Origin of the sequence: Verrucomicrobium sp., assembly GCA_028283855.1 — a bacterium.
Taxonomy (GTDB): Bacteria; Verrucomicrobiota; Verrucomicrobiia; order Methylacidiphilales; family GAS474; genus GAS474.
Genome location: JAPWJX010000009.1, coordinates 1 through 110,159 on the forward strand (window position 1 = coordinate 1; position 110,159 = coordinate 110,159).

At 65.9% G+C, this 110,159-nt stretch carries 104 protein-coding genes, 5 tRNA genes and 1 pseudogene (1 of these 110 running past the window's edge); 57 read left to right on the plus strand and 53 right to left on the minus strand.

The features are described 5' to 3' along the window. The 7 genes from PW734_11320 to PW734_11350 form a co-directional block, all read right to left on the minus strand. Positions 1-1,789: hypothetical protein (locus PW734_11320; GenBank protein ID MDE1171778.1), on the minus strand; the 1,789-nt coding region annotated here is incomplete at its 3' end. A 73-nt stretch (positions 1,790-1,862) separates the two neighbouring features. Next, complete coding sequence (locus tag PW734_11325; GenBank protein MDE1171779.1) at positions 1,863-3,647, minus strand: hypothetical protein; 1,785 nt, start codon at positions 3,645-3,647, stop codon at positions 1,863-1,865. 84 nt (positions 3,648-3,731) lie between these two features. Beyond that, a complete protein-coding gene (locus PW734_11330; GenBank protein ID MDE1171780.1) occupies positions 3,732-4,706 on the minus strand; it encodes a hypothetical protein in 975 nt (324 codons plus the stop codon). Positions 4,707-4,737: 31 nt separating this feature from the next. Then, on the minus strand, positions 4,738-6,096 hold the full coding sequence (locus tag PW734_11335) for a TrbI/VirB10 family protein (protein ID MDE1171781.1): 1,359 nt from the start codon (positions 6,094-6,096) through the stop codon (positions 4,738-4,740). After that, positions 6,096-7,091, minus strand: coding sequence for a hypothetical protein (locus tag PW734_11340; protein ID MDE1171782.1), 996 nt, complete (start codon positions 7,089-7,091; stop codon positions 6,096-6,098). The genes PW734_11335 and PW734_11340 overlap by 1 nt, the downstream gene beginning before the upstream one ends. Then, positions 7,088-7,879, minus strand: coding sequence for a hypothetical protein (locus PW734_11345; GenBank protein MDE1171783.1), 792 nt, complete (start codon positions 7,877-7,879; stop codon positions 7,088-7,090). Before PW734_11345 ends, PW734_11340 begins: the two co-directional genes overlap by 4 nt. 89 nt (positions 7,880-7,968) lie before the next feature. Next, a complete protein-coding gene (locus tag PW734_11350) occupies positions 7,969-8,580 on the minus strand; it encodes a hypothetical protein (GenBank protein ID MDE1171784.1) in 612 nt (203 codons plus the stop codon). Between the two features lie 111 nt (positions 8,581-8,691). On the opposite strand from PW734_11350, the gene PW734_11355 reads away from it, so the two are divergent. The 6 genes from PW734_11355 to PW734_11380 all read left to right on the plus strand — a co-directional run bounded on the left by PW734_11355 (position 8,692) and on the right by PW734_11380 (position 12,416). Then, a complete protein-coding gene (locus PW734_11355) occupies positions 8,692-9,117 on the plus strand; it encodes a hypothetical protein (GenBank protein MDE1171785.1) in 426 nt (141 codons plus the stop codon). Between the two features lie 35 nt (positions 9,118-9,152). Further along, entirely contained in the window at positions 9,153-10,439 is a 1,287-nt protein-coding gene (locus PW734_11360; GenBank protein ID MDE1171786.1) for a hypothetical protein, read from the plus strand. Positions 10,440-10,500: 61 nt separating this feature from the next. Continuing rightward, the gene (locus tag PW734_11365; GenBank protein ID MDE1171787.1) at positions 10,501-11,031 is read left to right on the plus strand and encodes a hypothetical protein; all 531 of its coding nucleotides are present in this window, start codon (positions 10,501-10,503) and stop codon (positions 11,029-11,031) included. Beyond that, the gene (locus PW734_11370) at positions 11,028-11,474 is read left to right on the plus strand and encodes a hypothetical protein (GenBank protein ID MDE1171788.1); all 447 of its coding nucleotides are present in this window, start codon (positions 11,028-11,030) and stop codon (positions 11,472-11,474) included. Before PW734_11365 ends, PW734_11370 begins: the two co-directional genes overlap by 4 nt. Positions 11,475-11,519: 45 nt before the next feature. After that, a complete protein-coding gene (locus PW734_11375; protein MDE1171789.1) occupies positions 11,520-11,702 on the plus strand; it encodes a hypothetical protein in 183 nt (60 codons plus the stop codon). A gap of 27 nt (positions 11,703-11,729) precedes the next feature. Beyond that, positions 11,730-12,416, plus strand: coding sequence for a hypothetical protein (locus tag PW734_11380; GenBank protein MDE1171790.1), 687 nt, complete (start codon positions 11,730-11,732; stop codon positions 12,414-12,416). Positions 12,417-12,495: 79 nt separating this feature from the next. Here the strand turns inward: PW734_11380 and PW734_11385 are convergent, their stop codons facing one another. Continuing rightward, complete coding sequence (locus tag PW734_11385) at positions 12,496-13,296, minus strand: hypothetical protein (protein MDE1171791.1); 801 nt, start codon at positions 13,294-13,296, stop codon at positions 12,496-12,498. 359 nt (positions 13,297-13,655) lie between these two features. Here PW734_11385 and PW734_11390 point away from each other — a divergent pair, with 359 nt between their 5' ends. Continuing rightward, positions 13,656-14,549, plus strand: coding sequence for a hypothetical protein (locus PW734_11390; protein ID MDE1171792.1), 894 nt, complete (start codon positions 13,656-13,658; stop codon positions 14,547-14,549). An 88-nt stretch (positions 14,550-14,637) separates the two neighbouring features. Next, positions 14,638-15,681, plus strand: coding sequence for a hypothetical protein (locus tag PW734_11395; protein MDE1171793.1), 1,044 nt, complete (start codon positions 14,638-14,640; stop codon positions 15,679-15,681). 25 nt (positions 15,682-15,706) lie between these two features. Here PW734_11395 and PW734_11400 read toward each other — a convergent pair whose 3' ends face one another. Beyond that, on the minus strand, positions 15,707-16,021 hold the full coding sequence (locus tag PW734_11400; GenBank protein ID MDE1171794.1) for a hypothetical protein: 315 nt from the start codon (positions 16,019-16,021) through the stop codon (positions 15,707-15,709). A 5-nt stretch (positions 16,022-16,026) separates the two neighbouring features. Beyond that, positions 16,027-16,206, minus strand: a complete 180-nt coding sequence (locus PW734_11405) for a hypothetical protein (protein ID MDE1171795.1) — start codon at positions 16,204-16,206, stop codon at positions 16,027-16,029. A 150-nt stretch (positions 16,207-16,356) separates the two neighbouring features. On the opposite strand from PW734_11405, the gene icd reads away from it, so the two are divergent. Next, positions 16,357-17,610 (plus strand): NADP-dependent isocitrate dehydrogenase, encoded by a 1,254-nt coding sequence (gene icd, locus PW734_11410; GenBank protein MDE1171796.1) that lies wholly within the window; start codon positions 16,357-16,359, stop codon positions 17,608-17,610. A 45-nt stretch (positions 17,611-17,655) separates the two neighbouring features. Here the strand turns inward: icd and PW734_11415 are convergent, their stop codons facing one another. Both PW734_11415 and PW734_11420 read right to left on the minus strand, forming a co-directional pair. Beyond that, positions 17,656-18,984, minus strand: a complete 1,329-nt coding sequence (locus tag PW734_11415; GenBank protein ID MDE1171797.1) for a cytosine permease — start codon at positions 18,982-18,984, stop codon at positions 17,656-17,658. 1 nt (position 18,985) lies between these two features. Continuing rightward, positions 18,986-20,233 carry a sugar MFS transporter gene (locus tag PW734_11420; protein ID MDE1171798.1) on the minus strand — a complete coding sequence of 416 codons (1,248 nt, stop codon included), beginning with the start codon at positions 20,231-20,233 and terminating at the stop codon, positions 18,986-18,988. A gap of 241 nt (positions 20,234-20,474) precedes the next feature. On the opposite strand from PW734_11420, the gene PW734_11425 reads away from it, so the two are divergent. The 6 genes from PW734_11425 (at position 20,475) to PW734_11450 (ending at position 27,532) form a co-directional block, all read left to right on the plus strand. Continuing rightward, on the plus strand, positions 20,475-20,741 hold the full coding sequence (locus PW734_11425) for a hypothetical protein (GenBank protein MDE1171799.1): 267 nt from the start codon (positions 20,475-20,477) through the stop codon (positions 20,739-20,741). A 161-nt stretch (positions 20,742-20,902) separates the two neighbouring features. Continuing rightward, positions 20,903-23,134, plus strand: a complete 2,232-nt coding sequence (locus PW734_11430) for an FAD-dependent oxidoreductase (protein MDE1171800.1) — start codon at positions 20,903-20,905, stop codon at positions 23,132-23,134. Between the two features lie 38 nt (positions 23,135-23,172). Beyond that, complete coding sequence (locus PW734_11435; protein ID MDE1171801.1) at positions 23,173-23,838, plus strand: prepilin-type N-terminal cleavage/methylation domain-containing protein; 666 nt, start codon at positions 23,173-23,175, stop codon at positions 23,836-23,838. Further along, entirely contained in the window at positions 23,835-24,227 is a 393-nt protein-coding gene (locus tag PW734_11440; GenBank protein MDE1171802.1) for a prepilin-type N-terminal cleavage/methylation domain-containing protein, read from the plus strand. The genes PW734_11435 and PW734_11440 overlap by 4 nt, the downstream gene beginning before the upstream one ends. After that, positions 24,224-25,033: a hypothetical protein gene (locus PW734_11445; GenBank protein ID MDE1171803.1), complete on the plus strand. Its 810-nt coding sequence runs from the start codon at positions 24,224-24,226 to the stop codon at positions 25,031-25,033. Before PW734_11440 ends, PW734_11445 begins: the two co-directional genes overlap by 4 nt. A gap of 6 nt (positions 25,034-25,039) precedes the next feature. Then, entirely contained in the window at positions 25,040-27,532 is a 2,493-nt protein-coding gene (locus PW734_11450) for a GxGYxYP family putative glycoside hydrolase (GenBank protein MDE1171804.1), read from the plus strand. Here PW734_11450 and PW734_11455 read toward each other — a convergent pair. Next, positions 27,503-27,573 (minus strand) — tRNA-Gln (locus PW734_11455). The two genes, PW734_11450 and PW734_11455, sit on opposite strands and share 30 nt — an antisense overlap. Before the next feature lie 97 nt (positions 27,574-27,670). Next, a tRNA-Glu gene (locus PW734_11460) sits at positions 27,671-27,743 on the minus strand. 120 nt (positions 27,744-27,863) lie between these two features. Between PW734_11460 and PW734_11465 the strand changes: the two genes are divergently transcribed. Further along, a complete protein-coding gene (locus PW734_11465) occupies positions 27,864-29,549 on the plus strand; it encodes a methyl-accepting chemotaxis protein (GenBank protein ID MDE1171805.1) in 1,686 nt (561 codons plus the stop codon). A 63-nt stretch (positions 29,550-29,612) separates the two neighbouring features. Here the strand turns inward: PW734_11465 and PW734_11470 are convergent, their stop codons facing one another. From PW734_11470 to PW734_11480, 3 genes are all read right to left on the minus strand, one after another. After that, complete coding sequence (locus tag PW734_11470; GenBank protein MDE1171806.1) at positions 29,613-30,137, minus strand: hypothetical protein; 525 nt, start codon at positions 30,135-30,137, stop codon at positions 29,613-29,615. A 76-nt stretch (positions 30,138-30,213) separates the two neighbouring features. Beyond that, complete coding sequence (locus PW734_11475) at positions 30,214-30,690, minus strand: hypothetical protein (GenBank protein ID MDE1171807.1); 477 nt, start codon at positions 30,688-30,690, stop codon at positions 30,214-30,216. 33 nt (positions 30,691-30,723) lie between these two features. Beyond that, positions 30,724-31,407 (minus strand): DUF4410 domain-containing protein, encoded by a 684-nt coding sequence (locus PW734_11480; protein ID MDE1171808.1) that lies wholly within the window; start codon positions 31,405-31,407, stop codon positions 30,724-30,726. Between the two features lie 84 nt (positions 31,408-31,491). Here PW734_11480 and PW734_11485 point away from each other — a divergent pair, with 84 nt between their 5' ends. Next, on the plus strand, positions 31,492-32,475 hold the full coding sequence (locus PW734_11485; GenBank protein MDE1171809.1) for a LysR family transcriptional regulator: 984 nt from the start codon (positions 31,492-31,494) through the stop codon (positions 32,473-32,475). A gap of 8 nt (positions 32,476-32,483) precedes the next feature. Here PW734_11485 and PW734_11490 read toward each other — a convergent pair. From PW734_11490 to PW734_11510, 5 genes are all read right to left on the minus strand, one after another. Beyond that, positions 32,484-32,560: transfer RNA gene (locus PW734_11490), tRNA-Asp, on the minus strand. Positions 32,561-32,606: 46 nt separating this feature from the next. Beyond that, positions 32,607-33,146, minus strand: a complete 540-nt coding sequence (locus PW734_11495) for an adenine phosphoribosyltransferase (protein ID MDE1171810.1) — start codon at positions 33,144-33,146, stop codon at positions 32,607-32,609. Beyond that, positions 33,143-33,988: a sigma-70 family RNA polymerase sigma factor gene (locus PW734_11500; protein ID MDE1171811.1), complete on the minus strand. Its 846-nt coding sequence runs from the start codon at positions 33,986-33,988 to the stop codon at positions 33,143-33,145. Before PW734_11500 ends, PW734_11495 begins: the two co-directional genes overlap by 4 nt. 70 nt (positions 33,989-34,058) lie before the next feature. Further along, positions 34,059-34,604, minus strand: a complete 546-nt coding sequence (gene rsmD / locus PW734_11505; GenBank protein ID MDE1171812.1) for a 16S rRNA (guanine(966)-N(2))-methyltransferase RsmD — start codon at positions 34,602-34,604, stop codon at positions 34,059-34,061. Continuing rightward, positions 34,604-35,956: an AsmA-like C-terminal region-containing protein gene (locus PW734_11510; protein ID MDE1171813.1), complete on the minus strand. Its 1,353-nt coding sequence runs from the start codon at positions 35,954-35,956 to the stop codon at positions 34,604-34,606. Before PW734_11510 ends, rsmD begins: the two co-directional genes overlap by 1 nt. A 38-nt stretch (positions 35,957-35,994) precedes the next feature. On the opposite strand from PW734_11510, the gene PW734_11515 reads away from it, so the two are divergent. Continuing rightward, the gene (locus PW734_11515) at positions 35,995-36,870 is read left to right on the plus strand and encodes a diacylglycerol kinase family lipid kinase (GenBank protein MDE1171814.1); all 876 of its coding nucleotides are present in this window, start codon (positions 35,995-35,997) and stop codon (positions 36,868-36,870) included. Continuing rightward, positions 36,863-37,174, plus strand: a complete 312-nt coding sequence (locus PW734_11520) for a DUF167 domain-containing protein (protein ID MDE1171815.1) — start codon at positions 36,863-36,865, stop codon at positions 37,172-37,174. Before PW734_11515 ends, PW734_11520 begins: the two co-directional genes overlap by 8 nt. Here PW734_11520 and queC read toward each other — a convergent pair. The 6 genes and pseudogenes from queC to aroB form a co-directional block, all read right to left on the minus strand. Further along, complete coding sequence (gene queC, locus PW734_11525) at positions 37,171-37,851, minus strand: 7-cyano-7-deazaguanine synthase QueC (protein ID MDE1171816.1); 681 nt, start codon at positions 37,849-37,851, stop codon at positions 37,171-37,173. The genes PW734_11520 and queC overlap by 4 nt on opposite strands. 9 nt (positions 37,852-37,860) lie before the next feature. Continuing rightward, complete coding sequence (queF, locus tag PW734_11530; protein ID MDE1171817.1) at positions 37,861-38,274, minus strand: preQ(1) synthase; 414 nt, start codon at positions 38,272-38,274, stop codon at positions 37,861-37,863. A gap of 3 nt (positions 38,275-38,277) precedes the next feature. After that, the gene (locus tag PW734_11535; protein ID MDE1171818.1) at positions 38,278-39,975 is read right to left on the minus strand and encodes a DNA topoisomerase; all 1,698 of its coding nucleotides are present in this window, start codon (positions 39,973-39,975) and stop codon (positions 38,278-38,280) included. A 70-nt stretch (positions 39,976-40,045) separates the two neighbouring features. After that, positions 40,046-40,804 (minus strand): annotated as a pseudogene (locus tag PW734_11540) (DNA topoisomerase). Next, positions 40,804-41,910, minus strand: coding sequence for a DNA-processing protein DprA (dprA, locus tag PW734_11545; GenBank protein ID MDE1171819.1), 1,107 nt, complete (start codon positions 41,908-41,910; stop codon positions 40,804-40,806). Before dprA ends, PW734_11540 begins: the two are co-directional and overlap by 1 nt. Continuing rightward, a complete protein-coding gene (gene aroB, locus PW734_11550) occupies positions 41,907-42,980 on the minus strand; it encodes a 3-dehydroquinate synthase (GenBank protein MDE1171820.1) in 1,074 nt (357 codons plus the stop codon). The genes dprA and aroB overlap by 4 nt, the downstream gene beginning before the upstream one ends. 85 nt (positions 42,981-43,065) lie before the next feature. Here aroB and PW734_11555 point away from each other — a divergent pair, with 85 nt between their 5' ends. The 9 genes from PW734_11555 to PW734_11595 all read left to right on the plus strand — a co-directional run bounded on the left by PW734_11555 (position 43,066) and on the right by PW734_11595 (position 53,317). Continuing rightward, on the plus strand, positions 43,066-44,151 hold the full coding sequence (locus tag PW734_11555) for an FUSC family protein (protein MDE1171821.1): 1,086 nt from the start codon (positions 43,066-43,068) through the stop codon (positions 44,149-44,151). Between the two features lie 16 nt (positions 44,152-44,167). Beyond that, positions 44,168-44,455: an Asp-tRNA(Asn)/Glu-tRNA(Gln) amidotransferase subunit GatC gene (gatC, locus tag PW734_11560; protein ID MDE1171822.1), complete on the plus strand. Its 288-nt coding sequence runs from the start codon at positions 44,168-44,170 to the stop codon at positions 44,453-44,455. Then, the gene (gene gatA / locus PW734_11565) at positions 44,452-45,888 is read left to right on the plus strand and encodes an Asp-tRNA(Asn)/Glu-tRNA(Gln) amidotransferase subunit GatA (protein ID MDE1171823.1); all 1,437 of its coding nucleotides are present in this window, start codon (positions 44,452-44,454) and stop codon (positions 45,886-45,888) included. The genes gatC and gatA overlap by 4 nt, the downstream gene beginning before the upstream one ends. A 4-nt stretch (positions 45,889-45,892) precedes the next feature. Then, positions 45,893-47,344 carry an Asp-tRNA(Asn)/Glu-tRNA(Gln) amidotransferase subunit GatB gene (gatB, locus tag PW734_11570; protein MDE1171824.1) on the plus strand — a complete coding sequence of 484 codons (1,452 nt, stop codon included), beginning with the start codon at positions 45,893-45,895 and terminating at the stop codon, positions 47,342-47,344. Between the two features lie 144 nt (positions 47,345-47,488). Further along, on the plus strand, positions 47,489-49,099 hold the full coding sequence (locus PW734_11575; protein ID MDE1171825.1) for a GspE/PulE family protein: 1,611 nt from the start codon (positions 47,489-47,491) through the stop codon (positions 49,097-49,099). After that, complete coding sequence (locus PW734_11580; GenBank protein ID MDE1171826.1) at positions 49,096-50,778, plus strand: GspE/PulE family protein; 1,683 nt, start codon at positions 49,096-49,098, stop codon at positions 50,776-50,778. Before PW734_11575 ends, PW734_11580 begins: the two co-directional genes overlap by 4 nt. Before the next feature lie 30 nt (positions 50,779-50,808). Beyond that, positions 50,809-52,053: a type II secretion system F family protein gene (locus PW734_11585; GenBank protein MDE1171827.1), complete on the plus strand. Its 1,245-nt coding sequence runs from the start codon at positions 50,809-50,811 to the stop codon at positions 52,051-52,053. A gap of 5 nt (positions 52,054-52,058) precedes the next feature. Next, the gene (locus PW734_11590; protein ID MDE1171828.1) at positions 52,059-52,301 is read left to right on the plus strand and encodes a hypothetical protein; all 243 of its coding nucleotides are present in this window, start codon (positions 52,059-52,061) and stop codon (positions 52,299-52,301) included. A 179-nt stretch (positions 52,302-52,480) separates the two neighbouring features. Then, the gene (locus tag PW734_11595) at positions 52,481-53,317 is read left to right on the plus strand and encodes a L,D-transpeptidase (protein ID MDE1171829.1); all 837 of its coding nucleotides are present in this window, start codon (positions 52,481-52,483) and stop codon (positions 53,315-53,317) included. Here PW734_11595 and PW734_11600 read toward each other — a convergent pair. The 4 genes from PW734_11600 to PW734_11615 are packed head-to-tail and all read right to left on the minus strand — an operon-like array spanning position 53,314 to position 58,365. Next, positions 53,314-55,392, minus strand: a complete 2,079-nt coding sequence (locus tag PW734_11600; GenBank protein ID MDE1171830.1) for a thioredoxin domain-containing protein — start codon at positions 55,390-55,392, stop codon at positions 53,314-53,316. The genes PW734_11595 and PW734_11600 overlap by 4 nt on opposite strands. Beyond that, positions 55,389-56,447: a glycosyltransferase family 9 protein gene (locus tag PW734_11605; GenBank protein MDE1171831.1), complete on the minus strand. Its 1,059-nt coding sequence runs from the start codon at positions 56,445-56,447 to the stop codon at positions 55,389-55,391. Before PW734_11605 ends, PW734_11600 begins: the two co-directional genes overlap by 4 nt. Next, positions 56,444-57,628: a DegT/DnrJ/EryC1/StrS family aminotransferase gene (locus PW734_11610; protein MDE1171832.1), complete on the minus strand. Its 1,185-nt coding sequence runs from the start codon at positions 57,626-57,628 to the stop codon at positions 56,444-56,446. The genes PW734_11605 and PW734_11610 overlap by 4 nt, the downstream gene beginning before the upstream one ends. Then, complete coding sequence (locus tag PW734_11615; protein MDE1171833.1) at positions 57,625-58,365, minus strand: pyridoxine 5'-phosphate synthase; 741 nt, start codon at positions 58,363-58,365, stop codon at positions 57,625-57,627. The genes PW734_11610 and PW734_11615 overlap by 4 nt, the downstream gene beginning before the upstream one ends. 88 nt (positions 58,366-58,453) lie before the next feature. Here PW734_11615 and glnD point away from each other — a divergent pair, with 88 nt between their 5' ends. Then, positions 58,454-61,216 carry a [protein-PII] uridylyltransferase gene (gene glnD, locus PW734_11620; protein MDE1171834.1) on the plus strand — a complete coding sequence of 921 codons (2,763 nt, stop codon included), beginning with the start codon at positions 58,454-58,456 and terminating at the stop codon, positions 61,214-61,216. Next, positions 61,210-62,937: a GAF domain-containing protein gene (locus PW734_11625; protein MDE1171835.1), complete on the plus strand. Its 1,728-nt coding sequence runs from the start codon at positions 61,210-61,212 to the stop codon at positions 62,935-62,937. The genes glnD and PW734_11625 overlap by 7 nt, the downstream gene beginning before the upstream one ends. A gap of 12 nt (positions 62,938-62,949) precedes the next feature. On the opposite strand, the gene PW734_11630 is transcribed toward PW734_11625, so the two are convergent. Continuing rightward, entirely contained in the window at positions 62,950-64,779 is a 1,830-nt protein-coding gene (locus PW734_11630; protein MDE1171836.1) for a tetratricopeptide repeat protein, read from the minus strand. A gap of 91 nt (positions 64,780-64,870) precedes the next feature. Between PW734_11630 and PW734_11635 the strand changes: the two genes are divergently transcribed. From PW734_11635 to PW734_11645, 3 genes are read left to right on the plus strand one after another with little or no spacing between them, the layout of a single operon-like run. Next, a complete protein-coding gene (locus PW734_11635) occupies positions 64,871-66,019 on the plus strand; it encodes an FAD-dependent monooxygenase (protein MDE1171837.1) in 1,149 nt (382 codons plus the stop codon). After that, entirely contained in the window at positions 66,016-66,447 is a 432-nt protein-coding gene (locus tag PW734_11640) for a hypothetical protein (GenBank protein MDE1171838.1), read from the plus strand. Before PW734_11635 ends, PW734_11640 begins: the two co-directional genes overlap by 4 nt. 37 nt (positions 66,448-66,484) lie before the next feature. Next, positions 66,485-67,096, plus strand: coding sequence for an HNH endonuclease (locus PW734_11645; GenBank protein ID MDE1171839.1), 612 nt, complete (start codon positions 66,485-66,487; stop codon positions 67,094-67,096). Positions 67,097-67,119: 23 nt separating this feature from the next. On the opposite strand, the gene PW734_11650 is transcribed toward PW734_11645, so the two are convergent. Genes PW734_11650 through purH form a run of 3 tightly spaced genes read right to left on the minus strand, consistent with a single transcriptional unit; the run spans position 67,120 to position 70,053 of the window. Next, entirely contained in the window at positions 67,120-67,797 is a 678-nt protein-coding gene (locus PW734_11650; GenBank protein ID MDE1171840.1) for a tyrosine-protein phosphatase, read from the minus strand. 16 nt (positions 67,798-67,813) lie between these two features. Further along, positions 67,814-68,500, minus strand: a complete 687-nt coding sequence (locus PW734_11655; GenBank protein ID MDE1171841.1) for a hypothetical protein — start codon at positions 68,498-68,500, stop codon at positions 67,814-67,816. 17 nt (positions 68,501-68,517) lie between these two features. Further along, the gene (gene purH, locus PW734_11660; protein ID MDE1171842.1) at positions 68,518-70,053 is read right to left on the minus strand and encodes a bifunctional phosphoribosylaminoimidazolecarboxamide formyltransferase/IMP cyclohydrolase; all 1,536 of its coding nucleotides are present in this window, start codon (positions 70,051-70,053) and stop codon (positions 68,518-68,520) included. A gap of 195 nt (positions 70,054-70,248) precedes the next feature. Between purH and PW734_11665 the strand changes: the two genes are divergently transcribed. Further along, positions 70,249-70,653, plus strand: coding sequence for a hypothetical protein (locus tag PW734_11665; protein MDE1171843.1), 405 nt, complete (start codon positions 70,249-70,251; stop codon positions 70,651-70,653). A gap of 28 nt (positions 70,654-70,681) precedes the next feature. Here the strand turns inward: PW734_11665 and PW734_11670 are convergent. After that, positions 70,682-70,754, minus strand: a tRNA-Ala gene (locus PW734_11670). Between the two features lie 128 nt (positions 70,755-70,882). On the opposite strand from PW734_11670, the gene PW734_11675 reads away from it, so the two are divergent. Further along, complete coding sequence (locus tag PW734_11675; protein MDE1171844.1) at positions 70,883-72,559, plus strand: ATP-binding protein; 1,677 nt, start codon at positions 70,883-70,885, stop codon at positions 72,557-72,559. On the opposite strand, the gene PW734_11680 is transcribed toward PW734_11675, so the two are convergent. After that, on the minus strand, positions 72,556-73,161 hold the full coding sequence (locus PW734_11680; protein ID MDE1171845.1) for an energy transducer TonB: 606 nt from the start codon (positions 73,159-73,161) through the stop codon (positions 72,556-72,558). The genes PW734_11675 and PW734_11680 overlap by 4 nt on opposite strands. Positions 73,162-73,248: 87 nt before the next feature. Between PW734_11680 and PW734_11685 the strand changes: the two genes are divergently transcribed. From PW734_11685 to PW734_11695, 3 genes are all read left to right on the plus strand, one after another. After that, positions 73,249-75,825 (plus strand): hypothetical protein, encoded by a 2,577-nt coding sequence (locus PW734_11685; protein ID MDE1171846.1) that lies wholly within the window; start codon positions 73,249-73,251, stop codon positions 75,823-75,825. A gap of 109 nt (positions 75,826-75,934) precedes the next feature. Next, complete coding sequence (locus PW734_11690; protein ID MDE1171847.1) at positions 75,935-77,167, plus strand: MFS transporter; 1,233 nt, start codon at positions 75,935-75,937, stop codon at positions 77,165-77,167. 68 nt (positions 77,168-77,235) lie between these two features. Then, complete coding sequence (locus tag PW734_11695) at positions 77,236-78,336, plus strand: hypothetical protein (protein MDE1171848.1); 1,101 nt, start codon at positions 77,236-77,238, stop codon at positions 78,334-78,336. Here the strand turns inward: PW734_11695 and PW734_11700 are convergent. Genes PW734_11700 through PW734_11710 form a run of 3 tightly spaced genes read right to left on the minus strand, consistent with a single transcriptional unit; the run spans position 78,315 to position 82,559 of the window. Further along, on the minus strand, positions 78,315-79,961 hold the full coding sequence (locus tag PW734_11700) for a urocanate hydratase (GenBank protein ID MDE1171849.1): 1,647 nt from the start codon (positions 79,959-79,961) through the stop codon (positions 78,315-78,317). The genes PW734_11695 and PW734_11700 overlap by 22 nt on opposite strands. Continuing rightward, positions 79,879-81,459 carry an aromatic amino acid lyase gene (locus PW734_11705; protein ID MDE1171850.1) on the minus strand — a complete coding sequence of 527 codons (1,581 nt, stop codon included), beginning with the start codon at positions 81,457-81,459 and terminating at the stop codon, positions 79,879-79,881. The genes PW734_11700 and PW734_11705 overlap by 83 nt, the downstream gene beginning before the upstream one ends. Next, positions 81,456-82,559, minus strand: a complete 1,104-nt coding sequence (locus tag PW734_11710) for a DUF917 family protein (protein MDE1171851.1) — start codon at positions 82,557-82,559, stop codon at positions 81,456-81,458. The genes PW734_11705 and PW734_11710 overlap by 4 nt, the downstream gene beginning before the upstream one ends. 128 nt (positions 82,560-82,687) lie before the next feature. Between PW734_11710 and PW734_11715 the strand changes: the two genes are divergently transcribed. From PW734_11715 to PW734_11725, 3 genes are all read left to right on the plus strand, one after another. Then, positions 82,688-82,846 carry a hypothetical protein gene (locus tag PW734_11715; protein MDE1171852.1) on the plus strand — a complete coding sequence of 53 codons (159 nt, stop codon included), beginning with the start codon at positions 82,688-82,690 and terminating at the stop codon, positions 82,844-82,846. Continuing rightward, positions 82,830-83,036 (plus strand): YezD family protein, encoded by a 207-nt coding sequence (locus tag PW734_11720; GenBank protein MDE1171853.1) that lies wholly within the window; start codon positions 82,830-82,832, stop codon positions 83,034-83,036. The genes PW734_11715 and PW734_11720 overlap by 17 nt, the downstream gene beginning before the upstream one ends. Before the next feature lie 182 nt (positions 83,037-83,218). Next, complete coding sequence (locus PW734_11725; GenBank protein ID MDE1171854.1) at positions 83,219-83,641, plus strand: hypothetical protein; 423 nt, start codon at positions 83,219-83,221, stop codon at positions 83,639-83,641. Positions 83,642-83,735: 94 nt separating this feature from the next. On the opposite strand, the gene PW734_11730 is transcribed toward PW734_11725, so the two are convergent. Continuing rightward, positions 83,736-83,807 (minus strand) — tRNA-Thr (locus tag PW734_11730). Between the two features lie 94 nt (positions 83,808-83,901). Then, positions 83,902-84,159 (minus strand): helix-turn-helix transcriptional regulator, encoded by a 258-nt coding sequence (locus PW734_11735; GenBank protein MDE1171855.1) that lies wholly within the window; start codon positions 84,157-84,159, stop codon positions 83,902-83,904. Positions 84,160-84,497: 338 nt separating this feature from the next. On the opposite strand from PW734_11735, the gene PW734_11740 reads away from it, so the two are divergent. Further along, a complete protein-coding gene (locus PW734_11740) occupies positions 84,498-85,424 on the plus strand; it encodes an acyltransferase (protein ID MDE1171856.1) in 927 nt (308 codons plus the stop codon). A gap of 4 nt (positions 85,425-85,428) precedes the next feature. On the opposite strand, the gene PW734_11745 is transcribed toward PW734_11740, so the two are convergent. Together PW734_11745 and acnA are read right to left on the minus strand one after the other, a co-directional pair. Then, the gene (locus PW734_11745; GenBank protein MDE1171857.1) at positions 85,429-85,794 is read right to left on the minus strand and encodes a hypothetical protein; all 366 of its coding nucleotides are present in this window, start codon (positions 85,792-85,794) and stop codon (positions 85,429-85,431) included. Positions 85,795-85,805: 11 nt separating this feature from the next. Further along, positions 85,806-88,529, minus strand: coding sequence for an aconitate hydratase AcnA (gene acnA, locus PW734_11750; GenBank protein ID MDE1171858.1), 2,724 nt, complete (start codon positions 88,527-88,529; stop codon positions 85,806-85,808). Positions 88,530-88,690: 161 nt separating this feature from the next. On the opposite strand from acnA, the gene PW734_11755 reads away from it, so the two are divergent. Beyond that, positions 88,691-88,855, plus strand: coding sequence for a hypothetical protein (locus PW734_11755; GenBank protein MDE1171859.1), 165 nt, complete (start codon positions 88,691-88,693; stop codon positions 88,853-88,855). Between the two features lie 34 nt (positions 88,856-88,889). After that, on the plus strand, positions 88,890-90,242 hold the full coding sequence (locus PW734_11760) for a deoxyribodipyrimidine photo-lyase (GenBank protein ID MDE1171860.1): 1,353 nt from the start codon (positions 88,890-88,892) through the stop codon (positions 90,240-90,242). Between the two features lie 18 nt (positions 90,243-90,260). On the opposite strand, the gene PW734_11765 is transcribed toward PW734_11760, so the two are convergent. Further along, the gene (locus tag PW734_11765) at positions 90,261-91,523 is read right to left on the minus strand and encodes a hypothetical protein (GenBank protein MDE1171861.1); all 1,263 of its coding nucleotides are present in this window, start codon (positions 91,521-91,523) and stop codon (positions 90,261-90,263) included. Positions 91,524-91,608: 85 nt separating this feature from the next. Here PW734_11765 and alaS point away from each other — a divergent pair, with 85 nt between their 5' ends. Genes alaS through PW734_11825 form a run of 12 tightly spaced genes read left to right on the plus strand, consistent with a single transcriptional unit; the run spans position 91,609 to position 102,555 of the window. Continuing rightward, positions 91,609-94,371: an alanine--tRNA ligase gene (gene alaS, locus PW734_11770; GenBank protein ID MDE1171862.1), complete on the plus strand. Its 2,763-nt coding sequence runs from the start codon at positions 91,609-91,611 to the stop codon at positions 94,369-94,371. Positions 94,372-94,389: 18 nt separating this feature from the next. Beyond that, positions 94,390-95,091: a 3,4-dihydroxy-2-butanone-4-phosphate synthase gene (ribB, locus tag PW734_11775; GenBank protein MDE1171863.1), complete on the plus strand. Its 702-nt coding sequence runs from the start codon at positions 94,390-94,392 to the stop codon at positions 95,089-95,091. Then, positions 95,066-95,620: a GTP cyclohydrolase II gene (gene ribA, locus PW734_11780; protein MDE1171864.1), complete on the plus strand. Its 555-nt coding sequence runs from the start codon at positions 95,066-95,068 to the stop codon at positions 95,618-95,620. The genes ribB and ribA overlap by 26 nt, the downstream gene beginning before the upstream one ends. Further along, positions 95,617-96,030 carry a 6,7-dimethyl-8-ribityllumazine synthase gene (locus PW734_11785; GenBank protein ID MDE1171865.1) on the plus strand — a complete coding sequence of 138 codons (414 nt, stop codon included), beginning with the start codon at positions 95,617-95,619 and terminating at the stop codon, positions 96,028-96,030. The genes ribA and PW734_11785 overlap by 4 nt, the downstream gene beginning before the upstream one ends. A 21-nt stretch (positions 96,031-96,051) precedes the next feature. Beyond that, positions 96,052-96,489, plus strand: a complete 438-nt coding sequence (gene nusB, locus PW734_11790; GenBank protein ID MDE1171866.1) for a transcription antitermination factor NusB — start codon at positions 96,052-96,054, stop codon at positions 96,487-96,489. A 2-nt stretch (positions 96,490-96,491) separates the two neighbouring features. After that, positions 96,492-97,385 (plus strand): signal recognition particle-docking protein FtsY, encoded by an 894-nt coding sequence (gene ftsY, locus PW734_11795; protein MDE1171867.1) that lies wholly within the window; start codon positions 96,492-96,494, stop codon positions 97,383-97,385. Then, positions 97,360-98,382 (plus strand): bifunctional diaminohydroxyphosphoribosylaminopyrimidine deaminase/5-amino-6-(5-phosphoribosylamino)uracil reductase RibD, encoded by a 1,023-nt coding sequence (ribD, locus tag PW734_11800; GenBank protein MDE1171868.1) that lies wholly within the window; start codon positions 97,360-97,362, stop codon positions 98,380-98,382. Before ftsY ends, ribD begins: the two co-directional genes overlap by 26 nt. Next, positions 98,373-99,692 carry a glycosyltransferase family 2 protein gene (locus tag PW734_11805; GenBank protein MDE1171869.1) on the plus strand — a complete coding sequence of 440 codons (1,320 nt, stop codon included), beginning with the start codon at positions 98,373-98,375 and terminating at the stop codon, positions 99,690-99,692. Before ribD ends, PW734_11805 begins: the two co-directional genes overlap by 10 nt. Before the next feature lie 17 nt (positions 99,693-99,709). Further along, complete coding sequence (locus PW734_11810; GenBank protein ID MDE1171870.1) at positions 99,710-100,303, plus strand: riboflavin synthase; 594 nt, start codon at positions 99,710-99,712, stop codon at positions 100,301-100,303. Positions 100,304-100,344: 41 nt separating this feature from the next. Next, on the plus strand, positions 100,345-100,920 hold the full coding sequence (locus PW734_11815) for a hypothetical protein (GenBank protein MDE1171871.1): 576 nt from the start codon (positions 100,345-100,347) through the stop codon (positions 100,918-100,920). 4 nt (positions 100,921-100,924) lie between these two features. Beyond that, positions 100,925-102,124 (plus strand): hypothetical protein, encoded by a 1,200-nt coding sequence (locus tag PW734_11820; GenBank protein MDE1171872.1) that lies wholly within the window; start codon positions 100,925-100,927, stop codon positions 102,122-102,124. Next, positions 102,121-102,555 carry a hypothetical protein gene (locus PW734_11825; protein ID MDE1171873.1) on the plus strand — a complete coding sequence of 145 codons (435 nt, stop codon included), beginning with the start codon at positions 102,121-102,123 and terminating at the stop codon, positions 102,553-102,555. Before PW734_11820 ends, PW734_11825 begins: the two co-directional genes overlap by 4 nt. Here PW734_11825 and PW734_11830 read toward each other — a convergent pair. The 5 genes from PW734_11830 to PW734_11850 are packed head-to-tail and all read right to left on the minus strand — an operon-like array spanning position 102,552 to position 106,328. Beyond that, positions 102,552-103,133 carry a response regulator gene (locus PW734_11830; GenBank protein MDE1171874.1) on the minus strand — a complete coding sequence of 194 codons (582 nt, stop codon included), beginning with the start codon at positions 103,131-103,133 and terminating at the stop codon, positions 102,552-102,554. The genes PW734_11825 and PW734_11830 overlap by 4 nt on opposite strands. Continuing rightward, positions 103,130-103,864: a response regulator gene (locus tag PW734_11835; GenBank protein ID MDE1171875.1), complete on the minus strand. Its 735-nt coding sequence runs from the start codon at positions 103,862-103,864 to the stop codon at positions 103,130-103,132. The genes PW734_11830 and PW734_11835 overlap by 4 nt, the downstream gene beginning before the upstream one ends. Positions 103,865-103,883: 19 nt before the next feature. Then, on the minus strand, positions 103,884-104,768 hold the full coding sequence (tilS, locus tag PW734_11840; GenBank protein ID MDE1171876.1) for a tRNA lysidine(34) synthetase TilS: 885 nt from the start codon (positions 104,766-104,768) through the stop codon (positions 103,884-103,886). Continuing rightward, positions 104,765-106,021 carry an MFS transporter gene (locus tag PW734_11845; protein ID MDE1171877.1) on the minus strand — a complete coding sequence of 419 codons (1,257 nt, stop codon included), beginning with the start codon at positions 106,019-106,021 and terminating at the stop codon, positions 104,765-104,767. Before PW734_11845 ends, tilS begins: the two co-directional genes overlap by 4 nt. Then, the gene (locus PW734_11850; GenBank protein ID MDE1171878.1) at positions 106,014-106,328 is read right to left on the minus strand and encodes a DUF971 domain-containing protein; all 315 of its coding nucleotides are present in this window, start codon (positions 106,326-106,328) and stop codon (positions 106,014-106,016) included. The genes PW734_11845 and PW734_11850 overlap by 8 nt, the downstream gene beginning before the upstream one ends. Here PW734_11850 and hemW point away from each other — a divergent pair. After that, complete coding sequence (hemW, locus tag PW734_11855; protein ID MDE1171879.1) at positions 106,327-107,475, plus strand: radical SAM family heme chaperone HemW; 1,149 nt, start codon at positions 106,327-106,329, stop codon at positions 107,473-107,475. The genes PW734_11850 and hemW overlap by 2 nt on opposite strands. A 4-nt stretch (positions 107,476-107,479) precedes the next feature. Here hemW and PW734_11860 read toward each other — a convergent pair whose 3' ends face one another. After that, entirely contained in the window at positions 107,480-108,481 is a 1,002-nt protein-coding gene (locus PW734_11860) for an NlpC/P60 family protein (GenBank protein MDE1171880.1), read from the minus strand. A gap of 68 nt (positions 108,482-108,549) precedes the next feature. Then, positions 108,550-110,159 carry the 3' portion of a translational GTPase TypA gene (gene typA / locus PW734_11865; GenBank protein MDE1171881.1) on the minus strand. 223 nt of this gene lie beyond the right edge of the window, so the window shows 1,610 of its 1,833 coding nt (coding positions 224-1,833); the start codon falls outside the window, past its right edge — the gene reads right to left on this strand; it ends in the stop codon at positions 108,550-108,552.

Sequence of the window (110,159 nt, forward strand, 5' to 3'; positions counted from 1 at the left end):
AAGAGTTTAAGCGGCTATTAAATCTGCTAATGGTCTGCCCCCCCAGCTGGGTGATGAAGGAGCCTCCCTGGGCAATGCGTTGAACCCCCGAATTGGCGGCAGCCCGCATTCCGGAAGCAGTGGCTCCGCCGACCTTTTGGAAAAACGTTTGGAACTCTTTGATGGCTTCTTTGGCCACGAAGCCGTCAGCCCAGGCAAAGGCGAAGGCAGGCCCCAGTGCGCCTAAGGTGATACCGCCGGAGATAAAAGCGGCTAGGATGCCAATGCCGGCTGCCCAAGCCCCCTCCGCCAATAGCGCATGGGAAGCGGTGATAATGAAGTCCTTGGGTTTCAGGCCGCGGCCGGAGAGGGTGGCCATGAGCTTATCGAAGCCTTGCCCCATTTTATCGTAGGTCTTGGCGAAAATATTTTTAAGGGGAGCAAATCTGAAGATTGCGGGGGGATCCATGTTATCCGCAATGCTGGAGATGGGCAAAAGCTGGAAGCATAGGCCAAGTGCGGAGAAAGGAACGCTGCCGCTGTTGCTCTGATATCCAGGCGTGTATTGAGCGGTGACGACGTTGTTGGTGCCGGTGGTGTATTGAAAGACGTTCGTGGCGCCCCAGAACGCGGCGAACATGCCTTGGCCGGTGCTGTTGGAGACGCCAGTGCCAGAAATATCAAGCCGCTGGCCGACATCGGGATCGCCCAGGGAGTCGAAGTTGGTCGGATAGTCGGTGAGGAAGATGTATTCAAAGGTGCCGGTGGCGAGGCGATAGCCGACGGCCGAGGTGACGTAATAAAAGAAGATGCATAGGGCCGCTCCGGTGAGGAATACGAAGTAGTTGGCCCACATCGACTCGAAGCGCTTGAAGAGTATTAGAGGCAGAACGGCCATGCCCAAAAGCATGACCAGATAAAACACAATTACCGGTGCGATCAAGCTGCCTAGCCATGCAAAGAGGGCCATGATCATCAGGCCGATGACGGTGGTGAAGGCAAAAAGGCCGATGCCGATCGTTCCCATGACAATGGAGATGAGAAAGCCGATCACCATGCTGGTGAAAACGAAGTTGCCCCCCCCAAAAGTCGCGTCCGCGACAGGGCTGGCTAGAGCTAGGATGCCTAGATACTCAATAAACTGGGAGTACATGCGGAATCCGTCGTCCCAGTTAAACATGTTGTGAATGATCCACGGGAAACTAAATTTAATGCCGCTCCAAGGCTTGGTGGAGGATTCGCTGGAAGAAGAATTGGGCTCTTTGCCCATGATATAATTGGCCCAATAAACGGGGGGTTCTAAGCTGATCCAGTTGGTTTCATCCGCTTTGTAACAGGGGGCTCCGATCTCGGCGGCGATTTTTTCACCTGCCGTCCAAACGCCTGAAACGGCGTCCTTAATCCACGTTTGAGCTAAAGGAAGCCTTCCACCTTTGATATCCATGGCGATGGTCTGAATATCTCCGCTGCCTGCGGTGCTTATTGGGGTGACGGTGCCGGGACTGCCACTGAATACAAAGAACCAAAGCAGGACGCCTTTAATGATAATGTCGAAAAATTGATCGCTAAAAGTTCGGGCACCTTGTCCGAACATGATGGAAAAGCCAGCCATGATAATCCGCAGGGTCAGGGCGAATCCGGCAAGAAGGCGGGCAATATTGAAAACGTGGCTCCACAGGGCAAAGGGGATGCCTGGTTCCGGGTTGAGATCGCTGGGAGGAGCGACTAGCCGCATGATATCCGCCACCACATACATGAGCTGCGGCGGATAAACGCCTGTTACATAGGTCGGCAGGGTTTCGGCGGCCATAGTGGGGGGGGTAAGCCTCGCTATTGGAGGGCCACGACCTGGGCTTGTAAAGCTTTAAGGAGGCGCGGCGCTTTCAATTAGCGGTAAGAGTCGTGGTTACGGAGGCTGATTCGGTTTGCAGGCCTCCGTTGAGTGCGCTGTAGAATTGCTGGCGGGCTAAGGTTTGCAGAGTTTTGCCGACGTGGGAGCGCAGTTCCTCCCGTTCCTTGAGGAGCTTGGCGCGCTCGGCGGCAAGGGCGTTCATGCGATTCTGGTATTGGCTGCTTTCGGCCTGGCGGGCCTGGATCTGCTGGTCGATCTCGAGGCCGATTTTCTGAACGTCGGGGCCGCCGCTTAGAACTTTGGATTCGGCGGCTCCGATGGATAGGAGGGATTGGTTCAGATCGGACAGGTCATTCTGGAATTGATGGGTGCCGGCGTCGGCGATCATGCGCCCCGTCGTGCCGCCGATCTGGCCGGTCTGTTCGGCGATGGTGGTGCCCAAGTCTTCGACATCGCCGATCAGGGTCGAATTAAAGACCTGAAGGATATTGTTGTGGATGCCGATGAGGCCGGGGCTGGAGTCATCGCCATTGAGCATGCGGGCGACGTGTTTGACGAGGATCTGGGCCTTTTGGGCTTCCATCCAGTTTTGGCGGATGGCCTCGTTGTTGGCGCGCATGAGGTTGTAGAATTCGGCGGCAAGTTCGCTCGGAAGGGTAACGACGGCGACCATGCGAGGGGAGTAGTTGGCGTCGCTTTGCGACATGTTAGCAAAGAGGCTGGGATAGAGAGTATTGATCAATCGCCCGGCGGAATACTGGGCGCTGGTGATTTGCTGGGAGGTGAGTTGCAGGGGTTGGCCCATCGGGACTTGTCCCATCATCGCGATGGCGGTGGAGGCCATATCCCGGCCGAAGTTGCTGTAAGGATTGTCGCTGAGGCCCTGCTCAAACCCCATTAGGTAGGAGCTGACGGCGGCGAATTGATTGTTGCTCAGAATGTTGCTGAGCATGTTGGAGTTCCACTTGCCGATGTCGGTGGTGGCGTGACCGACCATTGGATGGTAGTTCTCGCAATTGGCGTAGTAATTCATGCTGTTGGCGCCCAGGGCGCTGCCGCCGACGGCGGCATACATGTCGTCGTGGGCCCCTTCGTAAGGGCGTACGAACACGCCGTCCCCCACCTGATTCGTGGCCATTTCGGCGGCAGTGGTGGACAGGGAGTTGGAGATGATGGCCTGCATGGCCGTGTCGACCGGCATGTTGCCGAAATACATGGCGGGCCCTGAAACGTAGTGGGTGGTGGAGGGCTTTCCCGTATACGGAGCAAACTGGGCGGCCTGGGTTTTCGTCAAAGGAATGAGGATGACGGGGGGCTGGTCATCCATGCCCAGGGGGACGCCGCGGGCTCCAATTAGATTGTCCATGAATTGGAGGTTGCCGCCGGAGAAGCCGCCGTTGCCGTTGTTGTCGGTGGGATCGTAGCGGAGGGTGGTGGCTTCGGCCACGTAGGCGCTGCCGTCGGGCCGATTTTGGAGGATGAGGCCCTGGCTTTGAAGCGCGACGTATTTGCCGATCAGGAAGGGGAGGGTCTTGCTGTTCAGGCCGGTGATGGTCTTGGTAAAGCCGGAAGAGGCTCCCTTGGCGGCATCGTAGATCCGCTGGGTTTCCGTGATCACGTTCATCGCGTTGATGAGCAGCTCCGTGGCTTGCGCTGCGGAACTGACGGTGGAGCGTGCGGTGTCCTGGGTCTGAATGGTGGCCATGGCTCCCACTGCAACTTCCGTTGGAACGTCGTAGACGAAGGGGCTGCCGAACTGGGCCCAGGCGGAGGAAGCGCTGGTTGCCAGGGTGAGAAGCAGGAGGATATTTTTCATGGCATGATGGGATTTATTCACTGCTGACTACTTTAAGCAGCTTTCAGGCCAAGGTGGGGGCGCTTGCTTTAGCCCCTTAATGAATTAGGGGCCGACAGAGACCCCTGATTCGGCAGAAGGGGTTGCGGGGGAAGGAGAAAGGAGAACTTCGCGGCGCTGATTGGTGAATTGGGCGTCCTGGGAAACGCCCCGATAGGTGATGGTGACGCGGTCGTTGGCGCCGTAATCGACGAAGAGGGGGTCTTTGGAGCCGGGGACGGTGTAGGTTTCCTGGGTGCCGGGGGGGCGGGGCTGGATGACGATGGTGGAGGCGCGGCCTGCCGAGGCGATGGAGATCGATTTGGTGCTGTCCACGCGGGGGATGGAGGAGGAGCCTAGGTCGCCGCCGCGATTGACCTCGACCATGTTGTTGGCGCTGTAGTTGGAGGGATTGGGGGTGTTGCCGTTCTGGGCGGGGAGGCCTTCGACCTCGACCATCGGTTTTTGGCCGATGGGGCTTTGGTTTTTGCCGGCCTGGGTGTCGCTGGCGCGCTGGGTGGCGGCGGCCATGAGGAATTCGTCGCTGTCGAAGTGTTCTTTGAGCTTTGGCTGGTCGGCTTCCAGTTTTTTGATTCGTTCGGCGAGGTTGGAGATGTTGATCTCTGCCTGGCCGCCGCCGGTGGGGCCGGGGCCTTGGCCGGGAGCGTTGGATTGAAATTGGTTGGGCTCCCGCGGGATGGGGGTGATGGGGGCGCTGTCGCCCGCGTAGATATAGGGTTTGCCGGCCATCTCGGCCTCTTCAAGGGTGGCCCAGCGGCCTTCCTCGACGACGGTGGCGGTGTAGTGGCCGCCGATCCACTCGCCGGCGTCGTTGGTGCGGGCGGGGTTCCAGCCGTAGTTGATGGTGGGCAGGATGTAGACGGGGCGGGACTTGCCGGCGGCGTCGACCGGCTTGGTGTAGTCGTAGGACTGGGAGAGGACGGCGGGCTCGACGCGCATGGGCTTGGGCGAGGAGCATCCCGCGAGAACGGCGGCGCAGAGGAGAGCCAAGGCCAGGTTGCGCGGGAGGGTGCCGGTCATCGGGGGGACGTTTGGGCGATAGAATTAGCGTTTATTTTCCGTAATCGGCAAGAGAAACATCAATATAACTTTTCAGGTAGACCTGCCCACGGGTTCCGGCTGGGACGAAGATGTAGGGCGCGTTGTCTTCCGCGTCTTGTTCCAGGAGGTTGGAGAGGCGGTCGAGGGCCTTGTTGGCGCCGTAGCCGAGGGCTTGCTGGCCGATGTTGCTGGGATTGATGTTGGTGACGCTTCCGTAGAGGGAGCTTTGGCTGATGCTGACCTGGTTTTGTAGCGCCTGGGCGGCGCCGGAGAGGAGGTCGGTTAGAATCGGGCCAACGGCTTGGAGGAAGATGTTGCCGACTTTGTAGCCTTTCAAGCCCAGGGTTCCGTCGGTGTTTAGGGCGATGCCGTTGATGGGAAGGGTTTTTCCGTCTTTGAAGAGGACTTTCTTCCAATTGACCAGGAGGCGGTCCCGGTTGTGGCCGGCGGAAGCGGAGCCTAGGATATGTTCGCCGATGTCGAGGATTTTGCGGCCGTTCCAATAGAAAGGGGTCCAAACGGCGGCCACGACGTCGAGTTCCATTTGGTTGGAGGCGACATTGTTGACGGTGCAGATGTCGATCGGCTCGCCCTCGGGGGCGAAGGTTTGCAGGTTGATGTTGGCGCTGGAGCTGCTGCCGCCGCCGCTACCGCCGCCGCTGTCGGTAAAGGCGTTGTCGCCGGTGGTGCCGCTCAAGTTGCGGAAGAGATAGCGCCCGGTGGCGTAAGCGGTGGGGCGAGGAGCGGCGGGGCGCTGGCGCTGCTGTTGGGGGCGGGAGGTGTCGGGAATGGCGGGGGCGGTGGGGTTGAGGATTTCCTGGGGAATGGCGGGAGTTGCGGCGGCTGTGGTGGAGGGGGCGGGGGCGATTTCTATGGATTGCCGGGCTTGAGTGGAGCGGGGGGTATTGATGGAGATGGGGGCGCTGGGGGCGGAGGCTTGGTTGGTGGCGGGCGCGGGGGCGAAGCGGGAGTTGGTGGGGACGATGCCGACTTCTGCGGGGCGGGTGGTGGCCGGGGTGTTGGTGTTGGGGATGTTGGGGTTGACGGGAACGTCGTTCCCTACGCTCAAGGCGTCGCCAACGGTGGAGTTGGTGTTTTCCGTGACGGTGTTGCTGACTTTGTTGGTGGAGAGGTTGTTGGTGCCATCCGTTTCGACCATGACCGGCGGCGGAGCGGCCAGCGGAGGGGCCCGCCGAGGTTGGGAGGGGGAGATGTTCCGTGCGGTGCCCGCCTGTTTCCGGGATTCTTCATGCCGGACGTTTTTGTAGGGATCGGTCTTTCGCAGGTAGTCGAGGCCGAAGTAGGTGCCTGCGGCCAGTGCCAGAACGCCGGAGATGATGCCGATGATGGCGAGGGCGCCGAGTTTCACTATTTCCAGACTATTTCCAGCGGTTGCCGGACGTCGAAGGTGGGGTTGAAGAGGATGACCAGGCCGGTGGTGGTGCCTCCGGGGTCGAGCTGGACGTCGTGGAAGGAGACGTAATCGGGAATGAAGAGGGAGTTGCCGATGGCGAGGCGGACGCGCGATTCGTCGAAGCGGACGCGGTTCCGGGAGATGTTCTTGTAGGCGAAGGTGAAGGCGGCCGCTCCGTGGATGCGGTAGAGGTAGTAGATGGTGAATCCGGTGGCGGGATTTTCCCGGAAGACGTCGTCCCGGCGGATGTTGCGGCTGTCGAGGGAGCCTTCCTGTTTGAGGGCGTCGTAGTTGGCGATGATGTGGATGAAGTCCCGCAGGTCGCGCCGGGACATGTTGGGTTGGTAGCCTTGAGGGGTGCCGTCCATGATGAAGGGTTGGACGGTGATCGAGCTGTCCCCCTTGGCGTAGGTGTCGGTGGCAAAGATGTGGTAGGGGCGCATTCGGCTGCCGCTAAAGAAGACTTGAAGCGGCGTGTCGCCGTTGGGAAGGAGGGCGTTGAGAAGGAGGATTTTCCCGTGCTTCTGTACGCTGACGAGCTTTTTGTCGCCGATGGCGATATCGGCGATGGGCTCGCTATAGCGGATGGTGACGGGATAGCCGGGGGCGACGTGGATGATTTCGACTTCCCCATCCGGCTGGCTGATGGTGCGGATTTTTTCCTGCAGGAAGGTGCGTTCCTCCTCTTCGGTCATGCGGTCGGCGGGTTTGCCGTTGATCATGACTGGGGGAGGGGGGACGATTTCTACGGTGTTGCTCTTGCTGGTCGCGGAGGAGCTTTGGGTGAGCTGGGCGTTGCCGGTGGAGGGGTCCGCGTCGTCTGAGTGTCCGGGCAGCTGCCGGCCGCCGGTGGGGGGCAGGTATGTCTGGTTCTGCGCGGGCAGGAGCAGGGGAAATAGAAGGAGAGCGGCGCTGGCGGCGAGCGCCTTTCTTCCGAAAGGCCGCTTCATTGCGAGGAGGAACTTTCCCCGCCGGTGCTGTTGTTCTGCGCGTCGATCGCCTCGCCGGCCGACTGGGTGGAGGGCGTCATCTTGGGCGCCTTCAGGTCGGCGCGGAGCGGCACGGAGCTGCGCCAGATGTCGTCCGCTTGGTCTTCCTTGAGCGTGACAAGGCCGACGAGGCGCAGACCCCACGGATTTTCCGGGGTGGGAAGGGCCTGTTGAAGGTAGACGATCTGAGTGACGACGGGGCTGTCCATGCGGAAGGGCTGGGCGGCGCCGGGATCGTACTCGTAGAGGACGCGCTCGCCTCGGACGGCCAGGGTGATGTATTGGGGCAGCTTGGGGTCGTGGTAGCGGCGGATTTCCCGCAGCTCGTAGATGCGGTGCTGGTTGGCGGTGACGATGAGGTCTTTGTCCGTGCTGTTGGCAAAGGCGCGCAGCACGCGCCGGTCGACCAAACCGCGGAGGGAGGCTAGGTCGTAGTTGCCCGGGCTGACGGTGTAGAGGTATTTGAGGGTGGAGTTGAGGTAGGAGCGGATCATTTCCGGCCGCAGCTTGAAGGCCTCTGTGGTGCGCCACATGACGTAGCCGTCGTTCTGGTCCAGGACGACGGGGGGGCGGTTGTAGATGGAAACCAGGACGAAGGATTCCACGATGGCCGCCACCGCCAGGAGGGCGGTGATCCAGGATAGGCGCTTGAAGGCCAGCGACATGTCCATGCCGTGCTCCCAGACCACGCGGCGGTGTTGGGGGTAGGGGATGGTGTCGTGGACCTCCGCCTTGGGAGTAGGGGGCATGTTAACGTTTACAGCCATGCGGGGGGACCGATCGGATTCGGTTCAAACTGGCGCGCGGTCTTCCAACAATCAAGCCGCACCTGTTGGCCTTAGGAAAAAATCTGTTCCGCCGGCGCGTAGGCGATGCGGCGATAGCCCGCGGCCGGGCTGGAGAGCCATTGCCATTCTTCCAGCAGCGCGCCGAGGGGTTGGAGCTGCGCGAGCAGATCGGCCGCGTCGCAGAAGGGATAGCTGCCTTGTTGCTGGGTGAACCACGGGAGGAGGTCGCGCTGGAGGAAGTCGTAGGCTTGATGGAGGGCCCACGCCTCATAGGGGGCGAGGTAGAGGACTTCCTCCTTCCGGTCGGCGGGAGTTCCCTCCCCGAAGAAGGTGGCTTGGGAGAGGTTCCGCAGGGTGTCTTGGATGAAGTTGATCCCCACGAGGGCCTGGGCCCAGCACTTTTCGAAGGAAGGGGCGGTGTTGAGGGCCAGCAGCTCTTCGCCCACCCGGCGGCAGCTTTCGGCCAGGCCGCCCAGGGAGGCGGCGGTGAAGTAGTGCCGGAGGAAGAGGGCCAAAGGGGCGCGCTGGACGGCAGTCAGGGAGACGGCGCGGCGGGTGACTTCCTCTTCCTGGGTGTAAGTCCAGGTGTAAACGCCTTGGCGGCACCAAGGAGCGGAGGTGAACGTCAGTGCGACCTTGGTCAGGGAGTGATCGACGATCATATATAATACGGGGAAGGGCTCCCCTTCTAGCAGCCCGGGCATTAAAAACAGCCCCTTATTTTTAAAAAATAATAGGGCAGGGTCTGAAAGAATAGCCGAATTAACTATTATATGGCTAATCAAGAACACTCGGGTTCCAAGCTCGCCCACCTCAAAGCCCAGGGCAGTCAGCTCGTTTTCAAGGGATTGGGTCATGCCGCGCACGGCACTTCCCATGTTCTCCACAAGGCCAGCGACTTTTTGGCCAGCAACCCGGAAGGGTGGGAGATGATCGACCGCCACATCCAGGGAAAGCAGATTCATCCCGTGGCGAAGCAGGCCCTGCAAAAGGGGCTGCGGATCGCTCATGAGCAGATTCAAAAGGGTAATCTGCAGGCGTTGCTCGACCGGGCGGAGACTTTCCTGGCGTCCAAGCAGAAGCAGCGGGAAGGCGTCTCGGCTGATTTGTCCGGTTTCCAGCAGGGCCAGGCGCGCCGGTCGACCGGTGCTCTCCAGGGGCTTTCCTTCCAACGTCCTTCCCAAGAGCGCACGGCGTAGAAATCCGGCACGCTCCCTGCTAGCCTTTCTGTGTCATGATCTCTCTTCCGCCCCCCAGCGACGGCCAGGCCCCGGAGTCTGAAAAGGGGGTAGTGCTCGTTCGCCCGACGCCTCTTTTAAAGGGTAAAGTCGTCACCAAGGAGCTAGCGGTCAGCCAGATTTTGGAGGGGGAATATCTTGAGGCGGAGGAAGATCCCGAGGTGGCCAAGGAGCGCCAGACCGAACAAGCCCGCGCCGCTGAAAAAGTTTTAAACGACCGTAAGGCTAAGCTGCTGGAAAAGCGGAAGCAGCAGGAATTGGCTCGGCAGCAGGCCCGGGAATTGGCCGCCACCCAGGCGGCCGTTCCGGCCCAGCCGCAAGCCGAGCCTGTCGCCCAGGCCCCGGTACCCGCGCCGGAAGTCCAATCCGCGCCGAAGCCCGCCCCTGTCACCGCCCTGGCGCGCGTCGTCCAGGCGGCGAAGACGGCCGCCTCCGACGAGCGGGTTCAGGAGGCCGTGGCCGACGCCGCCGCCGGGGCGGCCGTCATTGGGGCGACGAGCCTAGCCAAACAGCCCGTCACAGGCCGCTGGAAGGCGGACAATTCCCGCACCTACAACCAGAACGCAAACCGCTACCAGGCGGGCGGCAACATGCACGTGGGGGATGTGAACAATCACTATTATGCCTCTCCCGAGCAGGCCGGGCAGGGGGGAGTGGGGGATGGTGGCAATGGCGGGAAGGGGGGCGATGGCCAGGATGGAGGGAAGCCGCAGGCGAAGCCGGAAGAGCCGACTTTGCGGGAGCCCCATCTGAATAAACGGCCGATGCCGGGGGCTTTTGAGCCCAAATACAGTGCCTTTAATACCCCCAATTTCTGCAGTCACGAATCTGAGAAGCTGGCCGAGGAAATTCTGAGTCAAAGCAATCAGCTTCGCGGATCGGTCAAAGAGAAGATTTTCAACGATCTGCAGGCCATCGTTCAGGGGGTTAAAAATCTGAACGAGCGACGCCATGTGCGTTATCAGAACGAGCAGTCGCACTTCGACTTCCTCCAGCAGGGCACGATTTATATCCCGAAGAAGCTCAAGCAAATCGAGGCCTTGGAAAAGGAAGTGTACGCGAAAGGTGTGCCCGCGGACGACAAGGTCTTGAAGATCCTCAAGGCGCGCGTGCAGCAGGAAGAAAAGGAAATGAAAAAGGCGGGCCGGAAGTTCGAGCACCTGATGTTCGATGGGGTCCGCGCGCGTAAGCGGTCCAATCTCCGCTCGGATTGGGCGGACGCGCAAAAGCAGTATTTCGAGACGATCAACGCTTACGAAGCCACTTTGAAGCAGGCGCGCTAAAAAGCTCTCCGCCTCTTCTTTCTTTCCTCCCGGCCCGATCTGGGTTACAGGGAAGGGCACCATGCCGGAACCGAGCGCCAAGGGAACCGTCCCCCCGTTGAGCGATTACCTGGCGGTTTCTTCCACCGCGTTCAAGAAGTCGGACCCCTTCGTCATGGCGGTGGAGGCTGACGGGTGGTGGTTTGGGCTGCGCAAGCCGCTGGAAGAGTGGCCCTCCGATCTGCTCGCGCAGTGGCGTCTGGACCTGGGCTGGATTTTCCCCCAAATCGGCAAGCGGGCGGAGTTGCCGCCCGCCCAGCAGAAAGTCGCCCTCTGCCTCGACGTGGCCGAGTGCCGCTTCAAGGCGCCGGGCCAGCGGGAGAACCGGGAATGCAGCCGCTATGGCCACGGCATTTGCAGCGAGGCGACCTGGAACGCGACCGACGGCAAGCAGATCGGCCAGGCCGCGCTGGCCTATTTCTACGGTATGAGCTTCAAGCAGCTCCGCGCCCTGCAGGAAGAGACTATCCGCGGCTGGATCAACGACATCATGGCCGATCCGGTCTTGCGCGAATACATTGAGCACCTCGGCCTGTCCGGCGGCGAGCTGTGATGGTGACGCGTGTTCTGGTTCTCCTGGCCGCGCTGGCGCTCTGCGCCGGCTGCTCCAACGATCCGAAGCCGATTCCCAAATGGTCGCAGGACCGGGTCAGCACCTATGACGGTGAGTTGAGCCGCTACGGCGTGCGGGTTCACCCCGTGGAGCAGATCATTTCCTACGTGAAGAAGCACGTCGTGCAGCCGGGGGCGGTTATTTTCGAAACGGATGGCCCCATTGTCATCAAGGGAGAGGAATTCGTATCCAAGGGGAGTCTCTTCGCCACCCGGCATCCGTTTTCCCATACGCCGTATTATACCGTTTATGCCGTGAAGGATGCGTCGAGCGACGACTGGGTCCCGGCCTGCGGGGTCATCGCCTGGCCGGCGCCGCCGCCGGTTTTGACCACGGAAAACGCCTGGATTTCGTTCGTTTCGCTGCGTCAGCCGGAAGATTAGGCATGGCGGCTGCTTGTTAGGTGTTAACCCCTACAAAAGGCCACAATGACTCCCGCGACCACCTCCGCTCTCCTCGGCGGAAAAGACTTCATCAGCCTCTCCCTGGCCCCGACTGTGGCGGTCATGGCCGGGGTCCTGCGCGTCCACGCGGACAGTGTTTACGGTTACGCCCGCGCGCGTGACTTTTTCGGCGCCTCCCGCCGCCAGGCCGGCGCGGTGCTCCGCTAATTTTTTAACTCACTCAACCACACCCATATGTTCACTCTCAGCAAACCGGGAGAAGGGGGAAAGAAAGAGGAGAGCATCCTCGACAAGGTCGGCGCGGCGATCGACCAGCAGCTTGCCAAGGCGACGAACGGCGCCGTTCCTGAAAACGAAAAGAAGCAGGACAAGGATAAGGACGGCAAGGAGAAGGGCACCTTGGAAAAGGTGGCCGACAAGCTGGACCAGGATTTGGCCAAGGCGACGAACAACGCCGTGCCTGAGAATAAGAAGGAAAAGGACCAGGAGCCCGAGAAGGACAAGGCCAAGGGCTTCGGCGATTTGCGCGGCGGCCGGGACATCGGCCAGGACGTCTTCGCCCAGGTGGGCGGCCGGGACGTTTCCGACCGGCTGGGCAATAGCGCCCTGCTCCTGGGCTCCGACCGCCAGGCATCGATGCCGCGGGACCTTTCCGCAATCACGCCGGAAGCGGGCGGCGGCGCGCACGCCTTCAATTTGAGCAATGGCCCGGTGCGCGATACCGGCCTGCGCCTGCAAGCCACGGCGCCGACTCCGGCGCCCCTTTTGACTGCTTCCATGGAGCTGCCTCCCCGCTCTCCCGTGGCGGCGGCTTGGGAAGGTCTTGCGAACGTGCCGCGTTCTTCCCGGATCCAGACGCAGGAGCGGGGCCTGGAATTGGGCCAGCAGCAGGGACAGATGCCTGCCCGGGCCTGGAGCTAGACGGCTCCCGGCCTGCCACGAAACGAAAAAGCCCCGCCGCGCAATGCGGAGGGGCCCTTTTCTTTAAAGGGGGGGGCTCTTAGCCGCCGCCCGTGCGCTGGGCCTGGAGCTTGGCCCGCCGCATTTCGTCCAGGGTGCGGATCTCCCGCTCGCGGGTTTCGCGGGCTTTGTCGATTTCCTCGACGTTCATTTGCGCGAAGGGCTTTTCGTTGCTCGCGCTCTTGCTGCGGAGGGTTTGGTTGATGCGGCTCAGCTCGTTGAGGGCCTGTTCCGTGTCACTGAATTTCTTTTCCAGCTCGGCGATGTATTCCTTCTGCTGCTGGGATTCCGAGCTGAGCTGGGTATTGGAGGCGACGATCTGTTCCGATTTCCTCTTGGACAGGTCGAGTTCGGCCAGGATGCGGTCCGCGATGGCGCGGGGCACGTGGTGGACGATTTCCTCCGGGGAGGTGGCCAGGTTGGTGAAGTGGAGGCCGGGGGCTACGGGCTTGGCGTCCAGGGGCATGGGGCCGCCCCGCCGCGCTTCGACGAGGGTGCTTTCCGGCGCGGCCGCGGGGATAGGGGGGGGGACGCTGCCCGGGGCGGGGGCGTGAGCGGCCTCCGTCGCCCGATCGACGAGGCCGTAGGTCAGGCCGCAAAGGAGGACGAGGGCCAGGAGGGAAAGGATCGCCGCGCCGACGTCGGCCTGGGCGGCGCTCATCGCCATGGCCCCGCCGACGAGGACGGGTAGGAGCCAGACGATATAGACCAGCCGCATCCGGGTGGCGCCGAAGACGAAAGCCCCATGCGGCATCCAGGCGGGGGAGACCTCCACGGAGCGGCTTTTGAGGGTGAGAGTGGCAATGGCGTAAAGAACCAACAGGACGAAGGACCCGAACATGGGAAGTCTTTTTAGCAGGTTAAATTTTCAACCACGACGGAAAAAAGAGTCGATTTTTGGGCGGAAGTCTCCTTAAAAGGGAGATTCATGGGAGGTTTTTGTAAAACCATGGGGGACGGAGTGCCCTACCAGGGGTAGGGGGATGGAAATCCAGTGGCACAAGAGCTTCAAAATCAACGGCCCTAGTTGCATTCGGGTCAAAAAGAGCGATTTTTTCAGAAATTTTGGGCAACTGCCGTTGAAAAAAGCCGAATTACATTCTTATTAAAAAAATTAAGATGATGAAGAAGACTGATTCCGGGGCCTCTCAACGGGAGTATTTTGAACGATTGAAAGAGGGCTGCCGCGCCCAGGCGCCCATGATTTATCAGAGCCTGCTCAAGCAGCTCAACGTGGAGCATCTGGCAGAGGTTGCCGCCGCGGAGCGGGAGCGCCTGGCCCATGGCGTGCCGATCCTGATTTTCGCCCTTTTCCTGGGCACGCAGACTGACGAGGTCCTGGCCTCCCTGGCCGGCGAGGTTCCGGCCGGGTTGGAGCCGTTCCCCCCCCATCTTTCCCGTCTCCGCATCACGCCGAAGGGCCGCTCCATGGCCAGTGTGGCGATCGCCGCGCGCTGGGACCAAATGGCCACCGTGGCCCATGCCGCCTGGACGCTCCGTACGGAAGGGCCGACGGCCTCTCCTGCGACCATTGATCCGGTGACGGAGGTCATTCCCCATCTTCTCCGCCACACGGAGTGCGTGGAAGTGAAGGCGGTGACCAAGCGCCAGTGGTTCCAGTGGTTCGACCGCTGGCCCGGCCTGGGCTTCCTTTTGGCGCGGCGCAGCCTGCAGGGCGTCCGCCCGGAGGCCGGGCAGGAGCTTCTGGAGCTGGGCGCCCAGCCGAAGTCCCGCATCACCTTTGCCAAGATCCGCGCCCTCTGCGAAAAGAATTGGACGCCGATCAAGAGCGGCATGGTCCGCCTGGCCGCCGCCGGCATCGCCAAGCCGATGATGAAACCGGCGAAGGCGAAGGCCCCGCGCAAGGCCCCGGAGGATGCCACGCCGATGCGCCTGCGCCGCCGGAGCAACGATCTTTCCGTCATGCAGTCGCCGGAGCCGAAGCTCAAGTCGGTGGGCAGCTGGAAGAACTACGCTTCCAAGTCCGACGCCCACGCCAAGACCGGCTCCAACGCCAAGATTATGGGGGCCATCAAGGCGCAGCTGGGGAGGCCTTCCGGGCCTTCCTTCCTGGGCGGCTCGCTCCTTTCCTGATCGGAAAGTTCGGGAACGCCGCACTTTTTACGGTTTTTCCGGCAACACCCGTTGCCAGAAATGACGCCGCTCTGCTAGGGTGGCGGCCATGGCCAAGGCCAAAGCCGAGAAAATCGTCGCTTACCAGGCGCTCTTGAAGCGTGAGAAGCTGGCGCTTTTGGCCCTTCCCGCCGCGAGGCAGGCTCTTTCCGGCCATATCGATTACATCCTGGGGGAGGGGCTTTTCCGCAGCCTTAAGCGGGACCTTTTGCGGGAGATTCAGGGGGTCCTGGACAAGCCCTCCACCAGCACGACCCATCCCGCCCTGGGCAAGCTGGTGGAACTTCCCTTTTACGAGGAGGTCTGGAATAAGGCGCGCCAGGCGGTCCAGGCCGATCCTTCCGGGGGCGCCGCCGGCGCGTTTCCGAAGTGGGAGAAGATGTTCGTTCAGGCGGCGGAGATCCGTAACGAGTTTTTGGACGAGTATGCCTTCTTGATTCCGAAGATGCTCCGCTACTATTTCCAAAACGTCGGCCCCGCGCTGATGAGCGAGCTGGAATCGGAGGCTATCTTGGGCCTCTTCCGCGCTCTGGAGAGTTTTGACGTGGAGAAGAAGGGCGGCGACCTGCGCATCCACATCCAGACGCGCATCCTTTCCACCCTGATGGATTTCTACAAGGGGACCGAGTATGCCAAGGTCCGCATGGCGCAGAAGAGCGCCCAAGGGAAGGATGACGGCGGCGAGGAGGAGGGGGAGAAAGGTCCCCGCACGCTGATTTCCAATCTGAGCGGCGCCGCCGCGGAGGGGCGGGACGACGATCCGATGGGCGCGGCCCTCATTTCCCTGGAGGACATGCTGCCGCAGACGGAGGACAGCCACTACGCGGATGTCATCGTAGGCGAGGAGGGGAATCCCTTCGAGGTGGCCGAGGGGCGGGAGCTGCTTCAGCGCCTGGCCGATACGCTCAAGAATAAGACGCCTTTGGAGCGCTTCTTCATCCAGTCTAAGTGGAACATGGACGAGGGGGGGGTGGCCCACGCCGAGCTGCTGGAGCCTTCCCTGGCTGCCGCGAAGATGCGCGCGGAGGCTTCCCGCCGCCTGCGCGAGGCGCTGGGGGTGCCGGACAAGCCGGAAAAAAAGGGGAAGAAGTAGCGCGGAACCCCGCCGCGCCGCCCGGTTACTTGGACTGGTTGACGGCGTAGTGGGTGGCGACCATCGCCCCCGCCGTGAAGGTTTCGAACACGGCGTCGAAGCCTTTTTTCTGGAAGAACCCGGCCACGGGCTTGAAGCCGGTCTCCGCGACCATTTCCATGCCTTTGGCGGTGTGGGCCATTTTCCCCGCGAAGTGGGTGGTGGATTGGAGCATCTGGTGGCCCAGGCCGCCCGCTCCCTTTACCACGCCGCCTTTGACGAAGGCCTGCGCCATCAGCCCCACTTTGGGAGAGATGGAGATGTGGCACATTTTGAGCAGAGCCAAAAAGAAGAAGGGCATGGTGGTTAGACGGGGTTAAGCATATCCGTTGCCAAGTAGAGGGCCAAAAGCTCCTCCAAGTCCTGCGGCATCGGCTCCCCCCGTTCCATGTAGCCGCGGGCTTGCGGCGCCAGGAGGCGGCGGGCCGAGGCGGTGTCCTTTTCCGCCAAGGCGCGGAGGACCTCTTCCTTGAACTTATCGGTCAAGGCTTGGCCTTTGCGAGCGGCGGGGCGGTGGGCCGGTTTCATGGGGCTATTAGGCGGGGAGGAAATCCTATTAGTAATTCGGCTATTTTTGAGGATTCCCGGGGTGCGGATTGCATTTTTCGCCCTTCTGAGGCAAGGTTCGCCCCTCTTATGGCATACACTACCCTGACCCCTCCCGCGGGCGAGAAGATTTCGATCCAGAACGGCGTCCTGCAGGTGCCGGACAATCCGGTGATCCCCTTCATCCGCGGCGACGGGACCGGCCCGGACATCTGGGCGGCGAGCGTCCGGGTTTTTGACGCGGCGGTGGAAAAGGCCTACGGCGGGAAGAAGAAGATTTCCTGGTTTGAGGTTTTCGCGGGGGAGGCTTCCAAGACCAAGTTCGACAACTGGCTTCCGGACGACACCGTCGAGGCCTTCAAGGATTACCTGGTGGGCATCAAGGGCCCCCTGACCACGCCGGTCGGCGGCGGCATCCGCTCCCTGAACGTGGCGCTGCGCCAGCTTTTGGACCTCTACGTCTGCCTGCGCCCCGTCCAGTATTTCACCGGCGTGCCCAGCCCGGTGAAGGCCCCTGAGAAGGTCGACATGGTGATCTTCCGTGAGAATACGGAGGACATCTACGCGGGCATCGACTTCCAGGCCGGCAGCGAGCAGGCGACCAAGACCCTGGAATTCCTCAAGGCGAATTTCCCGAAGGAGTTTTCCAAGATCCGCTTTGGCAAGGAGCAGCTGGCCACCGTCGGCGTGGGCATCAAGCCGGTTTCCCAGCCGGGCACCGAGCGTCTGGTCCGCGCGGCGATCCAATACGCGATCGACCAGAAGAAGAAGTCGGTCACCTTCGTCCACAAGGGGAATATCATGAAGTACACGGAAGGCGCCTTCCGCGACTGGGGCTATGAGCTGGCCAAGAAGGAATTCGGCGCGGTGGAGATCGACGGCGGCCCGTGGTGCAAGCTGCCCAGCGGCGTCGTGATCAAGGACGCCATCGCCGACATCACGCTCCAGCAGGTGCTGACGCGGCCGGAGGACTTCGACGTGATCGCCACGCTGAATCTGAACGGCGACTATCTCTCCGACGCCCTGGCCGCGCAGGTCGGCGGCATCGGCATCGCCCCCGGCGGCAACATCAATTACCTGACCGGCCACGCCATCTTCGAGGCGACCCACGGCACGGCGCCGAAGTATGCGGGCCAGGACATGGTGAACCCCGGATCGGTGGTTCTCTCCGGCGAGATGATGTTCCGCTACCTGGGCTGGGGCGAGGCGGCCGATCTGATCCTCAAGGGCCTGAACGGGGCGATCGGCGCCAAGCGCGTGACCTACGACTTTGCCCGCCTGATGGAGGGCGCGACGAAGATCAAGTGCTCCGAGTTCGGCGACGCGATCATCGCCAAGATGTAGCTTGGAAAAACAAAAGGCCCCCTGGAGAAATCCAGGGGGCTTTTTTTATGCCGCTTTCCGGCGGCGCAGGGTGAGCCAGGTCCAGATTCCGGCCCACAGGAAGCCGGCGTAGTAGCCGACCTCGGCGCCGCCCAGCCATTTGTTGACCGGCCCGGTGTAGAGGGGGGAGGAGGAGAAGAGGAGGAGTGTGGCGGCGGTGACGACGCAGAAGATGGTCGCCTCCCGGGTCCAGCCGGGCGGGTGGGTGTGGTCTTTCCGGCGGGTCAGGAACCAGTCTGTCAGGACGATGGCGGTCCACGGGGCGATCCAATAGACCATGAGGAGGAGGAAGTTTTCCAGGAAGGCGCTGAAGCTGCCCGCGCCGTAGACGGCGATGGCGTAGCTGAGGGCCGCGCCGATGACGGCGGAGGTGCGGCGGGAGATGTGGACGCCCGCGGAGATGAGGCAGTAGGCGGCGGAGTTGTCGTTGGCCGCGTTGCTGGAGAGGGAGGAGATGCCCATGAGGACGAGGGCCGCCGGGGCCCAGGGACCGGCCAGATGCTGGAGGTTGCGGACGATGCCCTGCGGGGTCTGGTCGGTGATGCCTCCGGCGAGGAGGAGGCCCAGGACTTCCTCCAGCAGGCCGGAGAGGAAGATGCCCAGGAAGACGCGGAGGAAGACTTTCCCGGCCGGGGTGGCGGGGGGCAGGTAGCGGGTGTAGTCGGCGGCCTGGCCGCACCAGCCCATCGGCGCGCTGGCGATGAGGGTGACGGCCAGGAGGAATCCGGCCAGGGAGACGGGTTTGGCGGCGGCGAAGGAAAGGCCCCGCTCCTGGAAGGCCAGCACCCCCAGGACGACGAAGGTCAGGAAGAAGAGGTAGCCGACGGCTTTCCCGACGGCCTGGACGAGGTGGTGCCCGTAGACGCTGATGAAGCCCTGGACGATGACGAGGACGGCCAGGGTGAGCCAGAAGGGGAAGGAGAGGCCGCAGAGGGCCGCCAGGGTGATCCAGGCGAAGGTGGCGGGGACGTTGTTCACCGCGTCCCAGCCGAAGCAGTTGAGCCAGCAGAGGAAGGAGGGGAGGCGGACGCCGCGCTTGCCCAGAGCCAGCCGGGAGCTTTCCATCTGGGTGAGGCGGGTGCGCGGCCCCAGGGTGGAGGTGAGGGCGGGCGGGATGCTGCCGATGAGGTTCCCCAGGAAGAGGACGGCCAGCCCTTTCCAGAAATCGAAGCCCATCCCCGCCAGGACGACGCCGAGCATGACGGTGCCGACGGAGGTGTTGGCGGAGAAGAAAAGCCAGAAGGGCTTTTCCAGGGTCATGGTCTGCTCGTGCGCGCCGACGCCGTGCTCGATGAGCTCCGGCCGGTGGTTCTCCATGGGGAGGCGGCGTGCCATGCTATTTTTTCCGGCAGCCGGAGAGGCCGTAGTAGATGATGTAGAGGTAGCAGAGGGCGGGGATGAAGAGGGAGTGCTGGACGCCGAGGAGGTCGGCCGCGTGGCCCATGGCCACGGGGACGAGGGCGCCGCCGACGATGGCCATGATGAGGAGGGAGGAGCCGTGGCCGGTCAGGCGGCCCAGCCGGGCGATGCCCAGGGTGAAGATGTTGGGGAACATGACCGAGTTGAAGAGGCCGATGGCCAGCACCGCCCACATGGCGGCGTGCCCGGCGCCGAGCATCCCGGCCGCGCAGAGGAGGGCGGCTGCGGCGGCGTTGAAGGCCAACAGGCTGCCCGCGCCGATCCGCTGGGTGAGGGCGGAGCCGATGAAGCGCCCGATCATGGCGCCCATCCAGTAGTAGCCGACGTAGCCGGCGGCGCGTTCCGGGGTGAAGCCGGCGACGCCCGGTTCCCCCATGAAGTTGATGAGGTAGCTGCCGATGGAGACTTCCGCGCCGACGTAGAGGAAGATGCCGACGGCGCCCAGGACGAGGTGGGGGACCTTCAGCGCGTGGGCGAAGGTTTCCTGGTGCCCGGCGTTTTCTTCCACGCCGCGCAGATGGGGGAGTTTGACCTGATGGATGACGCCGGCCAGGAGCAGGAGCAGGGTGCTGAGGAGCAGGTAGGGGCCTTTGACGGCGGCGGCCTGCGCCAGCGCGCCGGTTCCGTTGACGTGGGAGAGGATGAGCCAGCCGCCCAGGAAGGGGGCGATGGTGGTACCCAGGGAGTTGAAGGCCTGGGCCAGGTTCAGGCGGCTGGAGGCGGTTTCCGGCGCGCCAAGGACGGAGACGTAGGGATTGGCCGCGACCTGGAGCAGGGTGACGCCGGTGGCCAGGACGAAGAGGGCGGCCAGGAAGAAGGCGTAGGACAGGAAGTCGGCCGCGGGGATGAAGAGGATGGTGCCGGTGCCGCAGGTGAGGAGGCCGGTGACCATGCCGGTCTGGTAGCCCCAGCGGGAGACGAGCCAGCCCGCCGGAAAGGACATGATGAAGTAGGCGCCGAAGAAGCAGAACTGGATCAGGGAGGCGCGGACGTAGTTCAGGTCGAAGACGGCCTTGAGGTGGGGGACCAGGATGTCGTTGAGGCAGGTGATGAAGCCCCACATGAAGAAGAGGGCGGTGACGACGATGAGGCCGGTGCGGCGCGCGGCGGCGCTCATCGGCGGGGCCTGAGGGGCGGGCCCGCCGGCGGTGGGGATGGCGACCATGCGTTGCTGTATGCCCGCCGCCCCCGGGAGGGCCAAGAGAAATCGCTGTCGGTGGAAGGAAAACCGTGGCAGATAAGCGGGGTAACACTATGCGTTACATCATCTTATTCATCGTGGGACTTCTGGTGCTTTTTGTCTTTTTGGCGGTGTTGTCCGAAGGGTGATGATCTGCTTGAATGTGTATTGACAGCAATTGATACGAAAAGGCATGCTTTTCCAAGGTATGCGTTATTTGGGTGTTATGACGGTGGTGTTCCTCCTTTTCTTGGGAGGAGCGAGGGTGGCCCGCGCCGCCGATTTGGCGCGTGTCGAGGGGACGGCTTACGCGCAGGGATTGGCGATCGGTACGGAGGCGTTTTTTCCGGATGCGGGGTTGGGGCCGGCGGAGGGGGCCGATGTTTCCCCGCTTCGTTCTTTCTCGACCGGCACGCCGCAGTTTTTGGCGTTTCTTCTCTTCGGCCTGGCGGGGTTGGCCGCCGTGGTACAGCGGCGGGAGGTTTCCGGCTAGCAGCTCCGCATGGGCGTGACGCGGATGGAAAATCTCGACTCCTCCGCCTCACTTCGTAAGGTGGCCGTCATCTGGCCGGCATTTGCAATCGCTTTGTTTTGGACGCCTGGGAAAGGAGCGTTCTTCCCTTGAGGCGGCTCTGTCTCTTCCTGTTGGTTTTCTTGGCCGCCGGCTTTCTGCACGCGGCCCCGCCGCCGCCGGGCGATCCCTATGACGTGGTGGTCTACGGCGCCACGCCCGCCGGGGTGATGGCCGCCGTGGCGGCGGCGCGGCACGGGCACACGGTGGCTCTCATTGAGCCCAGCAACCGCATCGGCGGCATGATCGCCGACGGGCTGATGGAGGCCGACGTGGGCGACCGCCGGACGGTGGGCGGCCTGGCCGCCGAGTTCCTGGACCGCGTGGCGGGCTATTACCGGAAGAACTGCGGCCCCGATTCCCCGGAGCTGGCGGCCTGCCAGGGCGGGCTCCGCTTTGAGCCGCACGCGGGGGAGGAGGTGCTGGAGTCGATGCTTTGGGAGCAGTCTTCCATTTCCCTGTTTCAGCGGCTCCGCTTCCAAAGCATCGCCAAGGAGGAGCGGACGGGCCGGATCACCGCGCTGATTTTGGATGACTTGGACAGGGGCGGGACGCGGAGTTTTGCCGGAAGGGTTTTCATCGACGCCAGCTATGAGGGGGACCTGCTGGGCGCGACCGACGTGCCGTGGCGCGCGGGCCGCGAGGGGCGGGACGAATACGGGGAGGAGCTGGCGGGTGTGTCCGTGGGCCCGGACCGGGGCCATGGCGACGACCGGCTGATGGCCTACGGCTTTGTCCCGACGCTGACGAATGTGGAGGGGAACCGCGCGCCGTTCCCGCGCCCCGAGCATTACGATCCTGCGCCGTGGCGCGCGCGCTACGCGGAGCGGATCCGCAAGGACGGGCTGGCCGGGATCCCGGAGCTTTTCGCCGCCGGGGAGGCGCGGATGGGGCCGGGCGGCAAGTTCGCCGCCGATTGGGCCGACCTGCCGGGCGGCAACGAGGGCTATGTCCGGGCGCGCCCGCAGCGCCGGGAGGAGATGGCCGCCGCGCACCGGGACTATTGTCTGAGCCTGTTTTATTTCCTCCAGAATGATCCCGGTCTGCCGCCGGAGTTCCACGCCGCGATGGCGCAGTGGGGCCTGGCGCGGGACGAGTTTGCCGATTCCGGCCATTTTCCCTCCCGGTTTTACGTGCGGGAGGCGCGGCGGATGCTGGGGCGGCATGTGTTGACGGAGCAGGATATCACGCAGGACCGTTATAAGGCGGACGGGATCGCGGAGGGAAGCGGCCCGGTCGATGGGAAGCCGGAGCAGGTCCTGGAGGTGGACGGGCGGCCGGTGGACGACGTGACGCCCCGCATCGCCGTGGCGGGGTACGATATTCCCTACGGCTGCATGGTTCCCGCCGATATGCCGGGCCAGGCGCCGAATCTCCTGGTGCCGGTCTGCTGCTCGGCGACGCACGTGGCCTTTTGCTCCCTGCGGAAGGAGCCGGTCTACATGATGCTGGGGCACGCCGCGGGTGACGCCGCCCACCTGGCCTTAAGCAACGCGGGCCGGGACGGTTTGCCGCAGCCGCTGCCGCGCCTCGATCCCGCCCCGCTCCGCCAGCTTCTGAGGGATGAGGGGGCGGTGCTCGACTCTTTCTACCAACCCTCCGCGCGGATCGTGCTGGTGCCGGAGCATCCGCGGGCCGGGCAGCAGGTCACCTACCGCGCGGAGATCGGCGAGCCGCGCGATCCCCCGGTGGTGGCGTTTTGGGACTTTGACGGAACGGGGAAGGTGGCCGCCACCGGCCTGGAAGGGAAGACCTCCTTCCCGTTGGAGAAGGTCTATCAGGTGGGGCTGCTGATTTTGGACAATGCCGGGCGCCGCCGCCTGGTGACGGCGCAGGTGCCGGTGGGGGCGGCCCGGGAGCTGGACGCGACGGTCGACGAGTGCGACGCGGCGCGGACGGGCCCTTGGGAGGGGACCTACCCGCTCCTCTCCCGCCTGCCGGTGCTTTTGGTCGACGCGTTCTTTGGCCCCTCCATCCATGTGGCGCCGCCCTTGGCCAAGGAGTCGAAGGAGCCGGTTTCCCGCGCCCGTTTCCAGGCCGATCTGCCGCGGGCGGGCCTTTACGGTCTTTGCGTCGCCTTCCGCCCGGCGGAGGAGCATGCCTCCCAGGTCGTCGTGCGGGTTCGCACGGCGAAGCAGATGGCCACGCGGACGATCGACGAGCGGACGGAGGGGGATTCTCCTTTCCCCTGGCATCTGATCGGCGATTTTTCCTGCGCGGCGGGTCCGAACGCGATCGAGGTTTCCAACGACGCCGCCGACGGCGGCGTGGCGGCCGACGGGGCCCGCTGGATCTGGCGCGGAACGGGCAATTAGGTTGCCCTAAAAGGGTGTACTCCCTAGACCAAAGCCCCATGCGGGCGAAGCGGGCTTTTACTCTCCTGGAGATCCTCCTGGTCCTGGCGCTGACGGCGCTGGTGGCGGGCATGACCCTGGTTTCCGTGCAGGGGGCGGGCGGCGCGCAGCGCCTGGCCGTGGGCGGGAACCTCATCGTGGATCTGGCGCAGAAGGCGCGGCAGGAGTCGATCACCCGGGGCACGCTGACCGCGCTGGTCCTGGTCACCGGCTCCGGGCGGCCGGAATGGGATTACCGGCTGTGGACGATCCTGGAGCTGCAGGCTTCCGCCGCCGCGGACGGGGAACCGGAGTGGGTCCCGGCCTCGCCCTGGCGGATGCTTTCGGAGGGGGTCCTGGTCGATCCCGCGCAGAGCGGCAGTTTCCTGCTAAATCCGCCCAGCCTGGCGGCCGCGCTGCCGCCGCTGCGCTACGGCGGGGAGGCGATCGCGCCGGGGGCTCTTTCCTACGTCATCTTTCAGCCGACGGGTTCCCTCTACCTGGCCTCCGCCGCGGAGGCGCCCGCGCCGCCGGGCTTGCGGCTGGTCCTGGGGCGGATGCTGCGGGACAGCGGGCGGGACCGGCTGGTTTACGGGGACGCGCGGCCCGGCGCGGCGGGTCCGGCGAACTATTACCAGATCACGTTCAATTCCTACACGGGCCTGCCGATCGTCGACCGGCCATGAGACGGACGCGGGGCTTTAGCTTGATCGAGGTGGTGCTTTCCCTGGCGCTGCTTTCCTTCAGCCTCATCGCCCTTTTGGCGCTCTGTTCCGTCGGCCTCGGGAATGGGCGGAAGGCGAATGACGATACGGTGGTGGCATCGATCCTGTGGCAGGAGGTGGGGGCGGCGCGGCAGCGCGGGGCGGCGGCTTTCCGGCCCGGGGCGGCTTACTTCGACGTGGCGGGCCAGCCGACGAACGGCTCCGCCGCCTATTATGAGTGCGCGCTGCGGGCCCAGGATTCCGATTCCGGCCCGGCCCGCGTGCGGGTGGAGGTGAGCTGGCCGGCTTCCGTTCCCGCCCCGCAGCGGCCCCACCGCAGCGCGGTGACGGCGACCTTGCCCCCGCCATGAATCGCCGGGCCTTTAGCCTGGTGGAGATGCTGGCGGCGCTCGCGGCTTACTCGGTGATTCTTTTGCTTTTGGCCCAGCTGGCTTCCCAGGCGGGAAAGCTTTGGAAGCGCGGGGCGGACCAGGACGCCTGCCGCCTGCGGGCGCGGGTGATGCTTTCCTATGTGGCGCGGGAGCTGCGGACGGCGGCGGTGCCGTTTCAAAAGGGGGCGACGAATTCTTTCCAGTTCCTCGTCGATCCGCCTGCCGCGGGGGGGAGGGGGTATCCTGACTCTGTTTTCTGGCAGGCGCCGATCGCCACGGAGACGTCCGCCGGGGAGATGGCGGAGGTGGGGTATTTCGTCCGCTGGGACGGGGGGCGGGCGCGGCTGTGCCGCTTTTTTGCCAACCCTTCCGCGCCGCAGTATCTATTGAGCTCTTTTCCGGCGGAGTGGCTCACTCCGGGCCTCCTGGCGGAGGGGGCGCCCGCCGACGCGGCGAGCCGCTACCGGGGGCTCTTTTTGGAGAATGTCCTGGGCTTTTGGGTCCGGGCCTATGCGGCGGACGGAACGACGCCGCTGCCCAATCCCTACGATTCCCGCAACGCGCCCGATCCGGCCCATCCGCTCCCGGCCTCGGTGGAGCTTTCCGTCGCCTTCGTGGATGAGGCGACGGCGGAGCGCCTCCGTGTGCGGAAGGAAACGGGGCAGGTGGAGACGCTGGCCCGCTCCGCGCAGGACCTGCCGCGTTTCCTGGCGGCCCTTCCCCCCTGGGTGAGGCAGGCGGCTAATGGATCGACTCTGCGCGTGAGCATGGATAATTACCGTTAGGCCGCTATGACGCGATTTCTCGTTTTGCTCTTCCTCTCCTGGGCGGCGTGCGCCCAGGGGGCGGACCGGCCTGCCGTGGCGGTGCTGGTGGAGCCGGGGCTTTTGCCTGTGGGGGGCACTCCGGCCTTGGCGCCGGAACGGATCCCGGAGTTGCTGACAAAATACGGCCTGCCGACCCGGGTGGTGAGCGCGGCGCAGCTCGCCGGGACGACGCGGCTCAATCCGGACGATTTCCCAATCCTGATCCTGCCCTATGGGGATGCCTATCCCCGCGCGCTCCGCACGGCGCTGCGGGATTATCACAAGGCGGGCGGCTACCTGATCCTGGACGGCTTCCCCTTTAGCCTCCCTTGCCGGAAGGAGGGGGACCAGTGGGTGCCGATGGAGCGGGGGGAGGATTACGGAAGGAGCTCGGGCGGCCTGGGAACGGGCGCTCCCGCGCCCGCGCCGCCGGGACCGTGGAAGATCGCGGAAGGAAACCCCCTGCTTTTGGAGGAGGGTGCGCTGCCGCCGTCCCGGGAGGATGGGCAGGCCTTCTGCCTGGACCGGAAGTCTCTGGACCCGCTGGATGAGGTGACGCCGCTCATTGAGGCCGGGGAGGGCGGGGTGCCGGTGGCGGCGATCGTCCGCCATCGAGGCGGCGATTTTTCCGGCGCTCTCGATGTCTGGCTGGGGGACGCGGCGGGCCGGGTGACGCCGGAGGACGGTTATTTGGCCCGGCAGCTTCTGGTCCGCGCCGCCGCCTGGTGCCTGAAGGACCGGGGACGCCTGACGGCGGAGGAGCTGCAGGCCGTTTTCCAGGCCGCCGCGGCGGAGCCGAAGCCGGAGGCGTTCCCTTCCGCCCTGGCCTACGCGCGCCGTGCCCGGCCCTGGGGGGAGACGTTCCTGCCGAAGTCGGCCCGGCCCGGGAAGATCGTGGCGGTGAACGCCGCCGCGCTTTCCCCGGAGGAGCAGCGGGCGCTTGTCTCCCTGCAGGCGCTGACGAGCCGGGAGGCGCCCCGGATTTGGCTCAATTTTACGGCTGCGGACCGTTTCTGGCTCGATTGGCACGTGCGGAAGGAGTGGATCGAGGAGGTGGAGACGGCGGGCGATTGGCAGGATCTTTTCCGCCGCTTTGCCGGCGCCTATCAGGGCGCGGTGGTGCCGGACCCGGCCCTTTACCGGGGCGACATCCTGGCGGCCAATGTGGCGGCGTGTGAGGATCTGATCGTGGCCACGCCGGAATTGGCGGAGCGGCTGGGCATCCCGGTGAAAGTCGATCTGCGGGGCCGTTTCAAGACGTATGCGGAGGGGATGGAATGGGTTTTGGAAACGTACCAGGACCGCTTTAACCATTTCCTGTGCGACATGGCCCCGGCGATGAACGGCTCCGTGGCTTATGCGATGCAGTGGCGCGCGCCGATCTTTTGGCCGTGCGGGCCGGTCGATGCGCTGCGTCCCGGCGCGGACCGGCTGCGGGAGCTGGCGCTGGCCGCGCGGATCCTGGCCGCGCAGGCGCCGAATACGGCGATGCTGGGCTTCCCTTACGCCGGGGAAGGGATCGGCATCGGGGAGGAGGCGGGCGTGGCGCTGGCCAGCGGCTACGGGGTTTCCCTGGTGTGCAGCGATCACTTGAATAACGGGTGCGTGACCAGCGGCGTGGCGCTGGACGGCGCGGTGCAGGGAGCGGCGGCGGACGGCCCCGCTCTGGAGCCGGACAAGATCTATGTGGCGCTGGCTCTTTCCGACGGGGACAACGAGAACGCCTGGACGGAATTTTTCCGCCCCTATTTCACGCATTCCCGGCATGGGACGTTCCCCGCCGCCTTCGGCATGGGACCGGCGATCCTGGACCTCCAACCGGGCGTGGCCCGGTGGTATTTCGAGCGGGCGGGGGAGGGCACGGAGTTTTTGGCCGACGTTTCCGGTATCGGCTCCATCGATCCGGCGCGCTATGGGAGCCGCTACACGGAGCCCCACAAGGTGCTGGACGGCTTCCTGGATTGGACGGCCTGGTACATGGGGCGCCTGGGGATGAAGACGGTGCGGACGGTCTCCGGCGGGGACGACCTGCTCTCCGCCTACGCGGAGAAGCTGCCCGCGCTCCATTCGATCTTTGCCGACGTGGGGAGGACGGGCGGGGATGAGCCGCTGGTTTCGACGTTGCCGGGCGGTCTGCCGGTTTTCCGCGCGGGGACGGATTGGAAGCACGCCGGGGAGGGCTACACCGGGTTCTTAAAGGAGGTCCGGGAGGCCGCTGGCGCGGAGCGCCCGGCTTTCGTCAATGGCTTCGTCCATAGCTGGAGTTACGGGCCGGACGCGCTGGCTTCCATCTACGAGCACCGGGATGAGAACATGGTCTTCGTCACGCCCGCGCAGCTGGCGCGGCTTTACCGGCAGGCCCAGGCCGCCGCGCAGGAGAAAAAGAAGGGGGAGGAGGAGGTGAAGAAGGCCCTTCCCGCCACTGCGGCGCCGGATGCGCCGCTGCCGTTGCCCGACATGGATTCGAACCATGACTAAAAGCTCCAAAGGCTTCTGTGCTACCATTACACCATCGGGCAGGACGGTGGCTTTCTCTGATTTAGGGGGGTAGGCTGGGGCTGTCAACGCGCCGCGGCGCGGAATTCGGCGCGAGTCCGAAAAAATGAAGAGTAAGAATAGCCCCAACGGGATTCGAACCCGTGCACCCGCCTTGAGAGGGCGGTATCCTAACCAATTAGATGATGGGGCCGTCTAAAAGGAACGGGGATCGTGCACGAGTTTTCCCAATCCGGCAAGGCCGATTGCCGGTTAGCTTGAACTTTTAGGTTGCAGGGGGGTACTCTGGCAGGGGCCCCGCCCTTTTAAGCACATGAAGAACTGGACGATTAAAGGCAAAGTCATGGCGGGATTCGCCATCCTCTTGGCGGTAAGCCTCCTGGTAGGCGTTTTCAGCTGCCTTCACTTCCGCAGCATGCACCACGGCGCGCTGCGCGTGGGAAGGGATTATGAGCCCGCCCTGGCCGCCTTGAACCGGGCCAGCTCCCTCCTGCAAAACCAGCAGGTCCTCCTCCTGGAGGAAATGGGGGCCGTGCCGGAGGCGATCCGCGGCGTCGACGACCGTCTGGACCGCAGCTTGGTGGAAGCGGACCGGCTCCTGGGCGCCTTTCACACGGAAGACCCCTGGCAGCAGGCCCACTGGACGCGGTTGAAGGAAGCCCAGCAGGACTATCTGGACAAGCTCTCCACCGTCCGGCGCCTGACCCTCTCCGGGCAGGCCAAGGAGGCCTTTGCCGCCTACCACTCCTCCCTGCGGCCCGCCTTGGCCCATTGGGAAAAGGAGCTGCAAGCCTCCTATGAGTTCAACCAGCAGGCGATCACCCGCTTTTGCGAGGAGACGCGCCAGGAGGCCGGCATCGGCACCATCGGCGTCATCGTGGGCATCCTGGGGGTGCTGGCCATCGGCGCGGCGACAGAGCTGTTCCTGGTCCGCCCCGTGAACCAGACTCTGCGCCAGACCGGCGACGACCTGGGAGCGGGAGCTGACGAGATGCTCCGCGCGGCGGAGCAGGTTTCCTCCTCCAACCAGCTTTTGGCCAATGGGGCGAGCCAGCAGGCCGCCTCCCTGGAGCAAATCGGCGCTTCCCTGGACGAGATCGGCGGGGCCACGCGGGCCAACGCGGAGAGCGCCCGCAAGGCCCAGGACCTTTCCGGCGAGGCCCGGCAGGCGGCGGAAGGCGGCGCGGCCCGCAACGCCGAGATGCAGGAATCGATGCAGGCCATCCGCGAGGCCGGGCTGGAGATGGAGGAAGCCATCGTCGGCATCCGCAAGTCGAGCCAGGAGGTCTCCAAGATCGTTCGGGCCATCGACGAGATCGCCTTTCAAACGAATATTTTGGCCCTCAACGCGGCGGTGGAGGCGGCCCGTGCCGGGGAGGCGGGGGCGGGCTTCGCCGTCGTGGCGGACGAGGTGCGGAACCTGGCCCAGCGCAGCGTCGCCGCCGCGAAGGAAACCGCCCGCCTGATCGACGCGGCTTCCGTCCAGAGCAACCGGGGCGTGGCCGCCAATGCGAAGGTTTCCGCCAGCGTGGCCCGGATCACGGAGAAATCGGCCATCGTCGGCGAAGGCCTCGACCACATCGTGGGGAAGGTGCGGGAAGTCGATTCCCTTATCGGTTCCATCACGACCTCCTCCCAGGACCAGCACGCGGGCCTGGAAGAGATCCGGCGGGAGGTCATCCAGCTGGACCACGTCACCCAGGCCAACGCCTCCACGGCGGAGGAGACCGCTGCCGCCGCCGAGGAACTCAACGCCCAGGCCTCCGAGCTGCGGGAGCTGGTGAAAGTCCTCCGTACCCTGGTGGGCACGAAGTCCGTTGCCAAACCCCAGCCCTCCGCCCGTTCCGCCGGGCCTTCCTATGCCTCCACCGTGGGCACGCCCCTTCCGCTGGCATTTCAGCGGATGGACGTGGTGCCCCCTCCGCCGCCCGCTTCCTTCCCGCATGAGGCGCCGCGCCGCCCTGTCACCTCTCCCGACGACGAGTTCGTCGACATGTAGTGGAAACGAAAAACCCCGCGCCGCCGAAGGGGCGACGCGGGGGTGGGAATGGCTACTCCCGGATTAAGGACGGGGGCCGCCGGGGCCGGGAGGGCGCGGCAGGGTATCCAGGATCTTCTTCTGCTCCGGCGTCAGCAGGGGCAGGGCCTTGGCCTTGGCGCCTTCGATGATCTTCTTGGCCGCCTCATGCTTCTCCGTGCGGTTCTTTTCCAGCGCGGTCACCGCGTCCGCGACGATCGGACGCAACTTTGTCTTTTGATCGTCCGTCAAGGAAAGGAGCCGGGTCAGATGGTCCAGCACCGCGTCAGGATTTAAGGCTTCCGGGCCATGGCCGAAACCGGGCCCCGGGCCGGGGCCGTGCATGGGGCCGAAACCGGGACCGCCAGGGCCAGGGCCGGGGCCGTGCCGTTCGGCGAAGGCGGGGCAGCCCTTGCCATCGGGACCGCCATGGTGGCAGAAGAAATGGTGGTGTCGTCCGCCGACGAAGTGGATGAGGAGGATCGCCAGGATCACCACGTTCAAGACGAGGTTGATCAGGCCCAATTTGGCGCCGCAATCGCAGCGTTTGCCTTCAGAGGTGTCGCTCATGCTCGATAAGACGCCGGACCGGCGGAGCGGTTACACCTTTTTGTGGGCTTGGAGAAGAAAGAGGGGGAAGCGAAGGTTAAGCCGGGCGGCTTGCCCGCAAAGCCAGGTCGGTCACAAAAGCGGCTCGTTCGGCCCGCGAGAGTCGCTTTGAGGGGGATCCGAGGCAGGAGGCGTCGATCAGATCGATGAATATTTGGGCGTACAGGATGGGGTTTCCTGCGCGGAAACGGTTCATTTTTTGTAATTTTCCAATGCTGTTGGACAGCTTGTATATCAGTGTTTGCTCTAGTCTTTCGATTCGAAGCTGTGTCGAGTCGGTGGGATCGACTGTGGAGAGAGCGGGAAATGTCTCCTGCAAAGACAGGCGTTCTTTGACGATGGCGGAAAGGGCGACCTCAAGAGTGGGGGAGTTTTCCTGGCATTCTTCGACGGTGACGATGAGCCGCTTGAGCTCCCTTTCCCTGATGAGGAGGTAGAGCTCTTTTTTTGTGGTCGTATCCAAGAGGGCCTTGATTTGATTCTGGCATCTGATCTTCTGCTGCGTGGCTTCCATGATGTGGGAGCGAGAGCTGGGAAACATGGGGCCTTAGGTCGTGGCCGATTCGTGGATCTTGGCCTTTTTGGCTTTATCGGGGGAGAGGTAGCCGTGTTCGACCAGCATTTGGGAGAGATAGGCCGATATCATGCGGGCCGTCCGTTTGCTGTCGTCGGAAACGCCTTGGGCAATTCGGCCCGTGGCCGCCAGGCCGACGCCGATGGCGTTCGGGTTGATCAGGGCCCCCGGCGTGGCGCCGCTGCCGCCGGTTGTGGTGAAGGTGAATGCGGGAACGGTGTCGGAAACGGAAAGGTCGTAGACTTCGACCGCCGTTTCCATCTTGGTTCCACCGGCGCCGCACCCAAAGAATACCCGCATGGCGCGGCTACCCTGATTGATGCGGAGGAAGCGCCCTTGCACGAGCCAGGCGGGCTGAGGGGTGGATGCGTTCCGGTCGATGCCTCCTTTTTCCGCGGGAAGGCCCAGTTTCCCGATCGATTTGCAGAGCGCCTTGCTGAGGTCGTCGGCCACTTGCTTTTGGAAGGCGGACATTTCCTCGCCCTCGCGGTCGGCGTTCACTTTTGCTCCTTCGAACGAAAAGTTGGAGACAATGATTTTCTGGGGCGCCTGGGCTTGGGATTGATGGGCGGTGGCGCTTTCTGGGTGGACGCTTACGGAGGCGCAGCCCTGGAGGAGCAGGCCGCCGAGGAGGAAAACAAAAAATGCCAATCTCATGGCCCGATCTTAAAGCGTGGCGCATCATTTTATGAAATATGATTTAAATCTAGATCAATAGCTTAAATATATTAATCTGGAGCCATGGAATTGCGGCATTTGCGTTACTTCGTGGCGATCGCCGAGGATCTGAATTTTTCCAAAGCGGCGCGGCGCCTGCACGTTTCCCAGCCGCCTCTTACCCAGGCGATCCAGAATCTGGAAAAGGAGCTGGGAGCGAAGCTCTTTGAGCGAACCAGCCGGAGTGTGCGGCTGACGGATGACGGCGTTTTTTTTCTGGAGCGCGCCCGCGGTATTTTGGGCCAGGTGACCAGGGCCGCCGATGATCTGCGGCTGCGCGGCAGCGGGAAAAAGGAAATTCTCCGCGTTGGATTTGCGGGGGGAGAGGCTTTTTTCCCCGCGACAATTCGACGTTTTAGGAAGCGCTTTCCTCAGGTCCATCTGGAGTTCATTCCTTCCACGGAACGCTTCTCCCGCGAGTTTCTTCAGGACGATGAGGCCGATTTGAACCTGGGCGCGTATTTTCCCCCGGACTCTCAATTTGACTCGCGGCTTTGGATCGAGGCGGAGCTGGTGGCGATGGTCTCGACGCGGCATCCGCTTGCCAAGAGAAAGCAGATTTCCATTGAGCAATTGAAAAACGAGCGGCTTTTGCTGCTGCCCGGCTTAGGCCGGGCGACCGATTTGGGGCGGGAAGCCCTTCAGTTTTGCCGGGAAATCGGAAGATTTGAGCCGAAGATCTATCGTCACTATGAGGATTCCCGTGTGACGGTCACCCTTGTGGCGGTGGAGGCGGGAGCGGCGGTGGTCAGCGCTTTCCAGGCTCTGGGAAATTTGCCGGAGGTGGTTTTTGTGCCGTTTCGCGAAAAAACGCCGAAGGTTCAGGCGGGGGTTGTTTGGCGTCGCGACCGCGCTACCCCCGCGTTGACGGCATTTCTCGACGAGCTGGAGGAGTCGATCCGGATGACGGCGGAAAATCGGCCTGGCGGACCTAAGTTTCAGAAGAACCTTTTGGCCAGTCCTTCTCAGAAGAAGGGGTATTCGAAAAGCGCGTGGTACGCGGACTGAGAAAAGAGTGGCGGAGCCAACGGGGCTCGAACCCGCAACCTCTGCCGTGACAGGGCAGCGCTCTAACCAATTGAGCTATGGCTCCTCAGAAAGGAGTGGCAAAAATAAGGCAATGCCGCGCCGTGGCAAGCTTAATAAACGATGGAACTGTAAACGGGCGTGTCGCCCAGCAGTTCCCGGCCTTTGAGGGGGGAAATTTCGACCAGAAAGGCCAGCTCGACGACGGTGGCTCCGGACTGGCGGACGAGGGCCGCTGCCGCCGCGGCGGTGCCGCCGGTGGCCAGGACGTCGTCGATGATGAGGACGCGCTCTCCGGGCTGGAAGGAGCCTTCGTTCAGGGAGAGGCAGCTGCTGCCGTACTCGAGCTTGTATTCGATTTCCTGGCAGGGCGGGGGGAGTTTGCCCTTTTTGCGGATGGGGACCATGCCGATGCCCAGGATGTTGGCCACGGCGCCGGCGAAGATGAAGCCGCGCGCGTCGATGGCGGCGACTTTCTCGATGCTTTTGCGGTGGTAGCGCTCGGTGAAGAGGGTGATGGCGAGGCGGAAGAGCTGCCCGTCGTTCAGGATGGGGCTGATGTCCCGGAAGAGGACGCCGGGGGTGGGAAAGTCCGGGACGGTGCGGATGTTGTCTTTTAACCGCTCGATGCCGCTGCGAAAGGAGACGCTCATACGATTTTCCGGCCTTTGTCTTTCTTTTCGATGGCTTTGAGGATTTTGCGCAGGCCGATGTTTTGGAGCTGGCGGATGCGCTCGCGGGTGACTTTGAATTTTTTCCCGATTTCCTCGAGGGTCATCTCTTTCTTGTCGTCCAGGCCGAAGCGGAGGGCGATGATGCGGCGCTCGCGCTCGTCCAGGAGGGGGAGCTGGTCCATGACGGTCTTGCGCAGGTTGCTGTTCTGCATCAGGTCGTAGGGGGTCAGGGCGCTTTCGTCTTTTACGATTTCGCCCAGGCTGGCGCTGTCTTCGTCATGGCCGACTTTGGCGTCCAGGGAGGCGGGGCGGATGGCGGCGGTGCGGAGCTGGGTGACTTTGGCGGGGGTGATGCCCAGTTCTTCGGCCAGTTCTTCGTCGGTGGGGTCGCGGCCGAATTCTTCGGCCAGCTGCATGGCGATGCGGCGGAGGCGGGCGATTTTGTCGACGAGGTGGACGGGGAGGCGGATGGTTTTGCTCTGGTTGGCCAGGGCGCGCTTGATGGATTGTTTGATCCACCAGGCGGCATAGGTGCTGAGTTTGCCGCCTTTGGCGGGGTCGAAGCGGTCGACGGCTTTCATGAGGCCGATGTTCCCCTCGGAGATGAGGTCGAGGAGGGGGAGGCCGCAGTTGGTGTAGTCGTGGGCGATTTTGACGACGAGCCGCAGGTTGGCGGTGATCATCTGCTGGCGGGCGGCCATGTCGCCCTTTTTGATCTTTTTGGCCAGCCGGACTTCGTCTTCCCGGGTGAGGAGGGGGATTTGCCCGATCTCCCTGAGGTAAAGTTTGATTCCTGTCTCGCTATCGTCGCCGAAGGGCATGGGGATGGTCTTCTGGAAAAAAAGGGATGAAAGACGGGTGCGCGACTCTATCTCAAATGCGTAAAAAGCGTCAACTCGTCAAAATGGCGACGGTGGTTTCTCCGTAGCGGCGGTGGAAGAGGGGGGTCCAGCCGGGCAGGTCCGGAAGGTCGCGGCCGCTGAAGAATTCCCAAATAAAGGCGCCTCCGGGGGCCAGCCAGGGCCGGAGGAGGCCGGGGAGGGGGGAGGGGGGGGCCTGGGCCTCTTTTTCGTAGGGGGGATCGGCGAAGATGAGGTCGAAGGGGCGGGGCGTTCCGCGCAGGTAGGAGAGGGCGTCGGCCTGAATGACCTGGCCTTGTGTTTCCAGGCGGCAGTGGGCGAGGTTTTCCGTGATGGTGCGGCAGCCGTTGCGCTCTTTTTCGACGAAGACGGCTTCCCGGGCGCCGCGGCTGAGGGCTTCGATGCCCAGGGCGCCGGTGCCGGCGTAGAGGTCCAGGACGCGGGCGCCAGGGACGCGGGCGCCCAGGCTGGAGAACATGGCCTGCTTGATGCGGTCCTGGGTGGGGCGGAGGGTGACGCCCTTCGGCGTCTTGAGGTGGAGGCCGCCGGCGCTCCCGGCGACGACGCGGAGGGACATTACGGGGTGGGCGCGGGGGTGGGGGGAGCCGGGGCCGGAGGAGGCGTCTTTGGCTGGAAGGAGTGGAGGCGTTCCGGCAGTTCGACTTTGGTGTGGGTCAGGGTGCCGGTGAGGATGAAGGTGAGGATTTGGCCGCCGTCCGGGCCGGGGGAGGGGGAGAGCTGCCCGGCCAGGATGGAGGGAAGCTGGCGGGAGAGTTCCGGCAGGAGGGTGAGTTGGACGGGGAGGCGCAGGGTGCCGTCCGGCTCGACGGAGCCGGGGCCGGTGCTGGCCAGCTCGAAGTTGACGGCTTTCAGGTCGAAGGAGGTGATGGCCACGCGGCCGTCGGTGACGGAGAAGTCGCCCTGGCATTGGGTGAAGTCTGGCTGGGCGAGGTCTTTGATGCCGAGGGTGGCGGCGAGGGCCTGGACGAATTCGACGTGGATGAGCTGGCCGTTGGAGATGGTGAAGCTGCCCTGGGCGTCCCAGGCTTCCGTGGCGCGGACGGGGTCGTAGGTGGCGCGGCCGGTGAGGCGGAGGTCGAGGGCGCCGGAGAGGACGTCGGGCTGGGCGACGACGGTTTTGAGCAGCTCGTTGAGGTCGAGGGAGGTGGCCTGGAGGGAGAAGTCGCACGGGAGTGCGGGGGCGTTGCGGGCGGCCTGGGCTGAGCCGCTCCATTGGCCGTGGTAGGCGGTGCCCAGGATCTTGGAGAGGCGGAAGAAGCCGTCGCCGTAGGCGTAGGTGCCTTCCAGGTTGGCGGCCTGGAGGTTCTTGAGGGTGAGGGCCTGGGCGCTGAATTGGCCGGAGGCGCGGAGGGCGCCGTGGTTGCGCTCCAGCCGCCCGCCGTGCTGGACGCCGTCCAGGCTCAGGAGGGGATGGCCGTCCGAGCCGACGACGCGGATGGAGCCGTCCTCGATGGCCAGGGATTTGATGCTCAGGCGGAGGTTTTCGAAGAAGTCGGTGGGGACGGGGGAGTTGTCCGGCGGCGGGAAGAGGAGGCGGCCGTCCGGGCCCTGCTCCAGGGAGAGGACGGGCTTTTCCAGGATGAGCTGGTGGAGGAGGAGGCGGTGCTGGAAGAAGAGGGCCAGCGGCGCGTAGGTGGCGGTGACCGCCGGGGCGGCGATGAGGGTGCCTTCCCGGCGGGAGGAGGGGTTGGCCGCCCGGGGGTTAAGCAGGGAGATGCCTTTGACGACGTTGGCCCGGAGGGCTTCCGCCTGGATGGGCAGGCCGACGGCGGCGGAGGCGTAGGTGAGGACGGAGTGGCGGGTCCCCGAGAGGTTCAGATAGAAATTGAGGGCGAAGAGGAAGATTGCTACGACTGCGATGCCCAGCGCGGCCACGGTCAGGATCCCCCGGAATAAGCGCAGCGCCATCCGCATTTCATAGCCGCCCTCCGCTCCCCTTCGCAACCATGAATCGCACCTGCATTATTTTGAACCCCGCCGCGCGCGGGGAACGGGCGGGCCAGCTGGAGGTGAAGCTCCGGGCCCTGGCCCCGGATGCCGACCTAAAGCGGACCTCCGCCTCGGGCGACGCCCGCCTCCAGGCCGCCCGTGCGGTGGAGGAGGGTTACCGGGTCATCGTGGCCGCCGGAGGGGACGGGACGGTGAACGAGGTGGTCAACGGCATCGACGGGGCGCATGACCGGGTGACGCTGGGCATCCTGCCGGTGGGGACGGTCAACGTTTTTGCCCTGGAGCTGGGGATTCCCAACTCCTTGGAAAAGGCCTGGGAGGTGGTCCGCCGGGGGCGGGAGCGGCGGATCGACCTGGCCCGGGCCAACGGGCATTACTTTGTCCAGTTGGCGGGCATCGGCTTCGACGCCCAGGTGGTGGAGAAGAACGACTGGGGGATGAAGAAGCTGCTGGGCCCCCTGAGCTATGTCCTGACAGCCGCGCAGATGATGGCGCAGAAGCCGCCCCGGCTCACGGTGCGGACGGAGACGGTGGAGCATGAGGGGGCCTTTGTCCTGCTGGGGAACGGGCGCTATTACGGCGGCCGTTTTTCGATGTTCCCGGAGGCCGACATGGAGGACGGCTTGCTGGATGTGTGCGTGTTTGAGCAGATGAATCCGCTGGCTCTGGCCCGCTACCTGCAAGGGGTGGCGACGGGGACGCATACGAAGATGGACGACGTCCGCTATTTCAAGGCCGCGCGGCTCTCCGTCACGGCGGAGGAGACGGTGCCGGTGGAAGTGGACGGGGAGATGCTGGGCCATCTGCCGTGCGAGTTCGGCCTGGCGCAGCGCGCGCTGCGGGTCCTGGCGCCGGAGCGCGGCGGTGGCTGAGAAGCCTTACGCCGCCGAGGACGGCGGCGTCCGCCTGGCCGTGCGGGTGACGCCCCGGGCGAGCCGGAGCGAGGCGGTGGGGGTGAAGGCGGGCTCCGACGGGCGGCCCGCGCTGCAAATCCGGCTGGCGGCCCCGCCGGTGGACGGCGCGGCGAATGAGGAGCTGGTGGCCTTCCTGGCCGACGCCTTGGACGTACGGAAAGGGGACGTGGCGCTGCGCTCCGGGAAGTCGGGGCGGCTGAAGATGCTCTTTATCTCCGGCGATCCGGCGGCGTTGGCGGCGCGGTTGGAGAAATTGGTCTAGGGTTTTGCCGGCAGCGGCGGCGTGGCCGCGTAGACGGTGGGATCCGGCAGGCCGGCCAGGAGGAAGGCCTCCCGGCGCTCGACGCAGGTGCCGCACTCGCCGCAGTGGACCTCCCCGCCGATGTAGCAGGACCATGTTCGGGCGAAATCGACTCCGGCCTCGTGCCCCGCGCGGGCGATCTGGGCCTTCGTCATGGCGATGAAGGGGCGCAGGACTTCGATGCCCGCGTAGGTGCCCAGCCGGATGGCGTCGCCGATGGCCTTCATGAAGTCCTCCCGGCAGTCGGGGTAGATGGCGTGGTCGCCGGAATGGGCGGCGATGACGAGGGCCTCCGCCTCCCGGCTTTCCGCGAGGCCTGCGGCGATGGCCAGCATGATGCCGTTGCGGAAGGGGACGACGGTCTGCTTCATCGACTCCTCCTCGTAATGGCCCTTCGGGATCTCCCCGCCGGACTGGAGGAGGTCCGACTTGAAGTGCCGCCCGATGAAGTCGAGGGGGATGACTTGGTGGGGGACGCCGAGCTTTTGGGCGTGCCAGGCGGCCATGGGGATTTCCCGCGCGTTGTGCTTGGCGCCGTAGTCGAAGGAAAGGGCGAGAACGAGCTGGTGCTCCTTCCGCGCGGCGTAGAGGGCGGAGACGGAGTCCATCCCGCCGCTGACGAGGACGGCGGCTTTCATGCGGGGGGACTACTTTTTGCCGTGTTCCGCCGTGACGGTCAGGCGGATGCCGCCGCGGGAGGCGAAGACGCCGGTGATCTGCGCCCAGCTGGGGGAGCAGGCGGCGACGAAGTCGGCCAGGATGCGGTTGGTGACGCTCTCGCAGAAGGCGTTCTGGCTCCGGTAGGAGGAGAGGTAGAACTTGAGGGACTTCGTCTCGACGCAGAGCTTGGCGGGGCGGTATTCGATCTGGAGGGTGCCGAAGTCGGGCTGGCCGGTGACGGGGCAGAGGGAGGTGAATTCCGAGGTCTCGAAGCGGACGGTGTAGCGGCCCTTCGGGGTCGGGTTGGGGAAGGTTTCCAGCTTGGCGTCGCCGGGGGTGGCGGGCATCCGCATTTCCGAGCGGCCGAGGAGGGAGACGTTGCCGGGGCGTTTGGAGGCCATGGTTTATTCCTGTTCAGGCTTGGTTTCGGGCGCGGGCTTGGAAGCCGCTTTCTTGCCCTTGGCGGCGGCGCCTTTTTTGGCCTTCGGCTCGCGGGGCTCGAATTCGAAGCCGGTCTTGCCGTCTTCCTTGATGACGAGGTAGGCGGAGAAGCGCCGCTTGGTGCGCTGGGAGATGAAGTTGTTCAGGAGGTCGGTCTTCTTCGTGGCCAGGAGCTTGGCGACCTGCTCCCGCGTCATGTCCTGCATGAGGATCTTTTTCCCGACCTTGAATTTGCAGGTGGGGTTTTCCTTCAGGGCGTTTTCGCAGATGTAGGAGAGGGTGCCCTCGAAGACGCGGCCGCCGCAGACGGGGCAGTTGCCCAGGGGCTCGGCGGTGGCGGTGTCGATGGCCTCCATGCCGGGGGTGGCGGCGGAGTCTTCGTAGACGAACTCGATCTTGTTTTCCGCGTTGAGCTTCAGCGCGGCGCTGAAGGGGCGGCCCAGGCGGCTGCGGAAGCCGGTGAGGGGGCCCAGGAAGCGCTTTTCCAGGAGCTGCGCGGCCTCCTGCGGCTCCAGGAGCCGCCCGGCGACGTATTTGCTCATGCGGAAGGCGGCGTCCGGCGTCTGGTAGAAGCGGAGGGTCTCGATCATCGGCTCGCCGTTGGGGCCTTTGCCGGGGAAGGGCTTGGAGTGGGTCTCCGTCTCCTCGAAGTTGCGGGCGTTTTCGACGATGTGGCGGGTGAGGTCGGTGATCTCCCGCATGAAGGTGCCGCGGTCGATCTTGCCTTCCTCCATCTGCTTGAGCTTGTGCTCCCACTCGCCGGTCATTTCCGGGGAGGTGAGGGCGGGGATGCCGGTGGCGCGCAGCAGCTCCATGAGGGCGATGGCCTTGGGCATGGCCAGGAGGTCGCGGCCGTCCCGCTGGACGTATTTTTCGAGGATGAGGCCCTCGATGATGGCGGCGCGGGTGGCGGGGGTGCCCAGGCCCTTTTTGCCCATGGCCTCGCGGAGCTGCTCATCCTCGACGAGCTTGCCCGCGCCTTCCATGGCGGAGAGGAGGGTGGCTTCCGAGTAGTGGGCGGGGGGCTTGGTGGTGAAGGGGCGGACTTCGACTTCCCGCGTGGCGACGTTTTCGCCCTCCTCGACGGGGACGGTGTTGGCCTCGCTGTCCGCGCCCAGGTCGGTGCGGCCGTAGATGGCCTGCCAGCCGGGGTCGCGCAGGATCTTGCCCTCCGTCTTGAAGGGGTGGCTCTCCACGCGGGTGATGCGGGTGACGACTTCGTAGCGGGCGGCGGGGAAGAAGACGGCGATGAAGCGCCGGGCGACCATCTCGTAGACCTTGAACTCGAACTCGTCGAGGGTGTCCGGGGCTTTGCCGGTGGGGATAATGGCGAAGTGGTCGGAGACGCGGCTGTTGTCGAAGACGCGCTTGATCTGGGTGACCCAGCCGGATTCCAGGGCGGTCTTGGCAAACGGGGCCAGGCTGGGGGCGGTCATGGCCTGGAGGACCGATTTGACGGTGGGGAGGTAATCCTCCGGCAGGTGGCGGGAATCGGTACGCGGGTAGGTGAGGACCTTGTGCCGCTCGTAGAGGGCCTGGGCGACCTGGAGGGTCCGCTTGGCGGAGAGGCCGAAGCGGCCGTTGGCCTCCCGCTGAAGGGTGGTGAGGTCGAAGAGGCCGGGGGAAAGCTCCTGGCGGGGCTTGCGCTCTTCGGTGACGATGACCGGTCTTCCCCTCGCAGGCGGCGCGGATGGCCTCGGCCTTGGCTTGGTCCCAGAGGCGCTCGGCCTTGGCTCCTTCGTCCTCTTCTTTGTCGCTTTTCTTGAAATTCTCGTCGAACCAGCGGCCGGAGTAGCTGCCGGACTTTGCCTGGAAGGTGCCGTGCAGTTCCCAGTAGGGGCGGGGCTGGAAGTCGCGGATTTTCAGGTCGCGCTCCACCAGGAGGGCCAGGGTGGGCGTCTGGACGCGGCCGACGGTGGTGAGGACGAAGCCGCCGTCCTTGGAGTTGAGCGCGGTGAGGGCGCGGGTGCCGTTGATGCCGATGAGCCAGTCGCTCTCCGAGCGGGCGACGGCGGCCTGGCCCAGGGGCTCCATGTCCTTGCCGGGGCGCAGCCGGGAGAAGCCTTCCCGGATGGCGTCCGGGGTCATGGACTGGAGCCAGAGGCGCTGGACGGGCTTGTTCGAGCCGCAGTGCTGGAGGATGTAGCGGAAGATGAGTTCCCCCTCCCGCCCGGCGTCGCAGGCGTTGATGAGGCGGTCGACGTCGGGGCGCTTGATGAGTTTCTTGAGAACGGCCAGGCGGGCCTTGCTCTTTTCGATCGGTTTGAGGTCGAAGGCCTCCGGCACCATGGGCAGGCTGGAGAAGCTCCAGCTGCGGTGGGCCTTGCGGTAGTCTTCCGGGAGGGTCAGCTCCAACAGGTGGCCGACGGCGGAGGAGATGACGTAGTCGTCGTTCTCGTAGTAGTCGCTCTCTTTCTTGAACTTGCCGAGGACGCGGGCGAGGTCGCCGGCCACGCTTGGCTTCTCGGCAATGATGAGGGCTTTGGGCATTACGCTTGGGAATCGGTGCGGACGAAGAGCTTGCCGGGGAGCTGCCGGACGAGCCTCTTCATTTCGAGGCGCAGCAACGTAGAGAAGACCTGGCCCGATGGCAAACCGCATTTTGCAATGAGGGTGTCGACGGGGGTTTCGTCCTCCGCGAGGGCGTCGAAGACGGCCTGTTCCTGCGGGTTGAGGCCTTCCGGTGCGGGACGCGGCGCGGTGACGGACTCCCGGGGGAGGAGGAACTCGATCTCCGAGAGGATGTCGCCGATGTCCTCGACGAGGCGCGCGCCTTCCTTGATGAGCTTGTGGCAGCCGCGTGCGTGCGGGCTGTCGACGCGGCCCGGCACGGCGAAGACCTGCCGCCCCTGTTCCAGCGCCTGGCGGACGGTGATGAGGGCGCCGCTTTCCAGCCCGGCCTCCACGACGAGGACGCCGAAGGAGAGGCCGCTGACGATGCGGTTGCGCAGGGGGAAGTTTTGCCGTTCCGGCCGGGTGCCCAGGGAAAATTCCGAAAGGAGGCAGGAGCCGGGGGAGGAGGCGATTTTTTCCGCCAGTTCCAGGTTTTCCGGCGGGTAGATATGGTCGACGCCGGTGCCCAGGACGGCCCAGGTGGGGCCTTTGGCGGCCAGGGCGCCCATGTGGGCGGCGGTATCGATGCCGCGGGCCAGGCCGGAGATGACGGGGACGCCGGCGTAGGCCAGCTGGTAGCTGAGTTTGCGCGCGGTTTCCACGCCGTAGTGGCTGGTGACGCGGGAGCCGATGACGGCGACGCCGGGGCGCCATTTTTGCGGGATGGCGCCGCGGACGTAGAGGACGGCGGGCGGGTCGTAGATTTCCCGCAGGGAGGAGGGGTAGCGGGGATCGTCGATGTGGAGGAGGGTGGCGCCGGAGGCTTCCGCCTTGGCCAATTCGGCCTGGGCCAGTTCCCCGTCCCCGCCGGAGCGGATGGAGCGGGCGGCCTCCGGGCCGATGCCCTCGACGCGGCGCAGGTCGGCCTCCGTGGCGGTGAAGATGTTCTGCGCGTCGCCGAAGCGTTCCTTCAGCCGCCGCATCCGCACGGGGCCGACGTGCGGGATGAGGGCGAGGGTGAGGTTGGCCTCCAGCGGTGTCATGCGGGGCGGGAGACGAGGGTGAGGAGGTGGTCGATTTCTTCCTGGGGGACGCCGTCGACGATCTCGGCCCGGCCGATGGCGGAGAGGAGGATCCACCGGGCAGCGCCTTTCTTGTCCCGGCCCAGGGCGGCCAGGACTTTTTCCCGGTTGAGGCCGGCGTGGTGGGTGGGAAGGCCGTGGGCCTTGAGGGCGGCTTCGACTTCCGCGACGGCGGCGGGGTCGAGGTCGTGCATGCGGGCGGAAAGGTGGGCGGCGGCGCGCATGCCGATGGCGACGGCCTCCCCGTGGAGGAGGGTGCCGTAGCCCGCCGCGTTCTCCACGGCGTGGCCCAGGGTGTGGCCGAAGTTGAGGAGCGCGCGGGCCTCGCCGGTCTCCCGCTCGTCCTCGGCCACGATGCGGGCCTTGATGGCGGCGCAGCGGGCGATGAGGGCGGGCAGGTCGGCCTCCGGGGGCGGACCCTGGCGGAGGCGGGTGAAGAGGTCGGGGTCGGCGATGAGACCGTATTTAATGACTTCCGCCATGCCCGCGGCCAGCTCGCGGGGGGGAAGGGTGCGGAGGGTTTCCGTATCGGCCAGGACGGCGCGGGGCTGGTGGAAGGCGCCGACGAGGTTTTTTCCCTCCGGCAGGTTGACGCCGGTCTTGCCGCCGATGGAGCTGTCGACCATGGCCAGGAGGGTGGTGGGCAGGCCGATCCAGGAGACGCCGCGCAGGTAGGAGGCGGCGACGAAGCCGGCCAGGTCACCCACGACGCCGCCGCCCAGGGCCAGGACGGTGTCCTTCCGGGAGAGGCCTTTTTGGGCCAGGAAGGAAAGGAGGGCGGCGGCCTGGTCCAGGGTCTTGGAGCCCTCGCCGCCGGGGACTTCGGCGATGAAGCATTGGCGGCCGCTTTGCTCGATGGAGGCCCGGAGGGCGGGCAAGAGGGGGCGGAGGGCGGCGTCGGCGATGACGGCCGCCTTGGGGCCCGCGTGCAGGGCGGAGAGGGTTTTCCCTACTTCCGCCAGGAGGCCGGAGCCGACGCGTACTATATAGGAGGAGGCCGCCAAGGGGACGGAGACTTCCTGGAGGGGCATGGGGGCCACAATCCTTTCCGGGGCTTTTCCCGTCAAGCTTGGTTGCGGAGCGGCTTTCGTTGGCGCATGATTCCCGTTCGCCGTCATGCCGCATCCGCTCGCCGTCGACCTGACCTCCTACCAGAAGGGGAATTACCAGTGGCGCGCCGCTTTCCTGCGGGTGCCGGCGCTGGCGCTGGCCTTGGCGATCGGCCACGGCTGCGGCCAGCCTGCGGCGGGGGTGTTGGGCTGCGCGGCGGCCCTTTCGGCCGGTTTCGGCGGGATGCGGCAGGTGCGCGGCTCCCGTCTGCTGGCGATGATGTGGACCGTGGGAACGATGGCCGCCGCCGCGTGGCTGGGAACGGTCTGCGGCCACACGCACGGCGCTGCGCTGGCGGTGACGGCCCTGGGCGGATTCGTCTGCGGACTGGTCGTCGTTTATAATGACGACCTTGGCTGGATCGCCATCCAGGGGGTCATCGCGCTCCTTTTGGCGACCAATTTTCCCAGCTACGGCGAGATGGGCGCGGCGCGCAGCGTGGCCATTTTGGCGGGCGGGGCGCTTCAGGTGGGGGTGCTGTTGCTCCTTTGGCGTTTCCTGGGCATTTCCCGGCGGGGGCCGGAGGAAGGCGGGATGCCGGTGCCGCCCCAGCCCTGGCGGGAAGCCTGGGCGGAGTTCCGGCAGTCCTGGGTCTTCACATCCGTCGCCTTCCGCTACGCGCTGCGGCTGGCCCTGACGCTGATGCTGGCCATCGGCCTGGCGCGTTACCTGGGCCTGCAGAACGGCTACTGGCTGCCGATGACGACGCTGCTGGTCCTCAAGCCCGATTTCTACCGCACCTACGCCATGGGCGTGCAGCGGTCGGTGGGGACGCTGCTGGGGGTCGGCCTGGCTTCCGTTATCGCGGAGTGGCTGGCCCCCGGGCCGGAGGCCGCGATGGGGCTGGCCGTGGGCTTTGGCCTTTTGGTTTACGCGTTGCAGAAGGTGAACATGGTCCTTTTTTGCATGATGCTGACCTCCTACGTGGTCTTTCTCATTTCCCTGACGGGGATGGCGGAGGGGGAGGTGACGGTGCACCGCCTGATCAACACGGTGCTGGGCTGCGGGCTGGCGATGGGCTCCCGGTTCATCGGCCTGCGGCTCCTGCGGTGGCGCGGGAAAAGGCTTGTCCCGTCCGGACCCACGCCGTAACAAGGAGGCCCTTTTTATGGCCGAGTCCCAAATCGACGTTGCCTATGTGGCCCATCTGGCCCGCCTGAAACTGAGCCCGGAGGAGACGGCCCGCTACGAGAAGCAGCTGGGCGACGTCCTCCACTACGTCGCCGCCCTGCAGAAGGCGGACGTTTCCAAGGTCGCCCCGCCGGAGGACGATCCCGCCTACGAGAACAACCTGCGCGAGGACGCGGAGCGCCCCAGCCTGCCGCTGGAAGCGGCGCTGAGCAACGCGCCGGAGCAGGGCAACGGGCTCTTCATGGTGCCGAGGATGGTCGAATGAGCGGCCTGGCTTTCGAGAACGTCGTCTCCCTCCGCGCCAAGCTGGCGAAGAAGGAAGTCTCCCCCGTCGAGGTGACGGAGGCGCTCCTGGAGCGCATCTCCCAAGTCGACCCGAAGGTGAAGGCCTACAATTACCTGAACCCGGAGTCGGCGCTGGAGCAGGCCAGGAAGGCCGACGTCTCCCTGCCCCTGGGCGGCGTGCCGATCGCGGTGAAGGACGTCATCAACGTCACCGGCGAGCCGTGCACCTGTTCCTCCACGATTTTGCGGGGCTACGTCGCCCCCTACGACGCGGCGACGATCGAGAAGCTCCGCGCCGCGGGCGCCGTCCTCCTGGGCCGGACGAACATGGACGAGTTCGCCATGGGTTCCTCCACGGAAACCTCCGCCTGGGGCCCGACGCACAATCCGTGGGACCTGGAGCGGATCCCCGGCGGCTCCAGCGGCGGCTCGGCCGCGGCGGTCGGCGGGCACGAGGCCTTTGCGGCCCTCGGCTCCGACACCGGCGGCTCCATCCGCCAGCCCGCCGCGCTGACCGGCTGCGTCGGCCTCAAGCCGACCTACGGCCGCGTCTCCCGCTACGGCCTCACCGCCTTCGCTTCCAGCCTGGACCAGATCGGGCCGTTCACGAAGACGGTGGCCGATTCCGCCCTCCTCCTGGAGGTCCTTTCCGGCCATGACAAGCGGGACAACACCAGCGCCCCGCGCCCCGTTCCCAATTACTCCGCCGCCCTGACCGGCGACGTGAAGGGCCTGCGCCTGGGCGTGCCGAAGGAATATTTCATCAAGGGCATCGACCCGGAGGTGGAGAAGGCCGTGCGCGACGCCATCGCCCAGTTCGAAAAGCTGGGCGGGGAGGTCGTCGAAGTCTCGCTGCCCCACACGGAATACGCCGTGGCGGTCTACTACATCGTGGCCACGGCGGAGGCCTCCGCCAACCTGGCCCGCTTCGACGGCGTCCGCTACGGCCGCCGCCCGCCCGGCGCGGCCGACGTGATCGGCCTCTACGGCCAGACCCGCGAGGCCTTCGGCCAGGAGGTGAAGCGCCGCATCATCCTGGGCACCCACGTCCTTAGCTCCGGCTACTACGACGCCTACTACAACCGCGCCCAGAAGGTCCGCCAGCTCCTGCGCCAGGACTTCGAGGCCGCCTTCAAGCAGTGCGACGTGATCCTGACCCCGACCTCCCCCACCGCCGCGTGGAAGCTCGGGGAGGTGAGTGACCCGCTCCAGATGTACCTGGCCGACATCTTCACCATCGCCGTCAACCTGGCGGGCATCTGCGGCCTCTCCCTGCCGTGCGGCTTCACGTCGAAGAAGCTGCCCATCGGCCTCCAAGTCCTCGGGCCGATGTGGGGGGAGGAGACCGTCCTCCGCGCCGCCCACGCCTACGAGCAGGCCACCGCCTGGCACAAGGAACTCCCGCCCCTCTAAACCCATGGAATACGAAGCCGTCATCGGGCTGGAAGTCCACTGCCAGCTCAACACGCAGACGAAGATGTTCTGCGGCTGCCGCAACGAATACGGCGCGGTGCCGAACACCCACCTCTGCCCCGTCTGCCTGGGCCTGCCCGGCGCCCTGCCGACGCCCAACGCCGTCGCCATCGAAAAGACGATCCTCACCGGCCTCATGCTGGGCTGCAAGATCGCCCCGCGCTGCAAGTTCGACCGGAAGAACTACTTCTACGCGGACATGCCGAAGAACTACCAGATCTCCCAGTATGACGAGCCCCTGTGCCTCGGCGGCGGGGTGAAGCTCTATCCCTTGGCCTTCCCCAAGGACGCGCAGAAGGACCCCCAGGCCAACGCGGGCCGGGTCGTCCGCCTGACCCGCATCCACCTGGAAGAGGACGTCGCCAAGTCGACCCACTACGAGACGCAGAGCGGCATCGACTTCAACCGCGCCGGCACGCCGCTGATGGAGATCGTCAGCGAGGCCGACCTCTCCACGCCGGAGGAGGCCTTCGCCTACCTCACCGCGCTCAAGCAGATCCTGGTCTACGGCGGCGTGAGCAACGCCGACATGGAGAAGGGCCAGCTCCGCTGCGACATCAACGTCTCCGTCCGCCCCGTGGGGCAGAAGGAATTCGGCACCAAGGTGGAGGTGAAGAACGTCAACTCCATCAGCGCCGTCCGCCGCGCGCTGCGCTATGAGATCGACCGCCAGATCGAGCAGGCCAAGGCCGGCGGCGTGCAGAAGCAGGAAACCCGCCGCTGGGACGACCCGCGCGGGCAGACCACCCTCATGCGGACGAAGGAGCAGGCGCACGACTACCGCTACTTCCCCGATCCGGACCTGATGCCCGTCCGCACCGACCACGGCCTCCACGCCGCGGCGGAAAAGATGCTGCCGGAATTGCCGGAGGCCAAGAAGGCCCGCCTCTCCCAGGACTACGGCCTTTCCGACTACCACGCCAGCGTGCTGGCGGCGGAAGTCTCCCTGGCCGCCTTCTACGAGAAGGCCGCCGCCGGGGCCAAGAACAAGGGCGCGGTGGCCAACTACCTCATCAACGACTACCTGGCCGTCTCCGACGACGTGGAGGAGATTCCCGTCCCGGCCGAGTACTTCGCCGACCTGGCCAACCTGGTCGAGGAAGGGAAGATCAATAACCGCCAGGCGAAGGAAGTCCTGGGCTACATGCTTTCCGAGAAGAAGAAGCCCGCCGACATCGTCGCGGAAAAGGGCCTGGCCCAGATGAGCGACACCGGCGCCCTGGAAAAGATCTGCGCGGAGGCGATCGCCGCCAACCCGCGCAGCGTGGCCGACTTCAAGGCCGGGAAGCTGACCGCCGTGAACGCCCTCAAGGGCTTCGTCATGAAGGCCACCAAGGGCCAGGCGAATCCCCAGGTCATCGACGAGCTGCTCAAGAAGAAGCTGACGGAAGCCTGACGCAGAGCGCCCGGAGCGGGGCGCGGAAATTCTTGCGAGAGGCCCTTGTCCCGGTCGATTCGTTTCGGTAGCTTGAAATAACGTTTAAGCGATTCCGTGCTGCTCAAGGACGATTACATCCTCGAATTACTAGTCCGCGAAGGGGTGATTGCCCATTCCGCGGCCGAGGCCGCCAAGACCGCCGCTTCCGGCAACGGCCATAGCGCTGTCGACGAGCTGGTCCGGCGCGGGGTCGTTTCCGATGTCGAGATCCTCCGCTTCCTGGCCTCCGACGCCGGGATGGAGATGCAGGAGACCGTCGGCCCGGTCTCGGAAGCCGCCCTGGCGATGGTGCCCAAGGCCGACGCGATCCGCCATGGCGTGGTCCCGGTCGACTTCCAGAACGGCGTCCTGCGGCTGGCGGTCAGCAATCCATACGACTTTGAGACGATCGAGGCGCTCCAGCAGCGGCTGAGCGTCGAGGTCTCCTGCGTGGCGGTGCCCAAGCGCCGGATCGAGGAGGCCATCGCGCAGCATTACGGCGGCACCGCCTCCTCCGCCGTGACGGTGGAGGACATTCCCCAAATGGAAGCCGTGGGAGAGGGGGACGCCCCCATTATCCAGATGGTCAACGAGATCATCCTGGAGGCCCACCGCCTGCGGGCCAGCGACATTCACCTGGAGCCCCTGGAAAAGCGCCTGCGCCTTCGTTACCGGATCGACGGCGTTCTCCAGGAGATGAAGGACCCGCCGAAGAAGCTCCAAGCCTCCCTGGTCAGCCGCCTGAAGATCATGTCCCGCATGAGCATCGCCGAGCGGCGGCTGCCACAGGACGGCCGCATCGAGATCCAAGGCGGGGGGCGAAGGGTCGACCTGCGCGTCTCGACGATCCCGACGCCCCACGGGGAGTCGGTGGTCATGCGTATTTTGGACAAGAGCAGCCTGACGCTGGGCCTGCCGGAACTGGGCTTCCTCTCCGACGACCAGGCCGTGATGGAGCGCCTCCTGGGCATGGCCGACGGCATCTTCCTGGTCACCGGCCCCACCGGCTCCGGAAAGACGACGACTCTCTACGGCTGCCTCCACCACCTGAACAAGCCGGACCGGAAGATCATCACGGTGGAAGACCCGGTGGAATACCAGCTTTCCGGCATCAACCAGGTGCCGGTGAACGAGGAGGTGGGAATGACCTTCGCCGCCGCCCTCCGCGCGATGCTCCGCCAGGCGCCGAACATCATCATGGTCGGCGAAATCCGCGACATGGAGACGGCCAGCATCGCCATCAACGCCTCCCTGACCGGCCACCTCGTCTTCAGCACCCTGCACACGAACGACGCGCCCGGGGCGGTGACTCGCCTCGTCGACATCGGCATCAAGCCCTTCCTGGTCTCCTCCTCCGTCCGCGCGATCATGGCCCAGCGCCTCGTCCGCCGCATCTGCGGCAACTGCCGGGAGCCCTACACGCCCAGCGAGGCGGAGATCCGCGCCCTGAACCTTACCGCCTCCCAGATGGAGGGGGCCAACTTCTCCCGCGGGCGCGGCTGCGAGAAATGCCGCGGCACCGGCTACAAGGGCCGCGCGGGCATCTTCGAGATCTTCCAGATCGACGACGAGATCCGCACCATGATCAACGACCGCCAGCCCCTGACCGCCATCCGCGCCCGGGCGCGGGCCCAGGGTATGCGGACCCTGCGGGAAGACGGCATCCGCAAGGTCCTCGTCGGCATGACGACGGCGGACGAGGTCATCTCCACCACCCTGGGGGACAAGGCGTGAACCCGCTGGCCTACCTCTCCCTCTTCAAGCACCGGGGCTACCTGGACGACGGGCAGGTCTCCCTTCTTTTGGCCGAGCAGAAGACCGGCGGCCGCCCCATCGCCGACCTGGTGGCCGACTTCGGCATCCTGCCGAAGGACGACCAATACCGCGTCCTGGCGGAGGAGCTGGGGATGCAGATCGTCGACCTCAACGCCTGCGTCTTCACCCCGGAGCTGCTCGCTGCCGTCCCAGCGGACGCCGTCCGCCTCTACGGCGCGCTGCCGGTCTATCAGGACGCCAGCTACCTCTACGTCGCCCTGCTCAATCCCCTGGACGGCCAGGCGATCGAGAACCTCCGCTTCGCCACCGGGCGGGAGGTGCAGGGCGTCGTCGCGCCGCCGGAGGCGGTGGAAGAGCTGATCCGCCGCTACTACGGCAGCGTGTCGGCGGAGGCCACGGGCGGGGAGGTGGACGAGCTGGTCGCCGGGCTGGGCAATCTGGCGGGAGCCTCCGGGGACAAGCTGGCGCTGGAGGGCGCCTCCGCCGCGCCGATCATCAAGTTCGTCAACACCGTCCTCTCCCAGGCCATCAAGGCGCGGGCCAGCGACATCCACTTCGAGCCGTTCGAGAACGAGTTCAAGATCCGTTACCGCGTCGACGGCGCGCTCTACGAGATGGCCCCGCCGCCGAAGAGCCTGGCCATCCCCATCGCCTCCCGCATCAAGGTGATGTCCAACCTGAACATCGCCGAGCGGCGCGTGCCGCAGGATGGCCGCATCCAGACGGTGCTGGGCGGCCGCGACGTCGACCTGCGCGTCTCCACGCTGCCCACCCAGTTCGGGGAGAGCGTGGTGCTCCGCGTCCTGGATCGCTCCTCCGTGAATCTGGACCTGGAGGCCCTGAGCATGCCCCCGGCCCTCTTCCAATACATCTGCCAGACCATCGAGAAGCCCAACGGCATCTTCATCGTCACCGGCCCCACCGGCTCCGGCAAGACGACGACCCTTTACTCCTGCCTGCGCCGGATCAACACCATCGACTCGAAGATCCTGACCGTGGAGGACCCGGTCGAATACGAGCTGGAGGGGATCATGCAGGTGGCGGCGCAGGAGGCCATCGGCCTCACCTTCGGCCGGGCGCTGCGCGCCTTCCTCCGCCAGGACCCGGACCGCATCATGATCGGCGAAACGCGCGACCTGGAAACGGCGCAGATCGCCATCCAGGCCTCCCTGACCGGCCACCTGGTCCTCACCACCCTGCACACGAACGACGCCCCCGGCGCCATCACCCGCCTCATCGACATGGGGGTGGAGCCCTTCCTCATCTCCTCCGCGCTGGAGGGGGTGCTGGCCCAGCGCCTCGTCCGCCGCATCTGCCCCGATTGCCGGACGCCCTACGAGCCTTCGGAGGCCGTGCTGGAGCAGCTCGGCCTGACCCCCTACGAGATCGCGGGGAAGAGCTTCTACTACGGCCGCGGATGCGAGAAGTGCCACCAGACCGGTTACCGGGGCCGAAAGGGCATCTACGAGCTGCTCGACGTCACCGAGCCGATCCGCGAGCTGATCACCCAGAGGGCCCCCTCCGTCGTCATTCGCCAGAAGGCGATCGAGTTGGGCATGGCGACCCTGCGCGCCGACGGCCTGCGCAATATCTTCGACGGGGAGACGACCCTCGAAGAGGTCTTGCGCTACACCTGATCTTCCGCCAAATCCTAACCACCCCTTCCCATGCCGAATTTCTCCTACACCGCGGTCAATCCGGACGGCCAGCAGGTTGACGGCCTGATCGAGGCCGCCGACCAGAACGCCGCGGCGGTCCAGATCAAGCAGATGGGCTACTTCCCCACCCGCGTGGTCCCGGCGGCGGAAGGGGCCGCGTCCGGCCAGGCGGAGCCCAAGGCCAAGCGCCGGAAACAGGGCGGGAAGGTGAAGTCGAAGGTCCTGACCGTCTTCACCCGCCAGCTGGCCACCCTGATCGGCGCCAGCCTGCCGCTCCTGCGCGCGCTGAAGACTTTGATCCGCCAGGAGCAGAATCCGGTGCTCAAGGAGACCCTCGTCAGCCTGGCCGACCAGGTGGAGGGCGGCAGCACCTTCTCCGAGGCGCTGGCGCAGCACCCCAACGTCTTCAGCAAGCTCTACGTCAACATGGTGAAGGCGGGCGAGCTGGGCGGCGTGCCGGAGGTTGTCCTGGCCCGTTTGGCCGAGTTCCAGGAGAAATCGGAGCGGATCAAGGGCCGCATCGCCTCCGCGATGGTCTACCCGCTTATCGTCCTTTTCATGGCGATGGTCATCCTGGTCTTCCTCCTCATCTTCATCGTTCCGCGCTTCGAGCAGATCTTCAAAGACATGTTCGGCGGCAAGCCGCTGCCGTGGCTGACCCAGGCCGTCATCGACATTTCCCGCCTGGTCCAGGACCACATCCTTCTGCTGCTGGTCCTGGTGGCGGCGGCGGTCGCCGGCATCCGGATCTTCATCCGCACGCCGAAGGGGGCCGTCCTCATGGACAAGGTGAAGCTGCGCGCGCCCCTCATCGGCCCCCTCATAACCAAGACGGCCATCTCCCGCGTCACCCGCACGCTGGGCACCCTCATCAGCAGCGGCGTGCAGATCCTGCCCGCCCTGAACATCACGAAGGAGACGGCGGAGAACTCCATCGTCAGCGCGGCGATGGAAAAGGTCCATGAGAGCGTGAAGGAGGGCGAGACGGTCGGCGCGCCGCTGGAGGCCTCCGGCATCTTCCCGCCCGTCGTCGTCAGCATGGTCCAGGTGGGCGAGGAGGTCGGCCGCCTGCCGGAAATGCTCATCAAGGTCTCCGACGTTTACGAGGAGGAGATCGACCGTTCCATCGCCGCCCTCACCAGCCTGTTGGAGCCGATCATGATCGTCTTCCTGGCGCTGGTCGTCGGCACCATCGTCATCGCCCTCTTCCTGCCGCTCATCAGCATCATCCAGAACCTGAGCAACCAGGCCTAAGAAAGATGGCCGCCAAGAAAAAGCCCGCCGCCCGTTCCGGAAAGGGGAAGAAGACCTCCTCCCTCTGGAACACGCTGGCGTACGGGGCGGTGGCCGTCGTTCTCCTGGGGCTTCTTTGGGTCGCCTGGCCGCTCCTCTTCCCGGAAAAGCCGCAGCCGGACACCGCCCATGCCGTGCGGGAGCTTTCCGTGGAACACCCGGACGCCGAGGCGCTGAACCCCCCGGGCCAGGATACAAAAAAAAAGTAGAGGCCGCGCCCGCGCCGCCTCCTTCGCCGCCTGCCCCGGCTCCGGCCCTTCCGGCTCCCCCGCCTAAGCCGAAGCCGAAACCCGTCCCGCCGCCGGAGCCGCATCCGGCTCCGCTCCCCAAGCCCGCAGTCCGGCCTCCGGTTCCCGAGCCGCCGGCCGCCCCGCCGCCGCTGCCCTCCTTGGCCGAGTTCCAGATCCTGCTGGAGCGGCTCCATTATTCCTGCGGCTTCATCGACGGGGAGGACGGCGCGCGGACGCGGGCGACGCTGCGGGCCTTCCAGCAGGGCCACGGCCTGCCCGCCACCGGGCTGCCGGACGAGGCGCTCTGGCGGGCCCTACGGCGGCTGGCGGGGCCTTCCGATCCCTTCACAAGCCACGCGGTCACCGCGCAGGATCTGGCGCATGTGGGCCCGCCCCTGCGCACCTGGACGGCCAAGAGCGAGGCGGAGAGCCTGGGCTACACCGATCTGTGGGAATATCTGGGCGCCCGTTTCCACGCCAAGCGGGCCTACCTGCGCCGCCTCAATCCCGGTCCGGCGGGACTTGGCACCGTGCTGCGGGTGCCGAATCTGTCCCCGTCGGCCCCGGCGCCCGCCGTGGCTTCCCTGCGGATCCGGCTGGGGGCCCATTCCCTGGACGCGCTCGACGCCTCGGGCCGGGTTGTCGCCCACTTCCCGTGCTCGATCGCCAAGGAAAAGGAAAAGCGCCCCGCCGGGGAGTTGCGGATCGCCGTTCTGGTGCCGCATCCGAACTATACCTTCGACCCCGCGCTTTTCCCCGACGCGGCGGCGCAGGAGGGGATCACGCACCGGCTCATCATCCCTCCCGGCCCGCGCAATCCGGTCGGGGTGGCCTGGATCGGCCTCTCCCTGCCGACCTACGGCATCCACGGCACGCCGGAGCCGGAGGCGATCGGCCGCACCGGCTCGCACGGCTGCTTCCGGCTTACGAACTGGAACGTGGAGACGCTGCTGCCGATGGTCCGCATCGGCATGAAGGTCGACGTGGAGCCTTAGCCGTGGCCGAGAAGGTGCGCTAGGTCCTTCGCCTCATGGACGGGGAGGCGGCAGGCGAGGTTCTCGCAGTAATAGGCGGTCGCCCGGCTGTCGGCGGCGGTCAGGGCCTGGAGGAAGCCGTCCTGCAGGGCGGGGGGCAGGTGGCCGGGCTCGATGCGGACCAGCGTGGTTTGGGGGAGGTAATGGCGGTTGGCTTCCTCCCACAGGGCCTTGGTGCCCGCCGCGCCTTCCTTCCCCACGATGACGAGGTGGCGCGGCGCTTCCAAGAGGCCGACGGCGGAGGCCAATAGCTGCGGCACCGCCACGGGCATCCGGGCGATGGCCGCCGCGGCGACGGCGACGACTTTCCCGGCCCGCTCGCGCAGCGCGGGCCGGTCCAGGAGATCGGCCAGCCGCAGCAAATTGGAGGCGGCGACGGAGCCGGGAGCGGGTTCCGCCCCGTCGTAATCCTCCCGGGAGCGGATGAGGACGGTGGGATCTTCCCCGGAGGTGGAGAAGTAGCCGCCCTCCCGCCCGTCCCAGAAGAGGGCGTCCATCGTTTCCTGGAGCTGGAGGGCCAGGTCGAGCCAGCGCGCGGAGCCGTCGGCCTCGAAGAGGTCGAGAAGCCCGGCGACAAGGAAGGCGTAGTCGTCGGCAAAGCCCTCCACGGGAGCGGCGGCGCCGCCGCACCAGCTGCGCAGGAGGCGGCCTTTTTTCTCGTCGTGGAGGTGCTTGAAGAGGAAGTCGGCGGCGCGCCCGGCGGCGGCCAGGTAGGCGGGTTCGTGCAGGATCCGCCCGGCGCGGGCGAAGGCGGAGATCATGAGGCCGTTCCAGGAGGCCAGGACCTTCTCGTCCCGGTGGGGGCGGGGCCGTTTTTCCCGCCGGGCCAGGAGCTTTTCCCGGCAGGCGATGAGCCGCTTGAGGTCCTTGCGCGCGGGGGGCTTTCGCTCGATGAGGATGTTCTTCAGCGGGAACTCGCCGTGGGGGTCGCTGCCCGGAGGGGCGTTGCCCTCCTTCTCCACGCCGTAATGGGCGGCGAAGAAGGCGGCGTCCTCGCCCAGGGTTTCCTCGATCTCCGCCAGGGTCCAGACGTAGAAGGCTCCCTCCGCGTGGGCGGCGGGATTTTCCTCCAGGGAGCTGTCGGCGTCTTCCGCCGCGTAGAAGCCGCCGCCGGGGGAGGTGAGGTGGTGGCGGACGTAGTCGAGGATGTCGCGGGTCGTCGCGGCGTATTCCGCTTTGCCGGTGATTTGGTGGGCTTCCAGGTAGGCCAGGGCCAGCTGGGCCTGGTCGTAGAGCATTTTCTCGAAGTGGGGGACGTGCCAGAGGGCGTCGACGGAGTAGCGGTGGAAGCCGCCGCCCAGGTGGTCGTGGATGCCGCCGGCGGCCATTTTATCCAGGGTGTGCAGGGCCATCTCCGTGGCTTCCTGCCGGTGGCGGCGCGCGCCATAGCGGAAGAGGAAGTGGAGGACGGCGGGGCGGGGGAACTTCGGCGCGCCGCCGAAGCCGCCTTCGGCGGCGTCATACTGGGCGCGGAAGGCGGCGAAGGCGTGGTCAAGGGCCTGGTCCCCGGCGAAGGCTTCCGCGGAGGCGGGCGCGGCGACGCTCATGGCCAGCTGCTGGATGATCTGGCCGCTCTGTTTCTCGATGGTGTCCCGGTCCGATTTCCAGAGCCCGGCGATGCGCTGGAGGAGGGTGGGGAAGCCGGGCCGCCCGTAGCGGTCCTGGGGCGGGAAGTAGGTGCCGCCGTAGAAGGGCTTCAGGTCCGGCGTCAGCCAGACGCTCATGGGCCAGCCGCCCTGGCCCGCCGTGGCCTGGACGAAGGCCATGTAGACGCGGTCGACGTCGGGCCGCTCCTCGCGGTCGACTTTCACGGAGACGAAGTGCTCGTTGAGGACTTTGGCGATGGCCGCGTCCTCGAACGATTCCCGCGCCATGACGTGGCACCAGTGGCAGGTGGAGTAGCCGACGGAGAGGAAGATCGGTTTGTTCTCCGCCTGGGCCTTGGCGAAGGCCGCGGGGCCCCAGGGAAACCATTCGACGGGGTTTTCCGCGTGCTGGCGGAGGTAGGGATTCGTTTCCTGGGCGAGGTGGTTCATACGGGGGAGACGTGGTGGGCGTAGAGGAGGTCTTCGAGGGCGTGGAGGACGGCGTCCGGCGTGATGGAGGCGAAGGAGCGGCGCCAGTAGGCATCCCGATCCTCTCCGGAGCGGCGCTCCCCGGCCAGGCTGGTGAGGACGCGCACCCGGTCGGCATCGGCCAGGGGGGCCCAGCGGACGGGGCCGTAGGGCGGGGCGGTCCGGCCGAAGAGGACGACGACGGGCGTGCCGACGGCGGCGGCCAGGTGGGAGGGGCCGGTGTCCCGGGTGACGAGGGCCTTGGCTCCTTTGATCAGCCAGGCGGTTTCAGCCAGGTTGAGTTCCCCCGCCAGGTCGACGTAGGGAAGGCGGCCCGCGTTGTCCTGGAAGGCGAGGTGGGAGGGGTCTTTCCGGTCGTGGCCGGTGAGGACGATGTGGAGGCCGTATTGCTGGTGCAGCTTTTCGGCGATGGAAAGGAAGTGGGTGGCGGGCCAGCGGGCGACGGGGGAGTGGGCCCCCAGGTGGAGGCAGAGATATTCTCCCCGGGGGAAGCGGCCCAGGGTCTTGCGGTTCAGGGAGGCCTTTGCCGCTTCCGGCAGCGCGATGGCGGCGCGAGGGGCTTTAGGCGCGGGGACTTCCAGGGGGGAGAGAAGGTCGAAGTTGTAGAGGGCCTCGTGCCGGGCGTGTTCGGGGCGGTGGTTGGGGAGGCGGTCGGTCAGGGTCCAGCCGGTCCACGTTTCCGGGTAGCCGATGCGGCGCGGGATGCCGGCCTGCCAGGCGGCGAGGTAGGCGGCCGGGTCGGGATGGAGGAAGACGGTGCAATCGAAGCCGCCCGCCCGGAAGGCCCCGCGCAGGACGGCCACGCGGCGGAGGAATGGCAGGCCGGGATCGGGAAGGGGGAGGAAGCGCGCGTCGGGATGGTCCTGGAAGAGGGGGGCCATGGCGGGCCGCGCCGCGTAGGTGAGGGAGGCTTCGGGAAAACGCGCCCGCAGGACGGGCAGGCAGGAGGAGCTGATGAGGACGTCGCCGACGCGGTCGGGCCGGACGACCAGGAGGTTTTGCGGCCCGCCGCTCACGCGAGGAATTCGAGGATGGCCGCGGCCACCGCGTCGATCTCCGTTTCCGCCAGCTCCGGGAAGATGGGCAGCGCCATGGTTTCCGCCGCGAAGCGTTCCGACCAGGGCAGGCTGCCGGGCTGGTGGCCCAAGCTTTGGAAGCATTCCTGGAGGTGGAGGGGGACGGGGTAGTAGATCTCCGTCCCGATGCCGCGCTGGGCGAGGTGGGCGCGCAGGGCGTCGCGGCGGCCCGGGCCGGGAACGCGGACGACGTATTGGTTGTAGATGTGGCTGGGGTCGCAGGCGTAGGGGAGGAGGAGCGGGGCCTGGGCCGGGAGGTCGGCGGGGGAGGCCTGGCAGACGCAGGCCTGGACGGGGAAGGCGGCCTTGCCGCTTTCCAGGAAGTGGCGGTTGTAGCGGGCGGCGTGGCGGCGGCGGGCGGCGTGGGCGGCGTCCAGGTGGGGGAGTTTCACGCGGAGGAAGGCGGCCTGGAGGGAGTCGAGGCGGAAGTTGCCGCCGACTTCCTCATGGTAATATTTCACCTGCATGCCGTGGACGCGGAGTTTCCGCAGGCGGGCGGCCAGCTTCGGGTCGCGGGAGACGACGAGGCCGCCGTCGCCCAGCGCGCCGAGGTTCTTGGTGGGAAAGAAGGAGTAGCACCCGATCTCTCCCAGGGTGCCCAGGGGCTTGCCCCGGTAGGCGGCGCCGATGGCCTGGGCGGCGTCCTCGACGACGGCCAGGTTGTTCTTCCGGGCCAGTTCCAGGATCGGGTCCATGTCTGCGGGCTGGCCGAAGAGGTGGACGGGGATGATCGCCTTGGTCCGGGGGGTGATGGCGGCGGCGACCTGGGCGGGGTCCAGGTTGAAGCAGCAGGGGGTGCTGTCGACGAAGACGGGCTTGGCCCCCGCGCGCCAGACGGAGCCCGCCGTGGCGAAGAAGGTGTAGCTGGGGCAGATGACCTCGTCTCCCGGGCCGATGTCCAGGGCCATGAGGGCGACGACCAGGGCGTCGGTGCCGGAGGAGACGGCGATGACGCCTTCCGCCGGGAGGCCCAGGTAGGCGGCGCATTCTTTTTCCAGCGCCTCGACCTCCGGCCCCATGATGTAGTGGCCGCTTTCCAGGACGCGCTCGAAGGCGGCGCGGAGCCCGGCGGTGACTTCCGGGCTTTGGCGGGAGAGGGTGAAGAGAGGGATCGTGCTCATTTGCGAAGGAGGGCGGCCATCTCCGCGACGGCCGGGCCGAAGCCGACGGCGAGCGCGCGGGAAACGATGGAGTGGCCGATGTTGAGGGTGTGGAGGCCGGGCACGGCCTTGAGGAAGGGGGGGACGTTCTTGTAGTTGAGGCCGTGGCCGGCGTTGACCCGCAGGCCCAGGCTTTTGGCCAGCGCGGCGGCTTTCTTTTGGCGTTCCAGGGCGGCGCGGACCTTGGCCGGGGTGGTGGCGTTGGCGTAGGCGCCGGTGTGCAGCTCGATGCAGGGGGCGCCGACGCGGGCGGCGGCCTCGATCTGGGCGGGCTGGGGGTCGATGAAAAGGCTGACTTCGACGCCCGCTTTGGAGAGTTTCCGCACGGCGTCCGCCACGGCTTTTTCCCGGCCCACGACGTCGAGGCCCCCTTCCGTGGTCACTTCCTCCCGGCTTTCCGGGACCAGGCAGGCCTCGTCCGGCCGGAGGCGGAGGGCAAAGGCGACCATGGCCGGGGTGACGGCCATTTCCAGGTTCAGGGAGGTTTTGGCCTCCCGGCGCAGGCGGCGGACGTCGATTTCCTGGATGTGGCGGCGGTCTTCCCGCAGGTGGACGGTGATGCCCTGGGCCCCCGCCTTTTCGGCCGTACGGGCCAGGGTGACGGGGTCGGGCTCGGCCAGGGGGGACTTCAGGTCGTCCCGGTATCGGGCCTGGCGGAGGGTGGCAATATGGTCGACGTTTACGCCTAAAACCGGCATCGGCGGAAGTTCCCAAATAAGGCCGGGCCGGGCGACATTAATTTTGCGCTTCCGGGCGGGCCGGTTCGCTCTATCCTGTCTGGCTAGGATGGGCCAGAGCTACCTAGAAAAAGTCCTGCGGCATGCCGGGCGGAAGCTTTCGTCCGAAGGGGAGCAAAAACCCACCGACCTCCTGGAGGTCTACCGCCATTTCCTGAAGGTGGAGGAGCACCGCCTGCGCCTGGCCCACAAGTCGGGCGAGGGGGGGCGGGAAACCTGCCGCCTGCGCGCCCAGCTGGTCACCGTGATCCTGAAGGACGTCTGGGAGCGGGCCTGCCAGTACGTGGCGACGATCGATCCCGCGCAAAAGGAGCCGGAGATCACCCTGACGACCGTCGGCGGCTTTGGCCGCGGGGAGCTTAATCCCTTCAGCGACGTCGACATCCTCTTCCTCTACAGCAAGGACGGGCGCACTCATTACACCATCGTGGAGAAGATGGTGGAGCAGGTTCTCTACGTCCTGTGGGATGTCGGGTTCAAGGTGGGCCACGCCGCCCGGACGCTGCCGGAGCTGGTGCAGGAGGCCAATTCCAACCTGGAAACGAAGACCTCCCTCCTGGAATGCGCCTACCTGGCGGGCGACACCGGCCTGTGGAAGAAGTTCGAGAAAGCTTTCTGGAAGGAGTGCCTGAAGGGCAAGGAGAAGGAATACCTGTCCTGGCGCGTCCGGGAGCAGGCGGAGCGCCACGCCAAGTATGGCGGCACCGTCTTTGTCCAGGAGCCCCATATCAAGAACGGCTGCGGCGGCTTGCGCGATTACCAGAACCTCCTGTGGGTCGCCCAGGTGAAGCGGGGGATCCGCTCCACGCAGGGCCTCCAGGAGGCCAAGCTGCTGGAAGCCGGGGAGCGTAAGCAGGCGGAGGCCGCCTACGACTTCATCCTGCGCCTGCGGACGGAGATGCACCTCCTGTGCAACCGGGCGGAGGACCGGCTCAACCTGGAGCTCCAGGGCCGCGTGGCGACCAGCCTGCGCTACTCCGGCAACATGCTGCGCCGCACGGAGGCGCTGATGCGGGACTATTACCAGCACGCCCACCACCTTTCCTCCGTTTGCGACACCCTGGCCCAGCGCATCGCGGGCTGGGAAAAGCCGAAGCCCCGGTGGGCCTTCCTCAGCCGCCGGCAGCGCTATGACGCCTTTATCCTCAAAAAAGGGGAGCTGGACGTGGAGGACGCCGACGTGCTCCGGGCCGATCCGCGCCGCCTCCTGCGCGCCTTCCAGCTGATCCAGGCGCACGACGCGGAGCTTTCCCCCGCCCTGGCCATCCGCATCCGGCGGCGTCTGCGTTACCTGGACCGCGCCTTTCTGTCCCGGCGGGACGTGGGGGAGATGATCTTGAGCCTCTTCCGCAGCAAGGGGAAGGTGGGCCGCGTGCTGCGCCGCATGCACCAGCTGGACATGCTGGGCCGGATCTTTCCGGAATTCTCCCGCCTGACCTGCCTGGTGCAGCACGAGTTCTTCCACCGCTACACCGCCGACGAGCACACCCTGGTCTGCCTGGAGATGCTGGACCGGATCCTCGACGCGCAGGACGCTCCTTTCAAACATTACCGGCCCCTCCTGCAAAAGCTGGAAAAGCCCCACATCCTCTACCTGGCCATGCTCCTGCACGACACGGGCAAGGCCAACAACGGCCTGGACCATGCGGAGGCCGGCGCGGCCAACGCCATGAAGGTGGCCCGCCGCCTGCGCCTGCCGCCGGAGGACGCCGCCACCCTGGTCTTCCTGGTCCGCCACCATTTGACGATGGGGGAAACCGCCCGCCGCAAGAACCTGGACGACCAAGAGGCCGTGCTCGAGTTCGCACGCCTGGTGCAGACCCAGGAGCGGCTGGACATGCTGATGCTCCTGACCTTCGCGGACAACGAGGGGACGAACAGCTCCAAGCAGTGGAGCGACTGGAAGGAGCTGCTCCTCTGGCAGCTCTACCGCCGCACGGGGGAGGCCCTCAGCGGCGTCACCGAGTTCCAGGAGGCGGCCCGCCGCCAGCTGGAGGAGCTGGAAGGGAAAGTCGCTTCCCGGATGGAGGACTCCCTGGACAGCTCCGAGCTGCACGCCCATTTCGAGACGCTGCCCCCGCGCTATTTCCGCACCACCACGGAGGAGGGGATCGTCGAGCACCTCCACCTCATCAACCAGTTCATCTCCCGCCAGCTGGAGCCGGGCGACGGGCTCAAGCCTTCCATCAGCTGGAAGAACTTCGAGGCGGAGGGATATTCCGAGGTGACGCTCGTCTCCTGGGACCGGGAGCGGGTCTTTTCCAAGCTCACCGGGGCCTTCGCCGCGCTGGGCTTCTCCATCCTGAGCGCCGACATCTTCACCCGCACGGACAACATCATCATCGACATCTTCCGCTTCTGCACCGACCGCTTCGAGGCGGCCATCGACGAGCGGGACCGGCGGAAATTCTTCGAGATCGTGGAGGCGGCCCTCTCCCGTGACGCCTACGACGTGAAGGAGCTGGTGGAGCGGAACCGGAAGGGCTACCGCTTCCGCAACGGCTTCGACGCAAGCTCCTTCCCTACCCGGATCACCTTCGACCAAAAGTCCTCTTCCGAATACACCCTGCTGGACCTCCAGACGCCGGACCGCCCGGGCCTCCTCTACGACGTGGCGGAGTGCCTGAGCGACTTCGGCGCGCAGATCGCCCACGCCCGCATCGCCACGGAAAAGGGCGCGGCGCTCGACACTTTTTACCTAACCGACCGGGAGGGCCGAAAATGGCCCGATGCGGAGGCGCTCCAGCCCCTGGCCGCCCGCATCCGGGGCAAGCTGCTGCCCGATCCCGCCGCCGGACCCGCTTCATGCTGACCCTGACCGGACCTCACGGCGGCCTGCGCGCGCTCCTGGAGCCGCGCAAGGCGATCCGCCACTTCCTGAAAATCGCCCGCAAGGAGACGGGGGCCGACTGCGGCTCCTTCATCCTGCTCAATCCGAACACCGGCTTCCTGGACATCGAGTCCTCCTTCGGGATGAACGCGAAGATGCGGAACATCAAAATCCCCATGGGGAAGGGGATCATCGGCTGGGTGGCCTCCACGGGCCACGCCGTGCGCATCGCCGACGTGCGGAAAGACCGCAAATACATCGCCGCCGATCCCACCATCCGCTCGGAAATGGCCATCCCCGTCGACATCCACGGGCAGATCCTGGGCGTCATCAACCTGGACAGCCGCAGCCTGGGCCACTTCACGGCGGAGCACGAGCACCAGATCGTCCGCCTGGCCCATGAGGCGGCGGAATGGCTCCAGCACGGCTGGGAAATCTTCAACCTCCGCATCCGGGACGAGCAGCTCAACACCCTGGTGCAGATGGGCCGCTCCATCGTCTCCCAGACGAACCTGGAGGACGCCGTCCAGCGCATCGTGCGCAACGGCGCCCGCCTCATGAAGACCCGCGTCTGCTCCCTCATGCTCCTTTCCCGGGACGGGCGGGACCTGAGCCTGCGCGCCAGCGTCGGCACGGGCGTCCGCTATCAGCACCGGCCGCCGGTGCGGGTGGACGAGTCCCTGGTCGGCGTCGTCATCAAGCGGATGAAGGCGGTGACCATCAGCGATGTGCAGAAGGACCCCCGCTTTCAGGAAGTGGGGATGGCCCGCCGGGAGGGGCTGGTTTCCCTCCTTTCCGTGCCCCTTATCTTCAGCGCCAAGCCGATCGGCGTCCTGAACGTCTACACGAAGGAGCCGCGCCGCTTCTCCAACCAGGAGATCAAGATGTTCCAGACCCTGGCGGATCTCTCCGCCGTGGCGGTGGAGAAGACGCGCCTGCTCACCCGCGTGGTCGACACGGAGGAGAACCTCCGCCAGAGCGAGCGCCTCTCCGCCCTGGGCCTCCTGGCGGCCGAGGTGGCGCACGAGATCCGCAATCCGCTGACCGTGATGCAGATGCTCTTCCACAGCCTGGTCACCTCCACGCCGATGGACGCGGCCGCGCAGAAGGACGCCTCCATCATCGAGGACAAGATGCTCCACATGAACCGCATCGTGGACCAGATCCTCTCCCTGGTCCGCTCCGCGGAACCGATCAAGGAGCCGCTGGTCGTCGGCCAGATGATCGACGACATCACCCTCCTCATCCGGCACAAGCTGACGCGGCAGAACATCGAGATCCGCCGCGTCCTGGCCGATCCGCTCCCCCGCGTCCTGGCGGACCGGGCGCAGCTGGAGCAGGCGCTCCTGAACCTGATCCTCAACGCCAGCGGCGCCATGCCGGAAGGCGGCGTCCTGACCCTGGGCGCGGCGGTGGAGAAGTACGAGGAGACGACCTACGTGGCCATTTCCGTCCGGGATAACGGTGTGGGGATGACCCCGGCGCAGGTGGACAACCTCTTCGCCCCCTTTCTCACGACGAAGGTGCAGGGCACGGGCATCGGCCTGGCGCTGGTGAAGCGGATCATGGAGAACCACCACGGAAAGATCACCGTGGCGTCCCGCAAGGACAAGGGGACGAAGTTTTCCCTGCTCCTGCCCATCGCCGATTCCGTCTACGCCCACCCGCAGCCGGCGGCGCGGCAGGGGCTGGCGCTGCGTTAGCAGCCCGGGAAGTTAGCCCTTGGCCGGGGCGGTCGGAGCGGCGGCGGCGGCCGCGTCACCCAGGATCTTTTCCAGGCGCGGGTCCTTCGGGATGCCCAGGGAGAGGGCGGCCTGGTAGTGCTTCTTGGCCATTTCCTTGGCGGGCGGCTTCTGGGTGGCGTAGATGACGGCCAGGTTGAAATGGGCGTCACCCAGGGAGGGGTCGAGCTCGATGGCCTTGCGCAGTTCCTTTTCCGCCGCTTCCTGCCAGCCCTTTTGGGAGTAGGCGATGCCCAGGTAGTTGTGGGTGCGGGGATCGTTGGGCAGGAGGGCGCTGGCCTTGGTGAGGGCGTCGATGGCGTCGTCATACCGGCCCTGCTGGTAGTAGACGATGCCCAGGATGGAGTAGGAGAAGGCGTCTTTCGGGTTGAGCTGGATGGCCTGTTTGAGGGCCTTTTCCGCCTCGGGGTAGTGCTGCTGCTGGAAGCGGACGACGCCGAGGTTGGACCAGGCGAAGAGGCTGTCCGGGTATTTTTCGATGATCTTGCTGTAGACGTCGGCGGCCTGGTCGTATTTCCCCTGGGCGAAGAAGTCGGAGGCCTGCTGGGCCAGGGGGCGGAGTTCCTCGGGGATCTTCGGCTTCTGGCTCAGGTCGTCGGCGGGGGCGTTGGCCGCGACGGGGGCGTTGTTGGCGGCCTGGGCGGCGGCGGACGGGGCGGCGGCGGACGGGGCGGCGGCGGACGGGGCGGTGATCTGGGCGGCGTTGATCCGGAGGAGGGCCTTTTCGTCCGCGGAGAGGGTGATGATGGGGGAGCCTAGGGCGTCGATCTGTTGCTGGAGGACCTTTGACTGGATGTGGAGATTCTCCATTTCCTCCAGGGCCAGGCGTTTGGCCTCGTCGCGGCGGGCTTGTTCCTGGAGCTGGCGGGTGAGGATGCCGCGCAGGACGTCGTTTTCCTGGTGGAAGGAGGCGGTGCCGTTCTGTTTGTCGACGGCGTTGAGCTTGGCCAGGGCGGCCTCCAGCTGCTGCTTGAGGTCGTTGGTGTTGATGCGGAAGGCCTGGTTTTCCGCTTCCAGGGTGGAGAGCTGGTCCTGGGCGTTTTTCAGCTGCTCTTTGAGCATGGGGACGGAATCGGGCTGGGCGCCGGCCTGGAAGTCTTTGACGCGCTGCTGGGCGTCGGTCAGCTGGGCTTTGAGGGAGGCGTTTTCCTGGAGAATGCCGGCGACGCGCTCTTCCAGGTTGGCGCCTTTCACGGAGCCGAGTTCCCGCTCTGCCGCGTCGAGGCGCTGGCGCAGCTGCCCGGCCAGGTCGAGGGCGTTGGCGAGCTGGGTCTTGGTGTTGGACAGTTCCTTCTCCAGGTCGTTGACGCGCTGTTGGAGGGAGGCCATGTCCGTTCCCGCCGGGGCGGTGGTGGAGGCGGAGGCCGCGGTGCTGCTACCGTTGGTCAGGCCTGCGATGGCGGAGGTCTGGGTGGAGGTGGAAGTCGTGGTGGCGGTCGTGGCGGGGGAAGGGGCCGGAGCCGGGGCGGACGGAGGCGTGGAGGGCTTGGCGGGGGTCTTGTCAGTCTTCGTGGCCAGCTCGGCGATTTTGTCCCGGGCGTATTTGATGCGGAAGTTGATGATGCTGGGTTCCCACTCCGGGTGGTTTTTCTTCAGGGCGTCGAGCTGGTCGGCGATCGACTTGTACTTGTCCCGGGCGCTGGCGTATTGCTCGTTGCGCTCCAGGCGGTCGGCTTCCTGGAGCTGGAAGTAGATCTGGAGGAACTGATCCTGGGGAGGGGCATCCGCCAGGACGGTCATGGCCACGAAAAAGAGAGAAAAAAGGCCGACGATAAGAGACGCCCAGCGCTTCGGCACCATCATCGCTGCTTTGTAACGTGCCCCCCCGTAATAAGTCAATCCACTTACCCCCGGTTTCTTTTTCCTCCTTATAGGTTATGGTAGGGAAATCTTCATGAGTACCCTGCCTGCGGAAGCGGAGATCGTGATCGTCGGGGCTGGTCCCACGGGGCTGGCATTGGCCGCCGCTTTGAGGCATTTGGGGGTTTCCAGCGTCCTATTGCTCGACGCCCAGGGGGAGGGGGCCAATACCTCCCGGGCCGCCGTGGTCCATGCGCGGACGCTGGAGGTGCTGGAGCCGCTGGGGGTGACGCCCGCGCTGATCGCGGAGGGAATCCGGGCTTCTTCTTTTTTTGTCCGGGACCGGGACAAGGAACTGGTCCGCTTTGACTTCGACGGCCTGCCGACGCCTTATCCCTATGTCCTTTTGATCCCCCAGAACCGGACGGAGGCGATTCTCCTGGACCGCCTGCGCGTCTTGGGCGGCGAGGTGAGCCGTCCGCGCAAGGTGGCGTCCCTGGACATTGGCACCGACGGGATCGACGTCCATTTGGAAGGGGGCGAAAAGGTCCGCGCGCAGTGGGTCGTCGGCTGCGACGGCATGCACAGCGTTGTCCGGGAGCAGGCGGGCATCCCGTTCACGGGGGCGGCCTATGAGGAATCGTTTGTCCTGGCGGACGCGGTTTTGGAGGGGGATTTCCCGCCTTCCTTGTTCCTGGCGCCTGAGGGAATGCTGCTCCTGGTGCCGTTGCCCGGCGGCCACCACCGGGTGGTGGCCACGCAGGAATCCGCGCCGCCCCAGCCGGACCTGGCCGATATCCAGGCTCTCCTCGACGCGCGCGGCCCGGCGGCCAAGCCTGTCCGCGTGCGGGAGATCCGGTGGAGTTCCCGGTTCCGCGTCCATCACCGGCTGGCGGGGGCGGTCCGCAGCGGGCGGGTCCTTTTGGCGGGGGACGCCGCCCATGTCCATAGCCCGGCGGGCGGGCAGGGGATGAACACCGGCCTGCAGGACGCTGTCAGCCTGGCGGAAGCCCTGCGCCGCGCCCTGCGGGAAGGGGACCGCGACGCGTTGGAGGATTGGGAAAAGGCGCGCCGGAAGGTGGCCCGCCGCGTCGTCCAGGAGACGGACCGGCTCACCCGCCTGGCCACCCTGCGCGGGCCGCTGGCGCGGCGGCTGCGCAACATGTTTCTGTCCCTGGTGGGGTATCTGGCGCCGGTGCGGCAGGCTCTTTCCTTCCGCATGGCGGAACTGAACAACCGATGAAACGGCGTCTCCAGCGCGTCGCCGTCATGTTGGCCATCCTGCTGGCGGTATGCGGCGCGGTCAGCCTGCTTCATTGGGGGCTCAGCATCGTTCGCTTCGGGGAAGTCCGGGGCGGCACCGTTTCCGTGGAGGGCGCCGCGCCCGCGCCTTTGACGCCCGCGCAGGCCGCCGATCTGACCGGCTGGCTGCGCCGGACCGGCGCGAAGTGGAACCGGGAACTGGGCAGCCGCCCGCCCGCGCCCGCCGCCGTGTTGGAGTTCGACGGGGCGCAGGGGAAGCACTGGCGGGTACTCCTCTTTTCCCTGCCGGGATGGAGGAACACGGTGCTGGCGGCCGACGCCCAGCACCTGAAAGCCCCGCTGAACCGGCTCCTGACCGACCGGGAGCGCGAGGAACTGTGGGGGATCGTGGCGCCCCCGCCGCATTGACAAGAGAGGGGCAGGCCTGCTAAAGGAGATATCCGGAATGGCCCATGGCATCCAGAGCAGCGTTCTGGTCCTGAACCGCTTGTGGCAAGCGGTCAATCTCTGCTCCGCGCGCCGCGCCTTCACCCTCCTCTATCAGGGCCACGCCCAGGTCGTCTCCGTGGGCGACCAGCCCTACCAGACTTTCAACTTTGACCAGTGGCTGGATGCGCCCGCCGAATCCTCCGTGGATGAGGAGCGGGTCCGCACGATCCGCTTCGACGTCCGGGTGCCTAAGATCATCCTGCTCCTCTTCTTCGACCGGCTGCCGAGCAAGGAGGTGAAATTTACCCGGCACAACGTCTTCGAGCGGGACGACTACACCTGCCAATATTGCCGCCAGCGGTTTGAGACCTCCCGCCTGAACCTGGACCACGTGATCCCCCGGGAACGCGGCGGCGGGACGACGTGGGAGAACATCGTCTGCTCCTGCATGCCGTGCAATAGCCGGAAGGGGAACCGCACGCCGTCCGAGGCGCACATGCCCCTCATGCGCCGCCCGCGCAAGCCGAAGTGGCGGCCCTTTCTCCACGTCAACCACACCCTGCGCACCCACGAGTCGTGGCGGCACTTCCTCGACCCGAATTCGTGGAAGGTGGAGTTGAGCGATTAGTTTTCCGGGCGCGCTTGGCAGCGCTACGGCCGCCCCGTCAAAAGGAATTCCAGCGGCTCCAGCATCTCGTGCCGCCGGCTTTCCTGCATTTCGCGGGCATAGACGGCGGGGTAATCCTTTTGGGCCCATTCGGTGAGGGAGCTGGCGCCGCTTTGGCCGTAGAGCTCGACGAACTCGTCCATTTCAAAATAGGGGTAGAGGGCGAAGTGGCCGTAGTGCCAGGAAAGGCCCGTCTTGGCCTGCTGCCAGGGAAGATGCTGCTGGTCGATTTCAAAGAGGGCCACGGCCAGTCCCGTGCGGTCCGAGCCGGAACGGCAGTGTAAAAGGATGGGGCGCGGCGCGGTTTGGTAGAATTCCAGCAAGCGGAGGAGGTTTTTCGGATCGGGGAGGGAGCGCGCGCTCAGGGCGACGTCCAGATGGAGAACTCCCAGTCGTCGGCAGATTTCCACTTCCTGCCGGTACCAGGAAAGGCGGTCATTCTCTCCGCGCAGGTTGATGACGGTGCGGATGTGGCGCGCCTTGATTTCCTTTTCCAAGGCGGCTGATTTTAGCTGCGCGCTGCGGTAGAGCGCGCCGGGCTCCACGACGCCCTCGTTATGCACGGTCAGCCTCCACGCCGTGAAGGCCCCGGCCACGGCCACGAGGATGCCTGCCAAGCCGAGCATCCAGCGCCCCGCTTTGGATGATGGGAAAAGGCTCATGGGAGGGCGGGTCGGCCTACGTCTTGCCGTGGTCGAGGCCGGGGGATTGGTCCTGGCCGGGGGCGGGGAGATGCTTGCGCTCGCCGAAGGTCCCTTCCAGGACGGTCTTTTCCGCCTTGCGGACGGTTTGCTCCATGGCGGCGTCCAGCGCTTCGCGCCAGCTTTCCACTTCCCGTTCCTGGTCCAGGTAGGGGATTTGCAGGCGCGCCTGGCCCAGGTTGCGCATGTAGCGCCGGATGCCGTTGAAGTAGTCCGGCGCGCGGGTATCGAGTTCGGCGTCTCCGGCGGCGGGTTCTTCCGGGATCTCGTAGCGGGCCGTTTCCAGCCGCCGTTTCATGTCCTGGTCCCGGGAGTAGAGGGGGAACTTGCCCGTTGCGAGGGTCTTGGCGAAGTCTTCCAGCTGGCCGTTGATGTAGAGGTCGGGGTTCTCGACGCGCAGGGAGGAGTAGCGGCGGGCGATGTGGGGGCGGAGGGCTTCCTGCAGGTCCGCGGTGGTCGCGCCCAGCGCCTTTTGGAGGCGGTCGGTTTGGGAGAAGATGGCGCCGTGGGAGCGGGAGGCGATGATGTTCTCTTCGGAGGGCTCCAATCCCTGCTCCATGTAAAAAGGATCGCACGGCTCGGCGATGCCGGCGCGGTGCAGGTATTCGTCGAAGATCTCGGCCCAGACGTTGACCAGATGTTGGGATTTTTCGGGGAGGGGCATGGGGTTCTCCTTTTAGGTTAGTGGCGGAAATGGCGGCGGCCGGTGAAGACCATGGCCACGCCGCGCGCGTCGGCGGCGGCGATGACCTCCGGGTCCCGGACGCTGCCGCCCGGCTGGATGGCGGCGGTGGCCCCGGCTTCCGCGGCGGCGATGAGGCCGTCCGGGAAGGGGAAGAAGGCGTCGGAGGCGACGGCGCTGCCCTTTAGCGGCAGCCCGGCCTGGCCCGCCTTCCAGACGGCGATTTGGGAGGAATCGACGCGGGACATCTGCCCGGCGCCGACGCCCAGGGTGCGGCCCGGCCCGGCGTAGACGATGGCGTTGGACTTCACGTGGCGGACGACTTTCCAGCCGAAGCGGAGGGCTTCCCATTCCGCCTCCGTGGGGGCGCGCTTCGTGACGACCTGGAAGGCGCCTTCTTCCTCCGCGCCCTGGTCTGCGTCCTGAACCAGGAAGGAGTTCCCGACGATGGAGCGGACGCCGACGGCGCCGGGGGTTTCCCGCCACCGGTTGACGATGAGGCGGAGGTTTTTCTTCTTTTCCAGCAGGGCGCGGGCTTCCGGCAGGAAGTCGGGGGCGACGACGACCTCGCTAAAGATCTCCGCGATGGCCTGGGCGGCGGGGAGGTCCAGGGGGCGGTTGACGGCGATGATCCCGCCGAAGGGGGCCTGGCGGTCGGTGGCGTAGGCCAGCTCCCACGCCTCCGCCAGCGTGGCCGCGCTGCCGACGCCGCACGGGTTGGTGTGCTTGAGGATGGCGACGGTGGGGGCGGCCCCGGCGAAGTCGCCGATCAGCTCGGCGGCGGCGCTGATGTCCAAAAGGTTGTTGTAGGAGAGTTCCTTGCCGTGGAGCTGCTGGAAGGAGTCGAAGAAGCGGCCGTAGAGGGCGGCTTTCTGATGCGGGTTTTCCCCGTAACGGAGGGCCTGGGCGCGGCGCAGGGGCAGGGCGATGCGCTCCGGCGGCTCCCCGGCCTGGCCGCGCTGGCGGTCCAGGTAGGAGGCGATGAGGCCGTCATAGTAGCTGGTGTGGGCGAAGACCTTGGCGGCCAGCTCCGCGCGGAGTTCCGGGGCGGTCTTTCCCTGGGCCTCCACCTGGGCGGCGACGCGGCCGTAATCGGCCGGATCGACGACGACGGTGACGCTGGCGGCGTTTTTCGCCCCGCTGCGGAGCATGGAGGGGCCGCCGATGTCGATGTTCTCGATGGCCTCGGCCAGGGTGGTGCCGGGCTTGGCGATGGTTTCCTCAAACGGGTAGAGGTTGACCACGACGTAGTCGATCGGCTCGATCCCGGCCTGGCGGGCTTCCGCCTCGTGGGAGGCCTGGCCGCGCAGGTAGAGGAGGCCGCCGTGGATCTTCGGATGCAGGGTCTTTACCCGGCCGTCCATCATCTCCGGGAATTCGGTGATTTCCGAAACGTCCCGCACGGGCAGGCCCGCTTCCCGCAGGGCCCGGGCGGTGCCGCCGGTGGAGATCAGCTCGACGCCCGCCTGATGAAGGACGCGGGCGAAGTCGGCGAGGCCGGTTTTGTCGGAAACGGAGAGGAGGGCGCGGGGCATGGTGTCCCCCCATTTGCGGGCAAAGGGAGGAGTAGTTCAATCCTCTAATGAATTCTACTCATATTCCCTTAAAATAAGACATTTGGTTGACTTTAGTATGATTCACGCTTACATTCACCTATGAAAAGCACGGCGGCTCAAATCGCGGTGGTTTTGTTGGCGCTCCTTCCCCTGGTAAATGTTCAAGCGGACTCCGTGACCGATCTGGTTGACCGGATTGCCACGGTGGAAAAAGGGAGCATTTCCAAAGGGGACGAATACGCCCGGAAACTCTATCAGATCCTGACCCTGAACGGGGTGGAGGCGCACTGGATCGAATTCCGATGGGGGTATGCATCGACCCGGGAGTATCATGCCGACTTCGTGGTCTTTAAGGACAGCCAGGGCCGTTTCTGGGCCCGGCAAAGCACGTCCCTGCAATCGAAGTGGATCACCGGGCGCAATCCCCAGGAGTGGCTGGACGCTTATTGGGGGCCCTATATCGGCCTGACGGGAAAGCCGCTGGCGCTGCAAATTTCCAGCATGGTGGATAACCGGGCGGTGATTTCCAATCCCCTGCTGCGGCAGAATCTGGCGACCCTGATGGCGTCGGCGGAATAGAGGGGGGAGGGGGAGCGTTTCGGAAGCGTGGAGGTAAGGGGATTCGAACCCCTGACCTTCTCATTGCGAACGAGACGCTCTACCAACTGAGCTATACCCCCGTTCCGAAGGAGGAATCCTTTAGCAAAGGTCGCGGACAAAAGGAATGAAAATGTCGATTCGGCCTAGGTAAAAATCGGCGCGCTTCGGTTTGCCAGAAGGGCGAAAGGGGTCGATAATTTTTCTGCGAATGATCGCCCCGGCGCGCCCCAAGAACGAAAGTCTGCGGCTCCAAGCCCTCCACGAGCTGCACATCCTGGACACTCCCCCGGAGGAGCGCTTCGACCGTCTCACCCGCGTGGCGTTGACGGCGCTGAATTTCCCCATGGCGTCGGTGAGCCTGATCGATTCCGACCGGCAGTGGTGCAAGTCGAGCCCGGGGATGTCTTCCCCCAATGTTTCCCGGGACATTTCCTTTTGCGGCCACACCATCCTGGGGCACCAGCCCCTCATCGTGACGGATGCCCGGCGGGACGAGCGCTTTTCCGACAATCCGCTGGTCACCGGCCAGCCGGGCCTGCGGGCCTACGCGGGCATTCCCATTTTTTCCGAGCAGGGGCACTGCCTGGGCTCTTTCTGCGTCTTGGACGTGAAGCCCCGGGAATTCCGGGAGGAGGAACTGGCCCTGCTGAAGGATCTGGCCGCCATCGCGCAGAACGAGGTGACGAACGTGACCCTCAACAAAAGCCTGAAGGCCGCCCGCCACGCGCAGCAGCAGGCGGAGGCGGCCGACCGGGCCAAGAGCGACTTCCTGGCGGTAATGAGCCATGAGATCCGCACGCCGCTCAACGGGGTGATCGGCTTCACCCACCTGCTCATGGATACGAACCTGACGCCCGACCAGCGGGAATACGTCCGGACGATCCAGACCAGCGGGGAGACGCTCATCAGCCTGATCAACGACATCCTGGACTTTTCCAAGATCGAGTCGGGCAAGCTGGGGCTGGAGTCGGTCCCCGTGGACATTCGCCGCTGCGTGCAGGATGTCCTGGACTTTAACACCCACGCGGCGGCGGCCAAGGGGCTGGCCCTGCGCGGAGAGACGGCGCCGGAAGTGCCGGAGACGGTGCTCAGCGATCCCTTTCGCCTCCGGCAGATATTGATCAACCTGGTGGGCAACGCCTTGAAGTTTACGGAAAAGGGGGGCATTTCCGTGGCGGCGGACGTGGAGAGAAAGCTGGCGGACGGGCGCCTCCTCATCCGCTTCCAGGTGCGGGACACCGGCATCGGCATCTCCCCGGCCGCGCAGGCGCGGTTATTCAAGCCCTTTAGCCAGGCCGATTCCTCCACCAGCCGCCACTACGGCGGCACCGGCCTGGGCCTGGCCATCTGCAAGCGGCTGGCCGAGCTTTTTGGCGGGGAAATTTCCCTGGAGAGCCGGGAAGGGGAAGGAACCACCTTTACGTTCACCATCGCCTGCCGTGCCGCGGAAAAAGGGGCGGCGGCTTCCGCGCCGTCCGCTGCCCGGCCCATTGCGGGAACGGTGGGGGGCGGGCTCCCCAGCATCCTGGTGGTGGAAGACAACGCCACCAACCGGCGGCTGACCACGCTCCTCCTGCAAAAACTGGGCTATGAGCCGGCGGGCGTCGAGAGCGGGGAGGCCTGTCTGGAGCGCCTCCGGAAAGAGCCGTTTGACGTGGTGCTCATGGACGTGCAGATGCCGGGCATGGACGGCTTTGAGGCGACGGCGCGCATCCGCTCCGGCGGCGGCCCGCAGCCCTGGATCATCGCCGTCACCGCGCATGCGATGGACGGGGACCGCCAGAAGTGCCTGGATCACGGCATGGACGATTACGTGACGAAGCCCCTGCGTTCCGAGGCCCTGGACCAGGCGCTGCGCCGCTACGCGGAACGGCCCCAGGCCTAATCCTTCAGCTCGAAGCGGACGGGGACGACGGCGTTGCACGCCACCGCCACGCCGCCCAGGCGGGCCGGGCTGAAACGCCAACGGGAGACGGTGCGCAGCGCGGCGGCGTCCAGCCGGGGGTATCCGGAGCTGCGGGAAACCGTGACGCGAACGGGAGAGCCCCGCTCGTCGATTTCCACGGAAAGGTAGACGGTCCCTTCCTCCCGCGCCCGCCGGGAGGCCGGGGGATATTCCGGGGCGGGATTGTGAAGGTAATCGGGCTGGGCGGAGAGGGTGCCTTGCGATGCGGCGGCGGCTTCCGCGCGGCGGGTGGTTTCCGGCGCGGGTTCGGCTTTTGCCACCGGCTGGGAGGTGGGGGCCGTTTCCGGCAGAGGTTCCGGTTCCGGATCGGGCGTGGCATCCGGGGGAAGGGTTTCCGCGGGGGGAGCCGGAGCGGGCTCCGGACTGGCGACAAGCTGGACCTCCACGGAGGAGAGGCCGCTCCGGACGGCGGCCTCCGGCGGGTGGGCGAGCCAGTGCGCCGCTCCCACGGCCAGGAGGCCGTGAAGGGCCAGGGAAACGCACCAGCCGATGCGGCGGAGACGGCGGTCCTGGGGGCTCATCGCTAGGAAGGATCTTCTCAAAGAGGGCGGGGGCTTAGAAGCGTTTTTGCGCTGGCGTCCCGGCGCGGCCCCTCCATCCTGCGGGCGGTGCAACGGCGCGCAGCGGGCTCGACCCTCCTCATCACCCTTTTCTTCATCAGCCTTATTTCGGTGCTGGTCGTCGGCTTCCTCTCCAACATGGAGATGGAATTGGGCGCTTCCCACTCCCATTTGGACGGCGTTCTGGCGGAGGTCTATGCCGAGGCGGGATTGGACACCGGCTTAAGCGGAATGGCCGCGGCGCTGGGGACGACGAACACGGCCTGGATTTCCGGCCCAGGACGCCTGGCGGCCTTTCCCACCCGGACGGAAAACGGGCTGGGGACGATGACGGGGACGAACGCGGTGGCCCTTTCCTCCGGCGCCGCGCCGGGGAACGCCGGTCCGGACGAGGCGGCGGAACTCAACCCCTCCTTCCTCCTGCGGCCACGGGTTGGCCTCGTTTCTCCCTCCGGCGGCTCGATGCGGGCGGGATGGATCTACGTCCTCAAACTGGGCGGAACGGCTGCGAATTTGCCCCCCTACGACCCGCAAAACCCCGTGGTGGGCCGCTACGCCTACTGGGTGGACGATGAGGGGGCGAAGATCGACCTGAACACGGCGGCCCGGCGGGAGAACGGCCTTTCCGCTTATCCGGCGCAGCCGGGGAACGTGGCCCTGATGGTCCTGCCCGGCCTGGGGCTGGAGCAGGTGGAGGCGGTGACGAATGCGCGGGCGGTCCGGCCCTTTGAGTCGGTCGCGGAAACGGCCCGCCTGCCGGGCATGGAGCGGGTGGTTGCCACGAACCGGTTTTCCCTAACCGCCTTCAACCACGCGCCGGAGCGGAACATGTTCGGCGAGGCGCGCATCGTCCTGACCACGCGGGCGGGGATGACCAACGGGCTTTCGCCGCTGTTCCTGGATATCCTGCGCTCTCCGGACGCCGATCCGGGTTCCCTGCAGAACCTCTCCCCGGACGGGGTGAACCGGACGCTCTCCCTGCTTACCAATGAATTGGCGCGTCCGCAATGGCCGTTCCTGCCGCCGGACCGGCAGGCCTTCGGCGTAAAGTATCAACTGAGCGCGGCGGGACGGAGCGGTTCCGACGTGTTGCAGATGGCCGTCGACATCATCGACTACGTGCGGAGCGCGGAATCGGCCCTTCCGTCCATCGAGCCGCTCCGTCTGGATGACGAGACGCGCGGCCTGCCCTGGAGCGGCACGGGCGGCAACCGGCTGGGCGTGGGCCGCGCCCCGCGCGTGGCGGAAATCGGGGCGGCCCGGGACGGCGCATCGCTGGTTTTCAAAATTCGGCTCTATTTGCCGCCGATTCCGCCGAACGGGGCGGGATGGAGCGGCATCGATTTGACGGCCTATCGCCTGGAGGTCGTTTCTTCCTCTCTGGACGCGGCGGCGCTCGCACCGATCGCGGCGGGCGAGGTGAACGACGGGGCCGGGCCGTCCGTTCTGGCGCCCGGCCATTATGCCACGATCACGCGCCGCCTGAGCCTTGCCACCGTGCCGGGCTCCCTTAAGCAGCTGCGGGTGGTGCTCCTGGACGGTGCCGGCGGCGTGGTGGAGAGCGCGCCGTCGGTCGATCCCATCGACGCGCTGCCGGTGGCGGATTCCGCCGCGGCGATCGTTTCCGTTTCCGTCGACGATCCGATGGCCAATCGCCAAGCCGGGGATTTTCAACCCGGAACGGGAAACAGCTTTGGCCGGGACGGCGGCTCCTCCCGCGCCACGTTGGGAAGCGCGCCCGATCCCGCCTGCCGCCCGGCGCAGGACACCGGGCCGGACGGGAAGCTGGCCCTGGGCTACGCGCTGCCCGCGCCGAAGGGCTCGGCCGCCAACCCTCTGGGCGTGGTCCGCTCCGTGGGGGAGCTGGGATATCTGCATACGGGCGTCTGTTCCGCCCATGGAGTGCGCGGGGCCCTTATTGGCACGCCGTGGCGCACGCTGCGCCTGCAGCCCCAAACGACTGACGACGGAGCCCGCTTTATCCCGGATTGGGCGGTGCTCGATCTCTTCGTCGCGCCCATGGGGGGAGAGGCGCCCTCGCCGCTGGTGCTGGTGACGAACGAGGTTTTCCACGGCACCAACGCCGTCGTCGCCGGGCGGGTGAACGTGAACGCCGACCTGGGGCTGAACGGGGCCGACGGAGCGTCCCTGACGCGGCCTTTGCCGGTGGCCGCGCTGATCGCGGGGGCGGTGGCGACCGCGCAGATCGCCGGAGGCGGCGAGCTGGGCATGCCGCTTTCCTCCAACGCGGCGCTTTCCCTGGCCGGCAACGTAGCCGGGCGGGTCCTGGCCTCCACCAACCTGGGCGGCGTGGCGGAAGCGGGCGTGGCCTACCGGGTGGGTAACCTTGACCTCTACTCCTCGCCGGGACAGCTGGCGGAGATCAAGGGTATCGCCGACGGCGGGGAATCTTCCGAGGAGCTGCTGCGGGAAATCCTTCCGCTGGCGACGGCGCGCGGCGACGTTTTCACCCTCTATGCCGTGGGCCAATCTCTTTCCCAGGATCGCCAGGGCCGGGTCCATGTCCAGGGGGAGCGGCGTCTCCGGCAAACGGTGGAGCGTTATCAGGACGGGGAGGGGAACAACCGCTTCCGGACGGTCGATTCGCGCATTTTGACGCCCTAGCAAACGGCGTACAGAGAGGCTGGGCGAAGTCCTCAATGCCAGAGAAACTGTTTAGGCCAAGTCGGTTGCGGACGTTGTGGCGACGCGGTAAGGATGGATTCCATCTTTCATGAATGACTCGCTTTCGGCCCGCACGATGAATCCCGTCAACCGGGCCCGCTGGGCCGCTTCGACGCTTTTCCTCGTCGACGGCATGACCTTCGGCACCTGGGCGGCGCTTATTCCCGCGCTCCAGCACAAGCTCGATCTTTCCGTTAAGGAATTGAGCGGCGTCCTGGCGGGACTGGTAGTCGGCGCGCTGATCTCCATGCCGCTTGCCGGGCGGCTCATCGCGCGGAAAGGCAGCCATGCCGTCGCCGCCTTCGGCAGCTTCGCCTTTCCGGCCGGGCTTGTCCTCTTGGCGCTGGCGCCGAATTTCTACTGCCTAGTGGCCGCGGCGATCGTCTTCGGCGCGTGCAAGGGGATGCTGGACGTTTCCATCAACGCGCAGGGGATCACGGTGGAAAGGGCGGCGGGCAAGCCGATCTTTTCCTCCTTTCAGGCGTTCTGGAGCTTCGGCGGCCTGACTTCCGCCTTTCTCCTGAGCGTGGCGCTGCACCATGGAGCTTCCGCCACGATGCTGCTTGGAACCATGCCCGCCCTGCTCATGCTCATGGCTTTTTCGACGCGCGGCAAGCTGTTGGCCGATCCGCCGGCGCCCGTTGCGGCCAAGGCCAAGGAGAGCCGGACGCTCTCCCTGCCCAACAAGACGCTGCTGGAACTGGGGGGCCTGGCTTTTCTCGCCCTTTTCAGCGAAGGCGTGCTCCTGGATTGGAGCGCGGTCTACGCGCACAGCGTCGTCGGCGTCTCTTTGGTCGGCGCGCCGGTCGCCTTCGCCGTTTTTTCCCTCTCCATGGCGAGCGGACGCGGAGCGGGGGACTGGCTGCTGCATCGCTTCGGCGCGGTGCGGACGATGCGGTGGAGCGGCTGTGTCATCGCCCTGGGAATGCTGCTGGCGGTGAGCTGGCACGCCTGGGCGGCCACGCTGGTGGGCTTCGCCTTGGTCGGCTGCGGCGTGGCGAACCTGGTCCCCATCATTTTTGGCGCCGCGGCGCGGGCCCATGAGGAGGGGCCGGGCCCCGGCGTGGCCACGGTGACCACCATCGGCTATACCGGCTTTCTTTCCGGCCCGCCGCTCATCGGCATGCTGGCGGCCTGGGCGGGATTGCCCGCGGCGTTTTGCGTGGTGATCCTCTTTGGCCTGACATTGGCCACGGCGGGCGTCGCCACGATCCGGCCTGCCCGCCGGAAGGTGGCCTGTGCGCCTTCCCGCGAGGGAGCGGAGCCGCCCTGTCCGGTTTAACGGCCGTTCCCGCCGGATTCCCTTTTCGACCTTGGCATTCAAGGCGCGGCTGCCTTTGCTACTTTGCCATGGCCGCGGGGGTTGAAAAAACTGACAGGAAAGCAGGATGGATCGCGCTTTCCGTGTTCCTCGCCCTGGTGGCGGTCTTGTCGCTTTGGGGGCTGAGGGGGGTTTCGTCATCCCTTCGGCGCCTGCATTTGGCTCCCTTTCATCGTGAGGGAGTTGTCATTCCGCTGGGCCCGGAGGGAAGCGGCTATTCCGGGCGCATTTTGGAGCCGACGGTGGTGCGGGAAGGGGCGGATTTTTACGCCTGGTATTCCGGGCTTCCCTATAACGGCGGCGGCTTGGACGAACATTGGAATGTCTATTATTCCTGGAGCCGCGATGGGAAAGTGTTCACGCCGGGTTCCCTGGCGCTGGCGGGAGCGTGGGAACAATCCGTCGTTAAATCCGGGGCGATTTACTACATGGCCTATGTGCGGGCCAATGGATTCAATGTGCGCCTGGCCACCTCCGAGGATCGTCTGCATTGGGTCGACCGTGGGGAAATCGTCAATGCGAACGCTGCATGGACGAAGACCGGGCCGGGATTTGGCCCGCGGGAGCCGGATCTATTCAAGGACCCCGTCAGCGGGGATTGGTTTGTCTATTTCGGCGCGGCGGCAGCTGACGGAAAATATAAAATAGGCATGGCCCGGTGCCCGGCGGGAAAAAATCCGGCGCTTCCGGGGGACTGGATCGTTCAAGCAACGCCTTTCTTTTCCCCGGACACCTCCCATGGCCGGTGGAACGACGGGGGGGACACGGAAAGCCCCTGCGTGGAATATTATCCCCGCCTGAAAAGGGGAGGGGTGTATCTGCTCTCCTTCATCGGTTACCGCCCGCTTCCGGCGGTTAACAAGAGTTGGCGCATCGGCTTGGCCGCCGCCTCTTCCCCGGAAGGTCCCTTTACCGAGATATGCTTCAATCCTATTTGCGAAGGAGGCCGTCCGGGGGCGTTCGATGAGAACATTGTAGGGGAGGTTTCCCACTTGGAGTATAAGGGCGTCTTTTACCTATATTATTCGGGGGGCAAAAAAAACGGAGCCAACCAAATCGGCCTTTTGACCATTCCTTCCCTGGACATGGCCGAATGGATCGAACAGCCCTACGCCCTCAGGTCGAAATAGGGGATCTGCTTTTTTCGGATCTCGTCGCGGGACTCTTCGTAGCCCGCGTCGGCGTAGCGCATGACGCCCAGGGAGGTGTCATTGGTCAAACTGCGGCGAAGGCGCTCGTCGGCCTCTTCCGTGCCGTCGGCGACGAGGGTGACTCCCGCGCTGGTCATGTAGCCGCTGTATCCGCCGCCGCCTGAGTGGATCGCCACCAGGTCGGCCATGGAGGAGCAATGGAGCATGGCGTTGAGCAGCGGCCAATCGGCCACGGCGTCGCTGCCGTCCCGCAGATTCTCCGTCATGATGTGGGGATGGGCCATGGCGCCGGCGTCGAGATGGTCCCGGCTGAAGGCGACGGGGGCGCTCACGCGCCCCTCCCGCACCATCCGGTTGACTTCCAGGGCCAGATCGGTCCGCTCGCCGTGGCCGAACCAGCCGATGCGCGCGGGAAGGCCTTGGAAGGGGATGTGCTTTTTCGCCAATCCGATCCAGCGCACCGCCCCTTGGTTTTCCGCGAAGCGCTCCAGGATCATCTCATCGATGGCCGCGATGTCGGCGGGATCGCCGGAAAGGGCGATCCAGCGGAAGGGGCCGATGCCCCGGCAAAAGAGCGGGCGCAGGAAGGCTTCCGTGAAGATGGGGATGTCGAACGCCCGATGGACGCCTGCCCGTTGGGCCTGGCTGCGGATGTTGTTGCCGTTATCGAAGACGACGGAGCCCGCTTTTTGGAAAGCGAGCATCGCCTCGACGTGCAGGCGGATGGAGGCCAGCGCCTCCGCTTCCAGCCGCCGGGGATCGCTGCCGCGCAGGGCGGCGATGCTGGAGGGCGTGTGTCCGATGGGGATGTAGCCGTGGAGGAGGTCGTGGGCGGCGGTTTGGTCGGTCACCACGTCGGGGACGATGCCGCGCCGCAGGATCTCCGGGTAGACTTCGGCCGCGTTTCCCTGGAGGCCCACGGAGACCGGCTTGCGGTCCCGCACCGCCTCCGCGATGAGGGAGAGGGCTTCGTCGAGCGTGTCGGCGCGGCGCTGGAGGTAGCCGATCTTTAGCCGCCGCTCGATCTTTTCCGGGTCGGCCTCAACGGCCAGGATGGCCGTCTCCGCCATGACGCCGGCCAGCGGCTGCGCGCCGCCCATGCCGCCCAGGCCGGCGGTCAGGACGAAGCGCCCGCGGAGGCTGCCCTGGAAATGCCGTTCGGCGATCCGCTGCAGGATTTCGTAGGTGCCCTGGATGACGCCCTGCGTGCCGATGTACTGCCAGGCTCCCGCGGTCAGGCCGCCCCAGCAAATCAGCCCCTTTTCCTCAAGGCGGTAGAAATGCTCCGGCGTGGCCCAGCGGCCCACCAGGTTGCAGTTGGCCATGACGACCAGCGGCGCCCGCGTATGCGTCTTGAGGACGCCGATCGGCTTGCCTGATTGGATGACCAGGGTTTCGTCTTCTTCCAGCGCCTGAAGCGCGGAGACGATTTGGTCGTGGGATTTCCAATCGCGCGCGGCTTTGCCCAGGGAAGCGTAAACGACCAGGTCGCCGGGGCGCTCCCCGACGGCCAGGACGTTCTCAAGCAGCCTGAGCAACGCTTCCTGCCGCCAGCCTTTGCAGCGCAATTGGTTTCCCGAAGTGATCTGGAAGGTTCGATTCATAGGGAAAGGATGGGGAAAGATCGGAGGAGAGCTGCCGCAGCACGGCTCGGGCTTCCAGGATGTCGGGGGTAAGGGGGCGGTCATGGGCCAGCATCGGCACGCGGGCGCGGAGTGCGGCGTGTAGGCGGGCCGTTCCGGTGCCCAGGGCGAAGGGAGGCAGCAGGTCGACGGCCTGGGCGGCGTGGAGCAGCTCGATGGCGGCCAGCGACCAGAAGGAGTCGAGGATCGCCTCCAGCCGTTCCAGGACTAGGACGGAATTTGTGCCGATGTCCTCCATGTTCCCTGCCAGCGGGCTGAAGTCGGCGGAGACGGGCGCGGCCTGGCTGCGGATGTGGGCGTCGAGCGCGGCGAAGGTCTTTTGGATGGTGGCGAAGGCGAGCGTCTCCGGATTCGGCGCCAAAAAGCGGGGCAGGCCGTGCGGCCGGTCTTCCTCAAAGTGGCGCAGGCGGGCGGTGACCGCCCGCGAGGCGTGGGAAAGGGCCAGGCCCAGGCTTTCGACGGCCAGCGTCCCCGAGAGGTCGATCGAGGCGGCCGAGGCCACGATCTCGCCGGTTTCCCAAAAGACGGCGGGGTTGTCGTCAGCCGTGTTGAGCCGGGAGGTGAGGGAGGCCTGGGCCCATTCCAAGGCGTCCCGGGCCGCGCCGTGGATGTGGAAGGCGGAGCGGAAGCTGAGGGGCTCGTGGATCCGGTCGGAGGCGGGGCGCCGTTCCAGCGCGCCGCCGCGGAGGAAGCTCCGGACTCGCACCGCGCTGGCCCGGCTGCCGGGGGAAGCGTGGGACGCGTCGAAGCGGGCGTCGAGCGGGGAAAGCTCCGCCTGCCACGCTTCCAGGGAGAGGGCGTAAATCGCGTCGAGCGCCTCCAAGAGGCGCCCCGCCTCTTCCAGCCGTAAGGCGGCCAGGCCGACGGAAAGGGAATTGGAGCTGACGATGGCCAGGCCTTCCTTCGCGCCGAGGCGCAGCGGGGAGAGGCCCTTTTCCGCCAGGGCCTGCAGCGCCGGTTTTTCGACGCCTTCGACCCGCACGGTTCCTTCCCCCATCATCGCCAGCCCGATGGAGGCCAGGCACCCGATGTCGCAGACGCCGACCGAGCCGCGCTTCGGCACCAAGGGGTGGATGCCGTGGTTCAAGAAGTCGCGGTAAAGGCGGACCGCCTGCACGCTTAAGCCCGCGCGGCCTAGAAGCGCCGTGTTCAGCCGCACCAGGAGGGCGGCGCGTGTCTCCTCGTCGGTCGCCCAGGGAGGAAGGCCCACGGCGTGGCTGTGTAGCAGCTTGCGGTTGAAGCCTTCGATTTCCCCCACCGGGATGCGGCGGTCGAAGTTGCGTCCCACACCGGTGTTGATGCCGTAGTGGGGCTGCTCTCCCTGCGCCGCCTGCAGGACGACTTGGCGGGCCTGCTCGACCCGCTTCTCCGCCAAGGGAACGAACGAGACGGGCCGACGGTCCCGGGCCACCGCCACCACCTCTTCGATCGTCAGCGAGGAGCCGTCCAGGACGATCATGCGGCGCTTTGCCCGTCCAGGGCGTAGTCGGCCAGGTTGATCCCCAGGGCCTTTTCGACCGGCGGATAGACCGTCGGGTCGGTCACGCTGGAGCTCATCGGCAGCAGCGATTTCTCGATGCGCAGCACCACGATTTCCGCTCCCACCTGGACTTGTCCGGCGCTGAGGGGGTGGCCCCCCAGGGTCAGGGTGGTGATCACGTCGGGATAGCTGGCGATCCGGCGCCCGTCGGCGTCGTCGACCGCCATGTGCTCGTTCATCACGTGCAGGGTGACGCGCTCGCGGCCGGTCCCGACCTCGATGCGGCCGATGTCGAACGCCGCGTTCGTGTAGGCCACGTCCTTCGCGGTGACGGTGCCGCGGCCAATCAGGGTGCCGCCGGTATGGGAGAGGATCGCCTTCAACACGTCGGAGCCGCTTTCCTCCGCCTTCACGATCGCCTCGCCCAGGCGCAGGGCGGAGGTGATGCCGCCGATCGCGCCGTGCTGCTTCACGTAGGCGGCGTCGATCGGCAGGCGGGCGCTGGCGGCGAAGCCCCCCGCCTGGTCCGCCGCGGTCCGCAGGATCGCGGAGGTTTTCGCCACCGTGCCCCGGACGACGAGCTCCACGTAGGAGCCGGTCTCCCGCTTCCCGCCGACGAGCGTCTGCACCGTTTGCAGGTCCTTCCGGGAGGCCAGCCCCATCGCCCCCATGTCCCCGGTGGGGTGGGCGCGGATGTCGCCGGTGGCGTCGATGACTTTCAGGCCCAGAAGGGCGGCGGGAAGCCAGCCGTTGATCGAGCTGGACATGCCGTTTTGCGGGGTCATCACGCCGAAGATGGGGCGGTCGATCGCCTCCTGCAGCAGTTGCACCGCCTTGACGTAGTCGACGCCGAGCATCTGCCAGTCGGTCGTTCCGGCGGGAGCGCCGATAGCGGTCGTGGTCACAATGACGGCGTCGTTGGGGACTTCGCTCACGGGGACCAGCTCCGGCTGGCCGATGGCCACCGCCGCGCCGCCAATCTGCAGGCCGTGCTCCACCCATCCTCCGCCGCCGGAGGCGTAGATCGAGCCGCCTTTCACGGCCGCTTCGACGTCTTTCCGGGTCAAAATCCGACTCATGGGAGGGGCAGCCTAACGAGAGAACGGAGTTGACGTCGAGTTATTTTCTATATAATCTATAGACTATAAATAGACTCTCTTCCTATTCGAAGCCGCAGGCCGCCGCTCCGTTTCCTTTGGAATCGTTCGTGCAGTGCCCGAGTGTCTTTCTTCAGTCCCTTTCTCCCGCCGAGCGGGATTCAATGCGGGAGCTTTACTACGTGGCCTATCTTCAGGCCCTTAACGAGGTGAACCAAAACGGTTTGGATCACCTGGGACCGGAGGGTTTCCTTGGCCTCGACATCTGACTCCGCCACCACCAAGCCGGAGCGGACGGCCTCCCAGGCCGAGTTGGTCCGCCGGATCTTGCGCGCGCTTTCCGGCCTCGAATACGGCTCGGTGGAAATCGTCGTCCAAGACTCCAAGGTGGTCCAGATTGAGCGCAATCAGAAGTCCCGCTTTGCCCGTCCCCTGGAGATTCCCCCGCCGGGGATTTGAATAGTCTATAGACTATTAATCCTTCGTGGAGAGGGATTTCCACTTGCGGATATCCGCTTCGAGGCTAAGTAAAGAGGACCTGTCAGCAGGGGCGTCCTTTATTCCCGGGACGTATGGCAATCAAAGGACCGCCCGGATCCTTCGAAGGAACGGCGGCACGACACAATCCAAGGAGAACAAACATGAATTCGATGATGACGATGGACCGCGCGATGGGCATGCCCATGCAGGGCGGAATGAACAACATGATGATGGTCCCCCGCTGCACGCTCAAGATGGAGAAGTGCGAGAACGGGATGAAGATGATGGCCTCCTGCAAGGACGCCGCCGCCATGGCCATGATGAAGAACCTCTGCACCATGCTGGACGGCGGCATGATGAGCTGCCACATGCTGATGAACGGCATGATGGTGATGGCCTGCAACATGACCATGGGCGTCTGCAAGTGCGAGATGACCGCCGAAGGCATGTGCTGCACCTGGACCAGCGAAGACGCGAAGTGCTGCCAGATGATCCAGGAGTGCTGCGACTGCATGACGGCGATGATGGCCTGCGGCTGCACCTGCTGCGTCTGCATGAACGGCACGCCCGTTTGCTGCTGCTAAGCTAGCCTTCGACCACGCAAAAACGCCCGGCTCTCCGCGATGGAGGGCCGGGCGTTTTTTTGCGTCCGTGGATTGCCGAAAGAAAAAGGGGGGGAGCCGCTTATCGGATTTGAACCGATGACCCACGCTTTACGAAAGCGTTGCTCTACCACTGAGCTAAAGCGGCGAAGGAAAGAGGACTCTAAAAGACCGATGCCCGGCTTGGCAAGTGCGGGCTATTGGCGCGCCGCTTCTTCACGGTCTAACTGGCAAGGGGGGACCTAATCGGCCTTCTTCCGTTTTTTATAATGGGGGGAAGAGATGGAGTTCGTTTTCATTTTGATGGCGGGAAATTCCTGGGAAAATAGCTCCGAGGCCGTCAGGCCGTAGACTTTTGCAATCTGCCCAATGAGGCGGATGGAAACATTCGGGCGCCTGCCAAGCTCAATGTCTTGGTAGTGGGGATAGGATATGCCGGCCAATTCCGCAAAGTGCAATTGGGTCAACCCCGCCTTCCGTCGCAGCTCTTTCACTCGCATCCTGAAGAATCCCTCTATTTCTGTCTGGGTGGACACCCGCTGATCTTTAAGAGTGCATTACACAATTAACACAGGCTAAAGCCGGTTCTTATTGACGCGTACTTTAGCCTGTGTTTGTTGTTCTTGCATGTCTCATATTGAGGAAAGGGAGCCGCGCCGGTTCCGGGACGGGGTCCTGGAATTTCTCATCAACTGGATCATTTGCCTTGTCTGCGGAGGCTTCTTGATGGCGTTGGGAGCCTTCCTTTACGGCTATTTCGGGATAGGTCACGCCTCCCTTTTGGCGCTGCTTTTGTCAGGGCTCTTTGCGGCGTTTATTTTGCCCCGCTGATTTTCCCGTGCCTTATTTTTCCCAATTGGACGCGCTCCGCTTCGCGGCGGCGCTCCTGGTCGTATGGAGCCATGCCATTGGGAATAACGCCTTTCATCACGGGGAGCTGGGGCGCTTGGGGGTGCTCGTGTTTTTTCTCATTTCGGGGTTCGTGAATTATCAGTCTTTGCTTAAGGACGCTTCTCTTTCCCGGTTTGGCATAAAAAGGTTTTTCCGGCTTTATCCCGCTTTCATGGTGTCGCTTTTGGCCGCGGCTGCCTGCTGGGGGATTACGATTCCCCAGTTGCTTTGCAATGTGACGATGCTGCCTTCTTTATTGGGGCAAAGGGAAGCGATTGGGGTTTATTGGACGTTGGAGATAGAGGTGCTTTTCTATCTGTCGCTTTTGTTTTTTAGCCGGTTGGAATTGCTTCAGAGGCCCGTGTTTTTAGTTGCTGCTATATCGGCTTTTGTGACCTCCGGCCTATATTGGCAGCATCTTCGAAATATTGGAGCAATCCATCCTCCTGACGCTTATCGTAAGTTTCTGCTCTTTTTTGCGGTCCTTTATTTGGGAGCCCTGTATGGATGGGCTTGGCAGCGGAGCGCATGGAAATACGCCTTATTTGGGACCGTGCTCGCAATGGGGGCGCTGTCTATCCCTAGCCATGCCAGGCTGTGGGAATTGGCAACTTATTGGATGTCCCCTGTAATCTTCTGGGGCGTGTTGAAATGGGGTGCGAACATGCCTCAATGGATTTCGGGGCTGGGGAAGCTCGCTTACTCCATGTACTTATTTCATCCGTTTCTGGTTCAGTGGCTTCCGAGTAATTGGGTGGCCAGATGCGTTGCTCTTCCCATTTTGACCATCCCGCTGGCTTTCCTGGTCTATTTCTTGGTGGAAGACCCGTTGAATCGGCTGGGCCATCACCTTGCCAAGGCGGGGCGGGACTGACGGGCTATTGCGCGGAACCTTCGATCGCCCCGGAAGGGGTGACGGGGGCGATGTTCAGGATGACGCTGTGGTGGGCGGCGTCTTCCTCGATGACTAGGAGGACGGTGTAGGCGCCGTGCTGGCCCTTCGGCTTGGCGCGGAAGCCGTAGGGAAGGACGGGAACGCCCTGGCGGTTGGTGAAGGTGCGCCCGCCGTTGACGGCCCAGCCGACGTCCTCGACTTCCAGGGTCTTCCGCACGAAGTCGAGGAGGCCGGGGGCTTTCTTTAGTTGCGGCACGGCGTCCTCCTGGAAGCCGACGCTGCCGCCCTCCGCGCGCAGGGGCGCGGCGGCGGCCAGGAGGACGGCGGCGAGAAGGATGAGGGCGCGCACGGACTATGCCCCTATCGCTTCAGGATCTGCCGCAGGACGTAGGGCAGGATGCCGCCGTGGCGGTAGTAGTCGACCTCGATGGCGGTGTCGATCCGGCAGACGATGGGGACGGTCTGCGTGGAGCCGTCGGCGCGGGTGATTTCCAGGGTGAGCTTCTGGCGGGGCTTCACGTCGTCGGTCAGGCCCAGGATGCTGAAGGTTTCCGTGCCGTCGAGGCCGAGGGTCTTGGCGTTGGTCTTTTCCTCGAAGCAGCAGGGCAGGACGCCCATGCCGACGAGGTTGCTGCGGTGGATGCGCTCGAAGCTTTCGGCGACGACGGCGCGGACGCCGAGGAGGCGGGTGCCCTTGGCGGCCCAGTCGCGGGAGCTGCCGGTGCCGTATTCCTGGCCGGCGAAGACGACGAGGGGGACGCTTTCCTTCTTATACTTCATGGCGGCGTCGTAGATGGGGAGGACTTCGCCGTCGGGCTGGTGCTTGGTGACGCCGCCTTCGACGCCGGGGACCATGAGGTTCTTGATGCGGACGTTGGCGAAGGTGCCGCGGGTCATGACCTGGTCGTTGCCGCGGCGGGCGCCGTAGCTGTTGAAGTCTTCCCACTTCACGCCGTGTTCCAGGAGGTATTGGCCGGCGGGGGAGGTCTTCTTGATGCTGCCGGCGGGGGAGATGTGGTCGGTGGTGACGGAGTCGCCGAAGATGCCCATGGCGCGGGCGCCCTGGATGTCGGCGATGTGGCCGGCTTCCAGGCCGAAGCCGGCGAAGAAGGGCGGCTCCTGGATGTAGGTGCTCTCCGTGTTCCAGGCGTACGTCTCGCCGACGGAGCTGGGGATCTCGTTCCAGGCGGGGTTCTGCTCGGCGAAGTCCTTGTAGAGTTTCCGGTAGGATTCGGGCTGAAGGGAGGTTTGGATGGTGTCTTTGATCTGCTGGAGGGTGGGCCAGAGGTCGCGCAGGTAGACGGGCTGGCCGTCCTTGCCGGTGCCCAGGGGTTCTTTCGTCAGGTCGATGTCGACGCGGCCCGCCAGGGCGAAGGCGACGACGAGCGGGGGCGACATGAGGAAGTTGGCGCGGATGTTCTGGTGGACGCGGGCTTCGAAGTTGCGGTTGCCGGAGAGGACGCTGGCGGCGACCAGGTCGTTTTTGACGATGGCGTCTTCCACCGGCCCGTCCAGGGGGCCGGAGTTGCCGATGCAGGTGGTGCACCCGTAGCCGACGGTCTGGAAGCCGAGCTGGTCGAGGTAGGGGGTGAGGCCCGCCTTGTTAAGGTAGTCGGTGACGACGCGGGAGCCGGGGGCCAGGGAGGTTTTCACCGCCGGGTTGACGGTGAGGCCCGCTTCCACGGCTTTCTTGGCCAGGAGGCCCGCGGCGAGCATGACGGAGGGGTTGCTGGTGTTGGTGCAGCTGGTGATGGCGGCGATGAGGACGCTGCCGTTGCCGACCTGCGCCTCGACCGGCTGCGGGTGGGAGGGGCCGTTGAGGGTGACGGGGGTGCGGAAGGAGAGTTCCTCCGCCTTCTTGCCGAAGCCGTTTTCCGCGACGGGGCGGGCGAAGGAGGTGGTGAAGTTTTCCTTGAGCTGGGGCAGGGGGACGCGGTCCTGCGGGCGCTTGGGCCCGGCGACGCTGGGCTGCACGTCGGCCAGGTTCAGCTCCAGGCTGGCGCTGTAGACGATGCCGTCTTCCTTCGTGGGGATGCCGAAGAGGTTCTGCGCCTTGTAGTAGTTCTCGAAGAGGGCGACCTGCTCTTCCGTGCGGCCGGTGGCGCGCAGGTAGTTGACCGATTCCTGGTCGACGGGGAAGTAGCCCATGGTGGCGCCGTATTCCGGGGCCATGTTGGCGATGGTGGCGCGGTCCGGCAGGGGGAGGGAGGCAGCGCCGGGGCCGTAGAATTCGACGAATTTGCCGACGACCTTGAACTTGCGCAGCATCTCGGTGACGTTCAGGGCCAGGTCGGTGGCGGTGACGCCCTCGCGGAGCGATCCGGTCAGGTGGACGCCGACGACTTCCGGGGTGAGGAAGTAGACGGGCTGGCCGAGCATGCCCGCCTCCGCCTCGATGCCGCCCACGCCCCAGCCGACGATGCCCAGGCCGTTGATCATGGTGGTGTGGGAGTCGGTGCCGACGAGGGTGTCCGGGTAGAACATGCTGCCCTGGGTGAAGACGCCCTTGGCCAGGTATTCGAGGTTCACCTGGTGGACGATGCCGATGCCGGGCGGGACGACTTTGAAGGTCTCGAAGGCCTGCTGGCCCCACTTGAGGAATTCGTAGCGCTCCCGGTTGCGAAGGAATTCGATCTGGAGGTTTTTGGCGAAGGCGTCGGCCGTGCCCGCCACGTCGACCTGGACGGAGTGGTCGACGACGAGGTCGACGGGGACGAGGGGCTCGATGAGTTTGGGATCGCGGTTGAGCTTGGCCACCGCGCCGCGCATGGCGGCCAGGTCGACCAGGAGGGGGACGCCGGTGAAGTCCTGCAGGACGATGCGGGCGACGACGAAGGGGATCTCCTCCAGCACGGGGGCGGCGGCGTTCCAGTTGGCCAGGGTGCGGACGTCGTTCTCGCTCACTCGCTTGCCGTCGTAATTACGCAAAACGGATTCCAGGACGATCCGGATGCTCACGGGCAGCTTGCTGATAGGGCCCACCCCGGCTTTTTCCAGTGCAGGCAGGGAGTAGTAGTGGCCCTTGCCCCCCGTCGGAAGTTCTAGCGTCTGGAGAGTGTCGAAAAGGTTGTGGGGGGTGCTCATGAGATAAGTAAAACTTAATGTAATATCCCCTCCATTTTTGACAATCCTACGTTTGCCTAAAAAGGGATTTTACGATAGCATTTGCCCTATCATCGGGGCCCGCCTTTGCGGGCAGGGCTGTTCAGAAAACACGAGAACCGCAAACAAACCAGAAAAGACGAATGAAAAGTTCCAATGCCTGGAGTGAATCGAGCTCGAAGTTGAACAAAAACCCCTTCCGCGCCGCCGACTGCCGCGGGGAGAAACCCCAGCTTCATCGCTATGAGCGGCGGAAGGTCCGCCAGCTCATCCGAACCAGCGATTGGTCTCCCGAGGACGGGGGCTAGCTTTCTCCTTCGTCCGGCTCCATGTTAGGGCCGGATGAAGACCGCCCTCGTCTGGTTCCGGCGCGACCTGCGCGTCGCCGATAATACCGCCCTGCATGCCGCGGGGAGGGATTTCGACCGCGTCTACGGCCTCTACGTTTTCGAGGACCGGGAGCTGAAGGATTCCCGCGCGGGCGCGCCGCGCCTCCATTTTATCCTGGAATCGCTCGATTCGCTGGGCAAGAACCTGGCGGAGCGGGGCAGCCAGCTATTGTGGCGCCGGGGCGTGGCGGAGGAGGAGGTCCTCCAAGCCGTCCGGGAAACGGGCGCGGAGGCGGTCTATTACAACTTTGACGGGGAGCCGGGCGGTTGCGCCCGGGACAAGCGGGTCCGCGCCAAGCTGAGGGCGCAGGGCGTCCTGCCCCGCGCGTGGAAGGACGATGTCCTGCACGACGGCCGGGAGGTCCTGAAGGCCGACGGGAAGCCTTACGTGGTCTTCACGCCTTATTCCCGCGCCTGGCGGGCGTTGCCGAAGGAGGCGCCGCTCCCCGCGCCGCGTTTCCGCCAACCGGCCGGGCCTTTGCCGGAGGAGCCGCTGCCGACGCTGGCGGAGCTGGGCTTCACGCTGGAGGCCGATCCCGCGCGGCTCGCTTTCCAGGGCGGGGAGCGGGCGGGACGGGACCGGCTGAAGGCGTTCGCCGCCGGGCCGCTCCTGCGCTACGGCAGCCTGCGGGATTTCCCGGCCGCCGACGGCGCGTCCCGCCTTTCCGCGCACCTGACGGTCGGGACGCTCTCCCCGCGGACGGTTTACGCGAAGGCGATGGAGGCGCGCGCCGCCCATCCGCGCGCGGGGGAGGAGGTGGACACCTTCGTCGGCGAGCTGATCTGGCGGGAATTTTACCGGCAGATCCTCTGGCATTTTCCGCAGGTGGAGACGGAGGCTTTCAAGCCCGCCTACAAGGACCTGCCGTGGCGGAACGACGCGAAGCAGTTCCAAGCCTGGTGCGAGGGGCGGACGGGCTACCCGATTGTGGACGCCGGGATGCGCCAGCTGAACCAAACGGGCTGGATGCACAACCGCCTGCGGATGATCGCGGCGATGTTTTTGACCAAGCACCTTTTGGTGAGCTGGCAGTGGGGGGAACGCTATTTCATGCAGCGGCTGGCGGACGGCGACCTGGCGAGCAACAACGGCAGCTGGCAGTGGAGCGCCAGCACGGGGACGGACGCGCAGCCTTACTTCCGCATTTTCAATCCGAACCGGCAGGCGGAGCGCTTTGACCCGGAAGGGGAGTTTATCCACCGCTATGTGCCGGAGGCGGACCGCCCCGGTTATCCGCGCCCGATCGTGGATCACGCGGCGCAGCGGCTGAAGACGCTGGCCTTGTTCAAGGGGCACGTGGGCTAGGCTGAATGTCGATTCAGCCTAGCGTTTCTTCGTCCAGGCGGCGATGAGGCCGCTGATGTCGAGGGGCTGGCCGGTGCTGTCGTGGGTCGGCAGCCGGTTTTTGTAGGAGGCGGTGAAGTCGACGTTCTCCAGCGTCAGACGGGAAAAGAGGCCCTCGATCTGCGGGCCTTTCCTGTTCTTTTTGGGGCCGGTCAGGGCGTCCAGGACGTCTGTCCTTTTGTAATAGTCGGCCAGGGCCAGGAGGCGTTCCCGGGCCTCCGGCTCCGTGCGCCGGGCCGTGGCGGTCCACCGCTCCTTGGGCCAGGCGGGGCCGCCGGTTTCGATCTCCTCCGCAAAGATCTGCGCCGCCATGGCACGGGCGTGGACGGGATTGGGGGGGAAACCCATGCTGCGGCGGCCTTCGCTATCCCCGTAGAGTTCCAGCAGGGAGCCGTAGATGGAGGGAAGGGCGTCCCGGAAGAAGGCTTCCTGCTGTTTCGGGGAGAGGACGCCCAGGACATGCTCCCGCAGTTCGGATAGGGCGGCATGGGCGTCGGGATTGTTCTCGGTTTTCCAGGCGTTGCGGGAATCGTCGCCGCGAAGGGCGGGCTCCAGCGCGGTGCGCAGGGCCTCCCGGGTGCGGGGGAGTTCTTTCCACTCCCCGGCGGCGCAGGCGGCGACGGCGAGCTGGTGGAGCCGGGCCTGGATTTCGATGTGGCTGAGGTAGTAGAGGCGGGGGACGGCGCCGATGTTGTGCTGGTTGTCCAGGAGGGTGGTTTCCCGCTCGGCGGTTTGGGAGTCGGTTTCTTCCGAGGCGAGGATGGCGTCCAATTCCGCCCCGTGGCCGTGTTGGACGCTTTGCCCGACGGTTTCCGCCTGCAGGTCCGGCTGGAGAAAGCGGTCCAGGCTGAAGGCGACCCATTGCAGGACGTGGACGGCTTCATGGCCTAGGACGGTCAGGTCGGTTTCCACGTTGCGGCGGTTTCGGGGCGGCAGCAGATTGCCGTCGACCTCGGCGTAGTCGGAGAAGGTTTCCTCCAGCACCACGACGTGTTCTTCCACTTCGTAATTGGCCAGGTCGCTGTAGCTGAGGCGGCAGAAGGAGGCCCCGGCGTCGATTTCGTCGCTGTTCTTGGCGCTCGTGCGGAGTTTTTTGAAGACGATGGGGATTTCCGGCAGGGAGGCCGCCCCCTGTGGGATGCCGGGCGGCGGCCATTGGCCGAAGTCCAGTTCCAGCAGCTCCTGCGCGCTGGCGTGGCCGCGGCTAAGGAGGGCTTTGAGTTGGGCCTGCCGGTCTTTCATGCGGAAGCGGGGGCAGAAGCACGAAACATGCCCAGAAATTCATTTCCTTTGGCGGCGCGTTGGCTCTAGAAATATCCCTCCGCCCATGACTTCCGCGCAGCTTCGCAACAGTTTCCTCGAGTTTTTCCGCGAAAAAGACCACGCCATCGTGGCGTCCTCCAGTCTGATGCCGGACGCGCCGAATCTTTTGTTCACCAACGCGGGGATGAACCAGTTCGTGCCCATCTTCCTGGGGCAGGCGGAATGTCCCTTCACGCCGCCCCGGGCGGCTGACACGCAAAAGTGCATCCGCGCGGGCGGCAAGCACAACGACTTGGAGGACGTGGGCCTGGACACCTACCACCACACGTTCTTTGAGATGCTGGGGAACTGGTCCTTCGGCAACTATTTCAAGGCGGAGGCGATCGCCTGGGCCTGGGAGCTGCTGGTGGACCGCTGGAAGTTTCCGCCTGAGCGGCTCTACGCCACGGTCTACAAGCCGGGGGAGGGGGATCCCGCCGAGTTCGACCAGGAGGCCTACCACCTCTGGAGCCGCATCTTCACGAAGCACGGCCTCGATCCGGCCGTCCACATCGTCTACGGCAACAAGAAGGACAATTTCTGGATGATGGGGGAGACCGGCCCCTGCGGTCCCTGTTCGGAAATCCACGTCGACCTGACGCCCGCCGGGGACACGAAGGGGAGCCTGGTCAACCAGGGCCACGCCAGCTGCATCGAGATCTGGAACCTCGTCTTCATCCAATACAACGCGACGGCCGACGGCGGCTTCGTGGAGCTGCCCGCCCGCCACGTGGACACGGGCATGGGCTTCGAGCGAGCCTGCTCCGTGGTCCAGTGCACGGATAATTTCCGCGTCTTCGACCCGAAGAAGATCTCCAATTACGCGACCGACGTCTTTCACCCCTACTTCGAGGCGCTCAAGGAGCTTTCCCGCCGCAGCTATCACGGCACCATGCCGAAGCCCGGCACCGCCGGGGAGACGGAGCAGGAGAAGATGGACGTGGCCTTCCGCGTCATCGCCGACCATATCCGCACCCTGAGCCTGGCGATCGCCGACGGTATCATCCCCAGCAACGAGGGGCGCGGCTACGTCCTGCGCCGCATCCTGCGCCGCGCCGTCCGCTACGGCCGCGTGCTGGGGTTGACGGAGCCCTTCCTGCACTCCCTGGTGCCGGTGGTGGCCCGTTCCCTGGGGGAGGTTTTCCCGGAGGTCGACCGGCAGATCGCCCTCGTCGCCCGCGTCATCCGCGGGGAGGAGGAGAGCTTCTTTAAGACTATCGACCGCGGCCTGGGCACTTTCGAGCAGATGGCGGCCGCGACGCGCGCCGCCGGAAAGAGCGTCCTCTCCGGCCCCGACGCCTTCCAGCTTTACGACACCTACGGCTTCCCCCTGGACCTCACGCAGCTGATGGCGCGGGAAAGCGGCCTGACCATCGACGAGGCGGGCTTCGAGTCCCTCATGGAGGCGCAGCGCAGCCGTTCCCAGGCGGCGCAGAAGAAGGAGGCCGTCGTCGTCCAGTCCGGCAGCGTCGCCAAGATTCCCGCCACCCTCTTCGTCGGCTACGACGCGCTGGAGGCCCAGGCCACCCTCCTGCACCGGGAGGGGACCGCCGTCATCGTCGACCAGACGCCGTTCTACGCGGAGATGGGCGGCCAGGTGGGCGACCAGGGCGAATTGATCCTGGGCGAGGAGACCTTCCGCGTGGAGGACACCGTCCGCACCCCGGCGGGCCATTACCTGCACAAGCTGGCGGCGGAGGAGGAAGCCCTGGGCGGCCTGCAGCCCGGCGCGGTCGTCACCCTGCGGGTGGACGAAACCCGGCGCACCCGCATTTCCCGGCACCACTCCGCCACCCACCTCCTGCACGAGGCGCTCCGCCACGTCCTGGGCGGCGGCGTGGGGCAAAAGGGTTCCCACGTGGGGCCCAACGGCCTGCGTTTCGACTTCTCCTTCCCCAAAGCCCTGACCAATGAGGAGCTGGCCGCGGTACAGGCCCGCCTCAACGAGCACATCGAGGGCGGCGCCCCGATCGCCACCACGGAGCGCCCCTACAAGGAGGTGAAGAACGATTCCTCCATCCTCCAGTTCTTCAACGACAAGTACGGGGAGAAGGTCCGCGTCGTCGACATCGGCGGCTATTCCAAGGAGCTTTGCGGGGGCACCCACGCGCAGAGCGCGGGGGAGATCGGCTTCTGCAAGGTGATCCTGGAAAGCGGCATCGCGGCGGGCGTCCGCCGCATCGAGGCCGTCGCCGGCCAGGCCCTTACGGAGCATGTGGAGGCCGAGGCGCCGAAGCAGGACGAGCGCTGGAAGCAGCTCCGCGCGAAGAAGGCGAACATCGAGGCCCTGCCCGCTTTCAAGACCGTCGCCGATCCCCACGACAACTGGCGCCAGCTTCTGGCCCGCCAGGAGCAGCTGGCCATCCTGGAGGCCGACGTCCTGCGCTGGGAGAAGGAGGAGACCGCCCGCATTGCGGCCCATTATAAGAACGCCGCCGAGCGCCAGTCGGAAGAGCTCATCGCCCGCGCCCAGGACCGGCGGGGCATCCCCACCATCATCGAGGATTGCGGGGAGCAGCATCCCGACTACCTCATCCACCTGGTGGAGGCGGTAAAGAAGCGTTGGAATGGCGTGCTGATTATCGCCGCCCATTACCAGGGGAAGGCCAGCGTGGCGGTGAACGTCGCCGACAGCTATCGCCAATACATCAACGCCGCCACCCTCATCGAGGGGATCATGCCCATCGTCAATGGACGGGGAGGCGGGAAGCCCTCCTTCGCCCGCGGTTCCGGCTCCGCGCCGGAAAAGGTCCCCGACGCGCTCCGCAAGGCTTCCGAGCTGTTCTAACTTCAACCGAAGGCTCCCATGCCGCCCAAGAAGAAAAAAAGCCCCGCCGGGGGCGCGCGTTTCGACTCCATTCCCTCCGTCCTGGCCGACTTGCGCCAGGGCAAGATGGTCATCGTCACCGATGACGAAGACCGGGAGAACGAGGGCGACCTGGTCATGGCCGCCTGCAAGGCGACGACCCATAGCGTCAACTTCATGGCCGTCCACGCCCGGGGCCTTATCTGCGCGCCGATCACCCCGGAGCGCGCCGCGCAGCTGGGCCTCCAGCGGATGGTGGCGGAAAACCAGGAAAGCTACCGGACCGACTTCACCGTCTCCGTTGACGCTGCCAAGGGGGTCACCACCGGGATCAGCGCCTCCGACCGCGCCGCCGCCATCCGCATCCTGTCCGATCCCAAGGCGAAGCCCGCCGCCCTGGTCCAGCCGGGCCACATCTTCCCCCTCCAGGCAAAGCCGGGCGGCGTCCTCCAGCGCGCCGGGCACACGGAGGCGGCCGTCGACCTCGTCCGCATGGCGGGGATGGACCCCTCCGCGGTGATCTGCGAGATCATGCGGGAGGACGGCGAGATGGCCCGCCTGCCGGAGCTGCTCAAGTTCCGCCGCCGCCACAAGCCTGAAGCTCTGTTCGATCCAGTCTCTCATCGAATACCGCCGCTGTATCGAGAAGCTCGTCCGCGCGGAGCAGAAGATCCGCATGCCGACGGATTTTGGCGACTTTGACCTGCACCTCTACCGCTCCCTGACGGACGGCCAGCACCACCTGGCCCTGGTGCGCGGCCCGATCGACGGGAAGAAGCCGATTCTGGTCCGCGTCCATAGCGAATGCCTGACGGGCGACGTCTTCGGCTCCCGCCGCTGCGATTGCGGGGGCCAGCTCCATACCGCGCTGAAGCAGATCGACCAGGCCGGTTCCGGCGTCCTCCTCTACATGCGGCAGGAGGGCCGGGGCATCGGCCTGGCGGCGAAGATCCACGCCTACAAGCTCCAGGAAGAGGGCCTCGACACCGTGCAGGCCAACCTGAAGCTGGGCTACGCCTCCGACCTGCGGGAATACGGCATCGGCGCGCAGATTCTTTCCGACCTGGGAGTGCGGAAGATCCGCCTCATGACGAACAATCCGAAGAAGGTCGTCGGCCTGGGCGGCTACGGCCTGGAAATCGTCGAGCAGGTGCCGGTCCGCATCCCGCCCAACCCGCACAACAAGCGCTACCTGGAAACCAAGCGCCGCAAGATGGGACACATTCTATGAAATTCGCCGCCGTCGTCAGCACCTACCACCGGGAATACACGGAGTCTCTCTACCGCTCCGCCAAGAAGATCATCGAGGGGAAGGGGCACAGCCTGGACGTCGTCTGGGTTCCGGGCTCCTTTGAAATCCCCCTGGCCGTCCAGCGCCTGGCCCGCAAGAAGCCGCGCTACGCCGCCATCATGGCCTTCGGCATCGTCTGGGAAGGGAAGACCCGGCACGCCGGGGAGATCATCCGGGCCTGCACCGATTCCCTCATGCGCATCATGCTGGAGAATGACATCCCCATCCTGCACGAGGTCCTCTCCATCCACACCGAATCGGAGGTCCGCGCCCGGACCATGGGCCGCCTGAACCGGGGCGTGGAGGCGGCGGAAGCCGCCTTGGCCATGACTGGACAGCCGAAGAAATAGACGTAGGATAGATCATTCCCTATGTCGATGCGCCGAATCGCCCGTGAGACCGCCGTCCAGTTCCTCTACCAGGAACGCCCGGCGAACGGCCCGTCCCTGGACGAGGCCCTGGCCCTCTTTTGGCCGATGCGGGAGATCGCCGAGAACACCCGCGCCTTCGCCGAGGAACTGATCCGGGGGACTCTCTCCCGCCTCCCGCAGGTGGACGAGAAGATCAAGGCCTACGTGGAGAACTGGGACTTCGAGCGCGTCGCCTCCGTCGACCGCGCCATCCTCCGCCTGGCCGTTTACGAGATGCTTTTCCGCGACGACATCCCCCCCGTCGTCTCCATCAACGAGGCGATCGAGGTGGCCAAGCGCTTCAGCTCGGAAGAATCGGGCCGCTTCGTCAACGGTATCCTGGACCGCGTCTGCAAGGACCTGCTCCGCCCCGCGCGTCAGGCGGCGGGAGGGCAGTAGCCGTGGGTTTCTGGCGCCGCCTCGCCGACAAGATTTCCCCCGTCACCGCCGTGGCCCAGGCCGTCGGCGGGGCCAAGGACCTCCTCCAACGCTTCACCAACCGGGAGGAGCCGCCCGATTGGGAGGCCCTCTTCATCGAGTCCGACCTGGGCGTGGAGCTTTCCCAGCGCTGGCTGGACGGCCTGGAAAAGCAGCGCCTGACGCGGGACCTGCCCGGCGCGGAGGCGTGGCTCTCCGCCGAGATGCGCCGCCTGGTCGAGCCGCCCGCTCCCGTTCCCGTCACCGGCAAGCCGGAGGTCATCCTCCTCTTGGGCGTCAACGGCGGCGGCAAGACGACGACCGCCGCCAAGCTGGCCCACCAGGCCCATGCCGCGGGCCGGAAGGTGGTCCTGGGCGCGGCGGACACTTTCCGCGCCGCCGCCGTAGACCAGCTCCAGGTCTGGGGGGACCGGGTGGGCGTGCCGGTCGTCTCCGCGCCGCCGGGGACCGATCCGGCCAGCGTCGCCTTCCGTTCCTATGAGGCGGCGCAAGAGGCCGATCTCCTTATCGTCGACACGGCGGGCCGCCTGCCGAATAAGAACAACCTGATTCTGGAACTTCAGAAGATCGAGCGCACCCTGCGGAAGAAGGCGGCCGACGCGCCGCACCACCGCTGGCTGGTGGTGGACGGCACCTCCGGCGGCAACATCCTGGTCCAGGCCCGCGCCTTCCACCAGGCCGTGGGGCTGACGGGGATGATCCTCAGCAAATACGACGCCTCCGCCAAGGGCGGCATGATCGCCGCCGTCCGGGCGGAACTGGGCATCCCCACCCTTTACCTGGGCACCGGCGAAGGGCCGGACGACTTGCGGCCCTTTTCCGCAGAGGATTATGTCCGCGACTTTTTCGGCGACTGACCGGCGCTGCATGCGCCGCGCGCTGGAGCTGGCGCGCACGGCCTTTGGCCGTACCAGCCCCAATCCCTGCGTGGGCGCCGTCCTGTGGAAGAAGGGGCGGGTCATCGGGGAGGGATATCACCGGGGCGCCGGAAAGCCCCATGCGGAAGTCGAGGCGGTGCGCGACGCCAAGCGCCGGGGGCACGATCCGCGGGGCGCCACCATTTACGTCACCCTGGAGCCCTGCTCCACCGTGGGCCGGATGCCGGCCTGCACGGGCCTGATCGTCCGGGAGGGGATCGCCCGCGTCGTCGCGGCGGCGGTCGATCCCAATCCGCTCCACGCGGGCGGCGGCTACGCGGTGCTGCGGGCGGCGGGCGTGCGCGTGGCCACGGGGCTCATGGCGGAGGAGTCGAACCGGATGAACCGGGCCTTCAACCACTTCATCGTCACCCGCCGCCCATGGGTGACGGCAAAGATCGCCCTGAGCCTGGACGGGAAGATCGCCCCGCCGCCGGGACACAGCCCCTGGCTTACTTCCGAGGCGGCGCGCCGGACGGCGCACCTCCTCCGCTGGGAGTGCGACGCGATCTTGGTCGGCGGGGAGACGGCGCGGGCCGACAATCCCCGGCTGACCGTCCGCCTGCCGGGGAAGCGCAAGCCGCAGCCGTGGCGGATCGTCTGGAGCCGGAAGGGGCAGCTGCCGCGCTCCCTCCACCTTTTTTCCGACGCACACCGGGAACGGACCCGCGTCGTCACGGCCCGCGCGTTTCCCTCCGTTTTGAAGGAGCTTGGCGGGATGGAGGTGACCCACCTTCTCTTGGAAGGGGGAGGGGGCGTGCTGACGGCGGCGCTGGCCTCCGGCTTGGTCAATGAGGTTGCCTTCTTCCTGGCGCCGCAGATTCAGGGAAGCCTTAAGGAAGCCCTTACCGCCGCGCTGTCCCACTCCCTTGAGCTGAAAGAGCCCGCCTTCGAGCGGTTGGGGCCGGACCTCTTTTGCCGGTGCTTATGCGGGTAGGGATTTTCTGGCCGCTCTTCGGCGCGGTGCTGGCGCTCATGGTGGCGGGCATCGTCCTGGGATTGGTGAGCGTGGGCCCGGCGGCCTGGCTGATCGGCTTTTCCTACATCGCTTACGATTCCTGGATTTTGGGCCGGATGGTTTGGGGGAGCTGGCGGCTGCCCCGTCGGGAAGGCGTTCCTGCCGGTTCCCGCCTCACGGTGACCGTCGTCGTCTGCGCGCGGAATGAGAGGGTGATTCTCCCGTCCTGCTTGGAAAGCCTCGCGGCGCAGGACGAGCCGGCGGAGGAAATCATCGTCCTGGACGACGGCTCGACGGACGGGACCGCCGCCTGGATGGCGGCGGCTTGGCCCGGGCTGCGGCTGGTCAGCCAGCCCCACTCCGGCAAGGCGGCGGCGCTCAATCGCGGCTGGCGGGCGGCGCGGGAAGAATTGGTCCTTACCCTGGACGCGGACACCCGGCCGGAACCGGGCGCGCTCCGCGCCGTGCGGGACGCCTTTGCCGCCGATCCCGCGCTGACGGCGGCGGGCGGGGTGCTTTTTCCCCACTGCCGCCCCGCGCCCGGGGGGCAGCTCTTCGCCTTCTTTCAAAAGTTCGAGTATCTCCGCTCCTACCTGTGGCGCGCGGTCTGGGCGCGGGGGGAGATGCTGCTCCTGGTTTCCGGGGCCTTTGCCATCTATCGGCGGGAGGCGTTGGAGGCTCTGGGCGGCTTTGACGCGAAAAGCTGGGTGGAGGATTACGATCTGGTTTACCGCCTTTACCGCCACGCGGGGGACCGGGGATTGCCCTGGAAGGTCGGCGTGGTGGCCGGGGCGCGGGCGGTGACGGACGCGCCCGCCGCCTTCCGGCCTTTCCTGCACCAGCGGACGCGGTGGTTCGCCGGATTCCTCGACACCCTTTTCCAAGCGCGGGAAATGGTCGGCAACGGCCGCTACGGCGCCATGGGGCGGCGGATGCTGCCGATGAAGGTCGTCGACACGCTCCTGCCGCTCTATGCCCTGCTGGCCCTGCTGCTCCTGGCTTATCTTCTTCTTTCCGGGAGCGCCTGGAGCGGGCCGATCCTGGCCGTCCTTCTGGCGAAGTTTCTTTACGACATCCTCCTGCACGCCGCCGCCATCGGCCTTTTCCAGCGGTGGCAGGGCCTCCCGCAGAGCCCGGCGCTCTGGTTCCAGGCCCTTGCCGCCACGGTGACGGAGCCGTTCTTTTTCCAGATCCTGCGCCATCTGGGGGCTTTTCTGGGATGGATCGCCTTCCTGCGGCGGCGGGTCCATTGGACGCCCCAGCGGGAGGTCTCGACGGGGAATCCGTAGGTTCTTAATGTAAATTTATGTTCACCGGTTTGATCGAGATGCGCGGCACCGTGATGGCCCGCGAGGTTGGCGCGGACGCCGTGAAGCTGACCCTGGAGGCGGGCCAAATGGCCGCCGAGGCGGTGCTGGGAGAGAGCATCGCGGTCAACGGCTGCTGCCTGACCGTCGCCGCGATCGAGGAGGAGTGCCTCCGCTTCGACCTCCTGGCGGAGACGGAACGGCGGACCAATTTGAAGTCCCTGCTGCCCGGCGCCACGGTGAACCTGGAGAGGGCCCTCCGCGCCGACGCCCGGCTGGGCGGCCACTTCGTCAGCGGCCACGTCGACCAGACCGGGCGGATCGCCGTTTGGGAGCCGCGGGGGAAGGATTACCGGCTGGAGGTGGAATTCGACCCCGCCTACGGCCGTTACCTGGTGCCGAAGGGGTGCATCGCCGTCGACGGGATCAGCCTGACCCTGGCGGAGGTGGAGAAGGACCGCTTCGGCGTCTGGATCATCCCCCATACCCGCTCCGTCACCGCGCTGGAGGAACGGAAGGCCGGGGATCTGGTAAATCTGGAATTCGACCTCCTGGCCAAATACGTCGAGAAAATGGTGAAACCGCAGGGCTGATCTTGCGTCTTGTCCGGTAACGAATAATTTTGCCTCTTAACATGAAGAAGACCTTTTTCGCCGCGTTGCTCCTCCTGGCGGGCTGCTCCCAGCCGAACGTCCACTACGTCGACCCGAATGCCCAGGGCACCATCGCCGGCACGGGCATCGAGTCCCAGGACATCAACGCGGCGGCCGCCCAGGCCGCGCAGTCGATCGTCAACATTCCGCAGATCGCCGCCGCCTCCAAGGCGCCGATCATCATGATCACGCCGGTGGTGAACAAATCGAGCAGCCCGATCGACACCTCCCTCTACACCAGCATCCTGCGCGATTCCCTGCTGAACAATAGCGGCGGGAAGGTCCGCTTCGTCGATCGCTCCAACATGGCGGTGAACGAGAAGGAAGACCAGATGGCCTCCAGCGGCGAGGTCCAGTCCCAGGGGAAGCGCTCCGCCAGCTCCTACGACTACGTGCTGACCGCCGAGCTGCAGGGCATCGGCATGGCTTCCAGCCAGGGCCAGAGCGACTACTTCCGCGTCGCCTTCAAGCTCATCGACCGCCGCAGCGACATTCTGCTTTGGACCAACGCCTACCAGATCAAGAAGGAAGGCAAGGAGAGCGCGGTCTACCGCTAAGCGGATGAACGCCCTTGCGCGGCTCGCCTGTCTGGCCGCCCTTATCTGCCTGGCCGCCTGCTCCGGTTCCGGCACGCCGAAGGTGACGGCGGAACAGGCCGCCGCCGCCAACGCGCAGGCGGCCCGGGAGGCCCCGGCCGAATACCGCAGCCGCTACGCGGAGCTGCTCACCGGCGGGGAGCAGGACTATGTCCTGCGCGCCATGCGCCTGGGGCTGGACGCCATCCATTCCGGCGACCACGCCTTCGCCGCCAAGGTCTTCGACCAGGCCATCCGCCGGGTGGCCGCCCTCCAGGAAGGCTCCACCCAGGCGGACCGCGCCAAGAGCAAGTTCGTGGCGGAGCAGGAGAAATGGTTCAAGGGGGAGAATTACGAGCGGTCCTCCCTCTACCTCTACCGCGGCCTTCTTTATTTGGAAGCGGGCGACTACGGCAACGCCGCCGCCTGCGCGAAGCGGTGCGAGCTGGAAGACGTCACGAACAACGAGCAGACCCAGGGCGATTGGTATAGCGCCGAGTGGCTCCTGGCCATGGCCTCCCTCCTGCAGGGCGATCCCGGCACCGCACGCGACGCCCTGGCCCGCGCGGCCAATTTCCCCAGCAAGCAGGGCCTGGTGCCGAAGCCCGACGCGGATTGGAACGTCATCATCATCGGCGAGGCGGGGCGGGGACCGATCAAGGTCCGCCGGGGCCGTTACGGAGAGCAGCTCTTCATCGAGGAGGGGAGCTGCAGGACGCTGCGCCTGACCGTCGGCGCGGGGGACGCCAAGCCGGTGGTGACCGCCGCGGCGGAAAACCTCTACTACCAGGCCTCCACGCGCGGCGACCGGAAAGTGGACCACATTCTCCACGGCAAGGCCGTCTTTAAGGACGCCACGAACATGGCGGGCGACGCGGCCATCGTCGCCGGAGCGGGCACCGCGCTGACCAGCGACAACCAGACGCAGAGCCTGGTGGGCCTGGGCCTGATCGTCGGCGGCGTCATCAGCAAGGCGATTTCCGGCGCGGCCGAGCCCCAGGCCGACATCCGCGCGTGGGACAACCTGCCCCACTCCCTTTTCCTGACCGGCCTCCGCTGCCCGCCCGGCGCGGCGAAGATCCGGATCGAGGCGCGGGAGGGGAACGAGAGCGTCGTCTCCACCGTCACGAAGGACATCACCGTCTCCGGCAGCAACAAAACCTACATCTGGCTTAAATTCCCATGAAGAAGATTGCCTCCCTCTGCCTCGCCCTCCTCCTCGCCGGCTGCGCCGAAGGGCCCAGCGTGCCCGTCTCCAATCCCAAGAGCCCGGAAACGGCGGGAGCGCCCATCGTCCTCTTTGACGGCGATTTGAAGGATGACCTGGCCGTCGACGTGGTCCGCATCGGGCCGAATGCGAACAATTACCTGACCGTGCAGGCCAACCTGCGGAACCGGACCGATAGCGACCTGGAAATCCAGGTGCAGACCCTTTTCTACAACTCTTTTGGACGGGTGCTGAACAACGAGCCGGGAAACCAGACGGCATGGACCAACGTGCAGCTGACGGCCAACGAGACGATGCCCTACGCCTCCCAGGCGATCGACGCCTCCGCCACGCGCGCCACGGTCCGCGTCCGCTACCTGCACCGCCCCCGGCACAGCGACTGGGATTAATCCTGCGGCGGCTCGGCGGCCAGCTGGGCCAGCTCCGGCTTGACCACCTTCTCATAGCAGTCCGGGCAGATGCCGTGGGAGAAGTTGGAGCCGGTGGCTTCCCGGATGTAGCTCTCGATCTGCTGCCAGTAGTTCCCGTCGTCGCGGATCTTCCGGCAATACATGCAGATGGGGAGGAGGGACTTTAACTGCCGGATCTCCGTGGTGAACTGCATGATCCGCTCCGCCACGCGCAGCCGGTTGGAGATTTCGTCATGGTCGAAGGGCTTCATGAGGAAGTCGTCGATGCCCATGGAGACGGCTTCCGCGTAGCGGTCCGCCTTCGGCCGGGTGGAGCTGACCAGGATGAAATAGACGTAGCCCGCCTTGCGGATGCTGCGGACGGCCTGGGAAAGTTCCATGCCGTCCATCTCCGGCATCCGCCAATCGCTGATGACCATCTGGATGTCGGTGTCCTGGAAGATGCCCAGGGCTTCGCGGCCGTTTTTGGCCATCACCACCTGGTGGCCCAGGCTTTCCAGGCTCAGCTGCAGGACGCGCTGACAGATCATGTCATCGTCGACGACTAGGACTTTCATTCTTTGATGTGGGTGTGGACCAGTTCGGAGAGGGTTTTGAGTTCCTGGGCGGCCAGGCGGTGGCAGCCGTGGACCAGGGCGCCGTCGGCCCGCTCGGCGGCTTCTTCCGCCACGACGCAGATTTGGTGCAGCTCAGAGGCGCCCAGGTTCACCGCCCCGCCTTGGAGCTGGTGGAACAGGCGGCTTAACGTGGGGAAGTCCTGCGCCTTTTCCGCTACGGCGACTTCTTCCATGCGCATCTCCGCTTCCTGGAAGAAGAGGGTGGCCAGCTCCGTGACGAAGACGGGGCCGCCCATCTCCCGCAATTCGGCCAAGCGGCGGCGCAGGTTCAGCCGGGCCTCGTCCGCGTGGATGGAGGGGCGGCCTTGGAGGACGCGCTGGATGTCGGCGATCAGGATCGGCTTGCTCAGGAAGTCGTCCATGCCGTTGGCCAGGCAGGTGATCCGCATGCGGTCCTGGCGGGCGGCGGTGACGGCGACGATCCGCGGCGCGGCTTCCCGCCCCGGCGTGGAGCGGATGCGGCGGGTGGTTTCCAGGCCGTCGAGGCCGGGCATGGAAAGGTCGATGAAGAGGAGCTGGTAATTCTTGTTCCGCAGGGCGTCGAGGGCGTGGAGGCCGTCGTCCACCATGTCGTAGGTCTGGCCCAGGTTGTCCAGCATGCGGGCCAGCAGCTGGCGGGTCACCCGGTGATCCTCCGCGATGAGGATGTGGGGGGCGTCCGCAGGAGCCATACTTCCTTACCTTAGCGCGTTATTCCAAAAATAGAAGCCCGGCTCGGCGGCGCAGGTGGCGGCCGCCTTTGAGGTTCAGCTTGGCGGGGCCTTTTTTTTCCAAAAGGGAGCGGGCCTCCTCGATTTTTTCAAAGGAAAGGCCGGTGACGCCCCGGTTTTCCAGCCACCGGCGGAGCAGCCGCCGCTGCCAGGCCACGGGCTCTCCCACCAAGGAGGAGAGGGGAAGCCGCTGGGAAGCGGCCTGGGCGGCCACTTGTTCTTCCAGCCAATCTTGTTCCGCCCGTTGGATTTCCGCCGTGCGGTGGAGGAGGCGGCGCAGGCCGGGCGCGTATTGCTTTTCCAGCAGGGGCAGGAGTTCCAGGCGGATCCGGTTGCGCAGGAATTTTGAATCGTGATTACTGGAATCGTTGCGGTGGGGGATTTCTCGTTCAGCCGCGTAGGAGGCGATTTCCGCCCGCCATACGCCGAGCCAGGGGCGGTGGATGGTGAGTCCGTCCCGGACGCTTAGAGGGGCCATGCCGGACCAGGAGGAGCCGGTGCCGCGCAGGAGTTGGAGGAGAAAAGTCTCCACCTGGTCGTCGGCGTGGTGGGCGAGGGCCAGGTCGTGAAGGCCGGTTTTCTTTGCCGCGCGGAGGAAGAAGGCCCAGCGGGCGCGGCGGGCCTCCGCCTCGCTTTTTTTGCCGGCGGCGGCGCGGGCGGTGTGGAAGGTGAGTTTGTGCCGCTTGGCCAGGGCGGCGGCCCAGCGGGCGTCTTCCCGGCTTTCCGGCCGCCAGCCGTGGTCGAAGTGGAGGAGGACGGGGCGGCGGCCGCTTTCCAGGAGGGCGTCTAGGAGCGCGCAGGAATCGAGCCCGCCGGAGAAGCCGAGCAGGAGCTTTTTCGGCAGCGCGTCCAGGGGGCCGGTCATGGGGCTTGGCGCGGGTCGAGCTTCACTTTCCCGACGAGCCAGCCGCCCAAGAGGAAGAAGGCGAGGGGGCCCATGAGCGCCAGCCGGGAGCTGTGGGTCAGGTAGGAGATGAGGCCGTAGACGAGGGGGCCGAAGCCCGCCGCCAGCTTGCCGAAGAGGCCCCAGAAGCCGAAGTATTCGGCGTGGCGGTCTTCCGGCGCCAGCAGGGCGACGACGGCGCGGCTGGCCGACTGGACGGAGCCGATGGCCAGCCCGGCCAGGTTCCCGACGACGTAGAACATCGTCACGGTGTGGGTCAGCGCCGCCCCGGCGACGACGACGATCCAAATGACGAGGGTCAGGCGCAGCGTGGGAATGGAGCCCCAGCGGTCCTGAAGGATGCCGAAGAGGAAGGCCCCCGCGGAGGCGCTGATCTGGAGCAGGAGGAAGAAGAGGATCAGCTGCTGGCCGCCGAAGCCGATTTCCTTTTCCGCGTAGATGGCGGCGAAGGCGATGATGGTGGCCACGCCGCAGCTGTAGAGGAAGAAGGCGCTGAAGAAGGTGCGCAGCCGCCGGTCGCTGCCCAGGAGGCGGACGGTCTGGGCGATCCGCCCGGCGCCCGCGCGCCACAGCTCGCCGGGGGCCACGGGCTTCGGCACGGCGCGCTCCCGCAGGATGAGGAAGACGGGCCAGCCGGTGAAGAGGAAGAAGAGCGCGGTCAGGACGCTGGTGTGCTGGAGGTTGGCCTGGTTGGCCAGGGTGAAGCCGCCCTGGAGCAGGGGGAAGCAGAGGCCCAGGTTGGCCAGGCCGCCGACGTAGCCCATGCCCCAGCCGTAGCCGGAGATGCGGCCGATCTCATGCGGCTTGGCCAGTTCCGGCAGGAAGCTGGAGTTGAAGTTTTCCCCCAGGGAGAAGGCGACGTTGGCGAAGATGAAGCAGATCATGGCCGCCGCGATGTCTCCCGGGCCGAAGCGGGAGAGGCAGAGGGTGAAGGCGACGCAGAGAAGGTAGCAGGCCAGGAGGGCCCGCTTCTTGCACGCGCGCAGGTCGGCCAGGACGCCCAGGAAAGGGGAGAGGAGGACGACGGCCATTTGGGAAAAGAACCCGGCCAGGCTCCAATACCAGTCCGCGTCGGCCCGCCCCCCGCAGATGATCTTTGTGAAGTAGACGCTGAAGACGACCGTGACGATGACCACGGTGAAGGAGGCGTTGGCGAAATCGTAGGCGCACCAGGCGGCGATTTCCCGGCGTTTGACGGGGGGGAATTCAGGCATGGGAAAGCTCCCGCAGGAAGCGGTAGGTGAAGAGGCCGGTGTCGTGGCCGTCTTCCCAGGTGGGTTGGAAGGCGTAGCCGCCGACGACGCGCCAGGAGCGGAGGCGGTAGGCGGCGGGATTCTCCGGCGCGGGGGCGCGGCGGGGGGAGGGGGAGAGGAGGTCGGGCTCGCCGCCGCAGCGGGCGCAGGGGCAATGTTTGCGCAGGGCGTCCAGCTTGAGGTAGCTTTCCTTCCCGTCGCTCCAGGCGATCGCCAGTTCCTCGCCGATGAGGGCGACGTTCGCGGGGGCCACCCGTTCCTGAATCATGCCGGATGCTACGTCAGCCACGCCCGCTTGGATAGGGCCAATCGCCGCCCAGGCCGGGACGGTGCGGCATCTCTATCTCCACGTCCCTTTTTGCGCGCGGGTCTGTCCCTACTGCGCCTTTTATGTGCATCAAGGGGGCGGGCAGGCGCAGCGGGCCTTTGCCTCCGCGCTGGCCCGGGAGATCGGGTGGGCGCGGCAGGCTTTCGACCTGCGGCCGGAAACGCTTTATCTGGGCGGCGGGACGCCCTCCCTTCTCCCGCCGGAGTCGGTGGAGGAGCTTTTCGCCGCGCTTCCGGCGATGGACGGGGAGGTGACGATGGAGGTGAACCCCGCCACGGTGACGGAGGCGAAGGCCCGCGCCTGGAAGGCGGCGGGGATCAACCGGATCAGCCTGGGGGCGCAGTCGTTCGACGCCGATTACCTGAAGCTTCTGGGACGCGACCACCGCCCGCAGGACATCGCGGAGACGGTGGCGCTCTTGCGCGCGCAGGGGTTCGACAACATCGGCATCGACCTCATGTTCGCCCTGCCGGGCCAGCCGGAGCGCGTCTGGCGGGAGACGCTGGAGCAGGCCATCGCGCTCCAGCCGGAGCACATCAGCTCCTATGCCCTGACCTATGAGGAGGACACGCCTTTCCTCTCCCGGCTGAAGAGCGGGGAGTGGAAGCAGGACGAGCCGCGGGAGATCGCGATGTTCGAGGAGGCCTTTGCCAGGCTGGCCGGGGCGGGGCTGCCGTTTTACGAGGTTTCCAACTTTGCCCGGCCGGGGCGGGAGTCCCGGCATAACCGGGCCTACTGGCTGGGAGCGGGGTATCTGGGGCTGGGTCCCAGCGCCTACGCGACGGTGGGCGGCGCGCGCTGGCAGAATGTCCGGGACACGGCGCGCTACGTGGCGCAGGTGGAGGCCGGGCGGCTGCCGGTGGAGTTGGCGGAGCGGGAGGAATTCTCCCCGGAGATTCATTTGCGGGAGAAGATCCTCTTTGGCCTCCGCATGCGGGAAGGGGTCCCGGCGGCGCTTCTTCAGGGGTTTGAGAAACCCGCGCAGGAGGCGGTGGAGGAAGGCCTGGCGGTTTGGGAGGAGGAGCGCCTGAAGCTGACGCCGCGCGGGCGCCTGGTGGCGGACGGGGTGGCGGGTCTTTTCGTTTAGCCGATCAGCCCGCGACGGTGATCTGCTGGCCGCCCGCGCCGGGGGGGGCGATGTTCCAGGACCGCTGCGCGTTCTGCCAGGGGCTGGCGTTCTGCTGCGGCGCGGCCTGGCGTTCCTGGGCGACGGTTTGGGCCGGGGCGGGAGCGGTTTCCTGCGCGGGCGCCTGCTGCTGGCGGCTTTCCGCGCGTGCGGCGGCGGGGGCCTGCTGCGGCGGTTGTTGCTGCGGCGCGGCGGCGGCCTTTTCCTGTTTGCCCAGGAAGCCTTCGACGAGGCTGAGGACGAATCCCAGGATCATTTTCAATTCCTGCTGGGTGTCGGAGTTGAAGAATTGGGAGAGGCCGGAGAGGGCTTGGCCGGGCTTTCCGCCGAGCCATTCTCCGGCGCGGCTGGCGGCGGAGGCCACGCGGTTTTGTTCCGGCATGGCGACGTTCAGGCGGGCCGTCGGCTCCGCGTGGTCCTGGAGGCTGCCCATGGGGCGGCCGAAGCCGCAGAATTGCCCTTTCACGCGGCCCAGGCCGTTCTGGTAGCCGCCCTTGGTCTGGTTGGGGTCGAAGACGTAGATGTCCGGGCCGCTGCCCGCCGGATTGCAGGCGCCGTGGGACTGCTGGGAGCCCGACATGAGCATCTGGCCTTTTTCGTTCTGGCCCAGGTAGATCATGACGTGGGTGACGTCCGATCCGCGGGAGGGGTCCGGGCGGTAGGTGTTGGAGAAGAAGATGAGGTCGCCCGGTTTCATCTCCCGGGCCAGTGCCTGGGAATTGACTTGGCCGGAGCCGTCCCGGGGCGGACCGGCGACTTTTCCCTGCCGGTAGAGGTTTACGAATTGGTCCGAGGCGGTCTGGCCGATGTTGATCCCGGCCACGCGCTCATAGAGGCGGCGGGTGGTGCCGGAGCAGTCCCAGTTGCCCCAGGTATATGGGAGTCCTTGGGCAGCAAGGGATTGCGTCTCCTTCAGGAAGCCCTGTTGGAGGTCGGCGGAGGAAAGAGAAGGGGCCGGATCTGCCATAACTGCTGCGTTAACAAGGTGTTAAGCAGCGGCCATGCCAGCCGGCCCCTCTCTTGTAGATCTTAGCCTTAGACGGCGGCTTTCTGCTCGGCGCGGCGGCGCTGGTTGGGGTCCAGGATCTTCTTGCGCATGCGGAGCTTGGTCGGGGTCGCTTCGACGTATTCGTCGTTGGCGATGTACTCGAGGGACCGTTCCAGGGTCAGGATGCGGGGGCTGGCGAGCTGGATGCCCTTGCCGTCGCCCTGGGAGCGCATGTTGGTCAGCGCCTTGGCTTTGCAGGGGTTGACGCTCATGTCGTCCGGGCGGGCGTTCTCGCCCACGATCATGCCTTCGTAGATATCCTCGCCGGGGCCGACGAAGAGGGTGCCGCGCTCCTGGATGTTGTTCAGGGCGAACGCGGTCGACTCGCCGCCTTCCATGGAAACGAGGACGCCGTTCTGGCGGGTGCTGATTTCGCCGCGCTTCGGGCCGTATTCCTTGAAGATGTGGCTCATGATGCCGGTGCCGCGGGTGAGGTTCACCAGGTCGGTCTCGAAGCCGATGAGGCCGCGCGTGGGGATGACGCCCTCGATGAGGACGGTCTTCGTGGCGTGCTTCATGTCGGTGATTTCCGCCTTGCGGGCGGAGAGGGCCTGGAGGATGTCGCCCAGGTTTTCCTGGGGGATGTCGACGTAGATGTTCTCGATCGGCTCCAGGACGTTGCCCTGCGCGTCCTTCTCAAAGATGACTTCCGGGCGGGAGACCATGAGCTCGAAGCCTTCGCGGCGCATCTGCTCGACGAGGACGGCGATCTGCATTTCGCCGCGGGCGCTCACCTCGAAGGCGGCGGCGCTGTCCGTGTCCTTCACGATGAGGCTGACGTTGGTCCGGGTCTCCTTGACGAGGCGGTCGCGGATGTGGCGGGCGGTGAGGAACTTGCCCTCGCGGCCGGCCAGGGGGGAGTCGTTGACCAGCAGCTGCATCTTGATGGTGGGCGGGTCGATGTCGACGAAGGGCAGGGGCTCGCGCTCCTCCTTGTCGGTCAGGGTCTCGCCGATGTAGACCTCTTCGATGCCGGCGATGCCGACGATGTTGCCGGCGTGGGCTTCGGGGATTTCGATCTTTTGCAGGCCGGCGTGGGACATGATCTGGGTGACCTTGCCCTTGCTCTTGCGGCCGTCCTTGTGGAGGCAGACGATGGGGTCGCCCACTTTGACGCTGCCGCCGTAGATTTTGCCCAGGGCGATGCGGCCGACGTATTCGCTGTAGTCCAGGTTGGCGACGAGCAGCTCGAAGTGCTTGCTGGAGTCGGCCTGCGGGGGCGGGATCTTTTCGATGATGGTGTCGTAGAGGGCGGTCATGCCCGCGTTGCGGATCTCGTCGGTGAGCTGGCCGTCCCAGGTCTTGCTGGCGAAGCCGACTTTTCCGGAGGCGTAGACGATGGGGAAGTCGAGCTGCTCGTCGGTGGCGTTGAGTTCCAGGAAGAGCTCGAAGACCATGTCGAGGACGATGTTGGGGCGGGCGTTCTCGCGGTCGACCTTGTTGAGGACGACGATGGGCTTGGCGCCGACGGCCAGGGCTTTCTTGAGCACGAATTTGGTCTGGGCCTGCGGGCCGTCGAGGGAGTCGACGACGAGGAGCACGCCGTCGACCATCTTCAGGCTGCGCTCCACTTCGCCGCCGAAGTCGGCGTGGCCCG

What these genes read in the sequence shown, in the direction of transcription:
- nusB (MDE1171866.1), top strand. Translation starts at nt 96,052, where the DNA reads ATGTCGATGCGCCGAATCGCCCGTGAGACCGCCGTCCAGTTCCTCTAC.
- PW734_11355 (MDE1171785.1), top strand. Translation starts at nt 8,692, where the DNA reads ATGGCTAATCAAGAACACTCGGGTTCCAAGCTCGCCCACCTCAAAGCC.
- PW734_11650 (MDE1171840.1), bottom strand. Translation starts at nt 67,797, where the DNA reads ATGAGCCTTTTCCCATCATCCAAAGCGGGGCGCTGGATGCTCGGCTTG.
- PW734_11380 (MDE1171790.1), top strand. Translation starts at nt 11,730, where the DNA reads ATGTTCACTCTCAGCAAACCGGGAGAAGGGGGAAAGAAAGAGGAGAGC.
- PW734_11845 (MDE1171877.1), bottom strand. Translation starts at nt 106,021, where the DNA reads ATGCCTGAATTCCCCCCCGTCAAACGCCGGGAAATCGCCGCCTGGTGC.
- PW734_11705 (MDE1171850.1), bottom strand. Translation starts at nt 81,459, where the DNA reads ATGATCGTCCTGGACGGCTCCTCGCTGACGATCGAAGAGGTGGTGGCG.
- PW734_11640 (MDE1171838.1), top strand. Translation starts at nt 66,016, where the DNA reads ATGAAACGGCGTCTCCAGCGCGTCGCCGTCATGTTGGCCATCCTGCTG.
- PW734_11500 (MDE1171811.1), bottom strand. Translation starts at nt 33,988, where the DNA reads ATGCCCTTCGGCGACGATAGCGAGACAGGAATCAAACTTTACCTCAGG.
- PW734_11445 (MDE1171803.1), top strand. Translation starts at nt 24,224, where the DNA reads ATGAATCGCCGGGCCTTTAGCCTGGTGGAGATGCTGGCGGCGCTCGCG.
- glnD (MDE1171834.1), top strand. Translation starts at nt 58,454, where the DNA reads ATGGGCCAGAGCTACCTAGAAAAAGTCCTGCGGCATGCCGGGCGGAAG.
- gatC (MDE1171822.1), top strand. Translation starts at nt 44,168, where the DNA reads ATGGCCGAGTCCCAAATCGACGTTGCCTATGTGGCCCATCTGGCCCGC.
- PW734_11590 (MDE1171828.1), top strand. Translation starts at nt 52,059, where the DNA reads ATGGCCGCCAAGAAAAAGCCCGCCGCCCGTTCCGGAAAGGGGAAGAAG.
- PW734_11385 (MDE1171791.1), bottom strand. Translation starts at nt 13,296, where the DNA reads ATGTTCGGGTCCTTCGTCCTGTTGGTTCTTTACGCCATTGCCACTCTC.
- dprA (MDE1171819.1), bottom strand. Translation starts at nt 41,910, where the DNA reads ATGACACCGCTGGAGGCCAACCTCACCCTCGCCCTCATCCCGCACGTC.
- PW734_11365 (MDE1171787.1), top strand. Translation starts at nt 10,501, where the DNA reads ATGCCGGAACCGAGCGCCAAGGGAACCGTCCCCCCGTTGAGCGATTAC.
- PW734_11350 (MDE1171784.1), bottom strand. Translation starts at nt 8,580, where the DNA reads ATGATCGTCGATCACTCCCTGACCAAGGTCGCACTGACGTTCACCTCC.
- PW734_11810 (MDE1171870.1), top strand. Translation starts at nt 99,710, where the DNA reads ATGTTCACCGGTTTGATCGAGATGCGCGGCACCGTGATGGCCCGCGAG.
- PW734_11585 (MDE1171827.1), top strand. Translation starts at nt 50,809, where the DNA reads ATGCCGAATTTCTCCTACACCGCGGTCAATCCGGACGGCCAGCAGGTT.
- PW734_11425 (MDE1171799.1), top strand. Translation starts at nt 20,475, where the DNA reads ATGACGGTGGTGTTCCTCCTTTTCTTGGGAGGAGCGAGGGTGGCCCGC.
- PW734_11420 (MDE1171798.1), bottom strand. Translation starts at nt 20,233, where the DNA reads ATGGTCGCCATCCCCACCGCCGGCGGGCCCGCCCCTCAGGCCCCGCCG.
- PW734_11465 (MDE1171805.1), top strand. Translation starts at nt 27,864, where the DNA reads ATGAAGAACTGGACGATTAAAGGCAAAGTCATGGCGGGATTCGCCATC.
- PW734_11435 (MDE1171801.1), top strand. Translation starts at nt 23,173, where the DNA reads ATGCGGGCGAAGCGGGCTTTTACTCTCCTGGAGATCCTCCTGGTCCTG.
- PW734_11325 (MDE1171779.1), bottom strand. Translation starts at nt 3,647, where the DNA reads ATGAAAAATATCCTCCTGCTTCTCACCCTGGCAACCAGCGCTTCCTCC.
- PW734_11830 (MDE1171874.1), bottom strand. Translation starts at nt 103,133, where the DNA reads ATGAAAGTCCTAGTCGTCGACGATGACATGATCTGTCAGCGCGTCCTG.
- PW734_11755 (MDE1171859.1), top strand. Translation starts at nt 88,691, where the DNA reads ATGAAAAGTTCCAATGCCTGGAGTGAATCGAGCTCGAAGTTGAACAAA.
- tilS (MDE1171876.1), bottom strand. Translation starts at nt 104,768, where the DNA reads ATGACCGGCCCCCTGGACGCGCTGCCGAAAAAGCTCCTGCTCGGCTTC.
- PW734_11395 (MDE1171793.1), top strand. Translation starts at nt 14,638, where the DNA reads ATGGCCAAGGCCAAAGCCGAGAAAATCGTCGCTTACCAGGCGCTCTTG.
- PW734_11625 (MDE1171835.1), top strand. Translation starts at nt 61,210, where the DNA reads ATGCTGACCCTGACCGGACCTCACGGCGGCCTGCGCGCGCTCCTGGAG.
- PW734_11805 (MDE1171869.1), top strand. Translation starts at nt 98,373, where the DNA reads ATGCGGGTAGGGATTTTCTGGCCGCTCTTCGGCGCGGTGCTGGCGCTC.
- purH (MDE1171842.1), bottom strand. Translation starts at nt 70,053, where the DNA reads ATGCCCCGCGCCCTCCTCTCCGTTTCCGACAAAACCGGCCTCGCCGAC.
- PW734_11690 (MDE1171847.1), top strand. Translation starts at nt 75,935, where the DNA reads ATGAATGACTCGCTTTCGGCCCGCACGATGAATCCCGTCAACCGGGCC.
- PW734_11615 (MDE1171833.1), bottom strand. Translation starts at nt 58,365, where the DNA reads ATGCCGGTTTTAGGCGTAAACGTCGACCATATTGCCACCCTCCGCCAG.
- rsmD (MDE1171812.1), bottom strand. Translation starts at nt 34,604, where the DNA reads ATGTCCCTCCGCGTCGTCGCCGGGAGCGCCGGCGGCCTCCACCTCAAG.
- PW734_11480 (MDE1171808.1), bottom strand. Translation starts at nt 31,407, where the DNA reads ATGAGATTGGCATTTTTTGTTTTCCTCCTCGGCGGCCTGCTCCTCCAG.
- PW734_11635 (MDE1171837.1), top strand. Translation starts at nt 64,871, where the DNA reads ATGAGTACCCTGCCTGCGGAAGCGGAGATCGTGATCGTCGGGGCTGGT.
- PW734_11815 (MDE1171871.1), top strand. Translation starts at nt 100,345, where the DNA reads ATGAAGAAGACCTTTTTCGCCGCGTTGCTCCTCCTGGCGGGCTGCTCC.
- PW734_11785 (MDE1171865.1), top strand. Translation starts at nt 95,617, where the DNA reads ATGAAATTCGCCGCCGTCGTCAGCACCTACCACCGGGAATACACGGAG.
- PW734_11645 (MDE1171839.1), top strand. Translation starts at nt 66,485, where the DNA reads ATGGCCCATGGCATCCAGAGCAGCGTTCTGGTCCTGAACCGCTTGTGG.
- PW734_11820 (MDE1171872.1), top strand. Translation starts at nt 100,925, where the DNA reads ATGAACGCCCTTGCGCGGCTCGCCTGTCTGGCCGCCCTTATCTGCCTG.
- PW734_11695 (MDE1171848.1), top strand. Translation starts at nt 77,236, where the DNA reads ATGGCCGCGGGGGTTGAAAAAACTGACAGGAAAGCAGGATGGATCGCG.
- PW734_11675 (MDE1171844.1), top strand. Translation starts at nt 70,883, where the DNA reads ATGATCGCCCCGGCGCGCCCCAAGAACGAAAGTCTGCGGCTCCAAGCC.
- PW734_11375 (MDE1171789.1), top strand. Translation starts at nt 11,520, where the DNA reads ATGACTCCCGCGACCACCTCCGCTCTCCTCGGCGGAAAAGACTTCATC.
- acnA (MDE1171858.1), bottom strand. Translation starts at nt 88,529, where the DNA reads ATGAGCACCCCCCACAACCTTTTCGACACTCTCCAGACGCTAGAACTT.
- ribB (MDE1171863.1), top strand. Translation starts at nt 94,390, where the DNA reads ATGCCGCCCAAGAAGAAAAAAAGCCCCGCCGGGGGCGCGCGTTTCGAC.
- PW734_11835 (MDE1171875.1), bottom strand. Translation starts at nt 103,864, where the DNA reads ATGGCTCCTGCGGACGCCCCCCACATCCTCATCGCGGAGGATCACCGG.
- PW734_11485 (MDE1171809.1), top strand. Translation starts at nt 31,492, where the DNA reads ATGGAATTGCGGCATTTGCGTTACTTCGTGGCGATCGCCGAGGATCTG.
- PW734_11710 (MDE1171851.1), bottom strand. Translation starts at nt 82,559, where the DNA reads ATGAGTCGGATTTTGACCCGGAAAGACGTCGAAGCGGCCGTGAAAGGC.
- PW734_11360 (MDE1171786.1), top strand. Translation starts at nt 9,153, where the DNA reads ATGATCTCTCTTCCGCCCCCCAGCGACGGCCAGGCCCCGGAGTCTGAA.
- PW734_11450 (MDE1171804.1), top strand. Translation starts at nt 25,040, where the DNA reads ATGACGCGATTTCTCGTTTTGCTCTTCCTCTCCTGGGCGGCGTGCGCC.
- alaS (MDE1171862.1), top strand. Translation starts at nt 91,609, where the DNA reads ATGACTTCCGCGCAGCTTCGCAACAGTTTCCTCGAGTTTTTCCGCGAA.
- PW734_11700 (MDE1171849.1), bottom strand. Translation starts at nt 79,961, where the DNA reads ATGAATCGAACCTTCCAGATCACTTCGGGAAACCAATTGCGCTGCAAA.
- PW734_11600 (MDE1171830.1), bottom strand. Translation starts at nt 55,392, where the DNA reads ATGAACCACCTCGCCCAGGAAACGAATCCCTACCTCCGCCAGCACGCG.
- icd (MDE1171796.1), top strand. Translation starts at nt 16,357, where the DNA reads ATGGCATACACTACCCTGACCCCTCCCGCGGGCGAGAAGATTTCGATC.
- PW734_11610 (MDE1171832.1), bottom strand. Translation starts at nt 57,628, where the DNA reads ATGAGCACGATCCCTCTCTTCACCCTCTCCCGCCAAAGCCCGGAAGTC.
- PW734_11470 (MDE1171806.1), bottom strand. Translation starts at nt 30,137, where the DNA reads ATGAGCGACACCTCTGAAGGCAAACGCTGCGATTGCGGCGCCAAATTG.
- gatA (MDE1171823.1), top strand. Translation starts at nt 44,452, where the DNA reads ATGAGCGGCCTGGCTTTCGAGAACGTCGTCTCCCTCCGCGCCAAGCTG.
- ribA (MDE1171864.1), top strand. Translation starts at nt 95,066, where the DNA reads ATGCCGACGGATTTTGGCGACTTTGACCTGCACCTCTACCGCTCCCTG.
- PW734_11475 (MDE1171807.1), bottom strand. Translation starts at nt 30,690, where the DNA reads ATGGAAGCCACGCAGCAGAAGATCAGATGCCAGAATCAAATCAAGGCC.
- PW734_11400 (MDE1171794.1), bottom strand. Translation starts at nt 16,021, where the DNA reads ATGCCCTTCTTCTTTTTGGCTCTGCTCAAAATGTGCCACATCTCCATC.
- PW734_11825 (MDE1171873.1), top strand. Translation starts at nt 102,121, where the DNA reads ATGAAGAAGATTGCCTCCCTCTGCCTCGCCCTCCTCCTCGCCGGCTGC.
- PW734_11495 (MDE1171810.1), bottom strand. Translation starts at nt 33,146, where the DNA reads ATGAGCGTCTCCTTTCGCAGCGGCATCGAGCGGTTAAAAGACAACATC.
- PW734_11345 (MDE1171783.1), bottom strand. Translation starts at nt 7,879, where the DNA reads ATGCCCCCTACTCCCAAGGCGGAGGTCCACGACACCATCCCCTACCCC.
- PW734_11765 (MDE1171861.1), bottom strand. Translation starts at nt 91,523, where the DNA reads ATGAAAGACCGGCAGGCCCAACTCAAAGCCCTCCTTAGCCGCGGCCAC.
- queC (MDE1171816.1), bottom strand. Translation starts at nt 37,851, where the DNA reads ATGAAAGCCGCCGTCCTCGTCAGCGGCGGGATGGACTCCGTCTCCGCC.
- PW734_11330 (MDE1171780.1), bottom strand. Translation starts at nt 4,706, where the DNA reads ATGACCGGCACCCTCCCGCGCAACCTGGCCTTGGCTCTCCTCTGCGCC.
- ribD (MDE1171868.1), top strand. Translation starts at nt 97,360, where the DNA reads ATGTCCGCGACTTTTTCGGCGACTGACCGGCGCTGCATGCGCCGCGCG.
- PW734_11860 (MDE1171880.1), bottom strand. Translation starts at nt 108,481, where the DNA reads ATGGCAGATCCGGCCCCTTCTCTTTCCTCCGCCGACCTCCAACAGGGC.
- PW734_11440 (MDE1171802.1), top strand. Translation starts at nt 23,835, where the DNA reads ATGAGACGGACGCGGGGCTTTAGCTTGATCGAGGTGGTGCTTTCCCTG.
- PW734_11725 (MDE1171854.1), top strand. Translation starts at nt 83,219, where the DNA reads ATGAATTCGATGATGACGATGGACCGCGCGATGGGCATGCCCATGCAG.
- PW734_11555 (MDE1171821.1), top strand. Translation starts at nt 43,066, where the DNA reads ATGCCGCATCCGCTCGCCGTCGACCTGACCTCCTACCAGAAGGGGAAT.
- PW734_11850 (MDE1171878.1), bottom strand. Translation starts at nt 106,328, where the DNA reads ATGATTCAGGAACGGGTGGCCCCCGCGAACGTCGCCCTCATCGGCGAG.
- PW734_11415 (MDE1171797.1), bottom strand. Translation starts at nt 18,984, where the DNA reads ATGGCACGCCGCCTCCCCATGGAGAACCACCGGCCGGAGCTCATCGAG.
- PW734_11340 (MDE1171782.1), bottom strand. Translation starts at nt 7,091, where the DNA reads ATGAAGCGGCCTTTCGGAAGAAAGGCGCTCGCCGCCAGCGCCGCTCTC.
- PW734_11510 (MDE1171813.1), bottom strand. Translation starts at nt 35,956, where the DNA reads ATGGCGCTGCGCTTATTCCGGGGGATCCTGACCGTGGCCGCGCTGGGC.
- PW734_11680 (MDE1171845.1), bottom strand. Translation starts at nt 73,161, where the DNA reads ATGAGCCCCCAGGACCGCCGTCTCCGCCGCATCGGCTGGTGCGTTTCC.
- PW734_11630 (MDE1171836.1), bottom strand. Translation starts at nt 64,779, where the DNA reads ATGATGGTGCCGAAGCGCTGGGCGTCTCTTATCGTCGGCCTTTTTTCT.
- hemW (MDE1171879.1), top strand. Translation starts at nt 106,327, where the DNA reads ATGCCGGATGCTACGTCAGCCACGCCCGCTTGGATAGGGCCAATCGCC.
- aroB (MDE1171820.1), bottom strand. Translation starts at nt 42,980, where the DNA reads ATGCCCCTCCAGGAAGTCTCCGTCCCCTTGGCGGCCTCCTCCTATATA.
- queF (MDE1171817.1), bottom strand. Translation starts at nt 38,274, where the DNA reads ATGGCCTCCAAACGCCCCGGCAACGTCTCCCTCCTCGGCCGCTCGGAA.
- PW734_11735 (MDE1171855.1), bottom strand. Translation starts at nt 84,159, where the DNA reads ATGCGAGTGAAAGAGCTGCGACGGAAGGCGGGGTTGACCCAATTGCAC.
- PW734_11655 (MDE1171841.1), bottom strand. Translation starts at nt 68,500, where the DNA reads ATGCCCCTCCCCGAAAAATCCCAACATCTGGTCAACGTCTGGGCCGAG.
- gatB (MDE1171824.1), top strand. Translation starts at nt 45,893, where the DNA reads ATGGAATACGAAGCCGTCATCGGGCTGGAAGTCCACTGCCAGCTCAAC.
- PW734_11760 (MDE1171860.1), top strand. Translation starts at nt 88,890, where the DNA reads ATGAAGACCGCCCTCGTCTGGTTCCGGCGCGACCTGCGCGTCGCCGAT.
- PW734_11515 (MDE1171814.1), top strand. Translation starts at nt 35,995, where the DNA reads ATGAATCGCACCTGCATTATTTTGAACCCCGCCGCGCGCGGGGAACGG.
- PW734_11390 (MDE1171792.1), top strand. Translation starts at nt 13,656, where the DNA reads ATGATTTATCAGAGCCTGCTCAAGCAGCTCAACGTGGAGCATCTGGCA.